The sequence below is a fragment of the Pseudomonas salomonii genome (assembly GCF_900107155.1).
Lineage (GTDB): Bacteria > Pseudomonadota > Gammaproteobacteria > Pseudomonadales > Pseudomonadaceae > Aquipseudomonas > Aquipseudomonas salomonii.
Genome location: NZ_FNOX01000002.1, coordinates 402,005 through 516,491, shown reverse-complemented (window position 1 = coordinate 516,491; position 114,487 = coordinate 402,005). Strand labels below are relative to the sequence as shown.

At 57.5% G+C, this 114,487-nt stretch carries 100 protein-coding genes and 9 pseudogenes (2 of these 109 cut by a window edge); 29 read left to right on the top strand and 80 right to left on the bottom strand.

Annotated features, from left to right (window positions below; genetic code table 11):
• The 6 genes from BLV67_RS06375 to BLV67_RS32055 all read left to right on the top strand — a co-directional run.
• Positions 1-2,483 carry the final stretch of a DEAD/DEAH box helicase gene (locus tag BLV67_RS06375; RefSeq protein WP_069787792.1) on the top strand. It extends 2,812 nt beyond the left edge of the window, so the window shows 2,483 of its 5,295 coding nt (coding positions 2,813-5,295); the start codon falls outside the window, past its left edge; it ends in the stop codon at positions 2,481-2,483.
• The gene (locus BLV67_RS06370; RefSeq protein WP_069787791.1) at positions 2,480-5,260 is read left to right on the top strand and encodes a helicase-related protein; all 2,781 of its coding nucleotides are present in this window, start codon (positions 2,480-2,482) and stop codon (positions 5,258-5,260) included. Before BLV67_RS06375 ends, BLV67_RS06370 begins: the two co-directional genes overlap by 4 nt.
• 21 nt (positions 5,261-5,281) lie before the next feature.
• Positions 5,282-9,661, top strand: coding sequence for an Eco57I restriction-modification methylase domain-containing protein (locus BLV67_RS06365; protein ID WP_069787790.1), 4,380 nt, complete (start codon positions 5,282-5,284; stop codon positions 9,659-9,661).
• Between the two features lie 15 nt (positions 9,662-9,676).
• The gene (locus tag BLV67_RS06360; RefSeq protein ID WP_244160697.1) at positions 9,677-11,659 is read left to right on the top strand and encodes a hypothetical protein; all 1,983 of its coding nucleotides are present in this window, start codon (positions 9,677-9,679) and stop codon (positions 11,657-11,659) included.
• A gap of 86 nt (positions 11,660-11,745) precedes the next feature.
• A complete protein-coding gene (locus BLV67_RS06355) occupies positions 11,746-14,409 on the top strand; it encodes an ATP-binding domain-containing protein (protein ID WP_069787789.1) in 2,664 nt (887 codons plus the stop codon).
• A gap of 188 nt (positions 14,410-14,597) precedes the next feature.
• Positions 14,598-15,203 (top strand): HNH endonuclease, encoded by a 606-nt coding sequence (locus BLV67_RS32055; protein WP_141722747.1) that lies wholly within the window; start codon positions 14,598-14,600, stop codon positions 15,201-15,203.
• A gap of 26 nt (positions 15,204-15,229) precedes the next feature.
• On the opposite strand, the gene tnpC (BLV67_RS06345) is transcribed toward BLV67_RS32055, so the two are convergent.
• The 10 genes and pseudogenes from tnpC (BLV67_RS06345) to mobH all read right to left on the bottom strand — a co-directional run bounded on the left by tnpC (BLV67_RS06345) (position 15,230) and on the right by mobH (position 25,461).
• Positions 15,230-16,756 (bottom strand): IS66 family transposase, encoded by a 1,527-nt coding sequence (gene tnpC, locus BLV67_RS06345; RefSeq protein ID WP_069787787.1) that lies wholly within the window; start codon positions 16,754-16,756, stop codon positions 15,230-15,232.
• Between the two features lie 81 nt (positions 16,757-16,837).
• Positions 16,838-17,173 carry an IS66 family insertion sequence element accessory protein TnpB gene (tnpB, locus tag BLV67_RS33270; RefSeq protein WP_003177794.1) on the bottom strand — a complete coding sequence of 112 codons (336 nt, stop codon included), beginning with the start codon at positions 17,171-17,173 and terminating at the stop codon, positions 16,838-16,840.
• Positions 17,170-17,502 (bottom strand): IS66-like element accessory protein TnpA, encoded by a 333-nt coding sequence (gene tnpA, locus BLV67_RS06335; RefSeq protein WP_074854426.1) that lies wholly within the window; start codon positions 17,500-17,502, stop codon positions 17,170-17,172. Before tnpA (BLV67_RS06335) ends, tnpB (BLV67_RS33270) begins: the two co-directional genes overlap by 4 nt.
• A 510-nt stretch (positions 17,503-18,012) precedes the next feature.
• Positions 18,013-18,642 (bottom strand): methyl-accepting chemotaxis protein, encoded by a 630-nt coding sequence (locus BLV67_RS33820; RefSeq protein WP_439709947.1) that lies wholly within the window; start codon positions 18,640-18,642, stop codon positions 18,013-18,015.
• Positions 18,643-19,131: 489 nt separating this feature from the next.
• Positions 19,132-19,857 (bottom strand): annotated as a pseudogene (locus tag BLV67_RS33815) (nitrate- and nitrite sensing domain-containing protein); the annotation flags it as partial.
• Between the two features lie 281 nt (positions 19,858-20,138).
• Positions 20,139-21,665, bottom strand: a complete 1,527-nt coding sequence (tnpC, locus tag BLV67_RS06320) for an IS66 family transposase (RefSeq protein ID WP_069787786.1) — start codon at positions 21,663-21,665, stop codon at positions 20,139-20,141.
• Between the two features lie 50 nt (positions 21,666-21,715).
• On the bottom strand, positions 21,716-22,051 hold the full coding sequence (gene tnpB / locus BLV67_RS33265; protein WP_069787785.1) for an IS66 family insertion sequence element accessory protein TnpB: 336 nt from the start codon (positions 22,049-22,051) through the stop codon (positions 21,716-21,718).
• Positions 22,048-22,365 carry an IS66-like element accessory protein TnpA gene (gene tnpA, locus BLV67_RS06310; RefSeq protein ID WP_069787784.1) on the bottom strand — a complete coding sequence of 106 codons (318 nt, stop codon included), beginning with the start codon at positions 22,363-22,365 and terminating at the stop codon, positions 22,048-22,050. Before tnpA (BLV67_RS06310) ends, tnpB (BLV67_RS33265) begins: the two co-directional genes overlap by 4 nt.
• Before the next feature lie 378 nt (positions 22,366-22,743).
• Positions 22,744-23,148, bottom strand: a complete 405-nt coding sequence (locus BLV67_RS06305; protein ID WP_069787902.1) for a TraR/DksA family transcriptional regulator — start codon at positions 23,146-23,148, stop codon at positions 22,744-22,746.
• A gap of 594 nt (positions 23,149-23,742) precedes the next feature.
• Positions 23,743-25,461, bottom strand: coding sequence for a MobH family relaxase (gene mobH, locus BLV67_RS06300; RefSeq protein WP_069787783.1), 1,719 nt, complete (start codon positions 25,459-25,461; stop codon positions 23,743-23,745).
• A gap of 223 nt (positions 25,462-25,684) precedes the next feature.
• On the opposite strand from mobH, the gene BLV67_RS06295 reads away from it, so the two are divergent.
• On the top strand, positions 25,685-25,882 hold the full coding sequence (locus BLV67_RS06295) for a DUF7740 domain-containing protein (RefSeq protein ID WP_069787901.1): 198 nt from the start codon (positions 25,685-25,687) through the stop codon (positions 25,880-25,882).
• 132 nt (positions 25,883-26,014) lie between these two features.
• On the opposite strand, the gene BLV67_RS06290 is transcribed toward BLV67_RS06295, so the two are convergent.
• Together BLV67_RS06290 and BLV67_RS06285 are read right to left on the bottom strand one after the other, a co-directional pair.
• A complete protein-coding gene (locus BLV67_RS06290) occupies positions 26,015-26,977 on the bottom strand; it encodes an ArdC family protein (RefSeq protein WP_069787782.1) in 963 nt (320 codons plus the stop codon).
• 129 nt (positions 26,978-27,106) lie between these two features.
• Positions 27,107-27,436 carry a hypothetical protein gene (locus tag BLV67_RS06285; RefSeq protein ID WP_069787781.1) on the bottom strand — a complete coding sequence of 110 codons (330 nt, stop codon included), beginning with the start codon at positions 27,434-27,436 and terminating at the stop codon, positions 27,107-27,109.
• Positions 27,437-27,892: 456 nt separating this feature from the next.
• On the opposite strand from BLV67_RS06285, the gene BLV67_RS06280 reads away from it, so the two are divergent.
• Positions 27,893-28,258, top strand: a complete 366-nt coding sequence (locus BLV67_RS06280; RefSeq protein ID WP_069787780.1) for a DUF3742 family protein — start codon at positions 27,893-27,895, stop codon at positions 28,256-28,258.
• Positions 28,259-28,266: 8 nt separating this feature from the next.
• Here the strand turns inward: BLV67_RS06280 and BLV67_RS06275 are convergent, their stop codons facing one another.
• The 5 genes from BLV67_RS06275 to BLV67_RS06255 all read right to left on the bottom strand — a co-directional run bounded on the left by BLV67_RS06275 (position 28,267) and on the right by BLV67_RS06255 (position 32,841).
• A complete protein-coding gene (locus BLV67_RS06275; protein WP_069787779.1) occupies positions 28,267-29,823 on the bottom strand; it encodes a conjugal transfer protein TraG N-terminal domain-containing protein in 1,557 nt (518 codons plus the stop codon).
• A 10-nt stretch (positions 29,824-29,833) separates the two neighbouring features.
• Positions 29,834-30,142 (bottom strand): hypothetical protein, encoded by a 309-nt coding sequence (locus BLV67_RS06270; protein ID WP_069787778.1) that lies wholly within the window; start codon positions 30,140-30,142, stop codon positions 29,834-29,836.
• Between the two features lie 3 nt (positions 30,143-30,145).
• Positions 30,146-31,528: an integrating conjugative element protein gene (locus BLV67_RS06265; protein ID WP_069787777.1), complete on the bottom strand. Its 1,383-nt coding sequence runs from the start codon at positions 31,526-31,528 to the stop codon at positions 30,146-30,148.
• On the bottom strand, positions 31,525-32,481 hold the full coding sequence (locus BLV67_RS06260; RefSeq protein ID WP_069787776.1) for a TIGR03756 family integrating conjugative element protein: 957 nt from the start codon (positions 32,479-32,481) through the stop codon (positions 31,525-31,527). The genes BLV67_RS06265 and BLV67_RS06260 overlap by 4 nt, the downstream gene beginning before the upstream one ends.
• Positions 32,482-32,586: 105 nt before the next feature.
• Positions 32,587-32,841, bottom strand: a complete 255-nt coding sequence (locus BLV67_RS06255; RefSeq protein WP_069787775.1) for a helix-turn-helix domain-containing protein — start codon at positions 32,839-32,841, stop codon at positions 32,587-32,589.
• A gap of 168 nt (positions 32,842-33,009) precedes the next feature.
• On the opposite strand from BLV67_RS06255, the gene BLV67_RS06250 reads away from it, so the two are divergent.
• Positions 33,010-33,297 carry a LasR-specific antiactivator QslA gene (locus BLV67_RS06250; RefSeq protein ID WP_074854424.1) on the top strand — a complete coding sequence of 96 codons (288 nt, stop codon included), beginning with the start codon at positions 33,010-33,012 and terminating at the stop codon, positions 33,295-33,297.
• Positions 33,298-33,411: 114 nt separating this feature from the next.
• Here BLV67_RS06250 and BLV67_RS06245 read toward each other — a convergent pair whose 3' ends face one another.
• The 10 genes from BLV67_RS06245 to BLV67_RS06200 form a co-directional block, all read right to left on the bottom strand.
• Positions 33,412-33,684: an HU family DNA-binding protein gene (locus tag BLV67_RS06245; protein WP_069787774.1), complete on the bottom strand. Its 273-nt coding sequence runs from the start codon at positions 33,682-33,684 to the stop codon at positions 33,412-33,414.
• A gap of 125 nt (positions 33,685-33,809) precedes the next feature.
• Complete coding sequence (locus BLV67_RS06240; protein ID WP_069787773.1) at positions 33,810-36,560, bottom strand: conjugative transfer ATPase; 2,751 nt, start codon at positions 36,558-36,560, stop codon at positions 33,810-33,812.
• Entirely contained in the window at positions 36,560-36,976 is a 417-nt protein-coding gene (locus BLV67_RS06235) for a TIGR03751 family conjugal transfer lipoprotein (protein ID WP_069787772.1), read from the bottom strand. The genes BLV67_RS06240 and BLV67_RS06235 overlap by 1 nt, the downstream gene beginning before the upstream one ends.
• The gene (locus tag BLV67_RS06230; protein WP_069787771.1) at positions 36,939-38,456 is read right to left on the bottom strand and encodes a TIGR03752 family integrating conjugative element protein; all 1,518 of its coding nucleotides are present in this window, start codon (positions 38,454-38,456) and stop codon (positions 36,939-36,941) included. Before BLV67_RS06230 ends, BLV67_RS06235 begins: the two co-directional genes overlap by 38 nt.
• Positions 38,446-39,258: a TIGR03749 family integrating conjugative element protein gene (locus tag BLV67_RS06225; RefSeq protein ID WP_069787770.1), complete on the bottom strand. Its 813-nt coding sequence runs from the start codon at positions 39,256-39,258 to the stop codon at positions 38,446-38,448. The genes BLV67_RS06230 and BLV67_RS06225 overlap by 11 nt, the downstream gene beginning before the upstream one ends.
• The gene (locus BLV67_RS06220) at positions 39,255-39,896 is read right to left on the bottom strand and encodes a PFL_4703 family integrating conjugative element protein (protein WP_069787769.1); all 642 of its coding nucleotides are present in this window, start codon (positions 39,894-39,896) and stop codon (positions 39,255-39,257) included. Before BLV67_RS06220 ends, BLV67_RS06225 begins: the two co-directional genes overlap by 4 nt.
• Positions 39,893-40,306, bottom strand: coding sequence for a TIGR03750 family conjugal transfer protein (locus BLV67_RS06215; protein WP_069787768.1), 414 nt, complete (start codon positions 40,304-40,306; stop codon positions 39,893-39,895). Before BLV67_RS06215 ends, BLV67_RS06220 begins: the two co-directional genes overlap by 4 nt.
• 7 nt (positions 40,307-40,313) lie before the next feature.
• Positions 40,314-40,685: a TIGR03745 family integrating conjugative element membrane protein gene (locus BLV67_RS06210; protein ID WP_069787767.1), complete on the bottom strand. Its 372-nt coding sequence runs from the start codon at positions 40,683-40,685 to the stop codon at positions 40,314-40,316.
• A 17-nt stretch (positions 40,686-40,702) separates the two neighbouring features.
• Positions 40,703-40,942, bottom strand: coding sequence for a TIGR03758 family integrating conjugative element protein (locus BLV67_RS06205; protein ID WP_069787766.1), 240 nt, complete (start codon positions 40,940-40,942; stop codon positions 40,703-40,705).
• Positions 40,939-41,274, bottom strand: a complete 336-nt coding sequence (locus tag BLV67_RS06200; RefSeq protein ID WP_069787765.1) for an integrative conjugative element protein, RAQPRD family — start codon at positions 41,272-41,274, stop codon at positions 40,939-40,941. The genes BLV67_RS06205 and BLV67_RS06200 overlap by 4 nt, the downstream gene beginning before the upstream one ends.
• Positions 41,275-41,581: 307 nt before the next feature.
• Between BLV67_RS06200 and BLV67_RS06195 the strand changes: the two genes are divergently transcribed.
• The gene (locus tag BLV67_RS06195; protein ID WP_069787764.1) at positions 41,582-41,953 is read left to right on the top strand and encodes a histone-like nucleoid-structuring protein, MvaT/MvaU family; all 372 of its coding nucleotides are present in this window, start codon (positions 41,582-41,584) and stop codon (positions 41,951-41,953) included.
• Between the two features lie 286 nt (positions 41,954-42,239).
• On the opposite strand, the gene BLV67_RS06190 is transcribed toward BLV67_RS06195, so the two are convergent.
• From BLV67_RS06190 to BLV67_RS06095, 20 genes and pseudogenes are all read right to left on the bottom strand, one after another.
• Positions 42,240-42,971, bottom strand: coding sequence for a TIGR03747 family integrating conjugative element membrane protein (locus BLV67_RS06190; protein WP_069787763.1), 732 nt, complete (start codon positions 42,969-42,971; stop codon positions 42,240-42,242).
• 90 nt (positions 42,972-43,061) lie between these two features.
• Positions 43,062-45,167: a type IV conjugative transfer system coupling protein TraD gene (traD, locus tag BLV67_RS06185; RefSeq protein WP_069787762.1), complete on the bottom strand. Its 2,106-nt coding sequence runs from the start codon at positions 45,165-45,167 to the stop codon at positions 43,062-43,064.
• A 9-nt stretch (positions 45,168-45,176) separates the two neighbouring features.
• Positions 45,177-45,692, bottom strand: a complete 516-nt coding sequence (locus BLV67_RS06180) for an integrating conjugative element protein (RefSeq protein WP_069787761.1) — start codon at positions 45,690-45,692, stop codon at positions 45,177-45,179.
• Complete coding sequence (locus BLV67_RS06175) at positions 45,689-46,237, bottom strand: lysozyme family protein (RefSeq protein ID WP_069787760.1); 549 nt, start codon at positions 46,235-46,237, stop codon at positions 45,689-45,691. The genes BLV67_RS06180 and BLV67_RS06175 overlap by 4 nt, the downstream gene beginning before the upstream one ends.
• Positions 46,219-46,938: a TIGR03759 family integrating conjugative element protein gene (locus BLV67_RS06170; RefSeq protein ID WP_069787759.1), complete on the bottom strand. Its 720-nt coding sequence runs from the start codon at positions 46,936-46,938 to the stop codon at positions 46,219-46,221. Before BLV67_RS06170 ends, BLV67_RS06175 begins: the two co-directional genes overlap by 19 nt.
• Before the next feature lie 9 nt (positions 46,939-46,947).
• A complete protein-coding gene (locus BLV67_RS06165; protein ID WP_069787758.1) occupies positions 46,948-47,619 on the bottom strand; it encodes a chemotaxis protein in 672 nt (223 codons plus the stop codon).
• Entirely contained in the window at positions 47,616-48,158 is a 543-nt protein-coding gene (gene pilL2 / locus BLV67_RS06160; RefSeq protein ID WP_069787757.1) for a PFGI-1 class ICE element type IV pilus protein PilL2, read from the bottom strand. The genes BLV67_RS06165 and pilL2 overlap by 4 nt, the downstream gene beginning before the upstream one ends.
• Before the next feature lie 106 nt (positions 48,159-48,264).
• Positions 48,265-49,011, bottom strand: a complete 747-nt coding sequence (locus tag BLV67_RS06155; protein ID WP_069787756.1) for a DUF5983 family protein — start codon at positions 49,009-49,011, stop codon at positions 48,265-48,267.
• Between the two features lie 52 nt (positions 49,012-49,063).
• Positions 49,064-49,558: a RadC family protein gene (radC, locus tag BLV67_RS06150; protein ID WP_069787755.1), complete on the bottom strand. Its 495-nt coding sequence runs from the start codon at positions 49,556-49,558 to the stop codon at positions 49,064-49,066.
• A 100-nt stretch (positions 49,559-49,658) separates the two neighbouring features.
• The gene (locus BLV67_RS06145) at positions 49,659-49,916 is read right to left on the bottom strand and encodes a hypothetical protein (protein WP_069787754.1); all 258 of its coding nucleotides are present in this window, start codon (positions 49,914-49,916) and stop codon (positions 49,659-49,661) included.
• 71 nt (positions 49,917-49,987) lie between these two features.
• A complete protein-coding gene (locus tag BLV67_RS06140) occupies positions 49,988-50,569 on the bottom strand; it encodes an STY4534 family ICE replication protein (protein WP_069787753.1) in 582 nt (193 codons plus the stop codon).
• Positions 50,570-51,289: 720 nt separating this feature from the next.
• Positions 51,290-52,408, bottom strand: a complete 1,119-nt coding sequence (locus tag BLV67_RS06135) for an efflux RND transporter periplasmic adaptor subunit (protein WP_083269415.1) — start codon at positions 52,406-52,408, stop codon at positions 51,290-51,292.
• A gap of 14 nt (positions 52,409-52,422) precedes the next feature.
• Entirely contained in the window at positions 52,423-55,599 is a 3,177-nt protein-coding gene (locus tag BLV67_RS06130) for an efflux RND transporter permease subunit (RefSeq protein WP_069787751.1), read from the bottom strand.
• Positions 55,600-55,697: 98 nt separating this feature from the next.
• On the bottom strand, positions 55,698-56,693 hold the full coding sequence (locus BLV67_RS06125; RefSeq protein WP_069787750.1) for a cupin domain-containing protein: 996 nt from the start codon (positions 56,691-56,693) through the stop codon (positions 55,698-55,700).
• 206 nt (positions 56,694-56,899) lie between these two features.
• Positions 56,900-57,217, bottom strand: a complete 318-nt coding sequence (locus BLV67_RS33110) for a cupin domain-containing protein (protein WP_208604489.1) — start codon at positions 57,215-57,217, stop codon at positions 56,900-56,902.
• 67 nt (positions 57,218-57,284) lie between these two features.
• Positions 57,285-59,021: an FAD-dependent oxidoreductase gene (locus tag BLV67_RS06115; protein ID WP_069787749.1), complete on the bottom strand. Its 1,737-nt coding sequence runs from the start codon at positions 59,019-59,021 to the stop codon at positions 57,285-57,287.
• 97 nt (positions 59,022-59,118) lie between these two features.
• The gene (locus BLV67_RS06110; RefSeq protein ID WP_069787748.1) at positions 59,119-60,234 is read right to left on the bottom strand and encodes an FAD-dependent monooxygenase; all 1,116 of its coding nucleotides are present in this window, start codon (positions 60,232-60,234) and stop codon (positions 59,119-59,121) included.
• Between the two features lie 5 nt (positions 60,235-60,239).
• Positions 60,240-61,427 carry an MFS transporter gene (locus BLV67_RS06105; RefSeq protein ID WP_069787747.1) on the bottom strand — a complete coding sequence of 396 codons (1,188 nt, stop codon included), beginning with the start codon at positions 61,425-61,427 and terminating at the stop codon, positions 60,240-60,242.
• Positions 61,428-61,661: 234 nt separating this feature from the next.
• Complete coding sequence (locus BLV67_RS06100) at positions 61,662-62,219, bottom strand: TetR/AcrR family transcriptional regulator (protein ID WP_208604488.1); 558 nt, start codon at positions 62,217-62,219, stop codon at positions 61,662-61,664.
• Positions 62,220-62,379: 160 nt separating this feature from the next.
• Positions 62,380-63,243: pseudogene (locus BLV67_RS06095) on the bottom strand (sigma 54-interacting transcriptional regulator); the annotation flags it as partial.
• Positions 63,244-64,128: 885 nt separating this feature from the next.
• Here BLV67_RS06095 and BLV67_RS33535 point away from each other — a divergent pair.
• Positions 64,129-64,395 (top strand): annotated as a pseudogene (locus BLV67_RS33535) (DUF3363 domain-containing protein); the annotation flags it as partial.
• On the opposite strand, the gene BLV67_RS06085 reads toward BLV67_RS33535, so the two are convergent.
• Positions 64,385-65,287, bottom strand: a complete 903-nt coding sequence (locus BLV67_RS06085; RefSeq protein ID WP_069787745.1) for a LysR substrate-binding domain-containing protein — start codon at positions 65,285-65,287, stop codon at positions 64,385-64,387. The pseudogene BLV67_RS33535 and the gene BLV67_RS06085 overlap by 11 nt on opposite strands.
• Positions 65,288-65,443: 156 nt before the next feature.
• Here BLV67_RS06085 and BLV67_RS06080 point away from each other — a divergent pair, with 156 nt between their 5' ends.
• The 3 genes and pseudogenes from BLV67_RS06080 to BLV67_RS33260 all read left to right on the top strand — a co-directional run.
• The gene (locus BLV67_RS06080; RefSeq protein ID WP_069787744.1) at positions 65,444-66,004 is read left to right on the top strand and encodes a sugar ABC transporter; all 561 of its coding nucleotides are present in this window, start codon (positions 65,444-65,446) and stop codon (positions 66,002-66,004) included.
• On the top strand, positions 65,997-66,323 hold the full coding sequence (locus tag BLV67_RS06075) for a hypothetical protein (protein WP_069787743.1): 327 nt from the start codon (positions 65,997-65,999) through the stop codon (positions 66,321-66,323). Before BLV67_RS06080 ends, BLV67_RS06075 begins: the two co-directional genes overlap by 8 nt.
• Positions 66,324-66,344: 21 nt before the next feature.
• Positions 66,345-67,067 (top strand): annotated as a pseudogene (locus tag BLV67_RS33260) (MBL fold metallo-hydrolase); the annotation flags it as partial.
• Positions 67,068-67,220: 153 nt separating this feature from the next.
• Here the strand turns inward: BLV67_RS33260 and BLV67_RS06065 are convergent.
• On the bottom strand, positions 67,221-68,138 hold the full coding sequence (locus BLV67_RS06065; RefSeq protein ID WP_069787741.1) for a LysR family transcriptional regulator: 918 nt from the start codon (positions 68,136-68,138) through the stop codon (positions 67,221-67,223).
• Between the two features lie 144 nt (positions 68,139-68,282).
• Here BLV67_RS06065 and BLV67_RS06060 point away from each other — a divergent pair, with 144 nt between their 5' ends.
• The 5 genes and pseudogenes from BLV67_RS06060 to BLV67_RS06040 form a co-directional block, all read left to right on the top strand.
• Positions 68,283-68,993 (top strand): type 1 glutamine amidotransferase domain-containing protein, encoded by a 711-nt coding sequence (locus BLV67_RS06060; RefSeq protein WP_069787900.1) that lies wholly within the window; start codon positions 68,283-68,285, stop codon positions 68,991-68,993.
• A 3-nt stretch (positions 68,994-68,996) separates the two neighbouring features.
• Positions 68,997-70,190, top strand: coding sequence for an MFS transporter (locus BLV67_RS06055; RefSeq protein ID WP_069787740.1), 1,194 nt, complete (start codon positions 68,997-68,999; stop codon positions 70,188-70,190).
• Between the two features lie 7 nt (positions 70,191-70,197).
• Positions 70,198-70,665 (top strand): annotated as a pseudogene (locus BLV67_RS06050) (LysR family transcriptional regulator); the annotation flags it as partial.
• Positions 70,664-71,071: pseudogene (locus BLV67_RS06045) on the top strand (TraB/TrbI/VirB10 family type IV secretion system protein); the annotation flags it as partial. The pseudogenes BLV67_RS06050 and BLV67_RS06045, both read left to right, overlap by 2 nt.
• Positions 71,068-71,187: pseudogene (locus BLV67_RS06040) on the top strand (DUF2274 domain-containing protein); the annotation flags it as partial. The pseudogenes BLV67_RS06045 and BLV67_RS06040, both read left to right, overlap by 4 nt.
• Positions 71,188-72,008: 821 nt before the next feature.
• Here the strand turns inward: BLV67_RS06040 and BLV67_RS06035 are convergent.
• Complete coding sequence (locus BLV67_RS06035; RefSeq protein ID WP_027912505.1) at positions 72,009-72,350, bottom strand: helix-turn-helix domain-containing protein; 342 nt, start codon at positions 72,348-72,350, stop codon at positions 72,009-72,011.
• A gap of 208 nt (positions 72,351-72,558) precedes the next feature.
• Between BLV67_RS06035 and BLV67_RS06030 the strand changes: the two genes are divergently transcribed.
• On the top strand, positions 72,559-72,816 hold the full coding sequence (locus BLV67_RS06030; protein ID WP_069787899.1) for a hypothetical protein: 258 nt from the start codon (positions 72,559-72,561) through the stop codon (positions 72,814-72,816).
• Positions 72,817-72,853: 37 nt separating this feature from the next.
• On the opposite strand, the gene BLV67_RS06025 is transcribed toward BLV67_RS06030, so the two are convergent.
• From BLV67_RS06025 to hemA, 16 genes are all read right to left on the bottom strand, one after another.
• Positions 72,854-74,821, bottom strand: a complete 1,968-nt coding sequence (locus tag BLV67_RS06025) for a DNA topoisomerase III (RefSeq protein WP_069787739.1) — start codon at positions 74,819-74,821, stop codon at positions 72,854-72,856.
• A 222-nt stretch (positions 74,822-75,043) separates the two neighbouring features.
• Positions 75,044-75,514, bottom strand: a complete 471-nt coding sequence (locus BLV67_RS06020) for a single-stranded DNA-binding protein (RefSeq protein WP_069787738.1) — start codon at positions 75,512-75,514, stop codon at positions 75,044-75,046.
• Positions 75,511-76,029, bottom strand: a complete 519-nt coding sequence (locus tag BLV67_RS06015) for a DUF3158 family protein (RefSeq protein ID WP_069787737.1) — start codon at positions 76,027-76,029, stop codon at positions 75,511-75,513. The genes BLV67_RS06020 and BLV67_RS06015 overlap by 4 nt, the downstream gene beginning before the upstream one ends.
• Complete coding sequence (locus BLV67_RS06010) at positions 76,026-76,781, bottom strand: PFL_4669 family integrating conjugative element protein (RefSeq protein ID WP_069787736.1); 756 nt, start codon at positions 76,779-76,781, stop codon at positions 76,026-76,028. Before BLV67_RS06010 ends, BLV67_RS06015 begins: the two co-directional genes overlap by 4 nt.
• 144 nt (positions 76,782-76,925) lie before the next feature.
• Entirely contained in the window at positions 76,926-78,113 is a 1,188-nt protein-coding gene (locus tag BLV67_RS06005; protein WP_069787735.1) for an STY4528 family pathogenicity island replication protein, read from the bottom strand.
• Complete coding sequence (locus BLV67_RS06000; RefSeq protein WP_068934431.1) at positions 78,110-78,658, bottom strand: DUF2857 domain-containing protein; 549 nt, start codon at positions 78,656-78,658, stop codon at positions 78,110-78,112. The genes BLV67_RS06005 and BLV67_RS06000 overlap by 4 nt, the downstream gene beginning before the upstream one ends.
• Positions 78,655-80,238 (bottom strand): ParB family protein, encoded by a 1,584-nt coding sequence (locus tag BLV67_RS05995; protein WP_069787734.1) that lies wholly within the window; start codon positions 80,236-80,238, stop codon positions 78,655-78,657. The genes BLV67_RS06000 and BLV67_RS05995 overlap by 4 nt, the downstream gene beginning before the upstream one ends.
• A gap of 309 nt (positions 80,239-80,547) precedes the next feature.
• Positions 80,548-81,390, bottom strand: coding sequence for a ParA family protein (locus tag BLV67_RS05985; protein WP_069787733.1), 843 nt, complete (start codon positions 81,388-81,390; stop codon positions 80,548-80,550).
• 4 nt (positions 81,391-81,394) lie between these two features.
• Positions 81,395-81,619 carry an AlpA family transcriptional regulator gene (locus BLV67_RS05980; protein ID WP_069787732.1) on the bottom strand — a complete coding sequence of 75 codons (225 nt, stop codon included), beginning with the start codon at positions 81,617-81,619 and terminating at the stop codon, positions 81,395-81,397.
• Between the two features lie 115 nt (positions 81,620-81,734).
• The gene (locus tag BLV67_RS05975; RefSeq protein ID WP_069787731.1) at positions 81,735-82,484 is read right to left on the bottom strand and encodes a hypothetical protein; all 750 of its coding nucleotides are present in this window, start codon (positions 82,482-82,484) and stop codon (positions 81,735-81,737) included.
• A gap of 659 nt (positions 82,485-83,143) precedes the next feature.
• Entirely contained in the window at positions 83,144-83,560 is a 417-nt protein-coding gene (locus tag BLV67_RS33105) for a LysR family transcriptional regulator (protein ID WP_069787730.1), read from the bottom strand.
• Between the two features lie 29 nt (positions 83,561-83,589).
• Complete coding sequence (locus tag BLV67_RS05965; RefSeq protein ID WP_069787729.1) at positions 83,590-84,780, bottom strand: MFS transporter; 1,191 nt, start codon at positions 84,778-84,780, stop codon at positions 83,590-83,592.
• Between the two features lie 64 nt (positions 84,781-84,844).
• Positions 84,845-86,698, bottom strand: coding sequence for an asparagine synthase (glutamine-hydrolyzing) (asnB, locus tag BLV67_RS05960; RefSeq protein ID WP_069787728.1), 1,854 nt, complete (start codon positions 86,696-86,698; stop codon positions 84,845-84,847).
• A 27-nt stretch (positions 86,699-86,725) separates the two neighbouring features.
• Positions 86,726-87,799, bottom strand: coding sequence for a Gfo/Idh/MocA family oxidoreductase (locus BLV67_RS05955; RefSeq protein WP_069787727.1), 1,074 nt, complete (start codon positions 87,797-87,799; stop codon positions 86,726-86,728).
• Positions 87,796-88,296 carry a GNAT family N-acetyltransferase gene (locus tag BLV67_RS05950; RefSeq protein WP_069787726.1) on the bottom strand — a complete coding sequence of 167 codons (501 nt, stop codon included), beginning with the start codon at positions 88,294-88,296 and terminating at the stop codon, positions 87,796-87,798. The genes BLV67_RS05955 and BLV67_RS05950 overlap by 4 nt, the downstream gene beginning before the upstream one ends.
• Before the next feature lie 2 nt (positions 88,297-88,298).
• Entirely contained in the window at positions 88,299-89,540 is a 1,242-nt protein-coding gene (hemA, locus tag BLV67_RS05945) for a 5-aminolevulinate synthase (RefSeq protein ID WP_069787725.1), read from the bottom strand.
• A 153-nt stretch (positions 89,541-89,693) separates the two neighbouring features.
• On the opposite strand from hemA, the gene BLV67_RS05940 reads away from it, so the two are divergent.
• Entirely contained in the window at positions 89,694-90,563 is an 870-nt protein-coding gene (locus tag BLV67_RS05940) for a helix-turn-helix transcriptional regulator (protein WP_069787898.1), read from the top strand.
• Positions 90,564-90,605: 42 nt separating this feature from the next.
• On the opposite strand, the pseudogene BLV67_RS05935 reads toward BLV67_RS05940, so the two are convergent.
• From BLV67_RS05935 to BLV67_RS33610, 4 genes and pseudogenes are all read right to left on the bottom strand, one after another.
• A pseudogene (locus tag BLV67_RS05935) lies at positions 90,606-91,121 on the bottom strand (amidase family protein); the annotation flags it as partial.
• Positions 91,122-91,144: 23 nt separating this feature from the next.
• Entirely contained in the window at positions 91,145-91,696 is a 552-nt protein-coding gene (locus BLV67_RS05930; protein ID WP_069787724.1) for an amidase family protein, read from the bottom strand.
• A 628-nt stretch (positions 91,697-92,324) separates the two neighbouring features.
• On the bottom strand, positions 92,325-92,648 hold the full coding sequence (locus BLV67_RS32290; protein WP_244160696.1) for a TauD/TfdA dioxygenase family protein: 324 nt from the start codon (positions 92,646-92,648) through the stop codon (positions 92,325-92,327).
• Positions 92,581-92,823 (bottom strand): AraC family transcriptional regulator ligand-binding domain-containing protein, encoded by a 243-nt coding sequence (locus BLV67_RS33610; protein ID WP_369522486.1) that lies wholly within the window; start codon positions 92,821-92,823, stop codon positions 92,581-92,583. Before BLV67_RS33610 ends, BLV67_RS32290 begins: the two co-directional genes overlap by 68 nt.
• 461 nt (positions 92,824-93,284) lie before the next feature.
• Here BLV67_RS33610 and BLV67_RS05915 point away from each other — a divergent pair.
• Positions 93,285-94,165 (top strand): annotated as a pseudogene (locus BLV67_RS05915) (alpha/beta fold hydrolase).
• Positions 94,166-94,248: 83 nt separating this feature from the next.
• Here the strand turns inward: BLV67_RS05915 and BLV67_RS05910 are convergent.
• The 5 genes from BLV67_RS05910 to BLV67_RS05890 all read right to left on the bottom strand — a co-directional run bounded on the left by BLV67_RS05910 (position 94,249) and on the right by BLV67_RS05890 (position 99,289).
• On the bottom strand, positions 94,249-95,190 hold the full coding sequence (locus BLV67_RS05910; protein WP_069787722.1) for an alpha/beta hydrolase: 942 nt from the start codon (positions 95,188-95,190) through the stop codon (positions 94,249-94,251).
• Positions 95,191-95,256: 66 nt separating this feature from the next.
• Complete coding sequence (locus BLV67_RS05905) at positions 95,257-96,279, bottom strand: transketolase family protein (RefSeq protein WP_069787721.1); 1,023 nt, start codon at positions 96,277-96,279, stop codon at positions 95,257-95,259.
• Positions 96,276-97,124: a transketolase gene (locus BLV67_RS05900; RefSeq protein ID WP_069787720.1), complete on the bottom strand. Its 849-nt coding sequence runs from the start codon at positions 97,122-97,124 to the stop codon at positions 96,276-96,278. Before BLV67_RS05900 ends, BLV67_RS05905 begins: the two co-directional genes overlap by 4 nt.
• 17 nt (positions 97,125-97,141) lie before the next feature.
• Positions 97,142-98,440 carry an MFS transporter gene (locus BLV67_RS05895; RefSeq protein WP_069787719.1) on the bottom strand — a complete coding sequence of 433 codons (1,299 nt, stop codon included), beginning with the start codon at positions 98,438-98,440 and terminating at the stop codon, positions 97,142-97,144.
• 99 nt (positions 98,441-98,539) lie between these two features.
• On the bottom strand, positions 98,540-99,289 hold the full coding sequence (locus BLV67_RS05890; RefSeq protein WP_069787718.1) for an SDR family NAD(P)-dependent oxidoreductase: 750 nt from the start codon (positions 99,287-99,289) through the stop codon (positions 98,540-98,542).
• 194 nt (positions 99,290-99,483) lie between these two features.
• On the opposite strand from BLV67_RS05890, the gene BLV67_RS05885 reads away from it, so the two are divergent.
• The gene (locus BLV67_RS05885) at positions 99,484-100,401 is read left to right on the top strand and encodes a LysR substrate-binding domain-containing protein (RefSeq protein ID WP_069787717.1); all 918 of its coding nucleotides are present in this window, start codon (positions 99,484-99,486) and stop codon (positions 100,399-100,401) included.
• A 66-nt stretch (positions 100,402-100,467) separates the two neighbouring features.
• On the opposite strand, the gene BLV67_RS05880 is transcribed toward BLV67_RS05885, so the two are convergent.
• Together BLV67_RS05880 and BLV67_RS05875 are read right to left on the bottom strand one after the other, a co-directional pair.
• Entirely contained in the window at positions 100,468-101,763 is a 1,296-nt protein-coding gene (locus tag BLV67_RS05880; RefSeq protein ID WP_069787897.1) for a M20 family metallopeptidase, read from the bottom strand.
• A gap of 177 nt (positions 101,764-101,940) precedes the next feature.
• Positions 101,941-103,158: a serine hydrolase domain-containing protein gene (locus BLV67_RS05875; RefSeq protein WP_083269410.1), complete on the bottom strand. Its 1,218-nt coding sequence runs from the start codon at positions 103,156-103,158 to the stop codon at positions 101,941-101,943.
• A gap of 61 nt (positions 103,159-103,219) precedes the next feature.
• Here BLV67_RS05875 and BLV67_RS05870 point away from each other — a divergent pair, with 61 nt between their 5' ends.
• The 5 genes from BLV67_RS05870 (at position 103,220) to BLV67_RS05850 (ending at position 110,151) form a co-directional block, all read left to right on the top strand.
• On the top strand, positions 103,220-103,873 hold the full coding sequence (locus tag BLV67_RS05870) for a TetR/AcrR family transcriptional regulator (protein ID WP_069787715.1): 654 nt from the start codon (positions 103,220-103,222) through the stop codon (positions 103,871-103,873).
• A gap of 718 nt (positions 103,874-104,591) precedes the next feature.
• Entirely contained in the window at positions 104,592-105,917 is a 1,326-nt protein-coding gene (locus BLV67_RS05865) for an NAD(P)/FAD-dependent oxidoreductase (RefSeq protein WP_069787714.1), read from the top strand.
• Between the two features lie 45 nt (positions 105,918-105,962).
• Positions 105,963-106,868 (top strand): GNAT family N-acetyltransferase, encoded by a 906-nt coding sequence (locus BLV67_RS05860; RefSeq protein WP_083269408.1) that lies wholly within the window; start codon positions 105,963-105,965, stop codon positions 106,866-106,868.
• 68 nt (positions 106,869-106,936) lie between these two features.
• Positions 106,937-108,214, top strand: a complete 1,278-nt coding sequence (locus tag BLV67_RS05855) for an NAD(P)/FAD-dependent oxidoreductase (RefSeq protein WP_069787713.1) — start codon at positions 106,937-106,939, stop codon at positions 108,212-108,214.
• Positions 108,215-108,513: 299 nt separating this feature from the next.
• Positions 108,514-110,151: an ABC transporter substrate-binding protein gene (locus tag BLV67_RS05850; RefSeq protein WP_069787712.1), complete on the top strand. Its 1,638-nt coding sequence runs from the start codon at positions 108,514-108,516 to the stop codon at positions 110,149-110,151.
• A 64-nt stretch (positions 110,152-110,215) separates the two neighbouring features.
• Here BLV67_RS05850 and BLV67_RS05845 read toward each other — a convergent pair whose 3' ends face one another.
• The 3 genes from BLV67_RS05845 to BLV67_RS05835 all read right to left on the bottom strand — a co-directional run bounded on the left by BLV67_RS05845 (position 110,216) and on the right by BLV67_RS05835 (position 113,861).
• Positions 110,216-111,139, bottom strand: coding sequence for a LysR family transcriptional regulator (locus BLV67_RS05845; RefSeq protein WP_074854419.1), 924 nt, complete (start codon positions 111,137-111,139; stop codon positions 110,216-110,218).
• 90 nt (positions 111,140-111,229) lie between these two features.
• On the bottom strand, positions 111,230-112,489 hold the full coding sequence (locus BLV67_RS05840; protein WP_069787710.1) for a Zn-dependent hydrolase: 1,260 nt from the start codon (positions 112,487-112,489) through the stop codon (positions 111,230-111,232).
• Position 112,490: 1 nt separating this feature from the next.
• Positions 112,491-113,861: a dihydroorotase gene (locus tag BLV67_RS05835; protein WP_069787709.1), complete on the bottom strand. Its 1,371-nt coding sequence runs from the start codon at positions 113,859-113,861 to the stop codon at positions 112,491-112,493.
• A 197-nt stretch (positions 113,862-114,058) separates the two neighbouring features.
• Here BLV67_RS05835 and BLV67_RS05830 point away from each other — a divergent pair, with 197 nt between their 5' ends.
• Positions 114,059-114,487: the 5' portion of a urocanate hydratase gene (locus tag BLV67_RS05830; protein WP_069787708.1), read on the top strand. The gene runs 1,263 nt beyond the window's last position; 429 of the gene's 1,692 nt are visible here — the first part of the coding sequence; it begins with the start codon at positions 114,059-114,061; its stop codon lies beyond the right edge, outside the window.

Here is a 114,487-nt window from a genome sequence, read left to right as displayed (position 1 = left end):
CGCTTTATCTCAGTGTCGCCACCGTATTACGACAGAGTGGCCATTCGCTGTTTGACTTTGAAGCACACGAGCACACCGCCCAAGTCGATGCAGGAAGGCGGCAATTGCTGGAGCAGCGCTTCCGCTACACCGAGAAAGATCGCAAAGATTGGGCGAGTAACCCTGCGCATGAAGCGCCGCTTGAGCGTTTACCAATCATGTTTTGTTCGCCAACCATGGAACTGGGTGTGGATATTTCTGCGCTCAACACCGTGTACCTACGCAACGTGCCGCCGACCCCTGCTAACTACGCACAGCGTAGCGGCCGAGCAGGGCGCTCTGGACAGCAAGCGTTGGTCATCACCTACTGTGCCTCCCAGAGTCCGCACGACCAATGGTTTTTCCATCATGCCAGCGAGATGGTGTACGGCGTTGTGCGGGCTCCCACCCTCGATTTGGCCAACCGTGATCTCGTACAAAGTCACCTGAACGCCGTCTGGCTGGCCTGCGCGCAAGTAGCCCTGGATTCCAGCATCGCACTCATGCTCGATCTGGACCCGCCAGAAAAACCACTTATCCAGCATTATCACGATGCCCTCAATGACCCAGCGGTGCAGGCACGGGCACAGATCAGCGCCTCTCGTGTCATCGCTCAGTTGCAAAACGAACTGAGTGGCAGTGACTGGTTCAAACCTGACTATGTGAAGCAGGTCATTAAAGAGGCACCACAAGAGTTCTCCAAAGCATTGGAGCGCTGGCGCGTCTTGTTTGATGCCACCCGCGCTCAGATGAATATGGCTGACCAAATTGTAAAGAGTCATACGGCCTCCCACAGCGAACGGCAAAACGCCCAGCGGCGCTATGGCGATGCAGCACGTCAATACGCCGTACTGCTAAAGAGCGGCAATACACAGAACTCGGACTTCTATACTTATCGCTACTTAGCCAGCCAGGGCTTCCTACCAGGCTACAACTTCCCGCGCTTGCCGCTTATGGCTTGGATTCCCGCCCGGGGAAGTAACGCGAATTCCGGCAAGGACGATGAAGGCAGTATGGTAAGCCGTCCGCGTTTTCTGGGACTTTCCGAGTTTGGCCCGCGTAGCCTTATCTACCACCAAGGTCGCATGTATCGCGTGGTGCGCGCTAAACTCAACGTCGGCTCGACCGATCACATTTCGGGCAACAGTCAGTTGGCTACCGTTGCCTCATTGGTCTGCAACCAGTGTGGCTATGGCCATGTGGGCGAGCCCGGCGGCACGCAGCTTGCCGTTAACACCTGCGAAAACTGCGATGCACTGTTGACCGAACACGACTGGGTGCGCGAGCTTTATCGCGTCGAGACTGTCGAAACCGTAGCTGTCGAGCGCATCTCCATTAACGATGAAGACCGACAACGTCAGGGCTTCGACCTACAAACTACCTACCGTTTCCTGCCCGGCCCAGATGGTGTCATCCAGAAGAGTAAGGCTGAAATTCGGCAGGGTGGGGACGTGCTGGCTGAGCTCACCTACGCTCCCGCCGCCCGTCTGTGGCGGATTAACCGAGGCTGGCGGCGGCGTAAGAACAAGGAGCAACTCGGCTTCTACATTAATCCCATTACTGGTACCTGGAGCAAGCAGGACGATCCTAGCGGTAGCGAAGACGGCGGTAATGACGAAGCCCTACTCGACAAGATACCCAATCAGCGCATTGTTCCTTTTGTCGAAGATCACCGAAATCTGTTGATTTTGGCACCGCTGCACTCGTTGTCCACCGAGGCCATGGCTACCTTGCAGGCTGCCCTCAAACGCGGCATTGAGATGACCTTCCAGATCGAAGAATCCGAACTGGTCGCTGAGCCATTGCCCAAAGGCGATGAACGCCGGGCGTTGATGTTCTACGAAGCCGCCGAAGGCGGTGCGGGCGTGCTAACCCGTCTGGTAAGCGAGCCCGCTAGCCTTGCGCAAGTCGCTAGCAGCGCCCTGCGTCTGATGCATTACAACGTACCGCAAGGTGAGTGGCAGTTCGACAAATTGCCCGAGCTGGAGCAGACCGACGCACTGGGCAGCCGTATCTGCGAAGCCGGCTGCTACCAGTGCCTACTGTCCTACTTCAACCAGCCCGATCACGAACACATCAATCGCCGCAATGCTGATGCACTCAAGCTTCTGGTAGCGCTGGCCAATGCCCAGGTTCAACCGAGTCAGGCGTCTATAGCTGCGGCTGGGCGCAATTCAGCCGGCAGTTGTGATGACCTAATGGAACAATGGCTGCAAGTCCTTAGTCGGACAGGTCAGCGCCAGCCCGATGTCATCAATGTATCAGTCCTTAATGGGATGGCTACTGCTGCTGGGCAGTACAAAACTGTCCGCGCATTGGTCTTCCTTGAGGTGGTATCCAACGAATTACATGGCGTGCTGGTAGACAAAGGCTGGCAAGTGCTTGATTTCTCTGACCAATCACAATGGTCAGCCCAGTTCGCTCACCATGCTGACGTGTTCGGCTTACCAGAGAAACAACGATGACTACGCTCGAACACGACTTCATGCCCGGTAACTTGGTTCGTGCCCGCGGACGCGAGTGGGTAGTACAAAGCGACTCTCGCCGCGACTGGCTGCGTTTGCGCCCATTGGGAGGTGCAGATGATGACACCATCGCCCTGGTTCCTGAGCTCGAGTTGGAACCCGTCGAACCAGCTACCTTCCCCTGGCCGCAGCCAGAGCAGGCTGGCAACCATGCGGCCGCTCTTTTGTTGCGCGATGCCCTGCGTTTAAAGCTTCGCAATGGTGGTGGTCCGTTTCGATGCTTTGGCAATATTGCCGTCGAGCCGCGTGGTTATCAGTTGGTACCATTGTTGATGGCCTTGCGCTTGACGACCGTACGCTTACTGATTGCCGATGACGTAGGTGTCGGAAAAACTATCGAAGCCGGCTTGATTGCTCGTGAGCTAATGGATCGTGGCGAGATCAGCCGCCTTGCCGTACTTTGTCCGCCGCACCTCGTTGAACAATGGCAAAATGAGCTGGAAACTCGCTTTAACCTGCAAGCCGTGGCGCTTACCTCCAGTAGCGCCAGCCGCATTGAGCGTGACCTGCCACACGGCGTTAACTTGTTCGATCACTACCCTGTGGTGGTGGTCAGCCTCGACTACATCAAAAGCGAACGTCACCGCGAACACTTCCTCGCCATTGCGCCGGAATGTGTAATTGTCGATGAAGCCCATACTTGCGCCAGCAGCGGTTCCGGAAAGCAACTGCGTTTTGAGCTGCTGCAGCGTCTGGTGAAAGACGAGAGTCGTCATCTGCTGCTGCTCACCGCCACCCCGCACTCGGGCGATGAAGTCGCATTCTATAACTTGCTTTCCTTGCTCGACCCGCGCTTTGTTGCCCTGCAAGGTCGCATGTCCACCACTGATCCGTTGCGCCAGGAGCTCGCTCGCCACTTCGTCCAGCGTCGCCGCAAGGATATCGCTGAATGGCAGGCAGAAACCGGCGATGGCCGTGGTTTTCCGCGTCGCATGAAAACCGAAGTCACCTACCAGCTTACTGGTGACTGGGGCCACTTTTTCGATGCCGTACAAAGCTACTGCCTTGAGCTGGCTGAAAGCATTGAGCAGACAAAATCCGACAGCGCGCGCTTGATCTGGTACGCCACCCTGGCTCTGTTGCGTTGCGTTGCCTCCTCCCCGGCGGCGGCAGTCAAAGCCTTAACCTCTCGACTTGACGGTGCACTTGAATACGACGATTTGCTGACTGACGGACGCCTGCACGATGGCGAAGCTGACGACCTGGAAAGCAGCGACTTGGAGCCACCAGCCCAGCTCCAAGATCCCAGTCGCTTGCAAATACTCATTAAAGAAGCCGAGCGCCTTTCTGGTAAAACTGGCGATCCAAAACTTTCTAGCTTGATTCAACATCTGCAGGTTCTAGTCAAAGACGGTTACCACCCCGTGGTGTTCTGTCGCTATATTGCTACCGCGCACTATGTTGCAGAGCATCTGAAAAAAGTCTTCCCCAAGGTGACCATCGACGCTGTGACCGGCGAATACACACCTGAAGAGCGTCGCGAACGGGTCGACGCGATGGAGGAGGGCGACCAACGCATTCTGGTTGCCACAGACTGTCTTTCTGAAGGCATCAATCTGCAGCACTTGTTCACCGCCGTCGTCCACTACGACCTGGCTTGGAATCCTACCCGTCACGAACAGCGTGAGGGCCGTGTCGACCGCTTTGGTCAGCAAGCGGCGGAAGTGCGCTGCACCATGCTCTATGGGCAGGACAACCCGGTCGATGGCTTTGTGATTAACGTCATCCTGCGCAAGGGCGAGGCCATTCAGAAAGAGCTCGGTGTATTAGTGCCCATGCCAGAAGACGAGCAGCGCATCAGCCAGGCACTGGTAAAAGCTGCCCTTATGAAGCGCGGCGGCACCAATGTGCCCTATACGCCAGATATGTTCGCTGCCGCTAATGTCGAGCTGCAGCCGCTGCAAGCCCAATGGCAGGACGCATTGGAAAAAGCCAAGGCTAACCGCACGGTGTTTGCCCAGCGCCGTATTCGTCCTGATGAAGTGCTGCCCGAATGGCAAAAGCAGCAGCAGGCTCTCGGCACCCAGGCCGACGTTCAACGCTTTGTGCAAAGCGCTTGCGCCCGATTGAATGCCCCGTTGGAACCCATGCTTAAACCGCATCACCTACGATTGCTGCCACAGCACTTGCCTGAGGCGTTGAAGATGCGCCTAGTCGATGAAGGCATCGGTAAACCGCTGATAATTGATTTTAACGAGCTACACCGCAGTCACCCACTAGTTACTGTACTGGCTGAGTATCTGCTTGAAGACAGCCTTTCCAATGAGCACGCCATTGCCGCCCGCAGCGCTGCTACTCTCACTGATGCGGTGGAGGTGGTTACCACCATTTACCTGCTGCGACTGCGTCACCAGCTCGGCTATGTGCGCCGCCGCGAGCCCTTCCAGATGATGGCCGAAGAAACTGTGGCACTGGCCGTCAAAGGTCGCAGTAATCCGCAGTGGTTGAATGATGAGTCGGCCAGCCAACTGCTGCAATGCACCCCTAGTGGCAACCTACCCATTGAGACCATGCAGCGCGAAATCCGCACCGCGCTTGATTTTCTTGCCAGCAACCAGCAGCGATTGGAAACGTTGGCTACCGAGCGCGCCAACGCGTTGTTGGACGACCATCGTCGCGTGCGCGAAGCCGCTCGAGATGTCGGTCAGTACAGCGTTAGTCCCTGTCTACCGGTGGATGTGATTGGTGTGTATGTACTGCTACCCGATTCGCTGTAAGCGCGCCTAAGGAAAGTCAAAATGAAAAAGCTCCGCAAAACCCAGGCCGCGCTCAACCTACCTACCCTTAAACTCGAAGGTAGTCTGTTCCTACCTGACCAATTGGAAAAAGCCGCCCTTGGCAGTGCCAAATGGCAAACTGAAGCTGATTACCTAATCCCCAAAGGGCTCAAGCTCAAGGACGACTACAGCCGGGCCTTCCAGATTGCCAGCGCCCAATACAAACACTTTACTGCGCAAATCGACCGTGCGGATGTGGATGCTGCCGAGATCACGCAACACCTGGTACTCGAGTTGCTGCGAGATGCCTTTGGCTACAGTAATCTTGCACAAGTCAAAGGCATCACCGTGGGTGAGCGCCACTACCCGGTGCAACTACTCGCTGGGAATCTACCCATCGTCGTTGCATCGCACACATTGGGCCTGGATGATGCCGATGCGCGCTTTGCTATCGTCGGCAGTGGTAGCCGAAAAAAGTCCGCTTTCCAGCTCGCACAGGAACTGCTTAATGCCAGCTCCGAGCACCTCTGGGCAATTGTCAGCAACGGCAAACAAATCCGTCTGTTACGCGGTTCCTCTACACTCACCCGCCCCAGCTTTCTTGAAGTGGACCTTCAAGACCTATTGACCGGTCAGCGCTATGCCGAGTTCACCAACGTCTGGCGCCTGTTGCACGCCAGCCGTGCCGGCAATGGTCCACAAAGCTGCATCTGGGAGCGCTGGCGCGAAGCTGGGCAGGAGGAGGGCACCCGTGTGCGCGACGGTCTGCGCTTGGGCGTCACCCAGGCTCTACTCATATTAGGCGAGGGTTTTTTGCAACACCCCCACAACGAAGCCTTACGTCGCGCTTTGCACTACGGCGAGCTCAGCAAGGATGGTTATTTCCAGCAACTGCTGAGACTAATCTACCGGCTGATCTTCCTTTTCAGCGTGGAGGAGCGCGGCCTACTGCATCCGGCAGACGACAATAAGGAGGCCATCGCCGCTCGCCGCGCCTATGCGGAGGGTTACGCTGTAGCCCGGTTGCGTGATCTTTGCCTGAAACGTCGCGCCCGCAATCGTTTTGATGACCGCTGGCAAGCCCTCCGCATAGTTTTCAAGGGTTTAAGTGAGGGAGAACCTCGCCTGGCCCTGCCCGCGCTGGGCGGCCTATTTGCAGAAAGTCAGTGCTCTCAGCTTGATGTCGCCAGCCTAAGTAACGCTCATCTTCTTACTGTGATGCAAAACCTGCGCTGGGCCAATCATGGTGGCACGCTGGCGCCGGTGGACTACCGCAATATGGGACCAGAAGAACTGGGTAGTGTGTACGAAAGCCTACTGGAACTGGTACCGGAAATTGACCTACCAGCCAAGCAGTTTGGTTTTGTCGGGTTGACCAGCGAGGGCAGCACCGCAGGCAATGCTCGCAAGCTCACCGGTAGCTATTACACGCCAGACTCGCTGGTTCAGGAACTAATCAAGTCCGCACTCGATCCAGTAATTGAGCAACGTCTGACCGATAATCCCTCCAATCCGGTGGAGGCACTATTGGCCATTCGTGTGATTGATCCTGCCTGTGGCAGCGGCCACTTTCTGCTCGCAGCTGCTCGCCGCCTGGCTGAGAAACTGGCGCAACTACAAAACCCCGAAGGTGCAGTGAAACCGCAAGACTACCGCCACGCATTGCGTGAGGTGGTCAGTCGCTGCATTTTCGGCGTGGACCGTAATCAGATGGCGCTCGAGCTAGCGCGGACAGCCCTATGGTTGGAAGGTTTTGAAGAGGGCCGTCCCCTAGGTTTTCTCGACCATCACCTGCAATGCGGTGATGCTCTATTGGGACTGACTGATCTGAATGCTCTGGAGCTTGGTATTGCCAAGGAAGCGTTCAAGCCTTTGGCTGGTGACGACAAGGATGTGTGCAAGGCGCTGGCCAAAACCAACGCCAACGGTCTCAAGCAACTAGAGCGCGACTTGAAGGGTCAGCAAACTTCGCTGCGTTTTGACGATGCAGCCGGCCTCACGGCTCTGCAGGCTATAGAAGCCCTGCCGCAAGACAGCACGCAACAAATTGCCAGGAAGGAAACGGCCTACCACGAGTTTCTGGCGCGGGCAAAAACCAGCCGATTGGCGCACGCCGCCGATATTGCGCTTGGCGCATATCTGTTGCCAAAAAGCACAGCAAACGAAGCGTATATCCCGACAAGTGTCACGCTGTATCTGGCGTTACACACGGAGAGCCTGAGTACCGAACACCAACTACAACTCGCCGCCGCTCAAGCGGTTTGCCGCGAAGCCCAAGTGCTGCACTGGCCGCTGGCTTTTCCGCAAGTATTTGCCGTCGGCGGATTTGACTGCGTCCTTGGCAACCCTCCGTGGGAAGTTTCGCAAATGGGGGAGGAAGAGTTCTTTGCTACGCGTGCTCCTCACATCGCGCAACTGGCAGGCGAAAAGCGCAAGCGCGCGATTGCAGCGCTACGTGTGGATGACCCGCGTCTTTGGAACAAATATTTAGTGGAAAGCCAGCGCATTGCGGCTTCCAACAATTTTTACCGTGAATTTGGGCGTTTTCCCATGACTGCGGTGGGAAAACTCAATACCTACCCACTGTTTGCGGAAACGATGAGTCAGATTATGCAGGGGCTGGGTCGTGCTGGGTTTATTGTGCCCACGGGTATCGCTACCGACGACAGCACCAAGGCTTTCTTCGCTCACCTTACGCAAAACCGACAACTGGTCAGCCTATATGACATCGAGAATCGCGAAGCAGTGTTCCCTTCAGTGCACCGCAGCTACAAATTCTGCCTTCTCACCTTGGGTGCTGCTCCGCAGGCCGAATTCGTCTGCTTTGCCACGCAGGTCAGCCAACTAGCCGACCCGCGCCGCGGCTTCGTCCTAACTCCTGCCGAGTTCCGCCTGATTAACCCTAATACCCTGACTTGTCCGATTTTCCGCAGCGAGTGCGATGCGGAACTGACGAAAAAGCTCTACCGCACTGCACCGGTACTGATCGACGAAGGTCAGCCCAACGGTAATCCTTGGGGTATCACGTTCTCGCAGGGGCTGTTCAATATGACCAGCGACAGCGAGCTGTTTGTGGACGCACCTGGTCCTGGCTTGTTGCCGCTGTACGAAGCCAAGATGATCCATCAGTTCGACAAACGATGGGCATCTTACACGCCCGACGGCAGCAGTCACGATGTGAGCCTGCTTGAAAAAGCCGACCCGAATTACACCGTTACCCCGCGCTACTGGGTGAGTGCGGAAGAAGTAGATGATCGGTTGAAAAGCAAAGGTTGGGATAAGGGCTGGTTAATGGGGTGGCGAGATATTTGCCGCGCCACAGACGAGCGCACGGTGATAGCCAGCGTAGTAGGACGGGTGGGCGTGGGGCACACCATGCCCTTATTCAGGACGATGCAAGAGCCGAAGCAAGTTGCCGCGTTGCTTGCCAATTTCAGTGTTTTGGTCCTGGATTTTTGCGCTCGCGTCAAAGTGGGCGGCACACATTTGACGTATTCCTATCTAAAGCAATTCCCGGTTCTTCCACCTGACCGTTACACCGAAGCCGACCTCGCCTTTATCGTTCCTCGGGTGTTGGAACTCACCTATTCTGACCACGAACTTTCCGCCTGGGCGAAAGACCTCGGCTATGTTGGCCAGCCTTTCACTTGGAACGAACCCCGCCGCGCCCAACTGCGCGCCGAGCTCGACGCGTACTACGCCAAACTCTACAGCATTACCCGTGAAGAGCTGCGGTACATCCTCGATCCTGTGGATGTGATGGGGGCAGACTATCCCAGCGAAACCTTCCGCGTGCTCAAAAACAACGAGATTAAAGCGTTCGGCGAATATCGCACTCGGCGTTTGGTTGTGCGTGAGTTCGATCGAATGATCTTAGCGGAAGCCAGTGGTGAAGCTTATCTCAGTCTGTTGGTGCCGCCACCTGGACAGCGGGCTCATCCAATCTATTCGGAGCGTGGCGTTGTTCGCGATGAGCTAGATGCTTGCTTGGCTGGTTTGTTGCTCACGCTGATTCAACAAGCAGGGCGTTTGTCACGACGCCAGTTGAGCGATGCCCTGCTTATTGCGTCACGTCCCGAGTTGTTGTCGGCGTATGTTGGGGATAAGAGCGCAGAAATCGTGGTGGCGTTTCAAAATCGTTATATCGGGGTGTTTGAATCAGCACAATTGACGGGAGATCGACAACAGGACTTGATTCGCCATTTCGAAGGCGCCGGGTTGGTTCGGGTAGAGTCAGATCAGCTCGTAGCTCTACAGGGAAAAACTATTCCGAGTCACCTTATTGTCGATACTCAGGCCACTTCGATCGCCAGCGTCCTGTTGAAAGCTATCGAGAAGATGCAGTTTGGTGCAGATGATAAAGAGGCTGATTTCAGCCAACAATCAAGCAAACAAGCCTAAGCAGGGAGCGAAATGGTGCAGGCATTGATCCGGGAGTTAACGGAAGTCAGGCGCAGTCCGCGCTTGTGGTTTGAGCGTTTGGCTCTGTTTCGTGAAGCAAGTCATGAGCACGTAATTCGCACCGTTACCTTTCAGCGGGGCCTTAATATTGTTTGGGCCAAGGAGCCAGCAGCGGGTAGCGCATACGGCGCTCGCGCAGCAGGCCATGGAGTGGGCAAGAGCTCATTATGCCTGTTACTGCGCTTGTGTCTGGGCGATACAGCCAAGGCTGTCAGCGAGCTGCGTGAGGAGTTGTTCGGAGAGTTCCCAACGGGCGGCGTTGCAGTCGTTCTGCATGTAGAGGGCCAAGCATTCACCCTGTTCCGACATTTCAATACCCACAAGGAAGGCATTGTTCTGAAAGGCGGCGAATTTACCGCATTATGGCGCGATCAGCCTTATCACACTGATCGCACATTTATGCAGCAACTTGCCGACACGATGATGGCCAAGGTTGCGCCAGCTGCAATCCCGGAAACGAGTCAGGCCATTGAATGGCGCCACCTTTTAGCTTGGATAAGTCGCGACCAAGGTTCGCGCTTTAAGTCCTTTTTCTCCTGGCGTGAGGGCGAGGGCACGGGCTTGCAGCGCAGTCGTCAGGATCCACCCATTATCATGCGTGCCGTATTGGGATTGCTGGATCAAGCTGAATCAAAACTGATGTGCAGTCTGGCTGAGCTAGAAATAGAGCTTGAGCTTGCCAAGAAGAAAACGGCAGAGCTGTTGCGTGAGCCGGTATTGATCCGCCGGCGCATCGAGTCAGACTTGCGTGCTTGGCGCAATCTGCCGGATAGCTTGCCTTTGCGCGTAGAGGATTTGTTTGCGGACTCGGTGGTGAAGCAAGTTCGCAACGCTGCAGAGGAGGCTGCGTCAGCGTTGGGTGACTGGAATGACCGGCAAGATGAAGCGGAGCTACGTTTGGCTGAGCTGCGTACAGAAGTAACGCAGATCCAGACTCAGCTCGACAGGGCAAGCCTGGAGTACGAATTTGCTGAGGCAGCAAGGGTGGGGGACGAGGCAGCTTATAAGGCAATTGGGGAGAAATTATTGAGGCTTACTCAACTTGCAGGAGATTGCAAGGAGGGAAACATTCCATTCGCACAATGCCAGCATATCCAAGCCGAGATTGGCCGCTTGCAGGTAATTAACCTACGGGATGAGCGTGATAAGAAGAGCCTGAGTCGAGCCATGAAGGAGTCTGCATTACGTGTAGGAACTGCATTTCAGCGTAAGCAACAGCTTGAGGTTAAATTCCAGGACTTGAAGGCAACCGATGCTGAATTGGTTGGTAAACGCAATAAAATTCGTGAGGTTCGGGATAAAACATCTCATGAGGCCCGTCGAGGAGAAGAACTGCTTACAGAGATGGATCGTTGGGAAAAGTCAGCAGGCTCCTCAGTTTCCCAAACTGCTATTGATCTGTCCTGTGCCAAGTCTGAAGGCATCGGGCGCGATATAAATAGCGGCCGAACTCAGTTGGCGATAGTACAGAAAGAACTATCAAACCGAGAAAAGCGTATAGCCAGAATCATGGATCGATTTACGAGAGAACTGCTCTCCAATGATGCCTTCGGCTCATTCGATCCTCGCGATGAAAATCGACCCTTCCGAATATCTATGCGAGGCGGTGAAGCCTACCGTGTGCTGGAGGTTCTATTGGGCGATATTGTGTGTCTTATGGAAGGTGCGGGGGAGGACAATGCGTTTCCCGGTTTGGTCATCCACGATTGCCCGCGCGAGGCAGATATGAGCGCCGGGCTGTATGAGGGATTCCTGCTTTTAACCGATCATCTGCAGAAGGCTTTTGAGGACGGTATGAGTGTTCCGTTTCAGTACATAGTGACCACTACCACACCACCTCCAGCGGATCTGATTGATACCGAGCAGGTTTGTTTGGTGCTTGATCCGAGCTTTGACGATGGCTTGCTTTTCAAACGTCGATTTTCTGAAACAATCTGAAAGCAGAGAAATTGGTGGATTTAGCGAATGACCAGTCCAGCGCCTAGTGCTGGAGGCTTGGGATCAATAGGAAGGGAAGCTAATTCATGAGTGATGTCGTGGTCACCAGTCTTGCAGAGAGCGCACTCAATATATTCGTAACAATCGAAGGCAAGGCGACAGAGAAACTGTCCAGTCGTGGCACCAACGCCACAGACGCATTCGCCACGTTAAACACGTTCACAGGGCAAGAGGCTGTCAACCGTATTGCGGAGATTGCCGATGGTGAGACGCAATCTTTGCTGGCATTGTTGCGTGAGCCGGCCATCTCTCGTGTCACGGTTGAGAATGATGAAGGCCAGAAAGCCATCTACTACATCTGCCGTACCTCCGGCATTTCTCTCAATGGCGCAGCAAAACTAGCAGGTTACCGAACTGATCTTGGCAAGCTTGCTTCCCGGGATGTGGGGGAGGAAGTAGAGGTTTCGGTTGGCGGCAGGCTTGTCTGGTTGCGCGTTCTTGAACGTGTTGATCTGCACCCTGCAAAGGATGGTGGGCATTGGGATTCGACTAACAATGTGCTGCGTCGTGAAGATGTATCTCCATTGTCAATTCAGTCCTTGCGCAAACTACTGGAGTCGGAGGAGACCATCGATGATGGCGGTGCCTTCGAGGCCATGCTGGCGGGTGGTGAGGTAGCAGGAAACATAACGGAAGGCTTACGTCACCAAATACGAAGTGCCATGGCGCTGCGTGATCAGCCTGTTCTGGACAAGTTCCAAGATGACATCTTCCGCCTACCTATCAATAGCCAGTTGATCATTTTAGGGCCGCCCGGCACCGGAAAAACTACCACGCTCATCAAACGTCTTGGCCAAAAGCTCGACTGGGATGCCCTGGATTTGGATGAGCGCTCTCTGCTTGATACTGCAGCCCATAAATCCAGCTGGGTCATGTTCACACCCTCGGATTTGTTGAAACACTATGTGAAAGAGGCATTCAATCGGGAGCAGGTACCTGCTTCGGATGAGCACATCAAGACGTGGGACAAACGCAGACATGAACTCGCTCGTTCAGTTTTCGGCGTTTTGAAAACCAATACCGGCGGGATGTTCGTTTTCAAAGAGGACCGCAGCCATTGTAGTGGTGAAGTCAGTAATGACCCGCGTGCGTGGTTTGATGAGTTCCGTAAATTTCACCGCAATCGCCTAATTTCTCCGCTTCAGGAGGGGGCGACAATGTTGCAGAGCTCTGCGCCTGATCAGGCAAAGCCGTTGTTACAGCAGCTCTTGGCCGGCATCTCCAGTCTGAGATCCGAAGAGTTGGTTCAGGCATATGGTAGGTGGCTCAGTTTGGAAGCAAAAATAGACTCCCTGCTGAAGGAAAGCCGAATTAAGACGGACAAGCTGATCCGTGAGCAAGGAAACCTGCTGTTCAACAAAGACAAGCGTGTTTTCTTCGACCTAGCAGCCTTTTTCGACACTCTTACACAGGGCGACGAAGAAGAAGATGATGGCGCCGAGTATGACGAAGACGTTACCGAAGAGCCGACACAGCCATCTCATAACGAAGCTCAGAAAGCTTTTTTTGCCTATCAGCGCTTTCTCCAGAGTTATGCTCGCAGCCGGTACCATGGGCGTAGCCTAGGTAAGTCGAGCAGGGCTGCACATATCCGTGACTGGCTCGATGACCGAGTGCCCTCTGAAGAGTGGTTGAAAACACTGGGCGGTGAAATGACCTTCCAGAATGCGCTTCGTCGCTTCCGAAATGCCTGGAAGCGTTACGTACTGGATGTGCCGGCCAGTTATCGGGCATTTCGGCGGCAGTGCATTGCTGAGCAGCGATACGCGTATCGTGCGCCTGACAATCCTGTGCACATAGACGGAGTTGAGCTTGATGCGATTATTTTACTCATGCTCAGATCGGCCCGTGAACTGATGCAGCAGGAGTTTGTGCGAAATGACCTTGGCCAGCCACAGTTTTTCGAACTCGCCAGAATTGCCAACCAATTTCAGCATCAGGTGCTCGTTGATGAAGCAACCGATTTTTCAATGCTGCAATTGGCCTGCATGGAGAGTCTGACCAATTTGAAGACGCGATCCTTCTTTGCCTGTGGAGATTTTAATCAGCGTATCACTGGGCACGGTATTCGCTCTCTAGAGCAGGTGAGTTGGATTTCTGAACAAATCCAGGATAAGCGCATCACCACGGTTTACCGTCAGAGTCGAATGCTGAATGCATTTGCTGGTGAGCTATTGCAGCTGATGGACGGAGATACTACCGCGTTGGGTGTCTTACCTGAATACTCTGCGCATGAAGGGGTTATGCCGGTTTTCGTTGAAGGTATGGATGAGCCTTTGGCGGTCGCACAGTGGTTAGCTGAGCGCATTAGTGAGATTGAGAGAATGGTTCACCAAATGCCAACAGTTGCAGTACTAGTTGCTTCTGAGAGTTTTGTTAGACCGATCGCTGACGCACTGAGCGAGCAATTGGAGTCCATCAATTTGAAAGCTGTTGCATGTCTAGAGGGTAAAGCCTTGGGGGACGACACGGATGTACGTATTTTTGACATCCAGCACATCAAGGGGCTTGAGTTTGAAGCAGTGTTCTTTGTTGGTGTTGATACTCTGGCAGAAATGACCCCCGACCTTTTCGAAAGGTACCTTTATGTCGGGGCGACTCGTGCTGCTACCTATTTAGGGATGCTTTGCCATAAAGGATTACCTGAAAAATTGTCTTCCCTGAAGCTCAGGTTTTCTGAAAGGTGGTGATAGCGAATGTACTCCTTGGTCCAGTCCGACCTCGTTAGAGTTACGTTCGCAGCATTTTACTAACGACGGTTAGCGCATAATTATTTTGGTATGTATGGATTATTATTTGTCAGGGCACGTTACAACCTGATTATTAGTGAATAGCAATTCAGATGGAGCACCGATGAACCGTTTGCAATGTGCTTTGATTGAAAAAAACAGGTACCGATAATGGTTTTGAACATACTATTTCTGTTGATAGGAACAGCGTAGTACTGGCATCTGCTCGCCACTTGAGTCATGCAATTGTCTCGGTTTCGGACAATGGTTACGAGATTGAATTTGTTTCAAGGGTCTCGTCGTTATTGACAGAGTTGCGTCGCAGTTTTCCAGCGCTACAATTATGTGGTGATTCATTTTTGGTAGATGGCGAAGCTTCACTTTCAACGTTACTACGCCGTGCTTCAAGTTTGTCCAGCGCACTGCCAAGTCAGGTCGCCACCAGTTATGCGCAGGCGGTTAACGCAGTTTTGACAGCATCTCCAGAGGGGATAGCAGGTACTGAGGTAGAGCGGCTGGTGCGTCAGCGAGTTGGCCAACAGAAGTTTCGTGAAGCGATGTTGGAGTATTGGGGGGGCGCTTGTGCTGTGACCGGGGTGGGATTGTCCGAGGTGTTACGCGCCAGCCACGCCAAACCTTGGGCGGAGTGTGCTTCTGATGCCGAGCGGCTGGATGTGTTCAACGGATTTCTGTTGAACGCCAACTTGGATGCTTTGTTCGACCGTTTTTTAGTAAGTTTTGACGAGCACGGGTAAGCGTCTGCCCAACACACCTTGCGTGATTAAACGGGCAACCACCTGTGCGGCAACAGCTCGGTAATCTCACTCGCCCGCTGCGTCGGCAGGCGTGTAAGAACATCCTTCAAGTAAGCATACGGATCATGCCCGTTGAGCCGCGCCGACTGGATCAAACTCATGATCGCCGCCGCACGTTTACCGCTACGTAACGAGCCCGCGAACAGCCAGTTCGAGCGCCCAAGAGCCCACGGCCGGATTTGATTCTCGCACCAGTTGTTATCGATGGGCACAGCACCGTCATCGAGATAGCGCGTCAGCGCTATCCAGCGTTTGAGGCTGTAATCCAACGCCTTGGCGATGGCTGATCCCTCAGGCACAAGCTGCCTCTGGGCGATCATCCAAGTATGAAGTGCGTCGATGATCGGCGCTGCTTTTTCCTGCCGTATTCGCTGCCGGACACCCGGTTCCAGCTCGCGTGCCTCTCGTTCAACTGCGTACAAGGCCGCGATGTAGTGCAGCGCTTTTTCGACGATCTGGCTCTTGTTGGTCGCGTGCAAGTCGAAGAACTTGCGGCGTGCATGGGCCATGCAGCCGATCTCCGTGACGCCCAGTTCAAAGCCTGCCTTGTAGCCAGCGAAGTCGTCGCAGACCAGCTTGCCGTTCCAGTTGCCGAGGAAGGCTCGGGCATGTTCGCCAGCACGGCTCGGACTGAAGTCATAAACGACCGCCGCCAGATCGGAGAACTGGCTGGTGGCATAGGCCCAGACATAAGCGCGATGAGTTTTCTTCGCGCCAGGCGTCAGCATTTGTACCGGGGTCTCGTCGGCGTGGACGACGCCGTGCGTCAGCACGGCTTCGCGCAGCGCATCAACCAGCGGCTGTAATTGCACGCCGCAGTTGCCCACCCATTGCGCCAAGGTCGAGCGAGCAATAGGCAGTCCGGCGCGGCCGAAGATTTTCTCCTGCCGATACAGCGGCAGATGGTCGGCAAACTTGGCCACCATGACGTGGGCCAGCAGGCCCGCCGTCGGGATGCCTTTGTCGATGACGTGCGCCGGTACCGGTGCCTGGATCAGTGTTTCGCACTGCTCGCAGGCCCATTTTCCACGGATGTGGCGCTCGACAGTGAAGACGCCCGGTGTGTAGTCGAGCTTTTCGCTGGCATCTTCGCCGATACGCTTGAGGGCGCAGCCGCATTGGCAGTAGCTGTTTTCCGGTTCGTGATGGATCAGCGTGCGAGGGAACTGCGGTGGCAGCGTAGCGCGCTTGGGCTGCTGGCGCATTTTGGCTTCGACAGACACGGGTTGCAGTGCTTCAAGCTCAGCTTCGATGGCGGCGATATCGGTGTCGATCAAGTTGTCAAGCAAGCTGGCTTGATCCGGACTTAGCTGCTCGCTGCGCTTGGCAAACTTGAAGCGTTTGAGCAGCGCAATCTCGTGGGCCAGCTTCTCGTTGACCGACTTGTGATGGGTGATTTGCTTGTCCATGGTCTCGACGCGCTGGATCAACTGCGCCGCCAAGGCACGCAGTTCTTCAGGATTTAATTGGTCGAGATTGGGATGCGAAGTCATGCCGCCGATTTTGCCAGAGAGGGCTGGTGGCGACGATAGACTGATGGGCCAATTGCACTGGCAAGCGTGCCATGGCAGGTGTTAAAGCATCGAGATGATTCCGCCTGCACCGACGCGCTGCCAAGGTAAGCCGAGCACCAGGGCCTGAAGTTGCTCGGCATCCAACTCAACTTCGGAGCCGTGTCGCACACCCGGCCAGAAGAAGCGTCCTTGATTCAAACGCCGGGCGGCCAGCCAAATCCCCACGCCGTCATGCACCAGCACTTTCATGCGATTGGCGCGGCGGTTGGCGAACAGATAAGCACAGTGCGGCTTCGCCGCACCGAACACCGCGACAACTCGCGCCAGCGCGGTTTCAGTGCCAGCGCGCATGTCCATGGGCTCGGTGGCTAGCCAGATGGAATCGACGCGGATCATTGCAGCAGGTCTCGCAGGAAAGCGGAACACGACGCTGCATTTTCTGTCGGCCAACTCACCACAACTACGCCTTTTGAATGAGGTACTTCGATTCGGATCGTAGCGGGAAGAGCTTGATGCGTCGCTATCGACGGCGCTGCCTTAACCGGAATAAAGGCAGTTTGCAGTGCCAGGTTTTTCTGCCCATGCACCCGAATCCATTTATGGACGAGGTTGGCATTGAGGTTGTGGATCAAGGCGACATTGGCAATCGAGGTGTCAGGCTGCGCACATTCGGCAATGACTTGGGCCTTGAAGGATTTGGAATAGGAACGACGTTCTCGTGGCATGGGCGTCCGCTTAAAAAGGCTAAAAATGGTGTCCACTTAAATTTAGGTGGACACCATCGCCTTAAGCGATGGCATCAGGAAGGTGTGTTGCCCGGACGGTTACGAGCACGGTCTATTGTTAGTTTCTTCTCGAGTAACCTTAGCAGATTTACAGAAGCTCGGTATCCATCCGGGAATGAGATTGCGCTGGTTGACTGCTGAGCACCAAGTGTACTTGAGCTTCCATCACTCGATTTTTGAGTCACTGCTGTGATTGTTTTAACTGCGCGTCATCGGTAAGCGTCTGCCAAAGTCACCTTGTATGACTCAGAACGGTATAAGCAGTCCTTCAGAAAGCCGTAGGACGGCTGATAACCCATGGCCTGACCTCATCCGGCGTCATGAAAAGCCTCGTTTATCGCGTTGAGCAAAGTAGCCCTTATAGGCGCGTCACCCTCTCACCTACCAATCCTCAAATACCCGAAAGTCATTCTCTCGGGCATTTGAGCATCCGGTAAAAAAACTTGTAACTCAGTTCACCTTGAACCGTCCCACCAGCCCCTGCTGTTGCTCGGCCAAGCGGGCTAACTCGCGGCTGGTGACGGCGGTTTGTTCAGCACCGGCGCTGACCTGGATAACCAGAGTGTTGATGTCGTTTACGTTGCGGTGGATCTCCTCGGCAACCTGACTCTGTTGTTCTGCCGCCGAGGCGACCTGTATGTTGCTGTCGCTGATGGTCGCGATGCCCTCGGCTATTTCTTCTAGCAACTCCCCTGCGCGCACTACGTTGCTCGCGCCTTCTTGAGCCTTCCCTAGAGTTTCCTGCATGGAAGTGGCGGCACGGTCGGAGCCGGATTGCAGATTGGCGATCATCTTCTGGATACTGACGGTGGAATCCTGAGTCTTTTTGGCCAGATTCCGCACCTCATCGGCGACCACGGCAAATCCACGACCCTGCTCACCGGCACGGGCAGCCTCAATGGCAGCGTTCAAAGCTAGCAGATTGGTTTGCTCTGCTACACCACGAATCACATCCAAAACCGAGGAGATGGAATAGCTTTCACCCTTGAGCTCCTCAATGATTCGGGATGTTTGTTCGGCCTGAACCTCAAGCCCTTTGATCAAGCTGATGGTGTTCTCGATTTCAGCCTTGCCCTGCATAGTGCTGGCATTAACGCGCTGCGACATCTCTGCGGCGTCGGTAGTGCTGCGCGCCACGTCTTTGACCGTGGCGCTCATCTCGCTGATGGCAGTGACCACCTGATCGGTGCCTTGACGCTGCTGGACGACGTTATTGCTAGTTTGCAGGGCCACAGCCGAAGACTGCTCGGCGGCGGTCGCGACCTGCGCCGTGGCACTCCCGATCTCACGGATCACTTCACCGATCTGTATGGCCATGTTATCCAGGTTACGCGAGATCTCGCCAAACTCGTCTCTGCCGGTGTAACGGGTTCTGGCAGTTAGGTCACGCGTGGATAGCGAAATAAGGGTGCGGTTCACGTCGACCACAGCGATTTTGATATTGCGAATAATCACCGAAGCGAGCCACAGCACCGCAATCAACATCAGAATGACGGTGGCTATTGCGACATACAGACTGCGCTGGGCATCGGTACGCGCGACATTGGCTAGGCTCACGACCGTCTGGCCCAGTTCAGCCTCGACCTGAGCCATCATGTCGATACGGCTGGTGGAAAGGTTGAACCAGTCTTCGGGTTTGATATTAAGCGGATCGCCTAGAGGCGTATCAAATCCGAGTTTTTGCAGGCGAGCTACATCGACGGATGCGGGCTGTTGTAGAACCGCATCCAGCTTATTTTTGAACACGGCAGGAGCCCAGCGTTGAAAGGCCTCGAAATAGCCGGAGAACTCGCCCATGTTGCGGCTGAAACGTGACAACAGCGGCGCATCAAAACGGTTTTGGTTGAATGCCAGGCCAAGCAGTACACGCTCTCGACCAGAGCGCTCTTTCATGTCTACGAACTGATTGAGTGAACTCAGCCCACGCAGGATTTCCGGATCCTCAATGCTGGTTTCCAGTGAGTAAGAGAAGCCGATCAAATTTTTGATAAGATCGGTGAATCGGGTGCCGGACTCGCCGTTATTGATTGCGAGCGTGTCCACCTGCTGACGCAGTCCGGCCAAACCATCAATTGCGCGCAGCATCTTGTCAGGCGCGATAAGACCCTCGGTCGATTGCGCATGCATCGCGCTCACCGCACGGTCGGTTTCTTGGCGTAAGACTTTCAACTTGTCCTGCATCGTCTTACCACCGCTGCCCAGAAACACGCCGCTTGCGCCGCGCTCACGCTGGATAGTGGTTACTACGTCACTGAGTTTCTGCGCGGTGCCGGTAGCGGTGACCGCTCGGTTCATCTCGCTCAGTGTCTCTCGTTTGTCAGCTACAAAAATCCCGGCGAAGACCAGAAAGCCCAACAGGGGAAACATCAAAATAAGCAGTAGCTTTGTACTCAAAGGAGCATTTCTAAGCATGGCAGGCCTCAGGGCTTGAAGATGTTGTTTAAAGCTATCCAAGGCGAACGTTCTATGAAGTCGACGTCTGATAGAGCCCAGGATGGTTCAGTAGTAGCCTGCCGTAGCCAGTTTTTTCTCCGTTCGGAATGTTTCGGCTGAAACCAGCAAAGCTTTACCTGTAGCTAAGCAGGCGCCCAGCTATGTGGTAGCAGTCGCTCGATCTCGCTGGCCCGCTGCGTCGGCAGCTGCGTCAGCACATCCTTGAGATAAGCATACGGATCATGCCCGTTCATACGTGCCGACTGGATCAGGCTCATGATCGCCGCCGCCCGTTTGCCGCTGCGCAGCGACCCAGCAAACAACCAGTTCGACCGCCCAAGCGCCCACGGCCGGATCAAGTTCTCGATCTGGTTGTTGTCGATGGGCACAGCACCATCGTCCAGGTAGCGCGTCAGCGCTACCCAGCGTTTAAGGCTGTAATCCAGGGCCTTGGCCGTAGCAGAGCCCTCGGGCACAAGTTCGCGTTGGGCCAGCATCCACTCATGCAGTTTTTCAGCGATGGGCACCGCCGTTTCCTGGCGTAATCGCCAACGGTCTTCGTCGCTCATTTCCTTAGCGTGTCGCTCGACTTCGTACAGCCCGCCAATCGAGTGAAGCGCCTGCTCAGCCAACTGGCTTTTATTCGCGACGTGCAGGTCGAAGAACTTGCGGCGCGCGTGGGCCATGCAGCCGATTTCGGTGATGCCCAGCTCGAAGCTTGCCTTGTAGCCGGCAAAGTCGTCACAGACCAGCTTGCCGCTCCACGTGCCCAGGAAGTTACGCGCATGTTCGCCGGCACGGCTGGGGCTGAAGTCGTAGACCACGGCCTTGAGTGCCGAGAATGGCGTGCTGCTATAGGCCCAGACGTAAGCGCGGTGGGTTTTCTTCTCTCCTGGAGCCAGCATTTGTACCGGTGTTTCATCGGCGTGGAGTACGCGCTGGGCCAGCACTGCTTCGCGCAGCGCATCGACCAGCGGCTGAAGCTGCACGCCGGTTTGACCCATCCACTGCGCTAGTGTCGAGCGCGGGATGGCAAGGCCGGCACGGCCGAAGATCTTTTCCTGTCGATAGAGCGGCAGGTGGTCGGCGAATTTGGCCACCATCACTTGCGCCAGCAGGCCGGCAGTGGGGATGCCCTTGTCGATCACCTGCGGCGGCACCGGGGCCTGGGTCAGTGTTTCGCACTGCCGGCAGGCCCATTTCCCACGAACGTGCTGTTCGACGGTGAACACGCCCGGCGTGTAGTCCAGCTTCTCGCTGACGTCTTCACCGATACGCTGAAGCTGACAGCCGCAAGCGCACTGAGTGTTGTCCGGCTCGTGATGGATCACAGTGCGCGGGAACTGCGGCGGCAACGGCGCACGCTTGGGTTGCTGGCGTGGTTCTATCTGCGCGGGTGCGGGATGAAGTGCTTTTAAGTCGGCCTCGATGGCTTCGAGGTCGGTATTAAGCAGGTCATCGAGCAAGCTGCCTTGCGCCGGGCTGATCTGCTCGCTGCGCTTAGCAAACTTGTGTCGCTTGAGAATGGCGATTTCGTGGGTGAGCTGCTCGATGATCGTCTCATCACGATGGATCTTTCTGCCCATGGTGTCGACCTTGGACATCAGCTGCGCAGCCAGCGCGCGCAGTTGTTCAGGGGGCATTTGATCGAGATCGGGCAAAGAAGTCATGCCGTGGATTTTACCAAAGCAGTCCTCCGGTCACAGCTATAAGCCAGGTATTAGAGCAATGTAATTGCGCCGCCTGCACCTACTCGCTGCCAAGGCAATCCAAGTACCAGCGCCTGGAGTTGTTCGGGGTCGAGTTCGACCTCCGCGCCAAGATGGATGCCCGGCCAATGAAACTTGCCCTGATTCAAGCGTCGCGCCGCTAGCCAAATACCAACGCCGTCATGCACCAGCACCTTTATGCGGTTGGCCCGGCGGTTGGCAAAGAGGTAGGCGCAGTGCGGCTTCGCCGCACCGAACACGGCAACCACCCGGGCCAGTGCAGTGTCAGTGCCGGCCCGCATGTCCATGGGCTGGGTGGCGATCCAGATGGAGTCGATACGAATCATTGGGCCAGGCCACGGATAAAACACCCGCAGCCGTCCGGATCTGAGGCTGGCCATTTTACGGTGACGGATTTATCGCCCAGAACCAGTGAGATGATCACCGTCTCTTCTGTTGCGCGCTTGGGTGCAGCTTGTACGGGGATGAAGGCCGGCAGAGTTGCGGGTGATTGATCCCGGTAAATCGGTAGCCACTTGCGGATCACGTTGGCGTTGATGCCGTGATGGATGGCTACGCTGGAAATCGTCGCTCCAGGTTGCAAGCATTCCTGGACGACCTGGGCTTTAAATGGTTTGGGGTAAGAGCTGCGTTGGCGCATGGAAATCCTGGCGATAAGGGTGATCGCGTCCGCTTAAAATACGCGGACACCATCGCCCTAAATACTGGAGTTCGGTAGGTGTGTTCGCCATCCGCTTACCGTCATCGAGTTCTTCCCTTGGCTTGTAAGAGCTGATGACTAACTGGTCGGAGTCGTCGCGAGTTGCGTTGGTCGGCGAATTCTCTGTTCAAATGCCTAAACTGTTTAGCTATTTTCGGGTAAGCGAACAGTAAACACATCTATCCTATTCCAATAAGCTTCAGCAAGGTGTTCAGCTTAACTGAAACGCGTCAAACCAGCACAGAGGTTTAGCCTACCTAAGCTTCTAAAGGCTTTGGTAGGTACCAAAAGTTATGTTTAATAAAGGCCTAAGGATCGTCAGATTTGACGCAGGTGCTTGTCAATCTGCTCATGACGCTCTTGGGCTTCTATGCAGTACTTGGTTGTCGGGCTAATTAGCAAACGCTTAAGACCAATGGCCTCACCACTGTCATCGCACCAGCCAAAGCTATCGTCGGCAATGCGCAATAAAGCCATCTCAATTTGAGGAAGCATGCGCTGATCTCGGTCGATGACGTTGACCAGCCACTGACGCTCTTCTTCGATAGAAGCAGCATCCGCAGGGTCGGCAGGCGTATCCAGGCTTTCGATGGTGATACGGCTCTGTTCAATACGCTCGTGGATTTCGACTTTCATGGCCTGGAGCAGCTCGACGAAGAATACCTGTTGTTCGGTATTCATGTAGTCATCAGCAGGCATGGCTAGCAATTTTTCTTTTGTCATTGAGTTCTCTAAAAAAGTGCATTTAGTCAAATTGAGGAGCGGCTCAGTGTTTCCGTACCGCACCATAGCTTGCAAGCTCCACCTAGCTAGCAACCATACAAGGGGCGGCAGTCTAAGGGTGTGTTATTTAGTCAGCAACCTATTTGTCCAACACATAATTTGATGGCATAAGCAGCGCAAAGTCAGCGGAGGCTATGTATCCGTGATGAAGGTCACGCCCAGGTAGCTACCCGAGAGCGGAGCGATCATCACTACTTCAGGTCTCGCTATGAGGCCCGTTGTGATCCTGTGCGCCTTCAATCTTCGACGTGCTGAATGTGCATGTCCTTATCCCGTTATGGTCACTGCATTTGAATGTGTCTTGGCTGTCCTATGATTTCATTTTTTGTAGGTCTATCCCCGGCTGAGTGGAGTCAGCGATCTGTTGCTGCATCGATGGCAACCGGCGTAGCTACGCAAGGTGGAATCACCAAGCGCTCAAGGCATTGAAATCAAAGGAGAAAAGTGTGAATAGTCATGCGTACAGCACTCAATGCAACAATTGGCGAAAGCGATGCTGAGGCCGTTTACTGAGGCAGCGTGCAGACATCGCGTTCATATCATCTGAAGGTAAGAATTGTCTGACGGTATGGGATTGAGTATCAGTTCCGGGTTATTCAGTAAATATCCCTTCAAGACTGCTCTTTTCCTCGGTCCTTGCACTTGGCAGCTCCAAATGTTCAATCCGTCGCCACGTTTCCTGTGAGCCTTCAGTTTCTCGAACTTCTTCTGCACCCAACGCCATTCTTCAATCTCTTGATCTGCACCCTGTGAGATACCAGGAAACTCCTGAACATAGCGCTGGAAGAGGCCAGGTGTTACCAGAAACACCGAACCGCTCACCGTGTGCACCATGGCCTTGCTGTCATTGATGATTAGCTTGTGGCTTTGGATGCCTTCCCTGACCCAATTCAGGAACGTCTGACCTGGGTTGCCCGATGAAGGGGGTGAATATTCGAGGAGGATTTCTGAGGGTAAATCACTGGTCTCGGGTTCTGCCAATTCGAACATATCCAGCAACGTTCCGAGGTGGTCGGCATCTTCCATTGCAATTGAATCTGGCTGCGGGTGGCTTTGACGGAATCCTGTACTGGCTGCCTTAGGTGCTGGTGGTGATACCGGCGCCTCAGTCGAGAGGTCATCGACTGCAACGCTCACCGTTCCACTGAAAGCCGCGGGTCGATCTTCGCTCCCCCAAATCAACGCCGGTTGAAGGCGCAGAAAGGTAAAGGTCTGCTGCCAGTTTCCCTGCGCGACAAGCGCAGTCCAGATGGCTTTGCCTTCTGGTGTGGACTCAACCAGCCCATGCGATTGGAGTTCGTCGAACACAGCGATGTTGGAGGAGGGGATGCCCTCAATCGCTTGCGACAGCAGATAGGCTCGCAGCTTGTCCGTGACCGCCTTGCTGACGAGCCAGAGTGCGTCTTGAGTCAACCAACCCGCGGCACCTGGCTGGTTGAGTTTCAACTCGTGTTGAACCAGATGACGCAGTCCGCTGACCAAGTGATGTTGCAGCGAACGGATCGGGGCCTGCAGCGCCTTGCTTGGGTTACCGCCGATGTTCTGCGCGGTGGAGACGCGGTCGGCCTGAATCACCAACTCACCCAACACGCCGGCGCGTTCATATTGGCCGGCTAGGACATACAGTAGGCTGGCCCAGAGTGATGGAAATCCACTGAGCCAGTCCAAGATTGGACGGTCGAGAACTTGGGTGTAGAGCAAGCCTGCGGCGGCGCCGTGCAGGTGATAGTCGCGACCTTTGAGGTAGCGAAAGCGGTAGGGCTGATCCAGCGGGCCCTGCCAAGGATGCCAAACACGGCCATCCTGGCGTTCGACCAGCAGGTCCACGGCGATCTTGCCGATGTCATGCAGCAGAGCGCCATAAGCAATACCCGCCGACCAGGCATCGGTCTGGGCGGCTTGGTCTTCGGGCGCGGCGCCGGTGGGAAGCAGATAGGATTGGCGCAGTTTCAAACTGCAAGCGACCAGTTCCAGGCCATGGTCGAGCATGCCGCCGAGATACGCATGGTGGTGTGTCTCGCTGGCTGGAAGTTGCTGGACCTGTTCGGCGTAGCGATGGATCGGGTTTAAATAGAGCTGGGTGAATTGGGTGTGGGAGAGGGCGGTGTACTGCCAGATGCGATCGAGCAACTGGCGGCGGTGCTCCGCGGCTAACAAGCTGTGAGCCGACTCGATGGGCAGGTAACCTTCGGCGACGTTGACGGTCGGTGGCGGAGGGGGCTTCTGCCTTTTGCGGCGAAACAGGTTGAGCATCGTGACCTCCGGGAAGTGGCTGGGTCAGTGGCCTTTTAGCCTTTTCGGATAGCGCTCTTACCCTTGAGTCCCCATTCCCTTCCAACCCTTACCCGTCTTTTTGGCTCGTGTCCCTTTGTGCGGCAATCGTAATCTCGATATCGCTAGGTATCACTTTGTTGGAGGGCTGGTACGGAAAAGGCAAGAGTCGGTACACTGCGGTGCATATTTTTTGGGCCTTGCCATGAACCTCACTGACGCCACGCTCGTGCTGCTGCTCGCGGTACGTATCCATGGGACCGACGAGGCCGTCAGGGCTTCGGCGAAGAGCGTGGTCAAGAAGTTGCCGCGCAGCAAACGCGATCTGATCTACAAGGTGATCGACAGCCGAAGTCCGCTCGAACTGGTGGATTTTTTGGCGCAAAACCTGGAAGCGGAATGACAGGCTGCGGGTGTGTGCCCCTCTCTGATTCTTTGCGTCAGAGCCCTGCGGCATGGAGATTTTTCTGGGCGTAGAAAAAAGGGCCCAACTCGTGTCGGGCCCCGTGAAGCGTTTTCAGCGGTGAGGTAACGATTAAGCTCCATCGTTCATGCATAGTGAATCATCCAAGACCGCTTGCTTTAGTTGCTGCTCCAAGTTGAGTACATACTCCGAGGCGCTTCGGGCCTGGCCACTGGCGCGGAAGATCGCGCGTTTGTCAGCCTTAAGCAGGCCGAGCCAGGAGTCGATGTAGCCCTCGTGCCTAAGCTCTCCCTGTATACCGGTGTAGGCACATAAAAACGCCGCACCCATTTCGGCGATCAACTCCTCAAACGCGTAGCCTGGCGAGCCGAACGGACAGGATGACGTCACACCTTCGCGCTGCAACCGAGCGTGATGCCCGGTCCAGTGCGTCAGCTCGTGCAGTGCGGTGGCGTAGTACCCACCTTCGTCTTGAAATTGCGCTTTTGTCGGCAGTTGGATGAGATCCTTGATCGGGTGGTAAAAGGCTTCGTCGGCAGATCGATGAACGATGTGTGCCCCCGAACTTAACAGCAGATTTTCCGCAGCACTGTTGGCCTGGAAGGGATCACTCAGTTCCGTCTCGAGCAGGGTTTCATTGAGCGCTTCGAGCCCCTCCGTTTGCTCGACGTTGAACAGAAAATGCGTCCTGAGAATGCCGAAGTAAGCGACCTTGGGCTGACCGTTTTCATCAAGTACGGGTTGGCCTGACTTGGTCTGTTCCTCGCGCTCCATCGGCTTGTAGAGCACTGCTAGGGCACTGCGCTCACCCTTACGGATGTGCCCGCCGGCCTTTTTGGCTTGGTTGAAGGTCAGCCAACGATCTTGAGTGAATCCCTGCAACCTGGCCTCGGCCCAGAGCAAAGGTAAATTGATGCCCGAGTAGGGGCGACGCGTGATTGCGTTGATGGGGTAGGGTTGGTGATGATTGACGTAAGCTGAGCCACTTGGAGACCAGGGTTTAATCCAGGGGGTAACGCCTTGGTCCAAAGCGGTAACGATCTTGTCAGTCACATCTTGGTAGATATCGCGCATGGCATTTTCCTCGAAAGAAAACGGAGGAACGCCTTACCCGTCGGGGAGGGTTCCCCGGTGGGTGATGTACTGGACTGATGCAGGTCTTGCATGCCATCAGAATATGGAGGTGGGCGCCGCCAATTGCGCTTAGCGCTGGTGTTCTCCTGCAAGCGCAATCAGCAAGGCGCCAGGCTGACCCGGTTCTTGGAGTAGGCTGAGACTCAATTGCAGCAAGGGGTCGTGGTCTAAGTGATCGGTTGGTTCAACGTGGACTACCTCGAACAGCACATAGGGCTCGTGTGGAGAGGTCAGGTGGGTTTCGAAGGCTGCGCGCAATACGTTGCTCAACCGATCGATCTGCAGCTTCTCAGCGTGATCGGAGTGCTCGAGCAGTACTGCGCGTTGCCACGCGCCAGGGGTGAACACGATGGGCAACCGAAAGGTGTTCAGTACTTCCGGTGTAAGTGAGTCGGACATGGTGTGCCTCCGTTGAAGACGCGAAGAAACCTGTCCCGTTGGGGGAAAGGATTTCCCCGCGGTGGGTTGAAGAAAAACAAGAGGATTTGCCTGGCGAGCAGAACTCGAAAGGCGCTCAGGAGAGCAGTAGGCGTTCATCACCGTAGAAACGGTGACCGTGCGAGCTACCGAACGCTAATCGCACTTGGGGAGAACCATCACCGAAGTGACGTAGTCTTGAAGGCTCTGGCTACCTGGGAAGGTGCTGTCGATAACAGCGATCCGTACCTTGTATTTAGCCGGACGATTTACATGGGTCAATCGCTGTAGAGAAGCTGTTTCACGCGGCTAGTCTTCCGTCTTCCAGTGAAGAATTTTCGGCTGGACAAACGGATAAGCGGTCAGGCACGGGCCGTTTTCAGTAGTAGGCTATTATTCCTGTCTCAACCATGAAAACGCTCAGTAGAGGGCGAGACCATGCCAACTCCGAACACTGTTCAGGTTTCCCGTGCCCACCGCTGGGCATATACCTGTGGCATGTCGATAAAACGCGGGTATCGCAAGTTGAAAACGTTTGAGGCCCGCGTGGCTGAGCGTGCGGTGACGGTAGGTATGCCTGCAGGTAAATTTGTTGTTCGCGGGAGTTTTCTGACTGCCAAGTTGGCTCTGCTCGGAGCATTTCTTTTTGTTAGCTTCTGGTTGTTTGTGCTGATGTGCACAATCGTCGTATTAGCAGCTATCCCAATTCAAGATTCAGACACTCCAGGTATTGACGATCTCGATGATCCAATGCATAGGATGTCTTGGCCTGAGCGGTACGATAAATGGGGGTCTCTGAAGTAGCCTCTTTGTTATTTTGAGCTCGATTTACCCGAAACAATTCTTGCACCGCTCATCAACTGAGAGGTTCCGTTTGAGCTCGCTGTCTGTGCTGCGTGGGTTCCCCTGCTGAGCATTCCTTCTATGCCTGAACCTACGCTATATCCGGCCCAACTCATGGTGGCTAGAAAAACCATCGGCAGCACGATGAACATCGCCCCCATCACATACTCGATCACCTGCGCCGTGACCGTCCCATCCATAAACCCGGACGTAGGCAGCGATAACAGCACTTGATTGGACACCGAAACTTGGTTGTACAAGGTGTCGAGCATGCTGGAGTCGATCCAGCGGGCGAGTTCCCACCAGAAACTCAGCATGTGCAGCGTGAACAGCGCGAACGTCACCGTCATGACGGTCTTCAGCTGGTAGGTACTGACCAGCAAGATCAACGGTAAGCTGATGATGACGCCCATGATCAGGAAAGCCTGCACCATCGGCAGAGCGGCGCGTAGCGCATTCATCGCCGGGAAGTTGCTGAAGGAACCCAGTGCCAGCCCGGTATTGGTGGCCAGGTTATTGAGACCCTGATTAATCGATCCGCCGCGAGCACTGGAGCCATAGTCCTGGTACACCTGTCCGGGCGACATGGACATCGATTGCTGGCGCGGGCTGACCAGCTCACGCAGGGTGGCATCCTCGATCTCGTTGCTCGAACGACCAGTCAACCAACCTTTCAGCTGAGTCAGTAGCGAGGGATCGACCTGCTGGATCAACCGCTCGCGCAAGCCAACACCGCTGTCGCTCCACCACTGCTTGCAAGTGGGGTAGCCCGCGCCATTCTCCAGCCGCGGCAAGGAAACATCGCGGCTTTCGTCATACGGCCAACTGATTCGCGGTGTGCGTGAACGATCCGTGTCGTAGTAGCCGGGCGTGTCGAGAAGATAGCTTGAGCCCATCCAGGACGCGTCGTGACTTTGTGCCTTGTCCAGTTGCGGGCGATTGGTAAACAACCGAGAACGGGAATAGCCATAACAGTCGCGGGTGAAGTCGGCGACTTCCTGCAACAATACCTGGCTGTTGATACGCGAGCTGTCGATCTCCATGCGCATCTGCCGAATATCCGGTGCGCAGGGAATGGAGGCGGTGGCTGCGGCGGTTACCCCTTTGCTCACGGCATGCACCAGAAACCACCAGATTGGTACGTTGGCGGAGCGTTCGCCGATAGTATTGAAGGTCGTCCCCCAGGCGGTTTCCGCCGGTTTAGCCACACTGACACCGCAGCGTTGGCTCGCTGCATCATCGAACGCCATTGAGGCGAGGCTCAACGGAAAGACCGGCGCGCAGCCGAACAACACAACGATGTAGGCCAGCCACAACCGGTTTTCGATCCGCGGCACCGAGAGCAGTCCCTTGTTACCTTCATCCGCACCTTGCTGACGGGCCGATAGCCATTCCTGCAGGATGATTGCACCAAAAGGGGCGGCGAACAGTCCGGTGTCGGACAGGACACTCCAGAGGCCGTTGTTGATGATCCAGGCCAGCAGAGAGAGGTAAAACTCCAGGTAGCTGTTGGTGCTCATGAGCATAGTGGTGACCTCACAGTCGGGTGAGTTCGACGACGGTCAAGAGCACGAGCCCTAATGTCCCGATGCGTTTCACGCGCAGTCGATCCTGTGGTCGATGTCGGTAGCGCCGAAGCAGATCCCACCAGGGCGCAAAGAGGGCGCCGTAGAGCACGGCACGCCACCACCGCAGATAGGGTCGTACGGATTCGAATGCCTGCTGCCAGATCTCGAAACTACCCAGCGCAGTGCGGCCGATCCATGCGACCAGTGCGGCGGTCAGGATCATCAGCGCGGCAATCCCCAGACCTGAAAGCAGAGGGAATAGCGGTGAGCGTTTCATGGCTCACTTACGCCTGGTGTCAGCATCATTGAGTCGGCCCGGCTCAGGGTCGCCTTGCTCGACGGTGCGCGACGCATCAGCACCTCCGGCATGCCGATCAAGCACCAGGCTGGCAGTATTGGTGGCCAGCATCTGCCGGACCTGCAACTCGGTCTGCAACAGGCGTATTTCGCGCTCCAGAACGTCGATGTTTTTCGTCAAGGCGGTCTGAGCCGGCTCAGCGGAAGCGATGTTCGGTTCGTGGCTGCCTGCCAGCAGCGTGCGCAATAGCAGGAGCGCTTTGTCGAGCACGCTGGACAGGGCCGTCTCACTGGCCAGGCGCCGCGCCAGGAGTTCCTGATCAGGATCGTCGCGCAGGGCTTCGATCACACCGCGGGTGACCGGCAGCATCGGGCTGGAGGCTTTCGCCAGGTTGTCTGGGGTAGGCGGTAGTGAACCCGACAGCAGCCCTTGCAGGGCCTGGAGGCGTTCGCTGTAGGCCTCCTGGATCAGCGGCGTCAACCCATTGCCCGCGGTCGCACGCAGGGTTTCGCAGGTATCGCAGGTCGCGACTTCGCTTTCACCCAATACCCGAATGGCCCATTGGGATTCCTCCTGGGGTGAAGCCCAGGTCTGACAAATAGCCCCGCCTAAGCAGTCGCTGCTACTAATCGAGGAGTTGTCATCCACCGACCGGTTATGCAGCAGGTTATAGCCGGCGCGCACCACGTCGGAAGTCACCCTAATGGGCGTCTGTCCGTTACCTCCGGCCTTTGAGCCACCAACCCAGGACACCCCATTGTTGCCGTTATGGGCCTCGGTGTTTTTCACCGCGGCCACCGCATCACCGCCGGTTTGCTCCAGATTGCCTTGCATTTCTTGGTTCTTGGCCAGCGCGCCCCAGCCGGCTTGACCGACCTTGTCCGCCATTTTTTCGGCCATGGCCTGGCAAGTCAGTTTGGAGCGGTCGAAGTCGATACGCCCCTGCATCACCCCGTTACTCAGCAACTCATAGAGACCGGGGTTGGCGCGCTGGATGATCAACGCCGGCAGCGACATCACGGCTTGGGTCGCGTTCTGTACGATGCTGCCCATGATCTGCTGGAAGCCTTCGGTGGCGCCGTTCAGCTGGTTTTGCAGGGTGTTGGTGAGGCTCATGTTTCCACACATCATGTTCGCTCGCCATGAAGCGCCGACACCGAGCCCGTTGGGGCGATAGAGCGAACTTGGTGAGCCCGCTGCCGAGCCGCCACCGATGGTGTACATCACCCGGTCGTCGAGCACTTCGCCTTGAGTGCCCAGGCGGTAATCGCCTTCGACGGCATGGGCATGCGTGGCCATGGCGAGCAGTCCAAAGAACAACAGACTCATCGCGCCCAACCATGGTCCTGCGAGAAGTCGACTCATGACGTACCACCTTCGAAGTCGATGCTGAACAGGAAGGTCTGTCCCTCACGCTTACAGCAGCTATAGGGACGCCACAGCGACCAGGCATAGCCGCCATCCGCGCTCTGCACAGGACCGCTGGGAAAGATGGCGCACGTGGGTTGAACCAGAGGGTAGAGCAATTGCCATTTGTGGGTCGAAGCGTCATTTTCAACGATCGGGCCGGGCGGCCAGTAACCCTCGCGTGGTGCGGGTGTGAGCGGTAAGTACACATGTGGCTGCCAGTTGCGAGTAATGAAATCACCCGCCCGCTGCGCCATGACTGCGGCGGCTTTGAAATCGTCGGGCTGTACCAGAAAGCCCTGACGGGGATAGACGTTGCCCCACGTGCTCCCCGAGACCTGACGACCGATTTCACGAATTCCCGGCATGAGTGACTCGGGGTAAAGGCTTTCAGGGATGCCATGACGCCAGGCCAGTGAGTCCAAAGTGCTCAGGTAATAGGGCATGAGCGCAGTGGCGCCGCTGGCGCAGGCGTAGCCGGATTGCGAGGCCAGTTGCGTGGCGGCCCATCCACCCGGATGACCGATGGCATCAACGTTTTTGAAACGAGGAAGATTATCGCGTTGGGTATTCGGAGTGATCAGGTTACCGCCACCTTCCGCACCGCTGATGGGAGAGGAGAGGGAGGCCATCTCGGTCCAGGGATTGCTGCCGGTGGTGGCATAGCTCGAAACCACCAATTCAGGAATGAAATGACGAACCTTCGTTGAGGTTTTGACCGTGCAGCCGAAGGGGGTACAAAGGAGCCAGAAACAAATACCGATGACCCTATATTCGAGACAGCTTGGCGAAAGCGCAGAGGACGTAATGCTGCCGGTGTCCAGCGCCATGCTTGGGCCGCACGCCAGCAGCACGCTCAGCGCCAATGGCCGTAGCCTTGTGGGCGGAATGGACGAGCAGGCAACGGGCATGATCCAGGCTCTCGGTGTATGGCCTGGGCAGGTTCGGTTAGGGACTGAAGACTGTCAGTGGGAATTATGAAGGTGGATCTGTCGGATTTGTGAGATGAGAGACTATTATTTGACGTGAAGGGTGCTGCGTAGGATATCGGGTTCTACAAGTAGCTGATCTGCGGTCACTTCGAAAATATTGGCGAGTTTGCATAGGACCAGCAGCGACGGATTGGCCGTGCATCGTTCGATTTGACTGACGTAGGTACGATCCAGCTCGGCCATGAGCGCCAATTGCTCTTGGGTAAGGTTTTTCACGCGTCGCATCAAGCGGATGTTTTCCGCCAACTGCAGACGGAGCTGTTCAAAGTCTTGAGTCATGCGCGCAAATTGCGCCTTGAGGGACTCTCAATCCACGGGATATAGTCTACATTGGTATTGATCTAGGCTATTTTATGCCCTTGCCTGTTATCGAGCGCTCATTTGGTGTCGTTAAGATTTCGAGGCTGGACTGCGCGTTTAACAATAAATTAGAAATCTAGGGTGTGTATGGACGAAAACTACGTTTCAATTCCTGCGGCGGATGGTTGCTTGAGTCTTCTGACACCTTGGGGCAACGAATTTGCCCCAATGATCGAACGTGGCGTGCAATGCGCCCAAGCTTGGCTTGATACGTCCTGCGAGATTCCACTGTGGTGGGAATTGGCACAAACGCGCAAAACCTTTCCTGCTGGTGACTGCCAGGATGCTTTTGAAGCTGGATTTTTGTTGAGGATTCAGCAGCGGCTAAGCAGTGTGCCACCCAGCCCAAATCAAAGCAGAAAGAAACGTCGCTAAAGACGCGTTCAAACACCTAGTTTGAAGGTTGCCAGAGTTCAGCCAGCGTTTCGGCTGCCGAAGCCCAATACCAAGGCTCTCGCAGAGTTGGTATTGGGTAATCGCCACCAGCGTCTAGTTAACCGCGTCTTTCAGCGATTTACCGGCTTTGAAACTAGGCGTGTTCGAGGCTGCGATCTTGATGATGGCACCCGTTTGAGGGTTACGTCCGTCGCGCGCTGCACGCGCTTTCACTGCAAAGGTACCAAATCCCACCAAGGTGACGTCCTCACCGCCTTTCAACGCAGTGGATATGATGGTTGTGAGTGCATCCAGTGCGCGCCCGGCGGCAGACTTCGGGAGGTCGGCGGAGCTCGCTATGGCCTCGATTAGATCGTTTTTATCCATGGGTGACTCCTTCCGCTTGGCTGAGTGTCGACGAGTAATCTACTCAGATAGTTCGGACATATCCAGCACAAAACCGCCCTCCAGCCCTGCGCAGATGTAACGCCATATGGGCTCAAAATCTTTCCTTATGTCCCGATTCCTCGGGACTGGTCAATACGCTCAGCTACCTGGAAAGCCGCTTCCAACTCCGAGCAACCGTTCTCCTGCATCAACCTCCAGCGCTCGGCTTTTTCCTCGGGCTCCGTCATGGCAAGAGCGAGGTAAAGGCTGGGTGGCACGGCTCGAAACAGCGTTTCGAGTTTTTTCGACAGCACGACCCCCTCAGTGTATTTCCCAGGCTCCTTACTGGTGGAGAGCAACAAAGCTTTCTGTGACGGCGTGAGTTTCTTGAACCGTGCGATCTCTTCGATTTCCGCGGGCGGCATGTTCAAACAAATCCACCATTCGATCATGTTGAGCATGGTCTGCGCGGCAGAGGGAAAGTCGGCAAGGTTTTGCGTCGCCAGCCAGAACCAAGCGCCGAGCTTGCGCCACATCTTCGTGCCCTTGACCACGAATGGCGCCAGCAGCGGGTTCTTTGTGATGATATGGCCTTCGTCGGTGACCATAATGATCGGCCGTCCAAGGTACTGGTCGCGCTCGGCAAGGTTGTTCACGGTGTTCAACAGGCTGATGTAGCTGATGGACATCTGTGCCTCATAGCCTTCGCGAGCGTAAGTGGCCAGATCGACAATGGTCACATCGCTCTCGGGCCAAGGCGTGCCCTCGCGATCGAACAATTCGCCCTCAAAATCCTGGCAAAACAGGTCGATGGACTCGCCCATTTCCTGGGCACGCTCGCGACGCTTCTCTGGCAAATGCGGGTCAGCAGCGACGCGCAGCAAGGCGTCACGCACGTCGCGGGTCAGTACCTGGCGGGCCGTGGTGATGCAAGTCTGCGCCGCATCGAGAATGCACTCACGGATCAGGCTGCGATCGGCCCGGCTCAGGCGCGCCTCTTCCTTGGCCTCGCCGCCAGTGATCATCAGCCGGGCGGTGATCTCCAATTCGCCGAGCACATCACGTTGGTCTTCGCGACTGGTTACCACCTCATCGTCCAGCTCATCGACAGACAGACTCGCTACCTGATCCGGCTGCTCGACCAGGCGCCAAGCGTCGGCGAACGGTGCGAGACTGACCGAGGCGCCAGGTTTTAATTGGACCTTATTGACCGAGAGGCCCTGCGTTGCGAAGTAGTCGCCCTGCAAACCAAACGAATTGCCTGCTTCGACGATAAACAGGCGAGGGCGGTACACCGCCATGACCTGCATCAGCAGGGTGACCAGGGTGGCCGACTTGCCGGCACCGGTCGGGCCGAATAACAGCAGATGCCCGTTCATGGCCCGGTCCAGGCGTGATAACGGGTCGAAGCTCAATAGCGAGCCGCCGCGGTTGAACAGGGTGATGCCCGGGTGGCCGGTGCCGGTGCTTCGGCCCCACACCGGGACGAGGTTCGCCAGGTGCTGGGCGAACATCAGGCGGGTGTACCAGTTGCGTGTGTCGCGGGCCGGGTTATAGGCCATCGGCAACCAACGCAGGTAGCTGTTGCAGGCGGCGACTTCATCGCCTTCGCGTACCGGTTGCAGCCCCGCGCCCAACAGCGCGTTGGCCAGGCTGACCGAGCGCTGGTGCAGTTGCTGTTCATCGTGACTGCGCACGTAGAACGCCAGGGTGCCGCGGTATAGCTTGTGCTGGCGACCGATGATCGCACGAGCCTCTTCGACATCCTGACGGGTCTGGGTCGAGGCCAGGTTTTCACCGATGGCTTTGCGCGCCAACCGGTTTAACTGGTCTTCGAGCACATCCTGCGGCTTGACCACCAAGGTCAGACTCATCACCGTGCCTTCGGGTAACTGGTCGAACAGGGCATTGACTGCATCACCCTTACGGGTTTCTCCGGTGAGTTGACCAATCGACGGTGCCCGTCGCAGTTTGTCCACCACCATGACCCGATGGGGTTGCCCATCGAAGTACCAGAGTCCTCGTTGCACATCCGAACACGGTTCGTTGAAGAACAACCGTTCGGCGAAGTCGTGATCGAAGGGCAATTCCAGCGACTCGCCATCAGCAGGCTCCGGATAGGCGATACGTTGGTAAAAGTCCTCGGGCGCTTCATCGGTGAGCCTGGGCGCCGGATTGAACCAGGGCAATAACCAGGCATAAAAACCGCGGCCATCAACTCGTGCCGATTGCACGCCGCACGCCTGCAATGAAGCTGCAATACGTTCGCAAGCCTGCTGCAGGGATTGTACCGGGGTGAGTCCCGTCTCCTCGGCGCCAGACTCAAGCCAGCGATAGACCACCAGGCGCACCCGTCGGTTGTTGCCGCGCCAGGGCAGGCGCGTCACCACCTTATCCTCGAACAGGCCACCGGGCTTGGCGATGGCTTTGAGATGACGGCGGATGAGCTCCAAATACGTCTCGGTGAAGACCGTGCCTCCAGCGCTGTCCTGAATATAATCGGTGAGCTGTGTCAGGTAGGGAGTGAAGTCGTTTTCGTCCAGGCAGAAAAACTGCGCCACCCAAGGCGTTTGATCCAGCTCATCAAAACTGTCCTGCAAGGCATCCTCAAGGGCATCGCGGGCGGCCATCAACCAATCGGGTTCTCGCCCTTCGGTGCCGATGGGCAGTAACTCAAGCACCGCGCCCACCGAGCGGTTGTCATCGAGCAGAAAACACTGCTCGGTGTCGAGGTATTCGACCCAAGGCAGGTGATCGGTGAAGCTGGGGTTGTGTGCGTAGAGTGCGGCGTCATCGGCCAGCGTGGCGCGAGGACGTAATGGGTTGCGCCAGGCTTTCCACGCGCCAGTGCGGTTACCCGAACCGCCGCTACGCATTACAAGTCTTCCTGGCGTTCACCGGGTAATGCGTACTGCACCCGTTGGTAGAACGGAAAGACGGTCGAGTAACCGGGGATCGGTGCCTGCTCGGTACCACTCAAGTGCGGATACACGTACAGCACCAGATCGGGATTGGGCAGGCGAGGGAACAGATTGTGGATCTCGTTCGCTGCGGTGCGCGTATACGGTTCCTGGACAGACGCGGAGAAATCCGTCTGAGCCAACGGGCGGCGTAGCTGCTGCCGAGCATCTAACAATTGCTGCTGAGTGCCTTGCGAACCGGCGCCGTTCCATATGTCCAGCATGGTTTGCTCGCCATGGGGCAGAAGCGTTTCTTTGTCGGTGGAACACCCCGTCAGGACCCAGCAGAGCAAGCTAATCCAAGTCAGGCAGAGAAGCATGGTCTTTTTCATGGCGAACGCTCCGGCCCTTGGGCTCGTAGTCGATGGTGATTTCATGGTCGAGGTGTAGCGCGACTTGGGCGGACGGTGGCACGTACACGGCAGCAAAGGTCTCGCCATACAGTTTGTTGATCCACTCGCGGATGTCGCTGACCCCACCACTGAGAATTGAATTCAGCGCGCTGTTGCCTGTGCTGTTGGTAAGCCCGAGCGTATTGCCGCCCGAACTGATCACACTGCTGTTGTTCTGCTCATCTCCTAGCAAGGCAGCGACACCTGCGCCAGCTGCCGTGATCAGACTTTGGCTGCCGAGGTATTGCTGGGCGTTCGAGCGGCGCTCGCCGGCAATGCAAGGAATGCCATACGGATCGGACAGATAACCGAGCCCGCCACGGATCTTGTCGGTGTTCGAGCTCTGGGTGGTGGAAGCATTGCGGCTGGCTACTGCCTTCGGCTGAGGCACCGTGCGGATGGTGCCATCGGTAAACACAAAGGTAATTGACTCGACCTGTCCGCGTACACAGGACAGGGTCCAGTCACCGGACGCCGTGCCGCTCATCACGGCCCCCGCGACGTCCGGTAGGTCGATGCCGTTGGCGGTCAGGTTTTCCGGACCGACCAGCACCTTGAAGGGATAGGGGTCATTCACGGTGCCGTCCACCGGGACCCGGCCGATCAGCGCAGTCATGGCGACCGAGCCCATCAGCGTGGCGTTTTCGGGGATCGTGTAGACCGGCTTCGCGCCTTCGGTACGATCAACGGATCGCGTCAGGTCGCGCTCACCCTTGGTAACTGCACGTAGCTGTTTCTGGCTGCGATCAATCGCGTTGTCTTTCAAGCCGTCCAGAGAGTTGAAAGCGGTAGGCAGGCTCAGTGCGGAGGAAGTTATGGTTTTGCCTCTGGCGTCGGTGGACTGAGCATCCGAGGGTTCAATCCACTGCAGCGCATCATTGGCAGAGTGTCGCCCTTCGAACTGAGCGCCGTCGCCGGGCTCAAGCCCCAATCCAATCGGCATGTCCTTGCTCTTGCCAGCCAGCCCCGACAACTGATCCTGCAATTGCGTCAGCAGACCGCGAGCCTGACGACTGTCTTGTTCCGCTTTGAGCCGGGCCTCGTTGGCTTGGCGGCGGCCTTCGTCGACCTGCTGGGTCACGCTGCCAAGCGCCGTCTGGATACGCGAATCGACGCTGTTTTCCCGCTCGCGAAGGCGGTTGTTCTCCGCCTGCAGCGAATCGTTGTGTTTTTTCAGGCCGAGCATGTCGCTGCGCATGGCCTTCACCTGGCCGACCAGGGTGGCAACCGTGTCGCGTGGGGTGTCACCCGCAATGCCGAGCGACTTGGCCTGCTCGGCGGATAACTGGAGGTTGTCCTGAGCAGTCGGACTTACCGACGAAGGCGAGGTACCACCCGCGACCCAAGTTTTCAGGATGATGAACACCACGCCTAGCAACACAGCCGGTACCAGCCATTTGAGCAAGGCGTTAGCTTTCATCGTCAGCACCTCGTGTAACGGGCGGGAGCAGCACGGCGTGTTCGAGGCCGGCACCGCGGGTGACGAGGTAAGCAATCGTGGTGTCTTCAGGGCTGCCGACAGGCCCGAGGAAAGCATGCTGGAAGGACGCGGCGAACAACTTGGCCTGAAGTTGACGCGGATCGAGTTGCACCGTCGCTGAACCAAGGTTGCGTAACTTCACCGCCGTCACCCAGTAATCACCTAGTCGCCAAGCGGCGATGGGCGTGCTGGACACGTTTTCAGTCGGCAGCAAGTTCGGCAGTGCGGTGCGCAGCTTGAGCGGGACGCGACGTATGCCGGGCAGAGGCTCAACGGTACGTAAAGGTGCGTATAGGCTTTGTGCGGCGTAGCGCGTCAAAGCGACCGGGATCGGCGTACGTTCTGGAACAAGGACGGTGCTGGGTTCCGTCTCGGTAGTCTGCGCCGGAGCATTCTTGATAATACGCACGGGCTCGAGTGGTTGATCGCCAGGCGTGGCGGCGATATCCAGCAGGATGATCTCGCCCGTCGCGACCGATTGCAGTTGTAATCGGGTAGGTGCAATGGCTTCTGACGCGCGCAGGTACAGCGTGCCGCCGGTAGATTGCACGCGCAGCTTGCCGGTCAGAGTTGAGGGGACGCCGACTCGGACATCCTCCTCGATAAAGACCACACGCTCCTGATTAATCAACAGCGGGACCGCGAGAGGGATGCGTTCCCAGCGCATCAACTCGACGGCCTGTGCTGCAACTCCCCATAGCATCAGTGCGATGGTGAGCCCCAGGGTAGACATCCACTTCATGGTTCACCTCCAGGCAGGGAGATTTTTTGCGGAGTGCCCTGATAACAGTCCAGTGCCAGCCCCCACTTATTGCGTTCGGGGTCCAGATCAAAACGCACCACGCGTAATGGATAACGCACCACCACCCGTTTCACCGGTTCGGCCGCGTAGTACTCATCGGCGTTGAGGTCGAGGGTGACCAGCCAGCTATCGCGATCAAGTTGCTTGACCCTGAGTTCCGGATCTTCGCTGTAGCCTCGGCCCAGAATTTCGTAGACACCACGTACCCGCTGGCGCAGCTCGCCGGCGGCCTTGCGGTACTCATAGTCGCCGTCGAGGAAGGCCTTGCAGGCGGGTGTCAGGTAGGACTGCAAGCTGTAGATAGCGCGGCGGTAGTCCTGTTCGCCATCCGAAGGCCAGCGGTTGAGTTGGCCAAAGATGTACAGGGCGAAGGCATACACATTCTCTGAGGGGATATCCCACCACTTGCGCGTGCTTCCCGAGCGCAGATCTGGGGGTACATGCACGGTCAGATCGGTCGGTGCCGAACGCCAGCCGTACCAGAGCCCGGCACAGACCAGGGCAAGGATCACTACCGCCAGACGCAAGCTGAAGATATGAGCCTGTTGGGCATCCACCTTGTTTCGAAAGCGACTCATGGTTGCCACCGCGACAGAGCAGGGCGCAGCCGACGCGAACGGCGAACCGTCCAGGCGCCGGAGTGAAGGATCCAGCTCCCACGACCCAGGCGCCAACGACTGGCCAGTATCCATTCGAGCTTGCGGTACAACCACGTATCTGGCCGGGCCCGTTTGGCTCGACGCAGTAGCGTGCCACCGAAAAATAGCACCACCGCCATGGCCCCGATCATGCTGGTGGGCGCCACGGCAATGGAGGCGGTGGCAATCGTCAGAGGAACGCCCAGCAGCAGGCCAATGACGGCGCCGGTACCGAGTGCTACCCACATCTCATCATTGGTCAAGCCGCGCAATACGGCCGGATCACGATTGAGTCGCTCAGGCAAAAAGACCAAGGTGCCGTCGGCAAGGCGTTCGATAGTGTCGCTCATATCGATCTCACAGAATCGCGGCGGCTTTGGTCAGGAACCAGATGATGATCACCACCAACAGAGCTCCGATTCCGACTACAGCACCGAGGTCCTTCCAGGTCTTGCGCTGGTTTTGCACGTCGGCATAGACGGTCAATGAGTGCCACGCCACCCCCAAGAAAGCGAGTAGGGCGATCAGCAGACCGAGCAGGATGCCGCCGTCGTAGGCATAGTTTTTGATCGTCTCGATCAACCCGGATCCTTCGCCGCGCGAAGGGGCTTCCATGGTGGGGAGCTCGGCAAAAGCCAGGCTTGGGCCGAGCACCAGCAGCAGTCCGATCAAGCGCTGGCTCGCACGATCACGCAGGCTGTTTTTCAGAGGGGTAAAGCACTTGAGCATGGCGGCGATCTCCTGGGTTAGGACAGGGTGAAGAACATCAAAACCAGCAAGGTGAGCAGCACGCGTGCGGCGCTGCCGCCGAAGGCTCCAAAGCGCACGCTGCCGCTCGCCCAACCCCGGTAAGCCGTCCACATCACCCAGGCGCACCACAGCAAGGTCAGGACGAGAACTAGGGACAACCACAGCGTCGAACTGCTCTGCGGTGCGAAGCCGGCGGCGTTTTGGAACGCTGCGATCTGAGCGTCAGTCATGCTCATGGCGAGGACTCTGCAATCGGAGTGTCGAGGCGGTAGTCGCCGACCAGTTCACTGGGGTCGCGGGGTTGCGCACGGGAGGGGAACAGATAGCTCTGCACCCCTTGGCGGATGCGCTGAATGTCCTGGGTCAGTCGGGGGTAGTCGAATCGATATCGTTCGATTGGTTCAAGGGTACGGGCTGCCTCCGCTCGCGTCGCAAGGCGTTCGAGAGTGTCGAGTTGCTGCTGGACTAGGCTGAACTGTTCCAGTTCATGAGTCGATGCGGCATAGCCGCTGCCATGAGCGATGGCCAGTGAAAGGAATAACAAGCAGCGAAAGACGGTAGTCGACATGATACTGGTCCATGTGGAGATGGCGCCAGCATCAAGTTAGGGGTTGAATTACTCAGTATAAAACGCGAGATGGGATGTATCGCTTTTTTGGAGGCGAGCGGAAGAAACTTACCCACACATACACTAGCAATCGATTGGGCGAAAAAGAGAGCCCAGTCTAGCAATCCTTCCCCATGAGTAATGTGTTGCACATAGGGCAATGAGTGGATTCACTTTTGCTTGAAACGCGTATGGGTGACGAAGAGTCAATCATCGCTTAGTATGGGGGCGTTCACTTCTCATTTCCCTAACCTGAAGGAAGTTTCACATGTCTCGTTTGGCTGAATTTCGCAAGCTTGAACAACAACTGGCCGAACAGCTCGCAGAGCTCGAGTCGATGAAAAGTGACTCCGGTCTGAAAAAAGAAATGGAATTTGAGAGCAAACTACGTGCGTTGCTTGGCGAGTACGGCTTCAGCTTGAAGAACATCATTGGCATCCTGGATCCAGAGGCTGGCCGTCGTACCTCGGCACCAATAGTTGCCTCCGTAAAGGCCATCCGTAAGGCTCGCGAAGTGAAGATTTACAAGAATCCAAACTCGGGTGAGGTGATCGAAACCAAGGGAGGAAATCATCGACAACTGAAAGAATGGAAAGTCGAGTTTGGCGCAGACGTTGTTGACTCGTGGCGTACTCAGTAAGATCAGTTTGATGACCAAGGGCCTGTAAGGGCCCTTTTTTATCGGTGCGAATGATAAAACCAGAGTGCAAGTCTTGACCCGGTCCTGCACCAGTTTAATTGCTGGTTAGATCCTTGAATTTCGCCAAAATCTTGGAAGCCTACATTTCATCTGATGCTCTAACCCATAATGGGAGTCGAAGACGACCTCTAGCAGTTTTATTTGCATTCGTATGGTGTGTCAGTTTTGGGTCGCAGGATAACTATCCTGGCATCGGGACATGTAAAGAATAACTGGTTTTTCCGAATCAGAGATACTTCTTGAATGTCGTTGCCGTGATTGCCGTAATGATGCCGAGCATCACAGCACAAGGGAAAAACACAGCCATGGGATTGAGCGAAAAGGGTAGGGACAAGTAGATAACCCAGGGCACGATCAGCAGTGGTATCACGGCTCGCTTAGCTCGATGGTAGACAAAGCTACTTTCTCGCCCTGCGCCAAATTTACGTAGGTCCCGGCGCATCAGTCCATCGACAAAACCAGTGAACATGGCCAGCAGAAACAGGGGGATGGCCAGGACCAGAATGGTAAGGCGCACCACGAAGGTAAAGGTGACATACACAGCCGTCAGCATGAAATCCTCAATGGTTACGTAGAACTGATTGATCCACTCCCAGAAGCCATTGCCATGGTTAGGCCCCCGCGCCTGCTGGGCAAAATCTGCAAAGCCGGTCTTGACCAACAACCACTGATTGAGAAATTCCAGTATCTGGATGATCGTTCGCCCAGGCTGCTGGAGGATGAGTGAAGATTTGAAGTGTTGACTAAGCCAGCCCAGTTCATTGGTCAGCATGGCCTGGCTGTGCCGCCAGCCCTGATCGCCCCAAAAGAGCAATAAACCTGCAAACTCGATCAGGATCGAGAACAGCAACGAGGCGATCAGTACACCAATAATGCGTAAAACCAAGCCAATCACCGAGACGATTAATCCTGGGCGCTGGATTGGTTGTGGCGGCGTGTTCTGGGTGGAAGTCGCCATCGTTCACTCCATTGTGCGTTGCAGAGTCGATGCCATCACGATCCTTCTGGATAGTTTTCTGCTGAGTCAAAAACCTGCAGCAGGGGCGGGCTACCCGGCCTGATCCAGATCGAAGTTGGTAGTTGGGCCGCCACCGCTTGCGCTCCACCATTGCCCCGCCTGCGCGTTATAGGTCGCCCGCATTCGCTGGGTGAGCTCCTGCAGGTCCTTGGGCATGGCATCGTCGTTGGAGGGTTTTGGCAACGGCATGCGGACTTTCCAGAGCTGCCCACCGGTCTGGAAGGAGAACATTTGCCCCTTGGGTAAACTGACGATATGAGCCGGCTCGATCAAGGGCACGCTGGTGCTACTGACGCGGTCTTGCGAGGAGGATGTGAAGTCCGTGTTGGCCTCAGGATCGGAGGTGTCGGTGGCACCCGACACCAGGGTCTTGGTCAGCACGTTAACCTTGGGCAACTGTTGGGTGAGCAGTTCCGCAGTGGCGGTTTCGCGCACCCGCAGTATCTGCAGGGTGTTGAAGTTACCAATAACCTGGCCGGCCTTGGCTCGGTTGCCGATTCGCGCTTCGATATCGCTCAGGGTTTGGGTGTAGGCCGTCACCTGGATGCCGGCGCCACCGCCCTTGTTGATCAGCGGGATGAACTCATCGCCCATCAACTCATTGAACTCATCGGCGTGCAGGTTGATCGGCAACTTGTCACTATTGTTACCCGATTGGGGCAGACCATGGTCAATGCCATGTTTGTATATGTGGCCAGCGACCGAGACCAAATCGGCAAACATGGAGTTGCCCACAGCGGCGGCCACCTCGGCGTCGGTCAGCGCATCCAGGCCGACGTAGACGATCCCGCGTTTTCGGATGATCTGCATCCAGTCGAAGATCGGCCGTGGGTCGTCCAGATCGGTGTAGTCGGGGGCCAACAGTTGGGCTGTCTTGCCTGTGGTGAGTTTCTCCAGCAGCGGCAGTAGCGAGGCCACGATTTTGTCGAAGTAAGTACGGTCATAGCGTACCGCCGAACGCAGTCCATCCAACACTGGATCGAATACCCGTTTCACCGCCAGGTACTGCTCGATGGCCACGACACGCTTTTCGCGCCCGATCATATGTCGGGGAATGTTTTTCTCGGTGAGTTTGCCTTCAAGCTGGACGATCACTTCCCACGCCTTCGGGTCAGTTTTGGCGAAAAACTGCTGGGCGTATTCGATGAACAGTGCGTCGATGTTGACCACATGCCGTTGGATCTGCAGGTAGTCCGGGCGTCGACCCAACTCGATCAATGCGCGGGCGATGATGTTGACGAAACGCCAGGCAAACTCGCGAAAGGCCGCGGAGTTACCTTCGCCGCTGAGCTGCCCGGCGATGCGTGACGCCACTTCCGAGATACGCCCGAAGCGTCCCACCGCATTGTATCGAGCAGAGATCTCCGGCCAGCCTAGATGGAAAACATAAAACTCTTTATCCCGACCGGCCCGTTTGGCTTCGACATACATTCGTTTGAGCAATTCAGCATCGCCTTTCGGATCGAAGACGATGACCACCTCATGTTCGATGCGATGAATGTCCTGGGTGATGTACACCTCGGCGAGTCGCGTCTTGCCTACACGGGTAGTGCCGAGCACCAGGGTGTGTCCGACTCGTTCGCCCAGCGGCAGACTGACTTCCGTTTCATCGGGCTCGACCCCATGCAATAGTGGCGAGCCACCTACCGGGGGCAAAGGACGCAACGGATTGAAGGCACTGTCCCAGGCCGTGACACGGGCCAGTATCGAGAGTGGAAACGGTGCATGCTCCAGGCGCCGTTCGAGTCCACGGGCCAGACGGTAGCTGGTCGGTTGGTCGACATAGTGGGCGACCGCCGGATCCTGGGCCTCGACCAAGCGCTGGGTGTGTAGACGGCTCCAGCGAAAGCCACGACCCATGAACAACCACTTACGGCTAACCGGAATCTGCCGACTGGTCAGTTCGTAGCGGGACAGCCGGCGGATATTGCGTCGATAGCGCAACACCTCCCTGGCTTGGCGCAGCCGGATCAGGCCGAACAGGGCATAGGCCAGCGCTGCAACCCGACCGATCTCGGGTGACAGGGCCACAGCCCAGGGCGAGTATACGCACAACACCGCGGCAGCGATGCAGATCGCTACGGTGTACAGCTCCACCGCTGGCCGGAGCTTGGACTCCATCGCATGCTCGGCCATGACCTGGACTCACTGTACCAGTGAGGTGGCAGTGATCAAGACGGGGTAGTGCTCAATCTGCAGGCGGGTGGCGATGTCGTTACCGTTGACCGGCAGGATGGTGATGCCCGGAGCAACTGCTCGAATCCGGGCCAGGGCTTCATTATCGACCACTTCGACGGCGAGGCCTGCCGCGCCCATTTCCTGCAGTTCAGGAGCGCGTTGACGCAGCCAAGTCAGCGACTGGGGATCGTCACCAACCAGGAAAAATGGCTGTAAGCCCGGCATGCTCAGAGCCCGTGACGTGATCTGGCCGGGGCTCAAGTGGGAGCTACGGACGGGCAGTATCCAGGTTTCATCGGCAAACGTGGACAGGTCCGCATGCACGGGCCGATCAGCCTGAACTCTGTTATTTATCGGCACGCCCATGGCTGGAAAATCGGGGTGTGTGAAGTCGCTAGGCTGATCTCCGGCTACGGTCAGTTCCGGCTGGGCGAAAGGTGCCAAGAGCAGGATGAAATAACAGGCAATGGTGATTCGCTTCATGGTGGTGTGCCCTGTTCAAAGGAAATCAGCAGTTGTTCGAGTCTCTGGGAAAAGCCAGCACGGTAGCGTGCTGCCGGCGCGCCTCCTGCCGGACGGTGATAGCGCCCTGCAGCCAAGACCCAATCACCGGTGGCGGCGTGATGCTCCTGCAACAGTGCGGCGGTTACGGCGAGATTTCGGTAGGGATCGAGGGCTTCGCAGGGAACGGAAAAACGTTGCCCGTGGTAACCCAGGTTGGTTTGTCCAAGACCGACATCGACCCGCTTGGCGTCATGCAGGGCGAGCGCCTGAAGCAAGGCGTGACAGGCGGCCTGGCGAGTGGCGAAGCGGTAAGGATTACCGGCGATGTTCAAGGTCCACGGCCAGGGCAGCAGTCGATCACGGACGCGGAGTCCACTCTCCTGCTGGGCAATCGCGAACAGCACCGTCGAAGGGATGCCGGCGTTATGCGCCGCCAGTTGATAGGCCGGAGGCGGAAGTTCGTCCGCCTGGGCGGCGAGCATCGTCAGCAGGAGCGCAAGACCACTCAGTCGAGGCGTTGCCATTGTCCGTTCACCTGTTGAAATGTGGCAGGCAATGGCCCCGGAGCACCCAGGCTGAACCAGCGACCACGGTCATGGTTCAGGGTGATCTGCCGGTGTTGAACCTTGGCCGGATCGATGTCCGCTTGCCGAGCCCAGCTACGGACGCGTTCATCCTGGCCTTGGCTGCCCACCAGGTAGATATCGAACGCCGTGTCGCTGCTTTGCAGACGCTGCGCTTCGTCGGTGCACGCCTGGCAGTGGTCCTCCACAAACAGGGCCTGGCGCGGCATGACTGATGAGCTGGCAGGGGGTGGGGACGCCATGCCCTGGATCGGCAGCAGCCCGGGAAATAGCTTGGTCCATGCCGCGGTGTAAGCGTTTTGGTAAGCCAACTCGCGCTCGGCGCGTTTGGCTTCCAGCGCTACCTGTAATTCGGCATAGCGCTGGCGCTCTTGGTCGGTCTGGGCTTCGACCCCGAGTGCGGTCAACGGATCGAGGTTCGGGCTCCAGAAACCGCGCGGGCTGGCTTGGATCTGTTCGAAACGCGTCCACTCCTGCTCCGTCAGACCCCAGCTTGCCGCCTGTTCAGAGTGAGAGCGCCCTAGGGGAGCGGACTGCGTGTCCTGTATTCGTGACGGTGTCGTCATGGGATTGCCCATCGCTGCTCCTGTGCTCAGTAGCGAAACGAGACAGACAACGGTGGGCAGTAGCGCTTTGTTCATGATCACTACTCAAGGGAGGTGCACGGTCTGATCTGGCTGAGCGGCCACCGCGAAGATGGCTGAGTTCGGCTCCAGTCTTTTCAGGCGCCAAGCCCCTTGCTGCTCACCGCTATGTAGCAGCCGGACATCCGTGAGCGAGCGACTGTCATGAGGCGCGACCGCCAGAAAGCGCTCACCACCGCGGGACTCGACACTCAATACTGAAAACGGTGGCGAGAGCGGGGTGGGTTCGGGGCGAGTGGTCTTTTTCGGTTTGGTCGCAGAAGGCGTCGGCGATGGGGGTAATGGCTGGGTCTTGTGCTCCAGGAGCTGCTGCTCGACCTGTTCAAGGCGTGCGCGCAGCGCTGTCAGGTCTGCCTGGGTGGCGCGGGCTGCGAGACTATCGCGCAGTTCCTGTATCTCTTGCGCCCACTGATCCAACATCGGATCGAGGGTATTGACCTGTTGCTCACCAGTATCGACCGTCTGCTTAAGGTCTTTCAGCGCGTACTGCAGCTTCTCCTGGGCATCCTTGAGTGCGCTTGAATCATGTTGCAGGGTGTCCAGGGTTTGTAGGTGTTGGGTGTTCGTGCTCTGCAGTTCGGCCACGCGTTGATACTGGTTATACAAACCACCGCTCAGGCCGGCGACCGCCAAGCAAAGTAGCCCAATGATGAGGGTTTGAAACGTCGAGGCTCTCATGGGTGTGCCTCCAACAGATGGGGCGAGACGGGTGTGATCAGCGTGCCGCCGGCCTCCGTTTTCTGCTGTTCGAAGCAGACTGAACGGCTGACTTCGTCGGTCGTGAGTAGCCAGGCGGGGCCAGCGAGCACTTGGAGCGCGCGGCGCAAAGAGATCGGGCCGAGCCGGTAATGGGCCGCGGGCAGGGGCCGAGTAAACAGCACCCTCACCGACGGGGTAACGGGGCAGAGCGCATAGCCCGAGCGCTGCAATACGTACTGCATAGCCTCCTGCACTGAAGGGTTCAGGCTGGACAGGATGCTCACTTCAATGATTTGGGCAAGAAGATCGCGTTGTTCCGTGGTGGGCTCGGTGCTAACCAGCGTGTAGCGGCCATAACGAAGCTCTGCCGGATGGCTTTCTTCGGCTATGCCCTTCGAGTGCTCGGCCCGATTGGAGCTACTGTCTATCTCTGGATTGGTCGGCAAAGGGTCGGGGATTTGCGCGGTGCAGGCGCTCAACAAACCCAGCAGGCAGACAGGCGTGAAAAAACGCTTCATGGAAGAAACCTCATATCAGATTCAGTGCAGAACCTGACATGAGGTGAAGGAACGATTCAGTGAGAAAGTTGATTTGAGGTGGGTCGTGTTAACGCTGAACACGTTGCTATTCATCGAAAATGGCGAGCCCATCCAAGACGGCAGCGTCGGGGTCGAAGATCAACAATCGCACATCCGCCAATGCCGCCAGATGCAGTACGTTGACCAAGGCTTCCGGTGTGCCTGCGTCGAGTTGTTCTTGTCTCAAGCTCGAATAACGATTGCCCTCATTGTTCAACAAGTTATCGTCCGTCCATGGCGTGCCGATCAATTTGCAACCGATACCGCAGCAATCTGGAAGCGTAAAAAGCCCGAACAAAAGGCCGGTCTGCCGCAGAGCGAAGTTACTGACCCACTCTTTCAGATAAAGCATCGCTGCTTCGGGAAGATGTGCGGTGCTGATTTCCCAGGCTCGACTGTAGTGTCCCGTTTCGAAGCTCAAGCGATGGACCATGGCTTGTGCCTCTTCCAGGGAGTACAGATCACCGAGGTGATGCCGCTCGTTGAGCATTTCGCCTATCACAGCGTAGATTACTTGGCGTACTAGCCCAGTGGACTGGCAGCGTTCATCCAAATCATCCGAAATGGATTGGCTTTCGCTGATCAAGGCGAAATCGTCATTGAACAGGCAGGCGAACAGTTGCACCTCATTGTCGGGCAGATGGGCTTGTGAGTCGTGCACGGGTCGAAAGCAGGGAGGGCAGTCGTTTTCGTAGGTGATCAGTAGCAGCCGTTCGATATGAAGGTTGTCGTAACCGCGAGCAAATGGGTTGGGGGCCGTCAGCACGGCTGCAGCTTGGTGCGTGGGGTTCATGAAGGTTCTCCAGAATGATAATGGACAAGGCGCCCGAAGACGCCTTTGAGGATTAAAGCCAGCCATGTTCGGCAAGAGAAAGTGGACGACCTTCACCCACGATGAAGTGATCCAGTAAGCGCACTTCGATCAAGGCCAAGGCCTCCTTCAGCCGTGCGGTCAAGACGCGATCCGCCTGGCTGGGTTCCGTACACCCTGAGGGGTGGTTGTGAACAAAAATGGCGGCCGCAGCGTTATGCGCTAGGGAACGCTTAACGACTTGGCGGGGGTAAACGCTGGCGCCATCAATGCTGCCGTGAAAGAGGACTTCGAACGCCAGCACCCGGTGTTTGGCATCGAGAAAAATCACACCGAAGACTTCATGCTCTTGTTGCGCAAGATGCAGTTTTAGGTATGCGGCCACGGTGTCGGGCGATGTCAGGTTAGGACCTCGGGCGAACAGCCGACGATCCAGAATATGCAGTGCTTCGTCGATCACCTGGTTTTCTTGGACGATACGATCAGCCTCGAAATCCGAAGTATCGATCAGTGTGAGTTGGGTGCTCATGGTGGTACCTCCGAAGGCAACAATCAGGGGTACACACCCGAGGGGAGTGGTGTCCCCGAGGTGGATATAGAGTTGTGGGCGTTAGCAGGTGACGCGCTGTTTACAGCCGAGTGAATCGGTGGCGTTGACCGTGTAGGTATGAACCACAACTGTCGCAGGGCAATGGGGAAAAGGCTTTTATTCCCCAGCCGGTTTCGGGATCGAAGTCGGCACTGATGGGCATTAACCGAACCAGTCCACGATGGATACCGGCGATGCGTTTCTCGATTTCATCCGTCGTGTAGTAGAGCGATAACGTGCTGTAGTCCTCGTAAGCAGCCGCGAACAGGCAGTCGTCGCAAAGCCAGAAGGATTCCATGTTGGTTATCCTGTGCTGATTGAAGAAAAGGCGCTCGAGGGAGCGCCTTGATGAGGAACATCGTGGACTGTTCAGGCGGACTGAACGGTACGGGAGGCGTCACGGCGAGCCGTGCGGGGAGTGGGTTGAGATTCAGGTTCGACCCGAGCCTCTGTTGGATGTTCGGTCTCCTCGGCTTCGGCATCAGCCGACGTTGTAGAGGGTTCATTGATCGGCGCTTGCTCAGCAGGTGCTGTTGCTTCCTGCCTGGCGGGCGCTTTGTACTCGAACGTGCCGTTGACCTTGATCCAGTCGATGAACAGCAAACGGCCTTTCAGGCTGGCGCCCGGTTGACCTTGTTTATCGCCTTTCTCGTAGAGAAACGGATCGATCCACAGATCGCCGATACGGAACGACAGCAAGACCTTTTTCTCGGCTTTGACGGCGTCCATGTAGAGACGAATCAAGCGTTCAGCTTCACCCCCAGCGACTTTGCAGTCGAAGCGGGTGTACTCGACCGCATCGGTGGCACCGTGCAGGGCTGCGATATCGCAGGCCATGAATGGCTGGCCGCGGCGGACTTGTACTTCACGAACACGGTTGAGGTAGCCGATACCGACGGTGTGCAGGTTGAAGTAGGTGGTCGCTTCTTGGGAATGGTTGGCGTGGGCCATGGTGGTTCTCCTGTTTCAAGGGAAAACGGTGACGCACAGTCCCTGACGGGGAAGTGAGTCCCCGTCAGGGTAGGTAAGGTGAAGTCGAGCAATGAACGACTCGCCACCGGCAAGCCGATGACGATCAGAACGATGCGTCTGGGGGAATAGCGGTGCAGCAGAGAAACGTCTGCGGTGGTGATTCGCAGGCATGAGGTAGTGGGCATTCATCACCGCTGAAGCGGTAACCGCGCGAGCTTCCGAACGCTGATCGCACTTGGGTAAACCACCACTAACGTGGCGTAGCCTTGAAGGTTCTGGCTACCTGGGCTGGGCTGTCGACGACAGCGAACCACGGCCTTTGTATAAGCCTGTCACAGGGGAGCGTCAAGACGCTGCCACCCTATTTTTTAAGGCCGGAATACGGTGGCAGTCACTGGAATTAAGAAAAGGAAAAAAAGAGACTGGTGCTAAATCGCTCATGTGATGGTCTCCGAAATAAAAACACCCTGCGAAAGCTTAGCCCTCGCAATGTGTGGGAGTTACCATCTCATTACCCGTTCGCCTATCCCCTATCTTAAGGGGGGAACGGTGCCCTGTCTTTCATGGGGCTTGTTCATCCGCCAAGATTTCGTCTCTCCGATTATGAAGGCCGACAAACCCGTTATCCACCCATGCCGATCGAGAATTAAGGGCTGCGGCATTTACTTACCCGTCATCGATTGTCCTTTAATCTCGCCACTATTGAATGGCGGTCACTTTCGTATTCCGTTGCAGCAGCGCATTGGGGCTTAACACCAATGTGTCGCCGTCCCCAAGCCCGGAAATGACCTCAACCATGTCCCCTAGGTTACGACCCAGTGTGACTATGCAGTACTCGACGGTGTTGTCCTTGCGTAGGCGCAAGGTATGCGCTCCGGCGCCGTCCTGAACAACGGTAGAGATTGGCACAAGCACCGCAGGTTGAGCAGGTATTGCCAGTTCGACTTCACCCGCCATGCCGGACGGGATTCGATTGCCTGGGTTTGGAAGCCTGAGTTCGATGCGCATGCCGCCGCTGCTTCCCGAAATGTTTTTTGCCATACGGGTGACGGTTGCTTTCATGGCGGGGCCGGAAAGTCCTTGGAACTGGACGGTCGCCGCTATCCCGGGGCGGATGTGCATCACTGCACTCTGCGGGGCGTCAACCACAACTCGCAGGGGGTCCAGGCTGCTCAGTTCAAAGAGCGGCAATGTGCTCGCTGCTTGATCGCCTATCACCCTATCGCCGTCATCTACGTTGCGGGCCGACACCACGCCACCAAAGGGGGCTTTGACGATCTGGAAGCGTTGTTCCTCTTCCAGGCCTGCCAGCTGCGCAGTGGCCGCAGCCCAGGAGGCTTGATCCACCGCATAGCTGGCCTGGCGCTGTTCGTAGACTTCACGCGCTATCGCCCCCGACGACACCAATGTCTGTGCCCGCTTCAGGTTGCTTGCTGATAGCTTTGCATTGGCCGCCGCCAGTTGCAGTTGGGCATTCGCCTGGCGAACATGTTGGTCAATTTCGGGCGCACTGACCTCGGCCAGCACTTGCCCCTTCGCCACCGTATCGCCTATATCCACCTGCCGTTTGGTGAGAATGCCGGTGGCTCGGGCAAAAATGAATGCGTGTTCGCCGGGGCGCGACGTCGCAGGCAGGACGAGCGTCTGCGTGTCCGGCGCGGCTCTTACCGTCACGGTTTTCACTTGAGGGCTTGCAGTTTCATCGGTTGCCGATGCTGATTTTGCATCGCAGCCGGCAAGGGAGAATGCGAGAAGCAACGTCGTCAACGAGATGAAACGCAAGCAAGAAGAAGTGCCGGTGCAAGGTGAGGTTGACATGGTGGATCCTGGGGTCAAGAAAGGCGTTCGGCAGTGAGCGAAGAAAGGTGTCGGGCTTTGCGTCGCCGACCTGACGCCGCAAGGATCGCCGGGACGACGAGCAAGGTCGCTGGTGTTCCCAGCAATAGCCCGCCAATCACGGCTCTGCCCAAAGGCGCGTTTTGCTCTGCGCCGTCACCCAGGCCCAATGCCATGGGAATGATGCCAAGCAGCATGGCGCACGCAGTCATCAGGACGGGCCTGAGGCGTACCGAGGCGGCCTCGAAGGCCGCGAGCTCAGGGTCATGACCGGTAATGATGAGATTCCTGGCGAAACTGGTGACCAGTACGCTGTTCGCCGTGGAGACGCCGATGACCATCATTGCGCCCATCAGCGCCGGAACAGAAAGCGGGGTGTGGGTAACCCATAGTGAAATCGCGGAGCCGGTGAGGGCAAAGGGTAGTCCGCACATGGCCACTAAAGGGTAGGTCCAGGATTGAAAGTTGACCACCAGGAGCAGGAACACCAATAGTGCGGCGAGCGCCAATCCATTAGTAAGCTCGGTATAGGCCGACTGCATGGCTTGTGCCTGTCCGCCTATTTCAATATGGTTCCCGGGTTTGAGCTGAGGACTCAATGTGTTGATCACATTCGTCAGCGCATGAAGCACGGTCCCTAAGTCGGTTTGACGGATATTGGCAATAACATTGAGGGTGGGGGCCAGCATCGTTTTGTCGATACTGGCTGGTACGGTGCGTCTTGCCACGCTGGCTATGGTGCGTAGTAGGACCTGTTCGCCATTGGTATAGGTGCGCACCGGTATGTTGAGCAGAGTGTCAATATTCTGAAGGTCATTTGGAAGTGCTTGCACTTGTACGACGTAGGCTAATGTCGTGGCCTGGTCTACCCAGTAAGTGGGCGAGACGGTGCTTGCCGATCCCAGTACTGACAATATTGCCCGGCTGGCATCTTCCGAGCTGATGCCCAGCTGTGCCGCCCGGGTTCTGTCGATCTGGATGTAGTATTCCGGTAGATCAAGCACCTGCTGCAACGCGACATCCGTCGCACCAGGGACCGTCCTGAGCCTGGACTGGATCGCACGAGCAATCTTGAGGTTGCCTTGTGTATCGCGCCCAGTGATCTTTACTTCGAAAGCACCCAGTGCCGAGCCCGCCAGCGTGCGGCTGGTAGCATCGGCTGGGCGGTCAAACATCACGATATCCGGAAACTTCGACGCAATGTGCTGACGTATTTCGTCAAGATAACCTGCGCTGGGTGCGTGATGGGCTCGCAACTGGATCATCACCTCCGCCTCGAACGGGCCGACGACAGCGCTGTCGACAAAGCCTAGGTTGATGGGGTCGGGAATGCCGATTTGTTCGTAAAGAGTCTGCAATTCGTCCTGAGGGATAATCTTGCGAATTTCTCGCTGTACGGCTGCCAACCTTTGAGCGGTCTCCTCAATTCGGAGGCCGGCAGGAAAGCGCACTTGCAGGCGCAGTTGACCAGCGTCTATTTGCGGGAAGTACTCCTGCCCCAGGGAAGTTGCTGCGAGCACACCCAGCCCAAGCAGGAGCGCCAAGCTGATGAGAAGCTTCGTGCCGTTCTGGTGCAAGCTATTGAGCAGGCGACTCTGCCGATCCCTGATGTGGTCGATGACCTGCTCTACCCGATGGTTGGCAGCCAGTAGCAAGGGCGCCATACGGGCCTTCGGGGAAGCACGTGCTTCAAGGTCCTTCGGCAGCATCAATGAACACAGTACGGGGATCAGCGTTCGCGAGAGCATGAAAGATGCGAGCATGGCGAAGATTACCGCCAGGGCCAGAGGGGCGAATACCCAGGAGGAAAGGCCTGTCAGCAATAGGATCGGCGTGAGCACGATACAAATGCACAGCGTGGATACAAACTCTGGGAATACCACTTCTTTTGCGCTATCAAGAATGGCGGTGGGTACCGCCTTACCCATCGCGACGTGCCGGTTGGTGTTCTCTACGTCGACCACCGCGTTATCGACCAGTATGCCAATCGCAAGTGCCAGGCCGCCCAGCGTCATAATGTTGAAAGTATTGCCGAGCAGGTGCAGCGCCAGCGTCGAAGCCAGGAGCGCCAGTGGGATGTTGGCGAGCACAATCAGACTCGAACGCCACGAACCAATGAACATAAGCACGACCAGCGCGACCAGTACGCCGACCAATACGCCCTCGTTAACAACGGACTGAATGGCATTGTTGACGAATATTGACTGGTCGAACACGGCTTCGATGCGCATTCCGGCAGGGGCCGAAGCAATCACCTCCGGCAAACGCGCCCTGACGGCCCTGACTATATCCACGGCGGACGCACCGCCCAGTTTAATCAGTGACACGGAAACAGCACTGGCGCCATCCATTCGCGCAATACTGGTTTGCAGTGCTGCGCCATCGCGCACTGAAGCAACATCACGGACGTAGATGACGTTGGTTCCATTCGACTTGATGGGGAGGCTCATGAAACCCTTCACGTCGACAGGGCTGGCCTGCACGGTAACCTGCAACTCCTGCGCCCCTTCACGCAGGCTGCCCGACGGTAGCGTAGGAGCACCGTGTTCAATGGCGTTGGTGACTTGGCTTGCCGTGAGGTTATAGGTTTGCAGCGCCACAGGGTTGAGATCGATCATGACTTGGCGCGCTGCGCCACCATACGGAAGCGTCATGAGAATGCCGGGGATGGATTGAATCTGGGAGCGCAGTTGTAGCCGTGCGTAATCGTACAACTGAGCTTCGGTCATCGAGTCAGAAGACAGTACCAACTGCAACACGGGCGTACTGGAAACGTTGTTACGCACGATGAATGGCGGCGCAGTCCCTGCCGGCATGCGCCTGAGCATGGTCTGTGACACTGCTGTGATCTGCGTCAGCGCACGATCTATGGGCGCGCCGGGTTGCAGGTCCACGCGAATTATCCCGATCCCATTGATTGTTTGTGAGCCCACCTGTTTCAGGTCATCAACATTATTAAGAATTGAAATTTCTGACAGTGAAGTAATCTTCGCTGTCATTTCTGCCGCCGGTAGTCCGCTATACGTCCAGAGCACCTTGACCGACGGTATATCGATCCTGGGCAGGATATCGGTCGGCATGTGCCGTGCAAAGAGCCCGCCAAAAATCAACAGCATCAGCGCAATGACCGCGATGGTGTAGCGGCGGCTCAGTGCATATTGGACAATCCACATTTGCAGTGACTCATCTGTTTTTTAGAGGTGGGCATTGATGCCGCTCGCCCAGGCAGCGAATGAACCCTGGGCAAGCGGACCCTCAGTGAGGTTAAGTTTCAGAACTCGACGGGAAAAGGCGCTAACGTGCCGTTGGCATATAAAGGTGGCAGGTCGGGCGTGCTGTTTTCCAGAACCAGGAGCATGGCGCGTTTGGGCGCAAAGCCTTTATGACGAATATCGGCAGGCATCGCGCACACGTCCCCAGGGCGCATGGCGACTCGGCCTAAGGGCGCGCCTGTTTCTTTGTCCTGAAGCGTCCAGTGAATTTCATCGGTCAGTTGTATGAACCATTCCGGGCGGTCGTTACCGTGAGTTACCGGTAACACGTGCTCTTCGCTGGACATGCAAAAAAGACTGTTGCGCGTGGAGGAAACCGTCGACGGTATCCAGGTCACCTCGGAGCGAGCAATGTGATCGAACACATTGACTGCATGAAGGCTACCCTCGAAACCGGGTTCTGTTTTCACCTGTGGCCGATCAAACTCCAGATGCAGATCTTTAAACGACTCACTGATGGGCTGCCCGGAAGCGCTGGATCGGGCAACTGCATCGCCGGGCAAGCCGAGCATCCTTTTTGCTGGCTGGGTGAAACCTCGCGTCAGGGAAATCCGAGCTGGCCTGCCTTTGGGGCCGTGAGCCGAACCTGTCTCGCGCGGGACACACAATGGGTCATACCCTTCATTGATCCAGTCGTTCGCGATGCCTTGGAAGACCTCCAGGACCTGCTCCGTATCGAACGTTTCGTGATAAGCGATCCCGGCTTTTTTGTAGCTGGGATGATGGGTGCCCGCGAACATTTCAACTTTTCCATAATAATTAATGGTGCCGAATATATCGTCGAAGAAAATCCAGCCATAAAGAAACTCCCAGCCCAAGTCTCGTACCATGGCGCTTAGGAACAGTTCAACATGCATATAGTGAACACCGCCCGGCCAGCGGATAATTGCAAAGTTGTTATCCCTGCTAAAGGAGAACTGTCCCAGGCTAAAGAGTTGATACTCAGTGTCGAGTGTTTCAAGTGATTGAGGTGCTGCGGATAATGTCTGCGACATGATGAGCTCCGGTAAGGTGGCGAACGGTTAGCCACGTGCACAAATGTCGGCCCAACGCTCTTGCGTCAGGTCGCCTGATAGGGTCTGAATCAATGCAACGGCAGGTTGGTCACTTCCCAAACGGTAAGCGGTGTTGGCGGGTAGCAGGACAAGGTGTCCGCGGCGGGCCTGGACGTTTCCCATGCACGCTCCCGACGGCGGCGCTTCTAGTAAATGAGCGCCTTGCGACGCCGGCGCCGGCAACGTCTGAGGGGGAACAGTAAAAAAGTGAGCGTGACATCACCATCCATGATGAGGGCAAACTCATCATGGGCGGCGATGAACCAAGGGGAGTTATGTTGGATCTTTATCACTTCTGTGACGTATTCGATATTTTTGGTAACGGCAACGCGTTCGAAAAAATCTGAACGTTGCGCGACGTCAAAGATATTTGAGAATGCGTAGTGCTCAGGCTTGGCGGAAAATAAGTCCAATGATCCCTTTCTAAAATTGGTCAATGAGCCTGTAACGGTATATGCAGACATAGCTATCCCTTCCCTGTATGAGCTAAAAAATACAATGCTGTTTTTAATAACTTTTTGCAGCGGATCGCTACAGTCCGAGCACACGAGAAAGTACGCTGCGTAAGTGCTCAGGCGAGTACAACGAGAGGTTGCCGTGCCAGGCGATATGAGCATCGGGCCTTACCAAAAGACACGCGTCTTCTCTATCATCAAGCAGAGCCGACCAATCGCCGTACAGGTCTTCCACATCGCGCCCTGGCCCTACCGTTACGCAGCGAACGGCTAGACCAAACACCTCATTGATTTGCCTGGCCTGCTCGACCCAGGCGCCACCTGCAATACCGGTGATTACCGTGAATTGGCCTTTGCCTACCAAATCCAGGGTGGACAGTTGACGGCCGTTTTTATTCACCCACGCGTGTGGCAGTCGACCGCCCGCGCGCAACGAGGGTTGATAGAACAATTCACTGTCCTGGGAAAATACAAAAGGCTCATCTGCATCTTCTACAATCGCATCGGATTGATAGCGAATGTTCAGCTCCACGCCTTGGGTCGCAAATTCGTAGGCTTTCAACTGAATAGCTTTCCTGAGGGCCTTCCTGCGTTGGGCGCCTTCTGGCGTGTCGTGTTCCAACGAGCGAATATTCTGGTTCATCTGCTCCGCGGACAGACCTGTCGTCAGGTCCAGCGCCTGAAAGAGCGCTGCGAAGTCCTCGACGCTTTTATTGGCCCGGCGAATAATCTGCCGCCCGACGGGAATGCGCTCGGTATCGTAGGTTTCAAGCAGTGAAGGTGACGCCGTTCCTGCAAGGACTAGCGATAGTTTCCAGGCCAGGTTGTAGGCGTCCTGAATCGAGGTATTGGAGCCCAGGCCATTCGTCGGTGGATGGCGATGCACCGCGTCACCCAGGCAGAAGACCCGTCCCTGGCTGTAACGCGCCGCATACATCTCATTGACAGTCCAAAGGGAAATCGAAGAAATTTCGACCTCCACCGACGTGTCGCCCACAAACTGATGAACAATGGCAATCGCTTGCTCGTTCGTTAATTCAGGCGCTGGGCCGTTTATGTCATAGCCCCAGACAATCTGCCATTCGTTCCAAGGCCTGACCATCCGTAAAAGGCCCATGCCAATGCCCCCGATATCGACCCCTGGTTGCAGCATCCACCACAGGTAACCGGGACGATGAGCCACATATTGACTCAGGTCTGCTCGCAGAATAATGCTGATACTGCCACTTTTGCCCATCTTGCCTTCCATGGGCAATTGGAGGTCCGCCGCGACTTTGCTATTAGCGCCGTCTGCCCCCAGCAGGTATTTACAGCGAATACTGTATTCGCTTCCGCTCAAGCGGTCCCTGACCTGGACAACTACACCGTCCGGATCCTGCTGATGGCTCAGGTATTGACTATCAAAGCGCACGTGGCTGCCTTGGGAAACTGCCCTGCCTAACAGGATGGGCTCAAGCAAGTGCTGGGGCAGGTCACATTGCTCGCAGGGACTGGCCAGCAGGTAGTCGCTTCGCCGCTTGGGGTCGTTGGCGCCGTAAGGCAAGCGACCAAGTTCCTTGCCGGTCAGACTGTTGCAGAAGACGACGTTACCCATGACCTCCAACGGTGCCGCTTTGGCAATCACGTCTTGATGCACACCCAGGTCCCGAAGCACTTCCAGGGTACGGGTGTTGATGTAGTGAGCCCGAGGCGTATCGGCGAGCCATCGATACTTAGTGATGACTAGGTTGGCGATACCGGCATTGCTCAGGGCCAGTGCGGCGGTCGAACCGGCCGGCCCACTGCCGATGATGATGACATCTGTTTCAAGCATGAAGCGCACTCCTATGCAGTTGTTAAATCCAAAGTCTTTACGCTCATCTTGTTGGCTTGCGGTTTAATCCATGCGCTTCATTGCCGCGAACGACTACTTAGCGGCCTGTTTGGTGGGCAAAAACCCAAGAGGGGTCCATGGCCGATCGCAGCCAGGTATTTTCATTGGACATTGCCTGGACTGCAGACACCCGCTCTATCCTTTCTTCGTAATATCGCGCGAAGGCTTTCTCATAGCGCAGCAGGCCAAACTCGCAAAGGTAACGTGAAAGAACCGCAGCATCTTCAATCGCCATGGCCGCGCCTTGAGCCATATGTGGTCGCATCGGGTGACAGGCATCGCCCAGCAGGGCGACGCGTTGCGCGTGCCAGGTATCGCATGGGGGGCGCTCAAACAGTGGCCATTTTTTCCAATCCGTAGCGGTGTCCAACAGCGCTCGAACGTGCGGATGGAAGTCGTGGAATCGCTCCAGTAACTCGTCACGGCTGCCCTCCTGCCAACCTCTGTCCGCGGGCCAATCAGGTTCGGGAAAACCGGCGACGAAGTAGTAATTCTTGCGGTCATTGTCCAGGTAGTAGGAGATGACAAATCGTTCCCCGTCCCACCATTTGGTAAGGTCGTCCAGTGGTGCGTGAGGCAACTTCGATGCATCAACGATTGCCCTGTAGGCTGCTTGACCAGCAAAGGTGGGCGGGGTGGGATCAAAGAGTGCCGAACGAATCTTGGAAAATACGCCGTCGGCCGCGATGACAAGGCGGGCTCGCTGTTGTGATCCATCTGCAAAGCCGAGCTTGACGTCTTCGCTGCCTTGTTCGATGGAGTTCAGTTGTTTGGCGTAATGAATGCTATCTGGTGCGATGCGCGACACCAGCGCTTCGTGAAAATCCGACCTGAGGATGGTGATATAAGACGCGCCATATTGAACGCTCATATGGCTTGCCAGCGGCAGTTCGAACAGGACGTCCGCAGTGGCTCCGCAGCGGCTGGTAAAACTGGCGGGAGTGAAACCTTTCTCTACCAGTTGATTTTGCAGGTCCAGGTCGTGCAACACGTTCATCAAGTTCGGCGTTAGATGAATACCTGCACCTACAGGGCCGAATGAGGGCGCTTGCTCAAACACACAGGCGTTGAAGCCCTTGGCTTGAAGCAGGGCGGTCATGGCCGCGCCCCCTAAGCCGCAGCCAATAACGGCGATATCCAATGGTTGATCCATGGTGCTTACTCCGTGATGAAATATAACAGCGCGGTGACCGGCAACGCGAAGCCCAGCCAAGAAGCCAATGACCAGCCGCCTTCGGCGAACGCCCAGCCACCCACTGCGGAGCCGGCTGCAGCCCCCATGAAAAAGGTGGTCATGTACAGGCCGTTGAGGCGCGCCCGAAACTCACTGCCCAGCGCGAATATCGTGCGCTGGCCCAGGGTCATGTTGGCCGAAACCCCGAAGTCCAGAACGACAGCCGCAATCACCAGTAAAACCAGAGCGGTAGTGGAACCCTGCGGGGCAATATGGGTAATCAGAAAAGCGGCTGCGACGCAGATCATCGCCGCTGCGGTCGCAGATTTGGTCCGCCCCCGGTCCGCAACTCGGCCGGCAATAGGGGCTGCAATCGCGCCAGCGACACCTGCCAGGGCAAAAAGGCCGATCTCTCCCTGATTCAGGTGAAACACTGATGTCAAGAGCAGTGGCGTGGTTGTCCAGAACAGACTGAAGGCGCCGAACAGGCAAGCGTGATAAATAGCGCGACGGCGAAGCACGGGCGTGGTGCGCAATAGGTGCCACATCGAACCAATCAACGACGCATAACTCATTTTTGCCGCAGGTTCGCGTTTGGGCAGCACGACACTCAATAGCAGCGCGAGTAGCACCATACCGGCAGCGGCAAAGTAGAAGACGTTCGTCCAATCCGATAGTTGGGTAATGAAACTCGCAACAGGACGAGCGAGCATGATCCCCAGCATCAGCCCACTCATTACATTGCCAACCACCCGGCCTCTACTTTCTTCCGGCGCCATGTGCGCGGCATAAGGGACCAGCACTTGCACCGCTACCGTGCCAAGGCCTGTTACCAGGGCCGCCAGCAAAAAGGGCAGTGGTGAGTGTGAAAGGCCGGACACCAGCAGCCCTGATGCAGCAATGAGGATCAACGTGATGGTCAGCTTGCGATTCTCGAACAAGTCGCCCAAAGGGGCGACCAGCAGCAACCCTGCGCCATACCCCAGTTGCGTCAACGTGACGATCAGGCCGGTGCTGGATGCGGGCAGGCCAATAGCGCTGGCAATCGGCCCTGCCAGCGGCTGGGCGTAATAAATATTGGCCGCCAGTAAGCCGCAAGCGGTTGCCAGCAACAACGTCAGCCAAGTTGAAATACCAGGTTTTTCTAAACTGATGGAGGCTGAGCCGTTCATAGCGGATGCATTCCTTTTTGGAAGTTATCACTTCCTAATGTAGCAATAAAAAGACACCCCTGCTGCGCAGTTAGGTGTCGATGGCCAGGATTACCGCTTCGCTAGTACTGGTGTGAAGCGCTGATTTGGATAATAGGTAGTGAATGTTACCAAATCAAGCGGCATTTAGAAAAATGACTTGGCAATTTTTGTGGAGGGATTCAATAAGGGGCTCGAAAGCCCCGATGCTGACGCTCAGGCCAGTGTTTTCATGGCCAAACCGACGGTGGTTTCCATGTCGGAGAGGTCCGGAGAAGTTTTGCCTATCACGCGTAAACCTTGGATTAAACAGAGCATGAATTTGGCGGCTGCAGCACTGTTGACAGTGGCCGCAATCGACCCATCGCTGATGCCTACGTCAATCAGGCGCTGCAACAAAGCCTCACGATCACGCAGCGAGACCAGCGCCATTTCTGCAATTTCAGCGTCGAACGCCCCCAGCTCCACAGTGGTGCTGACGATGAGACAGCCATCACGACCGTCCTCGCCACTTGAAATGGCTGCATAGAAAAGCAAGGCTTGGCGAAGCATCTCACGACCGCACTTGCCGGTGCTGATCGCCTGTCGAAGCTGACTACTACGGGTGCTGGATTGTCGTTTCAACGCACTCAGGAAGACTTCACGTTTGTCCTTGAAAGCTTTATACAAGCTTCCGCAGGTGAGGTTTGTGGCGTCGGAGATATCGACGATGGAGGTTCCGTGAAAGCCGCGCTGGCAGAACAGTTTGGCGGCGTTATCCAGAAACTCGTCCATGTCAAATTCACGTGGACGGCCTTGGCTCCGGGTAGTTTTGATGGTTTTCATCCAATGACTATAGGTAATAGATGTTCCCAAATCAATCTGCGAGGTATTGCCTACGGCCGATCTATCGCATTGATTATAAGGTGGTAGCCTATGATGATGGTGGTTGGCGTCAGGTGAGTTGCCGCTGATGCTTCTTCAAGCGGTAGGTGAATTGAGCACGGCTCAACCCTAGGAGTCTTGCCGCATCCGCCAGATTGCCTGCGTTCTGTTGCAAGGCTTCGTTGATCAGGCGAGATTTCAGACCTTCGATGGAAAAACCCTGGTCCAGTTCGCCAAGGTATACAGTAGTGCCGGGCGGCTCGCGGGCAGGCGCACAGTCTGGTGGTGGCCAAGCTGCCGCGGCCATCCACGCCGTAGGGGCCAGACGGCATCGGCTCGTTGTGAAACAGGTGCACCAGGTCAATGGGTTGGCCTTCGTCATTGGCGATCAGGCCGCGTTCGATCAGGTTTTGCAGTTCGCGCACATTGCCCGCGAAGTCGTAGCGCAGCAAAACTTTCAGGGCGCGCATGGTAACGCCCACCGGCGTTCGCACGTATTCCTGGCAGAAGCGCGTGAGGAACGCGTTGATCAACAGCGGGATGTCGTCCCGGCGGTCGCGCAGCGGGGCAGGGCGATGGGGTAGACATTCAGGCGGTAGAACAGGTCTTCGCGAAACGTACCGTCGGCAACGGATTTGCGTAGATCAAGGTTGGTGGCGGCCACTACTCGCACATCCACCTTGACCCCGCGTACGCCGCCAACCCTTTCGATTTCCCGTTACTGCAAGGCCCGTAGCAACTTGCTTTGCCCGCCCTGGCTCAGGCTGGTGATCTCATCCAGAAACAGTGTGCCGCCTTGGGCACGCTCAAAACGTCCAGGTCGTGAATGGGCCGCGCCGGTATACGCGCCGCGTTCGACGCCGAAAAGTTCAGCCTCAATCAGGTTGTCCGGGATGGCTGCGCAATTGAGGGCCACAAACGGGCTGTCACGCCTGGCGCGCGAACATCTCCTTGGCCTACTCAATCTCACCATCAACTCGAATCAGGCTTCGGCCTTTCTGCCCATCAAGATCAGCGATCCGAGTCAAACATTGGAGGTGAGTTTCTTGTCCACGCCGGTTTCTTCCAACATTGCTGAACGCTCCGACCTGACTGACCCTCGGCTTTACTGGAGGCTGATGAATGCCTGCGTACACTTTGAGTAACTGATCCTACTGGCGCTCAGGCTCATCATCGCAGCCATGTGAGCGATGGCGACGGTAAGGCTATCGGCGGGTCGCAGATCGTCTGCTGGTTTGCTGAAAGAGCCTGTGTCACCTGTACTCACGGACAAGGCGAATCTCGAGGGTACGCAGTGAATAGAGGTTCGAGGTGGAGGATGCCTCGGGCATGCGCTTTCAAGGCCAACGGTTCCAAGGTTCAAGCCAGGTGGCAGATCAGAAACGGCGCCAGTCTCAATTGCTAGCGCTGGATACAATGGCAGTTACGGCAAAAAATACAAAAAAGTGGGCCTGGCGGGGTGCCAGGCGAGGAAGAGAAGAACCACCTTTGGCGAACTTACGCAGTCGACAAACTCCTCGCAAAACGTGTTTTAACTGCATCTCGATTCGCCAACCGACCCTTATCGTGGCCTGGGTCGGAACATGCCGGCACGCATCCGCGCACAAAGGGTGCCCTGTGTTTCCCCGGTGGGCTCCGGGACTGAATGCGATCCGTAGCGGATGACCGCTGATGCCTGGTAGAGGCAACAGCGGTCATCCGCCACCACGATCAGGTCGAGCACAAAGCGGGAATGTAATTCCGCAGAAGAGAAGGCTCCGAACTCAGGGAGTCCGACCGAGCTACCCGGAGCGAATCGGCCTTGGGTCGCCGTTGGCGGTTAACCGCCGACACTGGCGTGGAGCATCGCCCCCGTCACAGACGAGCAGCGCGTGGCCGGCATCTACCGGCGTTCCGTCATGCTCGCCAGTGGGCGCTACGCGATGCTGGATGACGGCATGGGATTTAGTCTGGTGCCTTGGCAGCCAGCGACAGAGAAGAAGCTTGGGTAGCAAATGGCCGCGGCGGTGATGTGTCGTGGGAGATCAGGCGCAACGTAGCGCCTCTATCTGATAACAATGGAGGAAAGACATATCCTACGATTTAACCGCTGCCCCCTTCTTCGCTTCGTCGAGCAACCATTGAGCAAAAGCTTGTATTGGCTTTCTGCCCAATCCGATGGGCTCAGGGAGGATGAGGCAGAAGGTTTTGGAGATGGTTTTCCCCTCCGGCCACGGGGCGATCAGGCTTCCTGACGCAAGTTCGGCTTCAACGTACAGGCGCGGTACTAGCGCAACGCCGAGGCCGGCCAATGCGGCTTCTATCAACATTCCATGGAGATCAAAGCGTGCGCCAATTGCAGGATTGGTCAGCGGGCTTCCCGTCTCCTGGGCGTAGTGTTGCCAAGCTTCAGGGTTCTGTCGTCGGTGAAGGCGCGGTAATTCATCCAGTGCGGTTGTTCGATTGCGTCCTGTCAGAAGTTCAGGATGGCAAACCGGAACCAGCACTTCATGCAAAAGTTCGTGAGTCCGCATTCCCGTCCACGCTGGGTGCTCGAAATGGATGGCAGCATCGAATCCGCTCCCGGCCAGGACGAAGGGTTCCATGCGCTCGGCCAAATGCACAGTAATGTTCGGATGCTTCTGCTGGAATCGTCCCAAGCGAGGAATGAGCCATCGCATCGCGAACGTCGGGATAGTGGCAATGTCCAAGCTTGCGCCATCGTTCGGCTGCCCCATTAAGTACTGACTGTCCCGATCCAAGCGGTCAAGCGATTCGCGAACTTGGACCGCGTAACGCTCTCCGTTAGGAAGGAGTCGGACACGATTGCCGACCCGCTCGAACAGGGTGACCCCGAGGAAGGCTTCCAGCCTGCCAATCTGGCGACTGATAGCTCCTTCAGTCAAAGACAGTTCCTCTGCCGCGCGCGCGAAGCTGCCGTGGCGCGCAGCCACTTCGAATGCCATCAGTGCCGTGCTGCTGGGGATCTTCCTTCGCATGAGCGTTCCTAGCTTAAAACTGGTGATCGGTTTAGCTTGATTTTTTGTCACTGAAGCATACCGAAAAATCGTTTTATACGTCGATTTTCAGGTCATACCATGATGAAACATCAACAGTGAGGACCGAGCGCACAAGCGGTTCGGTAGCGTGATTCCATGATCTATACCGTCGAGTGCAGCTTTGCCGACCCAGCCAGCGAAGCAGAGTGGAATGATTTCTATAGCCTGGAAAAGCTACCCGCGCTTATTTCCGTGAGCGGGTTCCATACTTCGCAGCGCTTCAAGGCGTTTAGCGATGGCTGCCCTGTCTACCTGGCCATGCACTCGATCGACGGTCTGGCTGTGCTTGAGGGCGACGAGTATCGCCAAAAGGGCGGGGGCAACTTCGCACGCTGGCAGCAGCACATCACCGATTGGCACCGCAATCTTTACGGCGGCCTTGAGCGTGCGCCTGCCATCGGTGAAGGCGAGCATCTGATCGTGAGCGCAGTCGGTCCCGAGCCGCTCATCGAGATGGGGCTCACGCCTGAGCAGATGTGGGCCGTCGCATTGGAGAAGTGTCCTGAAAACAGGTGGCTGGCGAAGCTGGATAGCGCCATTAGTCTTGGTGTAGATACCCTTCCGAAGAACGTGCATCTCTATGCCCCGATGACCGTGCAATTGACGAGTGGCAGAGGCGCAGAGCCCCAGACGCAGGTGCAGAACCGACATGCCTAACCTGACGATCTTCATCCAGGCGGACGAGATGCCACCCGACGCAAATCTGGCGGAACTCACCGAACGATGCACTCGACTTTGCACGGACGTCCTTCAGGCGGCGCTGGACAACGTGCATGTCATCTACGTCGCTGCCCGCCAGGGGCGTGGGCATCCTGCTTACGCGGAAATCAAGTACCGCCTCGAACCGTTTAGAACGCCATCGGTCATGGACGATTTCATGGCGCGACTGGATGAGGCAATAAAACGCCATGCGGGGCTAACGGCGCGCATTCGTTGCTTTGGCTATCCAGCCGATACCATCTACGCGCGGAACTGATGACCCGCAAGGAGGGCCGCAATGAACGACATGAAATTTCCGGGCCAGCAGATCGGCGAGTTTTCTATTACGGCCATCAGTGACGGATACCTTTGCGCAAGTCTAGATCTTCTCTCCAATATCGATCCTGCGCAGGCGTCCAAGTTGCAGCAGGACGCAGGTGTAAGCGATCCATTCTCGATCCACATCAACTGTTACCTGGTGCGTGGAATGGGCCGCACGATCCTCATTGATGCGGGGGCTGGTGGTTTCAAGCAGTGGGGCGGCAAGCTAAAGGCGAATCTCGCGCGTGCTGGCGTGCAACCCGCTGACATTGACACCATTCTTCTGACCCATGCACATCCCGACCATGTTGGGGGGTTGCTTGACTCTTCAGGGGAAGCAGCCTTTCCCGATGCAGAGCTAGTCGTCCACCAGCGTGAGGTTTCTTTCTGGGAGGACGATGGCAATCTCAGTCGAGCGAGTGAACGTGCTCGTGGCAACTTCCTGTTTGCTCGGAAGGTGTTCGATCAGTATCGGGAGAAGACGCGCCTGTTTACTGATAGCGAAGTTCTCCCTGGCATTAGTGCGATGCCCCTTCCGGGGCATACCGCAGGACATTCCGGTTATCGTCTCGATTCCAATGGTCGTAGTCTGCTGGTTTGGGGGGATATCGTTCATTTCCCCCAAATTCAGATTGCTCGTCCCGACGTAACCATTGCATTCGACCAAGATCCGCTTCTTTCCGCCGAAACACGATCCAAACTATTGAATGTTGTTAGCTCGGATAAGATTCTTATCGCTGGTATGCACCTTGGCGAACTCGGTTTTGCACATGTCGAGCGGCTAGGCAAAACCTACAAAATTTCCTACGAAACTTACCGGCTGTTCGAGATGCGTCGGCTGCGGCGAATGAGGTCATTGATCCCACGGCGCCTCCTGCCAGCGGTCGAACAGAAAATCGCTGAACGCCGTCAGCCGGCGCGGCACTGGTTCGCGCCGCGCCCGCACGATGCTGATCTTCGAGGGTGTGGCTTCCCATTCAGGCAACACGCGCACCAGCCTCCCGTCGCGTAGTTCCTCGTGAATGTCCCAGGTCTCGCGCAGCGAGATGCCCAGCCCGGCCACGCACCACGCATGTAGCACGTCGCCGTTGTCGCTGCACAGCGTACCGCTGACCGCGACAGGCGTCTCCCGGCGGCCCTTGCGCAGCGGCCAGGTGCTTTGCAGCAGGCCCGGATAGGCGAACACCAGGCAGTTGTGCCGTTCCAGTTCTTCCGGCTGCGCGGGACTGCCATGCGCTTTCAGGTAGGCGGGAGACGCTGCCAGAATGCGCCGGTTTTCGGCCACGCGCCGCGCCACCAGGCGCGAATCGGCCAACTCGCCCATGCGGATCGCCAGGTCGAGGTCGCCGCAATACAGATCCTGCACTTGATCGGACAGGCGCAGGTCGAAACCGACCCTGGGATGCAGGCGGCAGAAATCGTGGATAGCCGGGGCCACGAACTTGCGCCCGAACGGCGTGGGCGCGGTCAGGCGGATAGTGCCGCTCAGTTCCTGGCTGCCGCCGGTCGCCAGTTCCTGCACTTCTTCCAGCACAGCCAGGGCCACCTGTGCGCGCTCGGCGATGGCGCGGCCTTCGCTGGTGATGCGCAAGTTACGGGTGTTGCGCTCGAACAGCGTGGTGCCCAACGCTTGTTCCAGCCGGGCGATCTGCTTGCTGACCGTCTTAGGCGCGAGGTGCAGGTCGCGTGCGGCGGCGGAAAAACTGTGGCGCTCCACAACATGCACGAACACCGCTAGGTCATCAAGATTGCGCAGGGCCATTTGGGTCATTCCGGGGAAAGTGTTTGTCTATTTTGGTCATTTAAACGATATACCGGATTCACCAGAATGAGGATACCAACTTCCCACGCTGCAACACGCATGCCTCCGTTGGAGGTGTCCGGTGGTGTGCTCGATTCGCTGCAGGGGCTTCTGATGACCCAACGTATTCTTTTCGTCCTGGCCAGCCACGAGCGCAACGGGCCGGCCGGCGCCGCCGATACCGCGCCCAGCGGTTTCTATCTGTCCGAGGTCACGCATCCGCATCGGGTGCTGGCAGACGCCGGTCATGCGGTCGATTTCGTCAGCCCCAAGGGCGGCAAGACGCACGTCGATGGACTCGATTTGGACGATCCGATCAATGCCGCGTTCTGGAACGATGCGACGCTAAGAAGCGCCACCGAGAACACCATGGCACCCACGCAGGTCGATCCCGATGCCTACGCCGCGATCTTCTACGCCGGCGGCCACGCGACGATGTGGGAGTTCCCGGACAACGCCGAACTGGCGGCCATTGCGGCGTTCATCTACGAGCGTGGCGGCGTGGTCGCGGCGGTGTGCCACGGGCCGGCTGGGCTGGTAAACCTCAAGTTGTCCGATGGCGGCTATCTGGTAACGGGTAAGGACGTGTCGGCCTTCACCAACGAGGAGGAGCGTGCGGTCGGCCTGTACGACACGGTGCCCTTCCTGCTGGCCGATGCTTGGCAGGAGCGTGGCGCCCGGCATGTGCCTGCGGCGAATTTCCAGGCGCAGGTAGTGACGAGCGAGCGCCTGGTGACGGGGCAGAACCCGGCCTCGGCCTCGGCCAAGGGCGTCGCGGAAGCGATGCTGCCCTTATTAGCGGTGATAGCCGAGAAGCGAGCCTGAACCATGAATCCACGTATGCCTTTCGTCATCTACGTCTTCGCGCTTTGCGCGTTCGCCCTGGGCTTTACCGAGTTCGTCACCATCGGCCTGGTGTCCACTATTTCCGCTGATCTGCATGCCAGCGTCAGCCAGGTTGGCGCGGCGGTTACGGCCTACGCGCTGGGTGCGGTGATTGGTGCACCAGGCCTGACCGCGCTGGCAACCCGCTGGCCGCGCAAGCGGCTGCTGCTGGTGGCGATGGGTCTGTTCACGTTGGGCAACGCTGTAGTCAGTCTATCCGATGCACTGACACCCATGTTGCTGGCCCGCTTCGCCGCCGGCCTGGGACATGGGGTATTTCTCGCCGTAGCATCCAGCGTGGCAACCCAATTGGCGGGCCGACATCGCGCCGGTGCGGCGGTGGCCGTGGTGTTCGGCGGCCTGACGCTGGCACTGGCGCTGGGCGTACCGCTCGGCACCTACCTGGGCAGCGTGTGGAGCTGGCAGGTCATCTTCATGGCAGTGGCCGCAAGTGGTGCCATTGGATTCGTCGGCTTGCTAGCCCTGATGCCGACAGATCGCAACGATGCCTCGGCGCAGGCCAATGCGATGGATGGCCTGAAAGCCATGTTCAATCAGCGTCTGCTGGCCGGAGCCGGTATCACCGTCTTGGCGTATGCGGGGTCCTTCGCGCTCTACACCTACATTTCGCCGATCCTGCTGCAAGTGACGAACGTGAGTGAAAGCATGGCGAGCCTTTTGATGCTGGGCTACGGCGTGATGGCCGCCATTGGCAATGTGTGGGGCGGGCGGCTGACCGACCGCAAGGGTGCCGACTTTGCGGTGATGACTGTGCTCGTCGGCCTGGCCGTCGTGCTGTTGGCGATATGGGCATCGGCACCATCGTTGCCGTTGATGGTGTTGCTGACGGGCCTGCTGGGTGCGCTGACCTATGCGGCGGTGCCGGCCTTGCAGGCGCGGGTGATCGGGTTGTCGCACATCCACGCGCCGCAGGCGCCAGCGGTGGCGGCTGGGCTGAACATCGCCGGCTTCAATGGCGGCATCGCGTTGGGTTCGCTGCTAGGCGGGGCCAGCCTGGAAGCGATGGGTCTGACCAGCACGGCCTGGGTCGGTGCGGTTGCCGTGGGCCTGGGGATCGTCTGGATGCTCTGGCAGATGCGGCGTCCAACGTTCCTGGGCGCAAGAACTCATAGATAGGTGAACGATGGATCTTCGGCATCTTCGGCATCTTCGCTGCTTCCTGGCCGGAGCCGAAGAATTCCACTTCGCCCGTGCGGCGGAGCAACTGCACATTGAGCAATCGCCGCTGTCTCGGGCCATCAAAGAGCTCTAAGAAGAACTGGGCGTGGTGCTGTTCGCACGCACAACACGCAGCACACGCCTGACGTTTGCGGGCAAGCTTTTTATTGAGCATGTGCCGCGTGTCTTCTCTGTCTTGCAGCAAGCCCGTGACAGCGTGAAGGCCGCAGCCAACGGCTTCCATAGTCGATCGCGCATTGCCCTGTCCGACGGCATCACGCCCTCGCGACTTCCGGCTTTGCTGGCGCTTTGTCGGCAGGAAGAACCCGAGGTCGAAATCCGCTTCTTCGAGGTGCCGCTGTCGCAGCAGATCAAAGGGCTGCACGGCGACCTGTACGATGCGGGCTTTGCACGTGCCGATGAAGTCGGCGAGCCGCGTGCAGGTCGTGTGGAACCGCATCATCCTGCCGGACACGTCTTCACTCACGCGGGACAAACTAGCCGGTCCCGATCCGGCCGGCTATGCCGGCCTGGAGGATGGCGTCGATTGGCACTGGGGACGCATCCTAGCGGGTGCCGCGCTGTCCACCATATTGGGCGTAGGCTCCGAGCTGGCAGTCTCGAAACAAGGCAATGTCAATGGCAATACCGTCATCGCGTTCTGGGATAGCGCGCAGGACACGGCCAATCAGGTTGGCCGGGAGTTCACACGCCGCAACCTCAACATCCAGCCGACGCTGACCGAGCGGTCCGGCCTGCCGGTAAGCATCATCGTCAACCGGGATCTGGTGATTCGACCGTATCAGTCGTTGTTCTTCTACCGTGTGACTTCACAATGAGCGCGACCAAGAAGCTGCGGCTGGGGCCATTGCCGAAAACCGAGAACATCAAGCTTACGTTCGGATGTCCGGTCACGCTCAAGGCCAACCTCGACCGCTATGCCGCGCTGCACGCGTAGACCTACGGCGAAGCGGTCGATGCCACGGGGGCCAGCTCCGAAACCGCGCTGACGAAGCCTGTTACTACTATCGGTCACCGCATGGCGAACGCGCGGCTCAAGGGCTGCGCGTTTAATTTCTGCGGCAAGGAGAGGATGAGATAATCCTTGAACGGTCGCCTTATCGCTCGCCATGGCGCGATGAGGTTTGCTGCCGCGATGCTCTTATGGACTCCTAGGCCATAGAGTCGGAAGTCCTGAAAAAAACCTCCATCCGGTCTAACCGTTGCCCTGTATAGGCTTCTGATGCGATCTGCATTCAATCAGAACGCTTGATACAGGCCATTTTTTAATGGCCGGAATACGGTGGCAGTCAGTGGAATTAAGAAATGAAAAAATGAAGAGGGGGCCTGGTGGGGCGCCAGGCGAGGAAGAGAAAAGCCACCTTAGGCGGTCTGACGCAGTCGACAAGCTTCTCGCAAAACTTGATTTAACTGCGCCCTGATCCGCCAACCAACCCTTGTCGTGGCCTGGGTCGGAACATGCTGGCACGCATCCGCGCACAAAGGGTGCCCAGTGTTTCCCCGGCGGGCTCCGGGACTGAATGCGATCGCCGTAGCGGATGACCGCTGCTACCTGGCAGAGGCAACAGTGGTCATCCGCCACATTGATCCGGTCGAGCACAAAGCGGGAATGAAATTCCGCAGAAGAGAAGGCCCCGAACTCTAGGAGTCCGACCGAGCTGCCCGGAGCGAATCGGTCTTGGGTCGCCGTAAGCGATGATCCTGAGGCACTACAGCAGAGGGGGTGGGAGGACGTCAAGCCAGTGTGCTAAGAGGTTATTTGCTACTGAGATGAGCGGCCAGCTGTTCGACGGTCGTCAGGATAAAGGCACGGTCGCTTTCTTGCAGGCCGCTCAGCAGGCCCGCGATCATCTGGCCCTGGTCGTTGGGGCGACTGCTCGACTCCGTCAGCAGTTCATCCATCCGGCAGTCGAAGATGTCCGCCAGTTGCATCAGCTTGACCACGGAAAGCTCCACCACACCGCGCTCAAGGCGGGAAATGGCTTCGCTGCCGATCCCCAGGCGTTCAGCCACCTCTTCCTGGGTCAGATTACGCTGAGTGCGGTGTTTCGCGATCATGCGCCCGATTTGGGCTTGGGTTGGATGTTTATGTGCCAAGTGATCAGTTCTCCAATTCAACCCGAATGGTTGAGCAAAGACCCGTTGACATGAACATCCTTAACGGTTGAGTATCGACTTATATGGTTGCTATATTGACTGAAATAGCTGTTTGTCGCGACGTGACGTCTGTTCCTCCAGGAACAGAGCCCGTAGTGACCAGTGAGACTGAGCGGTTCGATAGGACCAAATGGAGGAAAGGTTGAGCATGGATGAGCAGCGCGAGAACGTCATGGACCTGATCTGGGATCGAACACTGGAGCTGTTCATCAAAATCCATGACTGCCCTGATAACCCCGAACACCGCAACAGCCTTGTTCTTTGGCTTAACGAAGATCCTGCTCACCTGAAAGCGTTCAACGAACTGGGGCAGATATGGATAGCGACAGGCATCGCCTTGGCCCGTGAAATCGGACAACCGCTCGGCGACTTGGAGAAGGACCAGCCGCCGTTGATGATGCACTGACAACACCCCCGAGGTTCATGTGCGCGCCAATGGTGCCTCATGAACGACGCGTCCCTTTGCTGATCGGCACAGTGCCTTTGCAATCCGGGTAGTAGGAACATGACCAGAACGGTCCTGATTTTCCCTTTCGCCTGAGCATTGAGGCACTGCAATTGGGGCAAGCCGGCACGTCTTCGATCGGTACCGATAAAGTAAGCGCTCCGCAGTTCGCGATCAGCTGCGTAATCCAGTGCGCCTGCTTGGCAACGAATGCATCCAAGGTCAGACGTCCCGCTTCGATTTCATCCAGAGCCTGCTCCCAGATCGCTGTCATACCCGGATCGGCGACTGCTGCGGGTACCGCTTCGATCAGGGTATGGGCCGCTGCGGAGGCCGTTAAGGCACGTTTTTTCTTCAACAAATAACCCCGATCAATCAACCCCTTGATGATGCCGGCTCGCGTGGCTTCAGTGCCGATACCGGTGGTGTCCCGAAGTTTCTGTTTCAGACGCGGGTCGTTGACCAGCTTGGCCACATTTTTCATCGCCCTGATCAGATCACCCTCGGTGAGCGGTTTGGGAGCGGCGGTGCGCATGGACTTGAGTTCGACGTCGTCCACTGCGCACTGGCTACCCTGTTGTAGGGCGGGCAACACCTGGGTCTTTTGACCGGGTTTATCGTCTTCGGGGTTGTCGGAGAGTAAGCCTTTCCAGCCCAAAACCAGGATCTGTTTGCCAACAGCGGTTAATCGTTCTTCGCCACACTCCAGTTCAACCTGGGTCCGATCAAACTCGTGATGCGGCAAAAATTGCGCGAGGTAGTGGCTACGAATCAATTCGTAGACCTGGCGCTCTTGTTCAGACATCCGCCCAAGGTTCGCCGGCTCGGTGGTGGGGATGATGGCGTGGTGAGCGGTGATCTTGGCATCATTCCATGCTCGTGAGCGCAATGATTGATCGACGCTTGCGAGCGCTGGGCGTAACGCGGGATCCATTCTGAGCAGGGCATCGAATACTGCGGCTACCTCGTTGAACATGCTCTCTGGCAAATAACGGCAATCGCTGCGCGGATAGCTGGTGGCTTTGTGGGTTTCATACAAGGCTTGGGCGATGTTCAGGGTTTCCTGAGCGCCGAGTCCCAACTTGCGTGAACAGACTTCTTGCAGTGTGCTCAGGTCGAAAGGCTGGGGTGGCGCTTCGCGCAAATGCTCAGTCTGCAGCGAGACTACGGTGGCGGTCTTGCTGCCAGAAATCGCTTGGACGGTCTGACTGGCAAGCGCCTGCTGCAGGCAGCGACCGGCTTCGTCACGTCCTGAGCTTGGCGGTATCCACGACGCGATGAAGGGTTGCCCCATTGAAGACAGGTGCACAACCACCACCCAGTACGGCACAGAGACGAAGCTGGCAATCGCGCGGTCTCGTTCAACTACCAAGCGCAAAGTGGGTGTTTGGACGCGTCCAACCGACAGCACGCCGTCATAGCCCGCCCGCCGTCCTAGGAGGGTAAACAAACGACTGAGGTTCATACCAATCAACCAATCGGCGCGGCTGCGGGCGAGGGCTGAGTGATAGAGCGGGAGGGTCTCCTGACTAGACTTCAGCGAGGACAGTGCTTTGCGAATCGACGCCTCGTTGAGTGCCGATAACCAGAGGCGCTCAACAGAACCACGATAGTTGCAGAGCTCTAGTAACTCGCGGGCGATCATTTCACCTTCGCGATCGGCGTCGGTGGCGATGACGACGGTGGTAGCTTCGCTGAGCAGCTGTTTGATGATTTTGAACTGCGCGACAGTTTTGGGTTTGACCTCAACCCTCCACTGCACGGGAATGATCGGTAGATGATCCAACGACCAGGTTTTGTACTGATCGCCATAGACTTCAGGTGGGGCCGTTTCCAGCAGGTGACCGATACACCAGGTGACGGTTGTCTCGCGTCCGATCAAGCAACCATCGCCACGTCGGCTGGCTCCGAGAACCTTGGCGATGTCACGACCTTGGGAGGGTTTCTCGCAGAGAAAGAGACGCATAGAACTGCTCCGGGTTGAGTTCGGAGCAGCGTTGTTGGAAACAGCAGTGCCGAGCTATGAGAAACCTGAATAGCAGGTTCCTCATATTAGTCGGTGAGGGCAGTCTTGATTGGGGGCGAGGCTGCTACCTTGTCGTGACGTGGACGACAGTGCTTCACGAGCAGCGAGTAATGACAGGCCAGGAACTTCGCGCAAAGGCGCAATTTTTATGCCTCAAGTCAGTCATGCCGATGGTGGCTGCCCTCTGCGCTTTTTGGACTTCGACGCAGGCGAGCTGGCCTGGTCTGTAGCCTGCCCAACGGGAGCCGCAGACGAGGCTGATTCACTTGAGCGCTCCCGCATGACCACATTCTGCACGCGATGAGGCAGGATGCCGACACGACGCGCCTCGATCTTGAAGGTGACCCGGGCATTGTCTTCACTGTCCTCCCACTCATCGCGCACGGTGCGGCCCTCTACCAACACGCGCATGCCTTTCTGGTACAGCGTGCTCCAGTGTTCAGCCTCGCGGTGCCAGAGCTCGACCGGCGCCCAATAGCCGCCTCGATCCTCATAGCTGCCATCGCGTGGCACGTGGTTGTCGAAGTACACATTCAGGCGCAGCAAACGCCGTGGCTCGTCATTGCCTGATGGGAACTCCTGGAACTCTGGCGCACTACCGATGTTGCCTTCGCCGACGAAAAAAGTACTCATCGTGATATCTCCGCTGCTGGTGTGAACTGGCGCAGCAGCCGTTCGGCGCTGGCCATTTTGATTGCGCAGGTTGAAGCCTGACGGTAGAGCGAATGCACCACGCTCATCTGCAAGTTCAGTGCGATACGCTCGCATTCGAAACGGTGCAATCCCTTGCGTACGGCTTGGGGCAAGGCCTTGTTGGAGACCTGGCGTTCCCAGACCGCAACGCCCATACGGGCGAAGTCGCGGGTGCGCCATCGCAAATAGGTGCTACCCGCACTGGTGTTCTGCAGCACCAGTCGAATATCCAGCAGTGAGTAAGGGGGCTGTCCGGCTTGCTGCACCACAGCTTCCATCACGCGACGTAACTGCGCCTCGATTTCCCTCGCCACCTGCGCCAGGTATTCCAGCTCCCCCTTACCCTTAAAGGGTTTTAAAAGGCCTTTTAGGGAGGCAGCGTGTTCGAGCTGTCGATAGGCATCCGGTGTGAGTGTTTCGAGGGGCATTGGTTGAGTCGGGATGAGGTGCCTCATACTTCGTCCTCCGGCTCATCGACTGTCGCAGAAGGCTCTACCGCGTTCTCCGTCAACGCGTCAGCGTCATCCACCGCCACAGCACCACGACGAATGATTGGCGGCGCGAACTGGGAGCGGCGATGCCCCTCAAGGATGTCAGTAGGGGGCAAACCCATTCTCTCGATTGCCGCCAGAGCACGAGCGTTGTTCGCCGCCATGTCATCACGGGTGACGCCAGCATGCCGATAGCGCTGCGCCTGACCGAACAGGCTGCGCAGCAGGTGGGCGCCGTCGTCGATCCAGGCTTCCATGTCCCGGCGACCGACCAAGGCGGTGTGATGGGCCAACAGGGTATGTCGCACCAAGGTGTCGTAGTCAGTCAGCAGGTAAACGGCGAGGAAGCCCAGTTGGCTGCCGATGTACAACGGCAAGGTGACGGGATGGATGTTGAGGTTGTCGCCCATGTCGATCTGCGTCGGCAGCTCTTGTCTGATCCGGTCCAACTGCTGGGTCAGTTCCAGCATCCCAGCCTTGGCATGTATCAATTTTTCTTCGAGCTGCACGATCGCCCAGTCGGCATAGGGGTCGTCCTGCGCTGCGGCCTGTTTGATCAGGTTGGTGACGCTGATGTAGCCGGCCATGCCCATGATCGAGTGGACGCCTTCGCGTGCGGTTCGACCTTGCCAGATTCGGGCGGCATGGTGGGTGTGCAGTGTCAGGGTGATGCTGCTGCGCAATGAGCCCAGGTTGAGCTGATAGTGATCGGCCACGGTGTCGTCCTCGCATAGGCTTGGACGGGAACGTTGCGACAGACGAAGGTAAAGGACAGCCGAAAAGCTGAATGCGGTGTGTTCGATTTGGTTCGAAACGATTGATTTTCGAGACGCTCGTCCGTGATGCCAGTGGCATCAAATCTACTGACGTCCAGGGCGTTTGCTGCGCAGCTGGCGTAGTTCATCCAGGCACGCTTGGGCGAGGGCAGAGGCAGGTTCGCCCTTTTTCCTAAGCTGGCGCGGCGGAGCGGGTGGCGGTTCTGCAATGGGTAACGATTCAGCATGACCTGCCCAAGGGCGAAAATCGCCTTTCAGCGCCCGCTGGATCAGGCCCATCAGATACGCCGCCGGTTTGCGGACGCTTCCTGCCGCACACCGCGCGCCCGCTTCGTTGAGCACCGCCTGCCGATCCGCGGGTTTAAGCTTGGTCAGCGCCACGATGACGGCCTGCCGCTCGCTCGGACTCAGGTGCAGCGGATCAGGCCAGTGCAGGTTATCCACTGCTGGGGTCGCGCGCGGTACCGTACTAATACTTTCTTTTAATACAGTACGGGCGGCATTCGGATTCCGAACGCTGCCGAAAACATTGGAGTTCGAACTCAGTTCGGATTCCGAACTAGGCCCCGCACGATTCCGAACGAGGTGGTCGCCACCCCGTTCGGAATCGTGTAACGCTTCATCGGGCGCCTTATCCAATCCTTGTTTTGTCCAATGGTCGCCCCAACTGTCGAGCCGGGTGGGGAGCTGACCCAGATCGATATCGGTATCTTGGCGGATTTCTTCCATTACATGCTGAGCGACAATCCGCACAGCCTTGGTTGCATGGGAGAGGGCATGGCCGACCAGCTCCAGATAGTCCTGATCCAGCTCCATGGCTTCGGCGGGGGTTAACGGCTCATCGTGCAGGACGTACAGAGAACCTTGCAGGCGCCCGCTCAGCTGATCGCGGCCACGACTCACCAAGCTAAGCCAGCGCGTCAACCTGAGCATCGTCAGGACGCGAGCGATGGTCTCGCGGGAGGCTGACGCACCGTAGGGCACGCTCGACAGGTAAGGTTGAAGATCTTCATAGCGCGGTGTGACTACGCCCTGGCCTTGCAGCATGAGTCGAAATACTTGCCAGGCATTCCGTTCCAATGGCGTCAGCCGACTATCCAGCAGCAGCCGACGCGGCACTACTTCGTGAGATTGGCCACTGAAAAGAAAGCCAGTCTGTAGAGCCTGGTTGGAGGGCGGTTCAGTGGTAGGGCGCGCGGGCCAACGTTCACTTAATTGCTGGGTGCATTGCTGCAGAACACGCTGCCAGCGACTGGAAGCGGCAGTGTTCATGTTCCGTTGCTGTAATGGTCGATCTGCTGCCAAACGATGGTCAAGCTGATCTGTTGCTCCTCTGCCAACATCATCATGGCGTCGAGCTGATCCTCAGCACCGTCCTCAGCGCGTAGTTGGCACCAACGCTGCCAGAGCGCATGTTCCTGCGCTTCGCTCAAGTTCTGAGGGCGGCCCTTACGGGTTTCTATCTTGAGCAGACGTCGGCGCAGGGCGGTTTCCGAATGCGCCAAGCCGAAGTACTGATACATGATGGTACTGCTGGCACCGAGCTTGAGCGCTCGGTTGATCAGGCGCTCGTTCTGTTCGTCACGTTCGGCTTGGTCGATCAACCGATGCAACACCGGCGAATCAATCTTGACCTCAACCCAGGGGACGGTGGCATGGGCCAGGCGTGACAATGTGGTCGGTGGTAATGATTGCAGCAGGTAGATGTCCTCTTCACCCAGTCCGAGTGCTTTGCAGCGTTGTAGATTACCCAGGCGCAGCTCGTGAAGGACCTGGGTCAGCATGGCCTGGTTGAGCACATTGAAGGACAGGTTCATGGCAGCTCCCTTGGCGAATCGTCTTCATGGGTAAGCGTTAAGTCGATCAGGCGCCGGGCTAAGCGAACGAGGCGATACAGTTTGATTAACAGATAGTCGGGCAGTCGCTCCAGTCCTACGTCCACGGTGGGACGATCGGCCAGCGGGAGTTGATAGACCCCCAATAGCAGTTGCCCGAACAGGGCTGAGGGCAATTGCTTGCGATCCTCCCAGTTCACTTCGTCTTGGGCACGCAGCAGGGCCAAGAGCATTAGGTGAACGCCGGCCGCACGAGGCGCTGCAAGATCAAGTTGCTCGATGCTGAGGGCGTAGCCCAGGCCATGCTTCTGGTCGATGATGCTCTCGGGATGTCCGGCATAGGCCGCCATTTCCCGAGCCAGTCCGGCAATGGCTAAACGCAGTTGTTGGGGGGTATCCAGTGTGGGTGCGATGATCCAGATGTCGTCGATCGGGCTGGTTTCGACGGTCTGTGCTGTTTCGGGGGCAGCGGCGCGATCAATCTGTTCGCGGATCTGCTGGACACGTGACGGAGGGCTGGCTGCTGATACCAGGGTCGTTTCGGGCAGCGTGAGCTGCTCCTCTCGCTCTGTTCCGGTCTGCGTCCTGGTATCAGTTGATTTGGAATGCGGCTCGGAAGGGGGAGGCTCGGCCGCGGGCTCATCGACGCTCGGCAGAAGGTTGTTCTGCGGGGGCGTGACGACCATGCCGGGCGTCTGGATAACTCGTTGGGTTTCGCCCAACTCCAGGGCCAACATGCGGTAGGACTGTCCGAGTAAGCGACTCATGCGTTCGAGCAGTTCATCCTGGATTCGCTCAAGGTCGAAGGACTCTGGGTCGTCATCAAATTGCCCTAGGGTGTCGAGCCAAAGCTCGGGAAAAGCGATGGCGTTGGTTGGATGACGATTCCAGGTTCGTTCAGCCTGGCTACGCAGACCGATCAGGCGTTCTATTTTGGGTTTCCCCAACCCGGCATACAGGGTTTGTGGAATGGCGGGCAATAAATGTTCAAGAGTGTCCAGCATCCGGCTGATGTGCGACTGTGAAATGGGGTAGCCCCCACCAGCTAGGCGTCGCGCCAGCTCACGTTGTGAGAGTGTTGCGCCATCTGATTCAAGCATGGTCTTGAGTTTGGCCACTGCCTGAGCACGCTCGATGAAGGTGAGCTGACCGTGCAGATCGCTTTCGGCCAGATGGCCGAGGAGGGCGCTGATTTCATCGGTCCAGGGACGGAACAGGCAATGGATGCGGAAGAAACGCTCGTCGCGGGTTTCCTGCCACAGCTCGCCGAGAATCGCCAAGCGCGTATTGCCGCCGTTGCGGATGATGAAGTGGGTTTCACCCGGGCGGCGGGTAATCGGCGGCGGTTGATCCAGTCCGCGTTCACGGATCGAGGCTTTTATATCGTCATAAAGCGGATTGCGGATGAAGCGTGGGTTGTGTTCGTAGGGCCGTAACTGCTCCAGCGTGACCAGCATGGGGGTGTCGATGACTGGATCGGACAGTCGCTCCAGTTCTGGACCCCGAGGAAAATGGTCCTGGTGCAGTTTGTCGGTGATCTCCTCCTGATTGAGCTTCTTCATTTGAACAGCCTCAGTTAATGCCGGTTACGCAAATGGTCACCGACCTCGAATTTAACGATCTCGGCTGTTCCCCTACCTTCGAAATACCGAGACAATTCCGCGAGAAACCGCCCCATGGCCGAGCGCCCACGCGGCAAGCGAAAAACCACGGTGCAGTATTCCTCGCTAGGTGGATGATCTTGTCGTATGGATGGCTGAACGACGATGGGAAACTGATCAAACATCAAAAGACTCCTCGCCAAACGCTGTTGGCCTCAAGGTTGAACAAACAAGATGATTTGGCGCGAAATACCGTCTCCGGAATCTGCCTTATCGAACCTCTGCGTATCTACTCACCTTAGAAATCGCCTCGCGCCATTCAGGAAACAACTCGATGGCCAGCGCTTGCATGGTTTGCAGCGCTGATTGCGATCGTCGTTCACGTGGCTGGCGAGTCTCGATTCGGTGGGCTGGTAGACCAAGGGAGGCGGCATTGAGGTAAGCCACTCGGTCTGGAACTGCGGTTTCTAGAACTGAGATGTTGGGAGCCCCAGCGAAGGCCTCGTGCAGGCCACGGATGATCATTCGTGTGTCTACTCGGATGCTATTTACCTGGTTCAGCAGCAGTCGCAACGGTGGCAGCGTAATACCCAGGTGACGAAATGGTTGGAGTTCACTGAATAGCCTCAAAGTGCCGCGGCGTAGTTCGCGGGCAGCTAGCATTTCCGGTGTGATGGGAGAGAGGGCGATATCGCAGGCGAGGATGGCCATCTCCAACAGCACGCTACGTGCGCCTTGGGTGTCAATCAAAAGCAGGTCATAACGGGGGCGAAAATCGTCTAGCAAATTGCGTAGCCGTAATCGCCCGTCAGGGGCGTGCAGTAGTAATGTGCTCAACTGGCCTTGAGCGTCGTTGGAGATGATGAGGTCGAGCCCTGCAATCACGGTCTTGGAAACAATCTGTGCAGGCGTTGTTAAGTTGAGTGCAATGAGCTCGTACGCGCCAGCGACAGCTTTCTGGCTCAAGGCGTAATAGCTGGAGAGGGTGGGTTGGCTATCCAGATCGAGTAGCAGGACGCGTAGACCAGCATCCGCCAGCAGACCGCCGAGATTGGCGGCGACTGTGGTTTTGCCTACGCCACCTTTCGTGGAGACCACCGATAGCACACGCATAGCATCAAGCCTGTTGGCCTAAGCGCTCAGCGACCCACTGCTCGATTTCCAGCGAGTCCCAACCTACTGCGCGCATTCCAATGCGCTTAGCCTGAGGGAATTTACCTTCCTTCATCAAGTTGTAGATGTGCGCACGCTTGAAGCCGGTTTTTCGCTCCACTTCGTCACGCCGCATGATGTGGCGTTGGGGTTGAGGCGCTTCAACTGAGGGGACAGATTGGCTGGACATGCTAGTCACTCCTAGCGCCAATTGGCGCGTGTTGGGAAGTGACAGGGATTGAATCGCACAAGGCGGGATGAGTCATTGCATTGCAATCGAACCTATTGCAACGCAATTGACTCGATCAGTTATTTTTTTTGAGGCTACGATTGGCCACGGCAAACTTTTCATCCAGCGTGCGCTTGCTGAGGCCGGGCACATCTTTGTGACGGGCGATAATGGCATCAACGATGGCTGCTTGATTCGTGAATACCGAAAGAGGTTTTCCAGCGGGCGAATGGTCCAACAGAAGGCTGACCAATGCCCCTATGATGTTGAGATAGGTCAGTTCGCTGCGCTCGCTGAGTTGACCATTCGTTTTGGCCAAGGCTTTGAGATCATCTCTTTCAAGTCCAATTGACTGGAGCTCTCCCAAGATTTCTTGAATGCGATGCTGTTGCGCTTGGAACGCTCTCGATAACTCATCTCGATCTGCTTTCAAGGAGAGAAAAGTTCCTAGACTGACCTTTGCAGGCGCATCTTCACCAGACTCGAATAAGAAACTGGGCTTGTGGTCGGGGTAATGAATCTCCATCCAACGGCGTAAGTCCGAATGGCGGATGGTCAGCTGATAGGGCTCTACATAGCTTCCCAAAGGAACAGAAATACCGAGGCAGCCGTACGGCAGTTCACCGTTGCGTATGGCGTCTAAAATCCTTTCGAAAGCGATGTGAAGATTGGGCCATTGGGGAAATAGGACTGCAAGATTCTCGGGGCGAGACCAGTCCGCCTGGACTATTTGGGCTTCGTAGCGAGTGAGATTGCACCAGCGTAATGCCGCGTCTATAGGGCGATAGAAGCTTCTGCTATGAGGATTGAAAACAACAATGGTCATAACGTGGCGGACCTCCATTTCTAATGGATAGGCCTCTCACCGACTGCCTATCAATCATAACTAACTACTCACGCTAGATGTTCCGAGGTTTACAAAATCGGCGAGGTCACTCCATTTAGCAAGTTGTTTTCCGATATATAAAGATGCAATAGGCATTGCAAGTTAATCCAAGATACGGCTGATGAGCCTAATATTCGAATACGGTTCCGCGTCGCGCATTACCGTTTACTCACGGCTGAGCGTTTGCCGCCTGCGACAAAGTTTGGCTCTGGTCGTCGTAATGACGTGGCGCTGAGCCTACCCCATCATCGTGCTCAACCGCGCAGGCACACACTTCAGCAGCGGCAAAATAGCGATGAGGGCTTCCTCGCAAAAAGGGTCGCAACTCCATGGTTGAGCTGTCCGATTAAACTCAGTATTTCTGATTCATAGACCTCTCTTCCTTGCCGGAGAAGGTCTTCCTTCGGCGCACATAGGCGGCCTGCGGCGTCCATCAAGTGTTCGGAACCTTCAGGCCTGACCGGCAGCATCATTAGGTTACGGACTAACAGTTCATGTCGAGTCGGTGCCGCAATGACCAACGAGTCTTGCGAAAGTTGTTCGGCAACAGTGTCATTATTGATCCCGGCGGTGTATGCAAATCCAGCCGTGAAGCCGCCTTAGCGTAAATCCCGCAACTGCTCGGCCAACGTAACCTCGGTCAGCCTTCTTTCATTTCCCGGTTCCTTATTCATGACAATGGGCCAGAAACGCGGACTGTTGTGGGCGACCGCGGCATCGGACAATACGATTCGCAGGTTGCTCCGTAAACCGGCCGCGATGGCCTTGGCATTCTCTCGGGCCTGTTCCAATAGTCTCGGCGGGCCTTGCAAGAAAGCGGCGCCAGTTGCGGTTGGCTGAACTGCTCTACGATCCCGATCGAAGGGCCCCCCCAAAAAAAAATCATCCTCAAGCTCCTTGATAGTCTGCGAAAAAGGGGGCTGTTCGATATGGAGGCGTTCGGCGGCCCGCGTGAAGTGCAGCTCTTCGGCCAAGACACCGAAACAGCGCAGATGGCGCAGATGGCGCAGTTCCATCGTTCAGCTCCCATAATGCTGCCGGGCCTTCAGCGAGAGCTGACTCGGCTGCGTGCCAGCTCCGGGTGCCGGCGCAGGTTTAGCCACTGCACCAGGACTCCAAGCACGGCCACTGCACCCGCACTACTGGCCAAGGCTCCCGCAGGCCATTGTTGAAGCAGCAGCACCCCGCCCAGCGCCGCACCGATGGCGCTGCCTAAGTACAACGCCGACTCGTTAAGTGCCACGGCCAGATTGCCGTCGCCTTGGCGCTCGCGCGCCTTGATCAGCTCATTGTTCTGCGGCACCTGCAGGGCCCATCCCACCGCGCCCCAGGCAGCGATCGGAAGCATCACCAACCAAGCACCCATTGACGCCGTCACTGGGAGCAGGAACAGCGCTGCAGCCAGGATGATCATAATCCACAGGGTCAGCACCGGGCCTTTGACACGATCCACCAGCGGACCGATGAGAAAGCTGCCAAGCACGCCTCCAGCGCCCCATACCCACAGGTAAGGTGTCACCGATCGAGCGGCGCTCGGGCTTGCAGCCAGCAACGGCGATATGAAGGTGTACATACCCAGGCTGGCGACTGCCGCCAGCAGTGATACCAGCAGGAGCGAGGCCACGTGACCATCCGTCAGCAGAGCCAGCTTGGCCTTGAGTGGCGTGGCCGCTGGGGCTGGAAACACAGGTAGCCTCAGCGCCAGTCCCACCAGGGAGATAGCGCCCAAGGCGGCGACCAGCCATAGGGCCGAGGCCCAGCCGAGACGCTCGGCCAACAGCAGGCTTAGCGGCACACCCAGCACGGTGCCGCTGGCCATCCCCCCCATGATCACTGCGATCGCTTTGCCCCGCTGGTTCGGCGGTGACAACGCCGCCGAGGCAGCAATTCCCATCGCAAGGTATACGCCGGCGCCAATACCGGCCAAGGCGCGGAAGACCAGCAGCGCATTGAAGTCGGTCGCCAAGGCACTGGCTGCGTTGGCGAGCACAAACAATCCGAGTGCGAACAGCAAACCACCTCGCTGCCGACTAGCAGGCAGCAGCGCGACGAACAGAGGCGAGCCTAGACCGTAGGCCAGGGTGAAAGCGGTCACCAGTTGCGCCGCGAGCGCGACGGGTACCGCGAAGGCTGCTTCGATCATGGGAATCAGGCCAGCGGTAACGTACGAGGCCATGCCCAAAGCGAAGGCACCTAGGGCGACAAGGTAGACTGGGGATTGCGCAGGACGCGACATGGGAAGCTCCTAAAAGAAAAGAGCGTAGGGACGCACATCTCGGTGCGCGCCTCACGGCAATGGGTTAAAGGACAAGTTCGACTCGGTATTCGGCGAGCCAGGTATTCAGGCCGATGGCCAGCTCCATCCCCATGCGGTCGTACATGGGCGACAGATTCCCGAGGGGCTTGGCAAGGGTGTTTGCGATACGTTTAGGATCAAGCAGTTGCAGCACTGGCGCTTTTGGATCGGCTAGGATCGCGACCAACGCCTCGCGCAGCCCCCGCTCATAGGCCGGGTCTTGCGTCGAGGGGTACGGACTCTTGACTCGCTCAGAGATACTGTCGGGCAGCAGGTCGCGAGTCGCAGCGCGCAGGATGCTCTTCTCCCTGCCGTCGAAGGACTTCATCTCCCAAGGAATGTTGAAGGCGTACTCAACCAGGCGGTGGTCGCAGAACGGCACGCGCACCTCGAGACCCACCGCCATGCTCATGCGATCTTTGCGGTCGAGCAGAGTCTGTACGAAGCGTGTCAGATTCACGTAGCTCATTTGTCGCATGCGCCGGTTGGTCGCATCCTCACCAGGCAGTACGGAGGCCTGGGCCAGCGCCTGGCTGTAACTGTCGCGCAGAAAGCTGCCCATCTGCAGGGTGTCCAACACGTCTTGTGCGAACAGTGTCTTGCCATCGAAGTACTTGCCAGTGACCGATGTCAGCCACGGAAACGTCTGGGCAGCGATCGCCTCTGGATCATGGAACCATCGGTAGCCGCCGAACACTTCATCGGCCGACTCGCCGGACAGGGCCACGGTAGAATGCCGGCGAATCTCCTGGAACAGGCGGTACAGCGAGGGCCACATGTCACCCCAGAACGCAGGCGGCAGGTCTAGCGCCTGAACGATCTTGGTGCGCAGTGCCGGATCGGCCAGCTCGCTGCTGTTCAGCACGATTTCGCCATGGGTGGAACCGATGCGCTGCACCAGGTCACGCACATAGGGCGCATCGGGGGTACCGCGCACCGCATCGCTGGTAAAGCCTCCGCCGTGGTCGGCAAAGTCTACCGAGAACGAGTAGATGTTGTTCTTGCCCGCGGCCAGCAGTTTCTTGGAAGCCAGGGCGGTGATGATCGAGGAATCGAGTCCGCCAGATAGCAGGCTACACAACGGCACGTCAGCGACAATCTGACGATCGACGATGTCCTCCAGCAGATCGCGGGTGTGGTGAATGGTCTGCTCCAGTGTGTGCTCGTGCTCAAAGGCCTGCAGTGCCCAATAGCGGTGGCGCGACAGCCCCGCGCGGCTGACCTTGACGAGTTCGCCCGGCAGCACCTCTCGCATGCCGGTGAAGATCGCTTGGCCCGGGGTTTTGACCATCTCCAGCACTTCGCGCAGCCCATCGGCATTCACCTTGCGCGGGACTTTGGGGTTGGCGAGCAAGGCTTTGGGTTCGGAACCGAACACCACACCGTCATCGGTCTCGAAGTAGTAAAGTGGCTTCACGCCCATCCGGTCGCGCACCAGCAGCAGTTGCTGCGTTAGACGGTCCCATAGGGCGAAGGCGTACATGCCGTTGAGCCGTTCAACGAATGCCACGCCCCATTCCAAGTAGGCGCGCAATACCACCTCGGTGTCGCTGCGGGTTTCGAAGCGGTGGCCACGTTCCAGCAACTCGTGGCGCAGCTCCGGGAAGTTATAAACCTCTCCCGTGTAACTGATGACTGCGGCGGCACGCTGGCCACCATGACCGGCGGCCATCGGTTGGCGGCCGCCCTCCAGATCAATGATCGACAGGCGCCGATGCCCCAGCCCGATTGGGCCGTCGATCCACAAGCCCTGCGCATCGGGGCCGCGCGGTGCCAGCGTATCGGTCATGCGCTGCAAAGTATCACGGTGCGCCGTCAGGTCGTGGCTGAACGCAAGCCAGCCGGTCATTCCGCACATAAGTCACTCCTGAAATGGTTGTTAGCTTTAGCCCAAACTCTCGAGATCTGCGCTCTTGGGAATGAGCAATCGCTCCGCGCCACGTACATAGCGGGCGAGCGGCCGCGTGACGATTTGCTGGCCGATGCCGTCGAGCAAAGACTGCAGGCGGATCGCCTCGTCGAGGTCGGCGAACGGTTGCCGAGGTGCGCCGCCCAGCTCAGTCACGCGCGCAACGTCTTCGCACAGGCGCGACAGCTTGAGCAGCGTTTCGAGTCCGCCCTCGCTCGGGGCGGTCCGGAAGGCGTCCACCAGCACCTCCCGCCCGTCGCCGTCGCGGGTCCAAATGCGCAATTCGTCATGGTCCCAGGCCGGGGTGTCGTAGACGATGCGTGCATGGAAAATCCGGCCGGCCGGATCGGAGAACGAGAAGTCCAAGGTGCGTTGCCGTTGGATGTTGACAAAGCTGCTATAGCCGGTTATCACCGCCCCGCCCAGGGCCGCTGTGAGCAATACTGTATCTGGCACATCGGGGCCGGAGAGGGAAAAGTCCGAGCCGATGCCGATCGCCTGCCGTAGGTGAAAGGTTGCGCCGGGCGCGCCGATCCACTGCACCAAGTCCAGAGCATGGATGACCTCACTGCTCACCCCGCAGGTGGGACGGTAATCGTTCAGCCGATCTTTACCCCAATGGAAGCTGGCGCGGATTAGCGACCACGCTTGACCGTCCACCCTCTCTTTCAGTCGCAGACTGGCCTCTGAGTAGCGTTCCACCAAGTCCAGTGCGAAGCCCTGGGCGCTCGCCAGCCCGGCGCAAGCGCTGCGCCAGTCATCCCCCGGCGCCGCCAGCGGCTTCTCGCAAAGCACGAAGCCAGCGAAGCCGGCTAGGTTGTGCAGGATGCCCACGTGCGCATGATCGTTGACGCTGACCACCACTACGTCGGGATGGAATTCGGCCAGAGCCCGAGGGACATCCGGGTAGTACGGCAGGGCTTCGCCTATGCGTTGCTGGCGTGCCACGTAAGCTATGTCGAGCGGCAGATCCAATGTTCCCGCAAGATGGCGGAAGGCTCGCTGATAGCGCTTTCCGGCATATCCCAGTCCGACGATCAACAGCTTCATGGCCGGTCTCCCGACAAACTCAGCAAATCTTCTGCACTGCGCACGAAGCCCAGCTTGCGGTACAGCGCCCCAGCAGCCGGGGTTGTCTCCAACTGCACCTTGGTCACGCCGCGGTCGGCGAACCACTGCAACAGATCATGCATCAACTGCTCGGCGATGCCCTGACGCCGGCATGGCTTCGACACCACCATCGATTGCACCCAGCCGTACCAGCCGCTCAGGCAGTCCGGCGCGGGCGGACGCGGATAAATGAGGCCGGTCGCGCAGGCCACGACCTCGTTATTCCGCTCGGCGACGACAATTCTTACGCGCTCACCGCATGCCAGCACCGGCTCCAGCCAGCCCCTATAGGCAGCTTTCCAGCTCAAACGCTCCTCGGGCGTGCGGCTCGCATAGCTTGCCGTCGACGTGCCATCCAGCAGATGCGCGCGCAATGCTACCAGCACCTCGATATCGGATGGCGTGGCCGGGCGGATCTTCCAGAGTTCCTTCGACATTTTCACGACACCTCCTGCAGGGCGCCGGTGGCGCCATGCGCTAGCAGGGAAATGTCGAAATGCAAAAAGACCTCCTCCAGCGCCTCTGCGAGCTGGTCGATTTGCGCATCGGTGTGGTTCGGCGTGGCATTGACGCGGAAGCGTTCGGTCCCCATCGCCACCGAGGGGGAATTGATAGGTTGCAGGTAGATGCCATGCATGCGCAGCAGCCGCTCCGCCGCAGCCTTGCACTTGCCGGCGTCGCCGACCAGCACTGGCAGCACGTGCGTGGTGGAGCACGCCATCACCGCAATGCGCCGCGAGGCCAGCGCCTGACGCAAGCGCTGGGTTTGTACATGCAGCCGGTCACGCTCGCCGGCCTGCCTCTTCAGGTGTTCGACGCTGACCAGACAACCGGCCGCCACGGCCGGCGGCAGCGACGTAGTGAAGATGAAGCCGGTGGCGAACGAGCGGACGGCGTCGACCAACCATTGAGCGCCGACGATGTAACCGCCAATCACACCGATCGCCTTTGCCATCGTGCCTTGGATCACGTCCACCTGATCGGCGACACCCACGTGCGCCGCCAGCCCGGCGCCCCGCGGACCGTACATGCCCACAGCATGCACCTCGTCCAGGTAGGTCAGCGCGTTGTGGCGGCGAGCCAGCGCCACGATGTCCGCGATGGGCGCCACATCGCCGTCCATGGAGTACACCGACTCGAATACTACGATTTTCGGGCGTTCGCGCGGATAGCGTGCCAGCAGTTCCTCCAAATGAGCTACATCGTTGTGACGGAACACTTGGCGCTCGGCGCTGGTCGCGCGAACACCGTTGATAATGGACGCATGGTTCTTCTCATCGCTGATCACCACGCAATCGGAAATTTGCCGCAACAGGCATTGCAACGTCGCGTCGTTGGAGCTGAAGCCGGTCGGGAACACCAGCGCTGCCTCCTTACCATGCCAGTCGGCCAGGCTGTCTTCCAATTGGTCATAGAGACCGTGGGTCCCGCCGATATTGCGCGAACCGCCTGAGCCGGCGCCGTACTCGTCGATTGCCTCGTGCATGGCCTGGCGTACGGCGGGATGCTGGGACATGCCCAGATAGTCATTGCTGCACCAAATGACGACGGGACGATCGCCTGCGCCTTCGAGCCGCGCCAGCGGATATTCCCCACAGATCCGATTCAGGGTCACGAAAGTCCGGTAGTGGCCGGACGCTTTCAATTCACTCAGTTTTTCACTCAGCAAACTTTGGTACATGCTCATTTCTCCTTGTTGTTGTCACACCTCGTATGCGCTTGTTTGCTATCTACTGCCGGCCAAAAAAGGGCCGAGATGGCGAGCGAAGTAATTGTGTGCGGCGTTTTTAACTATTACAATTTAACTGGTTATGCTGTTACTAAGGGTGATTGGATGAGCATCTCGCGGAATATGGATCGCGTCAGAAAGGAACTGGCCGAGTTCTTACGCAGTCGTCGCGAACGGCTAACGCCCTCAGAGGTTGGACTCCCGTCTGGGGCTCGCCGTCGCACGACAGGGTTGCGCCGCGAAGAGGTGGCAGCGTTGGCCGGCGTCGGGCTGACCTGGTACACGTGGCTGGAGCAGGGGCGCGACATCAGTGTGTCATCGACCTTTTTGGACAACCTTGCGCGGGTCTTGAAGCTGGATGCGGCCGAGCGACGCTATCTCTACCTTCTTGCTCAGCAGCGCCCTCCGGCTGAGCCCGGTAAGACGTGGTGTGTCGTGCCACAGGTGATCCATCGGCTCATGAGAGACCTGGTATTACGCCCCGCCTATGTGATCAACCTACGATGGGACGTGTTGGCCTGGAATCAAGCTGCCGACAAGGTGTTTCGCTTTTCCTCGCATGCCCCGGAGCGGCGCAATTTATTGTGGATGCTGTTTGCCGATCCCTTCACCCATGAGCTCTTCGATCCTTGGGAAGATCAAGCACTCCAGATGCTTTCCCATTTCAGGAGAGATTTTGTCAAGGCGACGCAGGAGCCAGACATTTGTGCACTGATCAAGGATCTGGAAAAAGTCTCTCCGGACTTCAAGGAATGGTGGCAGCAGCAAGACATTCACGGTCCGGATCTTGGGTGGCGACGCTTACGGATTGAGGAACTGGGACATGTCGCATTTGAGCATTCAAAATTGACAATTGATGAGGATCATCACCTGCGACTTGTCTATTACGCGGCAATGGAAGATGGAAATAACAACAAGGGTTTTTCGGGGTGGCTAAGGTCATCTGCAATGCAAAAAAAACGCCGGAGTGAGTGATGGTCTAATTTCCTGAGCGACGGCCGAGAAATCTGATATGTCTCAGTTCTCGGTTGGTGGTATGCCGATTATGGCGACAGTCGTTCTATTTTGGCACCGGCCAGTTCGACCGCCGAAAGCGATTGGCCCTGCTCGATGAAGCCAGACAGGACTGGGCCGTATTTGTCCCTTTGCGATGGGTGATGCATCTCGATGCGCCCATGCGGTTTCAGCCGAGCACAGCGCTGGCCAAGTGGCCACAGCCTTCTCCCACTCTGGATGAGTGATCGGGTTGGTAATCGCTCCCAGCGAGCGAATCGCGGCTGCCGCGTTTTCCCAAGCTGAAACAACTTCCGGGTCGACACCGCCGGTCGCATAACCGTATGGCAAGCCGATGCGTACACCCTGGATGCCTTTCATCGACTCGGCTACGTAGTCCGGCACACTGACGCGCAAAGAGGTTGGATCTTTTGAGTCGTGGCCGGCGATGGCGTTCAACATGATTGCAGCGTCTGCTGCCGAACGCGTGATAGGGCCGATATGGTCGGGAGAGTCGGCCAAGGCGAAAACACCGTGAGGGCCGACGCGGCCCTAGGTCGGTGTCAGGCCGGTAACACTGTTGGTCGCACGAATCGAACCACCTGTGTCCTACCCCAGAGTACCGAAAGCCAGACCATTTGCGGCCGCCACACCGAAACCTGAGGAAGAGCAGCCGCAGGAGAGCCTTCGCCCCTAGGATTACGAGGCACTGTCACAGAAGGGTGATGATCAGAGAACGCTTGCTCAGTGGTGGTCAGTTTGCCCAGCGAGATCGCGCCTTGAGTCTCCAGACGCTCAACAACGGTTGCGCTATAGGTGGGATGGTAGTTGCGATGAATCTCGGTGCCAGCTGTGGTCTTGGCAAAATCGGTGTTGATGATGTCCTTCAGTCCGATTGGCACGCCATTCAGCAAGCCTCTCCACTGACCTGCGACGATTTCAGCTTCGCTCTTCTTGGCTTGGGCAAGCGCGTGCTCAGTAGTCACGGTGATGTATGCGCTGCTGTAGCTATCGATTTCGTTGATGCGCGCCAGCATTGCCTCGGTGATTTCCACGGGTGTAAGCGCTTTGGATTTGATTGCCTTGGCAATATTAAGAATCGTTTCGAAGTACATACGGGCTTCCTTGGACTCACGGTTCCAACACAAATTGGATACTGATTTATGACAATCCTGTCCTCGCCTTGGACGATAACTTGACTCTTACCGTCAGAGTCCTAGGCTGAGGCCGCCAATTGGCCCCTCCAGCTTGAAGCTGCTGCCTCCCGCTGTGCGTTGCTCGAGAAAGCCGAATGCGACGATTCAAGTGGGAGCCAAGGCCAGGGCCTCATCCGGGACAGCCTAGATTGCAGGGGAGCAGGCCCGGATGAGTTCTGCTTTAGGCATCTCTGAAGGTTAACTAGGACGGGCTGCTTGAGATCTACATGATCCAGGTCGGAAATGTCAGGATGGAGCCGGAGGTTGAAAAAAGTCACCTTGGCGAGGAATTCCATCCCATCTCTTGATAATTCAGTGGGTGCTGAGGCTAGCGCTGTCGCCTGCAGAGGCGTGAACCTAAAGCGCGACTCGCCGATTTTGATTGAAGTTACTCCGTTGGATTATGTACCCAAGAGAACTGCGTAGACGAATTGAGCTAGAGGCGCGTTGGTCTCTGCTCGAAAGATGCGCACCTGGCTCAACCAAATCTTTCGCTTTGCTAACTACGATTGTGCAACTTCACCGCCGTTACCCAGTAGTCACCGAGTCACCAGGCGGCGATGGGTGTGCTGGACACGTTTTCTGCGGCAGCAGTGTTGACAGTAGAATGAATCGCGACGAGATCATTCAGAAGTCCTTTCATCGTCTCAGAAAGGTCATCGTAGGCCCGATAGCCGTCGGCGAATAGCGTATCGCCACCCACGGGCGGGGTTACCCTGGCATGCAGGATGGTTCCGGTCGGCGGCTGTTCCTGAAAGCTCCAGCCTGAGTGCCACTGGGCACCCAAGTTAACGGGCTTTTCATCAGCCTCGCGTCTGAGTGTCAGCAGCGTGCCAAGTTGAGTCCAGTAGTTCGGTGTCCAAGACGACACGAGCGTGCTCGACCCCAAGAGTGACTGGGCATTCAAGATAGGCTTGATAGCAGTCGGCTAAACGCAAATCAGTGCCAGGCAGTTCCACTCTGGCTGGTCTTCGGTCAGCTCGCATGCAGCCATAGAGAAGGCGCATATATGCAGCGAACAGTGAATCGATTTGGGCCGAGTGCATCGCAACGGGGCTAGATGTTACGTGGTAGACCAGGTGGACGCCATCATTTAAGGCCAGGCGAGAGGGCTCGATACCTTGGCGAGTCAGGCCCTCGATGACGCCTACAAGCCACGTGGCACTGACGGTGAGAGGTCGGGTCATGGTGAGTGTCCGTTAGCTGCCACTGCGCTGCAAAGCGGTTGTCCAAGGTCAGCGGAGTGTTACGACAGACTGTGTAGCACGACTGACAGAAGTATTCCAAGACTCGGCCGACAGCATCCGTTCGCGTCGTGCATCTTATTGGCAGGTCAATTATCAATCGCAGGCTTTCTTGATCACTAATCGCCGGATTTGAGCAGGCGGCAGCTGCCGTTTCACAGCAACTACGACCATTTTGCAAGGTGAGGTTTTCGATGTATTGAGCATGAGCTTGTTTCCTTTGTCCAACCCTTCAATCGCAGGCGCTACGTGAGGAGGAGATGATGAAAACGATTAAAACCGGTGTTTTGGAAGCCGCCTACCTGGAGGTCGGGCCGGCAGACGGCCCTCCCATTGTGTTGCTCCACGGCTTCCCCTATGACGTGCATGCCTACAATGATATCGCCAAGATCCTGGCCGCAGCTGGAAAGCGATGTTTCACGCCTTACCTTCGTGGTTACGGCCCTACCAAATTTCTAAATGAGCAGACAATGCGCTCTGGAGAGCAGGCGGCAATGGGAGCCGACGTGTTGGCTTTTCTCGATGCATTGAAGCTCGAGAAAGCTGTGCTTGCGGGTTAAGACTGGGGTGGAAGAGCGGCGTGCGTTGTCGCCGCGCTATGGCCGGAACGGGTAAGCGGTTTGATTAGCTATGGTGGCTACAGTATTCAGAATATCGCTGAAGAGCACGCGCCTGTTTCCCCCGAAGCTGAGCACCTCGTCTGGTATCAGTACTATCTTCACGGTAGCCGTGGTAGCGCTGGTTTGACCTCGAACAGAAAGGCGTTCTGCCACTTGCTATGGCGCATGTGGTCGCCGACTTGGGGGTTCTCTCAGGATGAGTTTGAAACGACCGCCACAGCGTTTGACAATGACGACTTTGTTGACGTGGTCACACACTCGTACCGCCATCGTTTCGGATTGTTGAAGGCGATCCAGCCTATCGGGGCATAGAATCTCGGCTTGCTGCGCAACCAAAGATCGCCGTGCCCTCATTGGTTTTGGAGGGTGGGGCGGATGCGGTCGATCCACCTGCCGAAGACGACCCATGCGTACATCATTTTACCTGGCCGTATCGCCGGGAGATATTGGAAAACGTTGGCCACAACCTGCCCCAAGAGGCTCCGGAAAACTTTGCCGACGGGATCTTGAAGCTCGTTGGTTGAGGCCATAAGAGTCGCACAACAGCTTGCGCATGGCACTAGGGGCACAGTCCTCAGTCATATGCACCTGCGTCAAGCACAGCCCTTCATTTCTTACTGAGGAATTCTTTCAACGCTCGCACAACGTCTAACCTCGATTGGTCCGTGATGCGCCCTGCCACTTGGTCGAACATGTGCGGTGCGCCCGGATAGACGTGGAGCTCCATGGCAACCCCTGCGCCAGACAACCTCATAGCGTAATCGACGTCTTCTTCGAGAAAGAGATCCTGTGACCCGACTGAAACGAAACTGGGCGGCAGGCCGCTGAGGTCCGGCTGTAGTGAGGGGGAAAACAAACCGATACGGTCATCATCCAGGGTATAGCCACCGCGCAGGCAATCCCAGCAGAACTGATTGGGCGTCGGCAGCCAACTGAACGTGCCTGTGTCGCGGCTCGGGAAAGGGGAGTGCGCCGAGCCTGTGCGATAATCGAGCATGGGGTAGATAAGCACCTGGCCAGCGAGCGGGAACTCGGCCCTGTTGCGCGCCAAAATGGCCAAGGCGGCGGCAAGCCCGCCACCGGCGCTATGGCCCATGGCGACTATCCGCTGGGGATCCAGGCCCAGGTGGGGACCGTTTCCAAACAGCCAGGCGAGGGCGCTGTAACAGTCCTCCAGGGACGCGGGAAAAGGATGTTCGGGCGCCAGTCGATAATCCACCGCAACGATGATTGCGCTCAGCTCATCGGCTAGATAGGCGAGGTAGTCATTTGCCATCTCGGATTGTCCGAGGACGAAGCCTCCGCCGTGCATATACAGGATCGCCGTGCGGATCACGCTTTGCGCGACGACGCCGGGCCGGTGGATGCACAGGCGTAAGCGTTCGCCACCACTGCCTGTGATCCAACACACCTCGCACCGCGCGCTGTGCCCAACTTTGGATGCTGAATCTACCTGCGCGCGGATGGCTGGCAACGTGCTCAGCGACCATTCTTGCGCAACGGGGGCCACAAGACTCTGGAATGCAGGATCGAGCAATTCATCTGGCATCAAGGTTTCGCTCCCCTTTGCATAGCGTTGCCGGACACCTCTGGTGAGGTGCCCGACGTTTTCCCGTTACAGCCAGGCTTTGATTTGTGCGCAAACAGCCTGGGTCGAAATGCCGTAGCGGTCATGGAGTGTCGGCAGGGCGCCGGCGTCAAGGAAGGCATCCGGCAAGGCGATCTGCCTGAACGCCGGCGTCACCCCGTTGCGCAGCAGAACCCCGGCAACCGCTTCGCCCAACCCACCGATGATGGAGCTGTTTTCAGCGGTCACCACCAGCCGTCCGGGCTTTCTGGCTTCGGCGAGCAGGGTGTGTTCGTCCAGCGGCTTGATGGTCGGCATATGCAGCACCGCGACATCCACGCCGTCTGCCTGCAGTTGCTTGGCGGCTTCCAGTGCACGCATCGTCATCAATCCGGTGGCAACGATCAGCACATCATTGCCGGTGCGCAGTGTCTTAGCCTTGCCGATCTCGAACGTGTAGCCGTACTCGTCCAACACCAAGGGTACGTTGCCGCGCAACAAACGCATGTAGACCGGGCCTTGATGGGCGGCGATGGCGGGCACGGCTTGTTCGATTTCCAGAGCGTCGCAGGGGTCGACGATCATCAGGTTGGGCATGGCGCGGAAGATCGCCAGGTCGTCCGTGGCCTGGTGGCTTGGGCCGTAGCCGGTGGTGAGGCCCGGCAAACCGCAGACGATCTTGACGTTGAGGTTTTCCTCGGCAATCGCCATGCAAATGAAGTCGTAGGCACGTCGGGAGGCGAACACCGCGTAGGTCGTGGCGAATGGCACGAAGCCTTCCCGGGCCATGCCGGCGGCAGCGCTCATCAGCAATTGCTCGGCCATGCCCATCTGGTAGAAACGTTCCGGATGGGCCTTGGCGAAGATGTGCAAGTCGGTGTACTTGGACAAGTCGGCGGACAGCCCGACGATGTCCGGGCGCTGATCCGCCAATGCGGCCAGCGCATGGCCAAATGGCGCGGATTTCGTAGCCTGGCCTTCAGCGGCAATCGAGGCGATCATCGCCGAGGTGGTCAGGCGTTTTTTCACGGGTTCGCCCGTCGAAGTCGGTGTGTTGGCGGCGTTGCTCATGGGTGTTTTCCTTCTTCAAGGTTGTTCAGCGCCAGGTCCCACTCGTGTTCTTCGACGCGGATGAAATGGGTTTTTTCCCGGTTTTCCAAAAACGGCACCCCCTTGCCCATGCGGGTATCGCAGATGATCACCCTAGGCTGGCCGGCGGGGTGGTTGCGCGCGGCATCGAATGCCGCGACCAGGGCATCCAGATCGTTGCCGTCGACGCGCTGGGTAAACCAGCCAAACGCTTGCCAGCGGTCAACGATCGGCTCGAACGAGAGGATTTCGCTGGAGTAACCATCGGCCTGCTGGTTGTTGACGTCGACGATGGCGATCAGGTTGTCGAGCTTCCAGTGCGACGCCGACATAACCGCTTCCCAGGTCGAACCTTCGTTCAGTTCACCGTCGGACAGCAGGTTGTAGACGAAGGCGGGCGAGCCTTTGCGTTTCAGGCCCAGGCAGGCGCCGACGGCGATACCCAAGCCTTGGCCGAGGGAACCCCCGGTGATTTCCATGCCCGGGGTGTAGGCAGCCATGCCGGACATTGGCAGCCGGCTGTCGTCCGCGCCGTAGGTTTCCAACTCATCGAGCGGGATGATTTCGGCCTCGATCAGGGCCGCATACAACGCAATCGCGTAGTGGCCGATGGAGAGGTAGAAACGATCGCGCTGTTCCCACTCAGGTTCTTCGGGCCGATAGTTCATCGCGTGGAAGTACGAGACGGCGAGCAGGTCGGCAGCGCCGAGGGCCTGGCCGACGTAGCCTTGGCCCTGGACTTGTCCCATGCGCAATGCGTGACGACGGATGTTATGGGCGCGCTTGGTCAGCGATGTGGATGAAACGTAGGGGGCAGGGGTTGTCATGGTAGAACTCCGGTTACTCAACGATTGACCAGGGCGGCGGGAATGCGCAGCACCAACAAGGCACCGCCCAGCAATACGCCGGTGATCAGGTACATGCCGATGGCGCTGGAGCCGGTCTGCGTGGTGATCCAGCCAATCAGGTAGGGCGAGCAGAAGCCGGCCAGGTTGGCGAAGCTGTTGACCGCCGCGATGCCGGCGGCGGCCGACACGCCACCGAGCAAGGTGGTGGGCAACATCCAGAACATCGAGGAGGCGGACAGGATGCCGGACGCCGCCAGGCAAAGGCTCAGGATCGACAGCACGATGTTGCCGCCCAACAGCGCGGCGAGGGTCAGCCCGATGGCTCCGGCGATCATCGGCCCGATCAGGTGCCAGCGCCGCTCGCGGTGCTTGTCGCCGCTGCGACCGATCAGCAGCATGGCGGCGATTGCGCAGAGGTAGGGCAGGCTGGTCAGGAAACCGATGTGCAGGGGATCGGAGACCCCGGCGTTGCGCACCAGCGTCGGCAGCCAGAAGGTGATGGCGTACTGGCCCATGACCACGCAGAAATAAATCCCCGCCAGCAGCCACAGACGGCGGTCGCGGATGAACTCGCCCACCGAGGCATGAGTGACTTTCTGTTGGTTGTCTTCGGCCAGTTCTCGGCTGATCAACGCTTTCTCATCTTCGTTCAGCCACGTGGCCTGGTGGACGCCATCCTTGAGATAACTCAACACCAGCAACCCGACCACGACGGTGGGAATGGCTTCGAGCATGAACATCCACTGCCAGCCGGCCCAGCCATGCACGCCGGCGAAGTGGTTCATGATCCAGCCGGAGAGGGGACCGCCCACCATGCCCGACAGCGGGATGGCAATGAACCAGAGCACCGTCATGCGGGCGCGCCGATAAGAGGGGAACCAGTAGGTGAGATATAGCAGCAATCCCGGGGCCAGGCCCGCTTCGGCGACGCCGAGCAGAAAGCGCAGGGCATAGAACTGCCACGCGGTTTCGACGAAGGCGAACAGCGCGGAGATGATGCCCCAAGTGATCATGATCCGCGCGATCCACACGCGGGCGCCGACCTTGTGCAGGATGATGTTGCTGGGCACTTCGCAGAGGAAGTAACCGATGAAGAACATGCCGGCACCGAGTCCGTAGACGGTTTCGCTGAGCGCCAGGTCGTTCATCATTTGCAGCTTGGCAAAGCCGACGTTGACCCGGTCCAGGTACGCGCACAAATAGCACAGCATCAGGAAGGGCATCAGTCGCCAGGCCGTTTTCCGGTAGGCATTGGAGCGCACGGTCGAAACCGCTTCGAGGGACAAAGTTGTCATGATGGTCTGATCTCTTGTTTTTATTGACCGCCAGCCCGAAGGCCCGGCTGGCGTCGTCGATCCAGAACCGCACGGGCCGCGCCGGCCCGCCCAGGTGCATCAGTGAATCAGCATTCCGCCGTTCACATCCAAAGTGGTGCCCGTCAGGTAAGAGGATAAGTCGCTGGCCAGGAAGAGGGCGGCGTTGGCGACGTCTTGGGCCTCACCGAGGCGGCCCAACGGAATGCCGTCGATGATCGCGTGTCGGCGCTCGTCCTGCATGAGGCCGCCAGTGATGTCGGTGTGGATCAAGCCTGGGGCAATGGAGTTGACCCGCACCTTGTCCGGACCCAATTCCCGAGCCATCGCCTTGGCCAGGCCCAGTACGCCGGCCTTGGCGGCGCTGTAATGCGGCCCACCGAAGATGCCGCCACCACGTTGGGCGGACACCGATGACATGCAGACAATGCTGCCGCCCTGTTGCTCACGCATCAGCGGGATCACCGCCTGCGACATGAGCAGGGTGCCGCGTAGGCTGACGTCCAAGACTTTGTCATAGTCGGACGGGCGGATATCGAGGGTCTTGAGGGGTTGGGTGATGCCGGCGTTGTTGACAAGAATGTCGATGCGGCCGAAATGCTCGATGACTTGGGCGACGGCCCGCTGGACCTGGGTTTCATCCGCGACGTTGGCCGCAAGACCCAGGTGACCTTCGCCGAGGGCGTTGGCGGCGTCCCGTGCGGCGGATTCATCCAGATCAAGAATCACCACACGAGCACCGTGCTGCGCGAACGTGGCAGCGGTGGCGCGGCCAATGCCACGGGCGGATGCGGCGCCGGTAATGATCGCGACTTTGCCTTGGAGGAGCATGGAGGATTACCTCAAATTGTTTTTATGGGTCGATTCGGAACAAACCGATGACTCAGCTTCTTCTTCGCATCCTGGCTGAGCAATGGCCTAAAAATCATTCAGTGCTGAAAAAAATTCAGCACTCGGTCATTCGCGGCTGGCAGCTTGAGCAAAAAAGCTCAACAATCTGTGGACTTATTGCGGAGCGACGTGCCATGCGTACCTATGTCGATGCACCCTTGATTCTCCCACCGCTGAAAGCGATTCAGGCGTTTGAACAAACGGCGCGGTTCAGCAACGTCGCGCGTGCCGCCGAAGTGCTGGACCTGACGCCTTCCGCGGTGAGTCATCAGCTGGCGAAACTTGAAGCCATGATTGGCCGGCAACTGTTTGTTCGTGCAGCCCGGGGCGTAACGCTTACGCCTGTAGGGGAGCAATACCTCAAGGAAGTTTCGGGGCTGCTTCATAGCTTGGCCGTTGCCACCGAACGTGCGGGCAGTGACGTCAGCCTGGACTGTCTGCGCCTTCACTCGGCGCCCAGCTTCGGACTGTTGTGGCTGATGCCCAGGCTGGAAGCGTTTCGTGCTTCTCATCCAGATATCCAGATCAATCTGTCATGTTCCTACGAGTCGCTGCATTTCAGTCGGGACAAGATTGACGTGGATATCCGTCACGGTACCGCGAACTGGCCAAGTTACGAAGTCCGCACGGTTCAAAACGAAACCTTTGCTGTGCTCGCTTCACCGACACTGCTCGCGCAATGCCCAATCCGCCGCGCGTCCGATCTGTTGGGCTGCGATCTAGTGCTTTCCGAAGCCACGTTGCTCAAATGGCCGCAATGGTTTGCCCAGCACGGCCTGGCGCGCCCGGAAAAGCCCTACGCGTTGAGTTTCGATCGCTCGTACATGTCGCTTGAAGCCGCCAGTCATGGGCTGGGATTTGCTCTGGAAAGCACCTTGCTCGCCAAGAAGTATCTGGCGTCCGGCAGCCTGGTCGAAGTGGCGCCAGAGGCGCTCAGCGCGCCGGTGGCTGCCCATCACCTGGTGTTTCCAAAGGCTCACTCCAGCTTCCCGCGCGTGCGGCGTTTCCTGGAGTGGATGGAGAGCGAGCTTGGGCAAGGTTTTGCCTATTGAGTGGACTCTGTCTAACGGCTGCAGTTGGTGGGGGTCTCGGCCGTCCCTGGCGTCCAAAACAAACAGCTACTTACCATAGCGACTCATGAAAATAGCCGCCCGCTTCGTGACGACGGGCAGAGAGGCCAGGTCTATGCTTTCATTTTCACTGTGAGCCGCTTTTCCCCATGCACCCAGGCCGTCCAGGCTCGACGTCACATATTGGTTCACATAGGAAATATCAGCGCCGCCTCGCTCCGCTGACGGCGCGGAGACTAACGCGGGGCCCTCCAGGTCCACGCTGACTTGGCTATAGGCTCGCAGAAGCTGCCGATTGCTTTCGCGATCGGCCATGACAGGCATGATGTCGTTGACTTTCAACTCGCTGCTGGTCTGCGGCAGCGGATGGCTGGCTATCTCTTTCAGCCGCGTTTGCGCGGCATTCTTTTGATCCTCGCTACTGAACCTGAGATCGCCATGCACGGACGCAACCTTGGCGACGGTTGTCTTCCGGCCTGAAGCAATGCCTTGTCCTCCGGCTACATCCTCTACTGCAGTGGAACCGCCCAAGATAAGCCCAGGGTTCAAGGTCAATCCTGGCTCGTTGGAAAGTTTGGATCGAATCTCATCCAGAACGCGGGCCGATTCATAAATCGCACCAAAACCTGTTTCTGGCTCAAAGACGGTCGCCGAATGTTTATCCCTGCCAGTACTGGTCAGAAACCACTCACTTAATCCCCGACGCTCGGTGATCAACTGATTGGGCGATAACGCAAATTCGAAACCCAACGCGATGTCGCTTTTTTTGGCTTCGCTAACCAGTACCTCTCTGGAGATGCGGGTCGGCTTTGCCGCGAGCTCTTCGTCACCGATCAGGACCACTGTGATGTTCATAGTGTCCAGCGATCCGTTTTGCTTCAAGGCTTGCAGGGCGTATAGCAGGGTGACAATACCGCCCTTATCGTCGATGACGCCTGGGCCTGTGGCTCCTTTTCCGTCATTGACATAGGCGAATGTCTGGAACGCACTGGTTTTGGGGAAAACAGTGTCCAGATGGCCTATCAATAAGAGCCGCTTGGCAGATTGTGCGCCGCTGTGCACGGCCACGAGACTTCCGGCATGTTTCATTTCTGCAGGCAGGTCATGCCAACGGGTATCAAAGCCCAGCGCCTCAAGTTCTGGCTTGATCAGATTGCCGACCTTGACCACACCCTCGACGTTGTCCGTTCCGCTGTTGATGTTGACGAGTTTTTCAAGCAACGCGATCTGTGCGGCGCTGTGACTGTCCACGTACGAGATGATGCTCTGCTCATCGAGCGTCGGTTTCGCCAGGGCTTCTTTCCAGAGCAAGAGCCCGATGAGCAGGGGAAAGCATTTTTTCAGGTTGGGCATCGTCATTGACCATTCGATGGTTACAACCCGCGTGTCTAGAGGTGTTGAGTTCTACAACCGACCGTCGACAGACACGGGTCAGGATTGGGGGCGGTGCTGCTGGCTACCGCAGCGGACCTTTTTATCCCTCGTTCAATACTGATCGATCCGCGCCGATTAGATTGCCATTCATTCCATTACCGAAGCATGTACGAGGTCTGCATAACGCTGATGCCTTTCCCAGCTATAGGAATCCTCCATCAGCCCCGCTGAAAGAAACACATAAGTGAGTTCTCGCTCGGGATCCACCCAGAAACAGTTAGACCCGGTTCCGATGCCTCCGAAGGTTTCAGGGGAGGAGAGCTGGCCGAAAGCGTGTGAGGTGATTCCACTTCCCCTGACGTAGAAACCGGGTCCGAGGTTTGCCGGAATCGCTGGCCACCCCCTCATATTCTGAGCATAGTCCCATAGGCTGTTGATCATATCGCCCGTCGCGATTGTGCGAGCGAAGCGCAAAATTGCCGGGCTAAGGATACGTGCCCCGTCGATTTCACCTCCTCGACGACAGGCTTCGGCAAAGCGGAACCAGTCATACGCGGTGGTGAAGGCGCTACCCGCAGGAACCTCAAATCCTGATATCAGCGCATGCTTCCCGGCGCCCTCAAGCATGACGGGATCCAATAGCGCTGGTCCGTGATTTTTTACCACCACCGGTACCGCACGTTCGATTTGGTCTTTGCGCAGCCCGAAGCCAAGTGACGTGTCTGTCATTCCAAGAGGCTCGATGAGGTCTTCCTTGAGAATCTGACCGAATGAGCGATGCCCACCATCGAGTCGGCGTACTGTTTCAGCGAGTACGGCGTGCCCGAGTACTGCTGCGTAACTGATACTCGTCCCTGGAACTGATTGGGGCACCATGGCGCTTACCGCACGGCTCACCGCTTGAATATCGCCGATGTTCTCGGGCGGTATGCCTGGCGCTCCCAAAGGTAAGCCAGCTTTGTGCAGCATCAGATCAGCGATGGTCGTGGCGCCTTTTCCATTGGCCGCATATTCGGGAATCAACTCTCGCACCTGTGTCGTGAAGCCGATTTCACCGCGGTCGATCCGCTGCAGCACAGCAGCGTTCACCATCTGCTTGAAAATGGACATGGTGATAAAGACGGAATTGAGTTGGGTTGGTTTGCCCGCGGCGCGGTCCGCATAGCCGAGTGCTTCATGCAGGACGACGGTGCCACGGCGGGCGACGAGCACTACTGCGCCGTCGAACTTATTTGCCTCGATGTCCGCGTTGATGGCGGCTGATAGCCGTGCGAGACGGTTGGCGTCGATACCGAGTGAGGTTGCCGATGTCATTTTTATCCATGCTCCTGAGTTGGCTTGACCAGATTGCAGCAGAGCAGCCATTGTTGGCCTCAGTTACAATATGAGCGGTTCCTCAGATCCACAACTCGCGTTTGGAGGCTACATGGTGACTAAGAGCGGAGCGGCCTTTACCACCGCGAGAAAGGTGCCCGTCCAAGAGCGTTCCAGACGTACCGTTGAGGCCATTTTGCAGGCGGCCTCTCAGGTTTTGGTCCGTTGTGGCTATGAGAGTGCAACCACTGGCGCCATTGCGGAACGGGCAGGCGTGAGCATCGGAACGCTGTACCAATATTTTCCAAACAAGGAATCGTTGGTCGCGAGTGTAATTGAGGGGCACTTCAAGGAGGTGCTGGCAATCGTTGAGTCTGCGTTGCAAAGTCATCGCGACTCCCCACTCGATGTTTTGCTACTTGCGATCATTCGTTCAAGTCTGGACGCACATCGGCTACAGCCTGAGCTGCATAAGGTCCTGATGGAGCAAATTCCACGTGTCGGGCTTTATGTAAAGGCAATCGAACTTAGCGAAAAACTGTCTTCCCTGCTTCAGGAACACCTGGCAAGGCGCTTTCCGCAGATGTCCGCCTACCAGTTGCAGAAGCTCGTTTTCATGCTCGAAACGACCGTCGAAGCGCTTACTCATCGTGCAGTGATCGAGTGCCCTCAATGGTTAACCTCCGGCGAACTTGAAGCAGAAGCGTTCGCTCTGCTGGCGCCGTACCTCAAGCAGGCTGTCGGCCTGGGCCATCTGGCAATTTGACCCGCAGTACCAATCGCAGTGCAGTGACGGCTCAACCGGAAGCGCATGCCTATTCCGTTTTCTTCAGTAAAGCCAGAACGGGCGCAGCGCTGAAAAATGCCTGAGCGCAACTATCCGTTTTCAGCACTAATGCCAAATGGTCTTGATAGCGGAATAGATATTGCGTGCATTCCAGTTAGAGATCGCCATAGGCAAAACAGGATATCGGTGGCTAGCGACGCCCCGGCCGTTGCCATGCGGAGATATTTGAAAAAACGCGCAGAGGCTGAACGGTAGACACCGACCAGGAGGTCGAACGGTACGGAACAGCGCAGCACGTTGCGCCTTGACTAATGGACACCCGTCGGATTGTGTTGTCTGCACTGATAACTGACGTACGAATACGTTTTTGGTCCGGCCCAAGACGGGTTTAGTCCGCAAACTCTGCTGCTTCAGGATCGCAATACGGTCTTTTCTATCAGCCATCCGTTATTTTTAACGCCATCTGCTGAGTTCACAGTGCTGTAATGAAAGTCTGTTGCAACAGCGCAATCGCGACTTTGAGACTCAGTATCTGTTTAAGGTATTTCTGAGTAACACAGTCAAAAATGCATGATGCGCAGAACATTTTCTGGTGTGGTCCTGAAAAGGGAAGTGCCGTTGCGCAAGCTGCTACGGCCCTTAATCCGGTGATCCAGAAACCCACATTTCCAGCAGCCCTTCAGCGGATAACCAGAACATGCCAGCGCCTCTAATTTCCGTGGAAAGCTCTCCGGACCTCCCGACAGACGCTGATGTGGTGGTGATTGGCGGCGGCATCATTGGGGCATTTACCGCCTACTACCTGGCCAAACGCGACATGAAGGTCGCGCTGGTTGAAAAAGGCCGTATAGGCGCAGAACAATCGAGTCGTAACTGGGGCTGGTGCCGTCAGCAAAATCGCGATGAGCGTGAACTGCCTATGGCGACCAAAAGCCTCGAGCTGTGGGAGCAATTCGGCGCGCAAACGGGTGAGCAGACAGGCTTTACTCGTTGCGGGTTGCTCTATCTGAGCAACAGCGAGAAGGAGTTGGCGGGTTGGGCACGTTGGGGTGAGTTCGCCCGTAGTGTCAACATTCAAACTTCCATGCTCAGCGCACAGCAAGCCGCTGAACGCGGCAAGGCGACCGGCAAACAGTGGAAGGGCGGGGTGTTCGCTCCCACCGACGGCATTGCAGACCCCTCTCGCGCTGCCCCGGCAGTCGCGCGCGCCATTATGGCCCTTGGCAGTACCGTGCATCAGGGCTGTGCCGTGCGTGGCGTCGAGACCCAAGCGGGTCGACTGTCCGCGGTAGTCACTGAAAAAGGCGTTATCCGCACTCAGCTGGCGGTTCTCGCGGCTGGTGCCTGGGCGTCCTCGTTCTGCCGCCAATACGGCATCCGCTTTCCCCAAGCCACAATTCGTCAAACCGTGCTCTCTGTTTCCTGCCCAAGCCAGGAAATCCCCAGCGCGCTTCATACGGCCGATGCCTCCATGACACGCCGCTACGATGGCAGCTATACGCTGGCGATCAGTGGGAGAGGGCGCGTCGACCTCACCCCACAGCTGCTCGGTTTTGCCCCGCAATTTTTGCCGATGTTTCAGCGAAGGTGGCGCAACCTGGCACTTGGCGGGTTCGAAGGTCTGCGCTCGGGCCATGAAAGCTGGAAGCGCTGGAGGCTGGACCAGCCGACGCCGATGGAAAGGATGCGAGTTCTCGATCCGAGTGTGGACGCCTCAGTTGTTGAACTGACCTACAAACGCGCGGTTGAGCTGGTCCCGGTACTGAAAGATTCTTCGGTCACGGCAGCCTGGGCGGGTTATGTGGACAGTACGCCTGACGGCGTTCCTGGGATAGGCGAGCTGGGAAGCCTTCCAGGTCTGGTACTGGCCGCCGGGTTCAGTGGGCACGGCTTCGGTATCGGCCCCGGTGCAGGCCATTTGATTGCCGATATTGTCAGCGGCGCCGCCCCTATCGTGGATCCGCGGCCATACCACCCTGACCGGTTTAAATCGTCGGTCTGGGGCAAGGTAGCGGATTTCTGAACACCTGCCCTCCATTGCTACTGTTTGATCATAGGTACCTTCGTTATGTTGAAGCACTCCGACCAGAATACCGAGCCGGCGGCCCGGTCTCAGCCTGCGACGCCACGCCTGATGCCTCTACGTGAGGACCATCTACCCTGTGCGGTCGGCCTCTCATCCGCGTTGGGGTGGCCGTACCGGGAGGCGGATTGGCGCTTCGCTTTCGATCTTGGCGCGGGTCTCGCAGTGGAAATGGAAGGGCGGTTAGTGGCAACAGCATTATGGTGGCTGCAAGGTGAGACCCATGCCTCGATGGGCATGATCATTGTGTCCCCAGCCATCCAGGGCCAGGGTATCGGGCGAGCCCTGATGGATCGACTGTTGCAGGAGACAGGTGGGCGAACGCTGATCCTCAACTCCACCCACGAGGGCCTGGCACTTTACACTCGGCTCGGCTTCATCGCTCATGGGCAGGTCAACCAGCACCAGGCGGTGCTGGAGCTCGCGCATCACTTCGTCCCTTATTCAACGCACATACGCGCCATGCTGGTGGGTGATGAACACGCGGTGCGACAACTGGATCTAGCAGCGACAGGCCGTGATCGCAGCGCATTGCTGAGTGCCTTGTTCGAGGTGGGAAGCATCCTGGTCGTCGATCACGGCGCGGGGGTGTCAGCTTACGGCTGTTCACGCGAGTTCGGCCGTGGCGTGGTCATTGGTCCGGTGATTGCCGGTGGCACCGGCGCGGAGGCGTCTGCCAGAGCTGTTATTACCGCACTCGCTGACGCTCATCGAGGCCGTTTCGTTCGTATCGACGTCACTGAAGACAGTGGCTTGTCGCAATGGTTGGCCGACCAGGGCCTGCCCTGTGTTGGTCATGCGACGCCGATGGTGCGCGCGACGCAATCCCCTGCTTGTCCCACTGGGACTGACGCGCGTTTATTTGCCCTCTCCAACCAGTCGATTGGCTGACGCGGGCACTTACTCAAAGCTTTGTACGCGCGAATCGATGGCTCACCTCAGATGATGGAATGCCCCTTATGAAACTGATGCCCTATTGGCTGGATACCGCCCCTGAATTTGCCGCCGGTGAACGTGATTCACCCAGTGGCGAGGTCGATGTTGCGATCGTCGGCGCCGGGTTTACCGGTTTGTCTGCCGCCATTGCACTGGCCAAAAAGGGCGCTAATGTGGCCGTCTTCGAGGCCGGTCTGGTTGGCAATGCCGCCTCCGGCCGCAATGGGGGGATGTGTAACAACGGCTTTGCCCAGGATTACTATGCCTTGTCCACCGCTATCGGACGCGAGCGCGCCAACCTGTTGTATCGCGCTTTTGACGCAGGGGTCAGCAAAGTGGAGTCGCTGATTGCGCAAGAGGGCATCGACTGCGATTTCAAACGGGTCGGCAAGCTCAAGCTTGCGGCGAAACCTGAGCACTTCGACAAGCTGGCCCGGTCGCATGCACTCATGGAAAAGGAATGCGATCCCGACACGTACATGCTGACCCGCGAGCAATTGAGCGGCGAAATCGGTTCCGACCGTTATTTCGGAGGTCTGGTCTTCGCTAAAAGCGCTGGCATGCACGTTGGTCGATATGGTCAGGGCCTCGCGGAGGCTGCCGCTCGGCGGGGTGTGCGAATTTATGAAAACGCCCCTGTTCTTGGCCTCACGCGTCAGACCGGAACTGTGCACCAGGTCAAAACGCCACGCGGCGAAGTGCGTGCCAAGCAGGTACTGTTGGCGACCGGGACGTCTGCGATAGGGCCGCTGGCGTGGTTTCGCCGGCGCATCGTGCCCGTTGGTGCTTTTATCATCGTCACAGAGCCATTGTCCGATGAGCTGCTTGGCCGCCTGATGCCACACCGGCGCATGATCACCGATACGAAAAATTTCGTTAACTACTTTCGGGTCACTCCCGACAATCGTTTGTTGTTTGGTGGGCGCGCGCGATTCGCAATGTCAAACCCCGCTTCCGACATGAAAAGTGGCGTTATCCTGCAGAAATCGCTGATTGACGTCTTCCCAGAGCTAAGTGCTACGCGCATCGATTACTGTTGGGGCGGCATGGTCGATATGACACGCGATCGCCTGCCTCGGGCCGGTGAGCACGACGGACTGTTCTACTCCATGGGTTACAGCGGCCACGGTACTCATATGTCGACCTACATGGGCGCGATCATGGCCGAGGTGCTCGATGGGCGTGCCGATCTTAATCCGTGGCGAGACTTCACGTGGCCAGCCATCCCCGGGCATTTTGGAAACCCATGGTTTCTGCCGTTGGTAGGCGCCTACTACCGGTTTCAGGACTTGGTACGCTAGGTCGCGTCCAAGCCCCTCACGCCGACTCAGTCACGTCAGACACTCACTCGGAAAACGTGCACCAAAAACGCAAGTGCGTCCATGCGTGGTGCGATCCGCAAAATCTGCTGAGGGCCATTCTGAAAACGGTGGTTTGTGCCAGGATCGCCGCAATTTCAATCGGTTCAGGAGGGGCTCGTGATGCTGTAATCGGTTCCACGCCGTTGCTTTGATGTTGGCGTCACCGTCGTTGGTGTTTGCAAGACGTTCCGGTAAACCGGAGCACTTCATCCTTCTTCTATTCGGCAGGTACAACTGATATGACTGACATCAAAGTAGACTCCACACTAACCAGCGGCCAGGAAAGCTTGCGCATCTTTGAAAGCCTCAGTCGTGGTATTTCTCGTCGAAGCGCCTTGCAAATGTTGGGCGTAGCCAGTGTCGCCGTCGCAGGGACCGGCAGTTTATTCGGTGCCGCCGGCAAGCTCCTCGCCGATGAAGCGGCGGGACCCGCAAAAGGCAAGCCGGGTGGGCGGATCCGGGTCGCCGGCATGAACAGTTCCACCGCCGATACGCTGGACCCAGCCAAAGGGTCCGGGTCTACCGACTATACGCGGCAGTTCATGTTTTATAACGGGCTGACCCGTTTCGACAGCCACATGGTGCCGCAATTGGAGCTGGCCGAGCGTTTCGATACGACCGATGCCACGCTCTGGTTGATCACCTTGCGCAAAGAAGTGACGTTTCACAACGGCAAGCCTCTGACCGCCGCTGACGTGGTGTTTTCGTTATTACGCCACAAGAACCCCGTCACGGGCTCCAAGGTCCTGCCTCTGGCGGAGCAGTTCAGCGAGGTCAAGGCGACAAGCCCTACCGAAGTGCAGATCCGTCTCAGCGGGCCCAATGCCGAGCTGCCTTCGATCCTGGCGGTTTCGCATTTCCTGATCGTTCCCGAAGGCACTACCGACTTTAACCTGGGGATAGGTACCGGCCCGTTCAAGGTCAAGGAGTTCAAGCCTGGTATGCGTTCCGTTGCCGTGCGCAATCCCGGCTATTGGAAACCGGGTTTGCCTTACCTCGATGAAATTGAATTCATCGGGATCGCCGACGAACCTTCAAGGATCAATGCCTTGTTATCCGGCGATGTGCAGATCACCAACGAAGTCGATCCGCGTTCAACCGTGCGCATTAAGGCCAGCGGTAAGCACCAGGTGATTTCGGCGCCGTCGGGCAACTACACCGACCTGATCATCCGTCAGGATCAAATGCCGGGTAAAAGCGCGGAGTTTACTCAGGCGATGAAATATTTGCTTGATCGTGAGCAGATCAAGTCTGCAGTGTTTCGTGGCTTCGCTGTGGTCGGTAACGATCACCCGATTTCCCCGGGTGCGCGCTACTACAATGCTGACTTGCCGCAGACCGCCTACGATCCGGAAAAAGCCAGGTTCCTGCTGAAAAAGGCCGGCATGGAGAGCATCACTATGCCGCTGATCGCATCGCCTGCCGCCACCGGCTCGGTGGACATGGCGGTGCTGTTGCAACAGTCGGCGAAACACGCCGGGCTCAAGCTCGACGTCAGCCGCTTGCCGAGCGATGGCTATTGGTCCAATCACTGGATGAAGCACCCGTTAAGTTTCGGCAACATCAATCCACGACCCAGTGCTGACGTGATGTTTTCGCAGTTCTTCCAGTCGAGCGCGCCTTGGAACGAATCCGCCTGGAAGAACGATCAATTTGACCAACTGCTGCTGCTTTCCCGTGGTGAAACCGACGACGCAAAACGCGGCAAAATGTACGCGGACATGCAGACTCTGGTGCATGATCATTGCGGAATCGGTATTCCCGTATTCATCAGTAACATCGACGGCATCGATCAGCGCGTCAAAGGCTATGGAAGCAATCCACTCGGCGGCTTCATGGGCTTCATGTTTGCCGAGCAAGTTTGGTTGGACGCATGATTGACGCCACGGCAAGGAACGCAGCTGCCTGGCGTTTCTGCGCTGCTCGTCGCGCAGATGACGATCAGGCCGCGGCCTCCCGAAAAGAACGAACGATGGCTTCAAGCATCAGCCCGGCTGTTCTGCTCCCCCCTTGCGGCTCCCGCACGACGGCGAACACCGGTCGCTCCACGATGAACTCTTGCAACGGCAGACGGAACAAGGCGCCGCTGTCGACCCAGGGTTGGGCGATATGGTCGGGCACGATGCCGACAAAACCGCCGCTGAGCAGCAACTGGACCGTTCCTTCTACATGATGGGCGAGGGTTCTTGCGTTTTGCAGAAAGCTCGCCGGTGCGGTGTCCTGTACCAAGTAGCCACGACGCACGTAGTGCGCGGTCTGTTCAACAATCCGGCGCGCCTCGGCCTCGCTTTTGCCGAACGCTTCGTGGTCCCGTCCGCAGTACAAGGCGGACGCTTCGGAGCCGATCACCTGATAGCTGAGGGCGGGCAGGTCTGATTTGCAGATCGTCACACCCACGCCGGCTTTTTTTTCAGCGACAGCGCGCTCCACCGCATCCGGCGGAGCGACCCCGATACTGAGATTGACCAACGGATAACTGCGACGAAAGTGCTTCAGTGCGGTGGCGATCGGGTTGCTAGGCGTGAACGTACAGTGATCGATCAGCCACAGGCTCAGGTCGCCTTTAACCTCGGCTTTCGAACTGGCCAGTGTGTCGCGAAATTCATCGATCGAGTCGAGTAAGCGCAGCACCGCGGTGTAGGCGACTTGTCCTTCTTCGGTCAGTTGGAAACCGCTGCGACCTCGATGGCACAGTTGACTGCCGAAGCGACTCTCCAGGTCAGACAATTGCCGGCTGATCGCCGAGATGCCCATTCCTGTCGCTTCTTCAGCTGCCGACAGCCCCCCGCACTCGACAACAGCCTTGAACAGCCGCCAGTGTTTCAAGTCGATGTCGTGTAACGGTGGGACCGAGGCAGTGTTCAAAGTGGAGGCTCCAGGTGCGGGGAGTAGAGCACGCGGGCCGGTCCGGGTCGCGCGCTCAGCTTTTGATGTGTTTTACACCAAGTCATTCGATCAGCGAAGTTGGCCATCCAAATAAATCAGGGTTTGCGCCAGAACGCGAGTGCCGTCCAGCAACTGCTTCGGCTCCAGCCATTCTTCGGGGCAGTGGCTGCGCCCGTTGAGGCAGGGCACGAACACCATGCCCATGGGGCCGGTGGCCCCAACGTAGACTGCGTCATGCCCGGCGCCGCTGGGCATGGTCATGTGTGGCAAGCCTAACTGTTCAGCCACTTCGCTGACGGCCTCGATGACAATCGTCGAGCAGTCCGTAGGATCGGCATAGGTCAACGGTACCGATTCGACAGTCAGCCGAAGGTCCGCCAGCACGGCGGCACAGCGTTCCAGCAGGTGTTCGGGAAATTCGAGCAGTACTTGTTTGGAGTCGCTGCGCACCTCCAGCACCATTTCGACTTTGCCGGGCACGGCATTGGGCACATTAGGGCTCACATCCAACCGGCCAACGGTCGCCACCACGTAGTGTGGGTTGCCGCTCATGTCGGCGGCCATGTTGCGCGCTTCGCGAATCAGCTCCGCCGCGCCGACCAGGGCGTCACGCCGCAGATCCATGGGCGTCGTGCCCGCATGATCCGGCAAGCCATGCACGGTGATTCCGACTCGGCGAATACCCACGATGTTGGTGACCGACCCAATGGGCAACCCCCGACTTTCCAGAACCGGGCCCTGCTCAATGTGCAGCTCAACGAACGCGGCAGTGCTACCGGGTTCCCGCAGTGCCTGGCCGAGGCGTTCTGGGGCGCCTCCGATGCGGGTCATCGCCTGTGCCAGGCTTTCACCCGCGCGGTTTTTTGATGCGAGCATCTCGGCAGTCAGAAGCCCAGCAAATGCGCGACTGCCGACGCAGGAAATGCCATAGTCACTCGGCTCCTCGGAGAGAAAATCGATCACCTGGAACGGGTGGCGCAAGCGTTGGCCGGCGTCTTTCAACGCGTGGGCGACTTCCAGCGCCGCCAATACTCCGATAATGCCGTCAAACCGACCGCCCCCGACCACCGTGTCACAGTGCGAGCCGCTGATCAGCGGCTTCAAATCAGCCTCACTGCCGTCAAGCTGGCCGATCAGATTGCCACCGGCGTCCAACGTCACGCTCAGGCCCGCGGACTCGAATTGCGCCTTAAGCCACTGCCTGGCCTGCTCAAACTCTGGGGAGAAAGCGCGTCGGGTCCACTGCACGTCCGGCAGCGTAAAGCTCGACAGTGTATTGACCCGGTTCCAAAGACGTTCGATGTTCAGTTCCAATTGAGGTTCGGTCATGTCAATACGTACCTGTCGTCAGTGCGCGCGGGCGCAGGAATTGGCCATAGCCGGCGTTGTTGAGAATCTGCCCCTGGTCGAACACGCACTGGCCACGGCAGTAAGTCGTCTTGACCCGGCCTGTAAAGGGCATGCCTTCAAATGAACTCCACTTCACCGCGCTCAGGCTGGTAGAGGGGTCGTAACGATACTGCTCGTCGGCCAGCACGACGAAGTCAGCGTCCAGGCCGAGTACGAAGTCGCCTTTACGGTTATCGAGCAAAAAATGCCTGGCCGGATTGCGACTCAGCTGTCGAACCACCAGCGATGGCGACAGGCCGCGCGCCATGGCGCCGGTCCAGAATGCTGGCAGTAGTGTCTCCAGTCCCGGTCCACCCGACGCGTTGCGAAACACGTTGGGATTGCCTTTACGCTCCAGCCCCCAACTGACGTGATCGGAGGACACAAAAGTGCAGCGCTCCTGGGCGATGTGCGCCCAGAGCTTGTCGGATTCGGCTTTGGGCCTGATCGGTGGGTAATGCTTGGTTTTGGCGCCGAAGCGTCGCGTGTGTTCTTCATGGTTGAGCATCAGGTACTGAATGCACGTCTCGATGCTCGCGTGGTGTCCGGCTTGGCGATACATTTCGCACAACTCAAACCCACGGCTGGTTGAGACGTGAACCGGATGGGCGCGTGCGCCGGTCTGCGCACCGATTTCATAAATCAACGCGGTCGCCAGGTCCTCCACCAGCGGTGGATGGGCGCGCAGGAACGCATCCCAGCCGGTATCGCCGGCTTCGACAAGGCGGCTGATATTTTTACGCGTCATTTCCTGCATCTGGTTGTGGACGCCACAAACCAGGCCCGACGGCTTGATCAGGGTGAACAATTCCGCCAGCAGGTCCTCCTCGATGCGTGGAAAACGGCCCGGCGCCGCTTCAAAGGTCGAGAACTTGAACGCACAGGCACCGGCTTCGATCAGCCCCGGAATGGCCGCGAGGCCGTGGGTTTCATTGACAGTGGCAAACAGGCCAACATCAACGTGGCAGGTTTCCTCGACTTCCTGGGCTTTACGCAGCAGTTGCTCGGCGCAGGCTACCGGTTCCGGGTCGTCGTAAGGCATGTCCACCATCACGGTGATGCCTCCTGCGGCAGCGGCACGGCTGGCCCAACCCAGTCCTTCCTGATTGGCCTGGCTTCCCGAATGGACCTGGCCGTCGATGACGCCGGGTAAGATCCAGTGTCCGCGTTCATCACGCGTGGTTTTGGCGGCAGGCGGCTCACCGGTGCCGCGCGCAGCAATACGTCCATCACTTATGGCAAGCCAGCCATTTTCGCAGGTCTGTTCACTGTCGACGATACGTCCCCGCACCACCAGATCGAAATCACTCATTTGTCAGCCTCGTCATCGGGTCAATCCGTAGGCAGTGAGTATCAGCAGGGTGTGCGGAGCCATCCATGCTGCGAATGACAACTTCACTTGCTGTTTTTTGCATGGTTCTGCGCTCAGCGGATTTGAATAATTCGAGCCATACCAAAGGAAGCCTCTCCAACAGGCTTTCGCATTTACCTCAGCGAGAGTGGCCTTACATGACTCAGCAAAAAGCCAAACAAATCATGGCTGCGCGTGGCAGTACCCTGCGGTGCAAAGGATGGAAGCAGGAAACCATTCTGCGCATGCTCGAAAACAACCTTGAAAATGCTGAGGACGCCTCGCGTCTGACTGTCTACGGCGGTATCGGCAAGGCTGCACGCAACTGGGAAAGCTATGACGCGATCGTCGAGTCGCTGAAAAACCTGGAGAACGATGAAACCCTGGCCATTCAGTCGGGCATGCCGGTGGCCGTATTCAAGACCCATCGACTGGCGCCGCGAGTGGTCATGGCCAACAGCAACGTCATCAAGGCCGACTGGCCGAAGTTTTACGACCTGAGCGCACAAAACCTGACGGCGTTTGCCTCTTACACCGCCGGGCCGTGGCAGTACATTGGCAGCCAGGGCGTGATTGAAGGCACCTTT

What these genes read in the sequence shown, in the direction of transcription:
- hemA (WP_069787725.1), bottom strand. Translation starts at nt 89,540, where the DNA reads ATGTACCAAAGTTTGCTGAGTGAAAAACTGAGTGAATTGAAAGCGTCC.
- BLV67_RS06265 (WP_069787777.1), bottom strand. Translation starts at nt 31,528, where the DNA reads ATGAGTCGACTTCTCGCAGGACCATGGTTGGGCGCGATGAGTCTGTTG.
- BLV67_RS06370 (WP_069787791.1), top strand. Translation starts at nt 2,480, where the DNA reads ATGACTACGCTCGAACACGACTTCATGCCCGGTAACTTGGTTCGTGCC.
- BLV67_RS06030 (WP_069787899.1), top strand. Translation starts at nt 72,559, where the DNA reads ATGGATGAGCAGCGCGAGAACGTCATGGACCTGATCTGGGATCGAACA.
- BLV67_RS06135 (WP_083269415.1), bottom strand. Translation starts at nt 52,408, where the DNA reads ATGTCAACCTCACCTTGCACCGGCACTTCTTCTTGCTTGCGTTTCATC.
- BLV67_RS06125 (WP_069787750.1), bottom strand. Translation starts at nt 56,693, where the DNA reads ATGTCGCAGACATTATCCGCAGCACCTCAATCACTTGAAACACTCGAC.
- BLV67_RS05860 (WP_083269408.1), top strand. Translation starts at nt 105,963, where the DNA reads ATGTTGAAGCACTCCGACCAGAATACCGAGCCGGCGGCCCGGTCTCAG.
- BLV67_RS05900 (WP_069787720.1), bottom strand. Translation starts at nt 97,124, where the DNA reads ATGACAACCCCTGCCCCCTACGTTTCATCCACATCGCTGACCAAGCGC.
- BLV67_RS06270 (WP_069787778.1), bottom strand. Translation starts at nt 30,142, where the DNA reads ATGAAACGCTCACCGCTATTCCCTCTGCTTTCAGGTCTGGGGATTGCC.
- BLV67_RS06085 (WP_069787745.1), bottom strand. Translation starts at nt 65,287, where the DNA reads ATGCGAAGGAAGATCCCCAGCAGCACGGCACTGATGGCATTCGAAGTG.
- BLV67_RS33610 (WP_369522486.1), bottom strand. Translation starts at nt 92,823, where the DNA reads ATGCACTCGGCCCAAATCGATTCACTGTTCGCTGCATATATGCGCCTT.
- BLV67_RS06280 (WP_069787780.1), top strand. Translation starts at nt 27,893, where the DNA reads ATGCCAACTCCGAACACTGTTCAGGTTTCCCGTGCCCACCGCTGGGCA.
- BLV67_RS06115 (WP_069787749.1), bottom strand. Translation starts at nt 59,021, where the DNA reads ATGCTTGAAACAGATGTCATCATCATCGGCAGTGGGCCGGCCGGTTCG.
- BLV67_RS33105 (WP_069787730.1), bottom strand. Translation starts at nt 83,560, where the DNA reads ATGGAACTGCGCCATCTGCGCCATCTGCGCTGTTTCGGTGTCTTGGCC.
- BLV67_RS06020 (WP_069787738.1), bottom strand. Translation starts at nt 75,514, where the DNA reads ATGAGTACTTTTTTCGTCGGCGAAGGCAACATCGGTAGTGCGCCAGAG.
- BLV67_RS06205 (WP_069787766.1), bottom strand. Translation starts at nt 40,942, where the DNA reads ATGAGCATGACTGACGCTCAGATCGCAGCGTTCCAAAACGCCGCCGGC.
- BLV67_RS06165 (WP_069787758.1), bottom strand. Translation starts at nt 47,619, where the DNA reads ATGAGAGCCTCGACGTTTCAAACCCTCATCATTGGGCTACTTTGCTTG.
- BLV67_RS06065 (WP_069787741.1), bottom strand. Translation starts at nt 68,138, where the DNA reads ATGACCCAAATGGCCCTGCGCAATCTTGATGACCTAGCGGTGTTCGTG.
- BLV67_RS06025 (WP_069787739.1), bottom strand. Translation starts at nt 74,821, where the DNA reads ATGCGTCTCTTTCTCTGCGAGAAACCCTCCCAAGGTCGTGACATCGCC.
- BLV67_RS06275 (WP_069787779.1), bottom strand. Translation starts at nt 29,823, where the DNA reads ATGCTCATGAGCACCAACAGCTACCTGGAGTTTTACCTCTCTCTGCTG.
- radC (WP_069787755.1), bottom strand. Translation starts at nt 49,558, where the DNA reads ATGAGCACCCAACTCACACTGATCGATACTTCGGATTTCGAGGCTGAT.
- tnpC (WP_069787787.1), bottom strand. Translation starts at nt 16,756, where the DNA reads ATGACTTCGCATCCCAATCTCGACCAATTAAATCCTGAAGAACTGCGT.
- BLV67_RS05855 (WP_069787713.1), top strand. Translation starts at nt 106,937, where the DNA reads ATGAAACTGATGCCCTATTGGCTGGATACCGCCCCTGAATTTGCCGCC.
- tnpA (WP_074854426.1), bottom strand. Translation starts at nt 17,502, where the DNA reads ATGCCACGAGAACGTCGTTCCTATTCCAAATCCTTCAAGGCCCAAGTC.
- BLV67_RS06295 (WP_069787901.1), top strand. Translation starts at nt 25,685, where the DNA reads ATGAACCTCACTGACGCCACGCTCGTGCTGCTGCTCGCGGTACGTATC.
- BLV67_RS05895 (WP_069787719.1), bottom strand. Translation starts at nt 98,440, where the DNA reads ATGACAACTTTGTCCCTCGAAGCGGTTTCGACCGTGCGCTCCAATGCC.
- tnpC (WP_069787786.1), bottom strand. Translation starts at nt 21,665, where the DNA reads ATGACTTCTTTGCCCGATCTCGATCAAATGCCCCCTGAACAACTGCGC.
- tnpA (WP_069787784.1), bottom strand. Translation starts at nt 22,365, where the DNA reads ATGCGCCAACGCAGCTCTTACCCCAAACCATTTAAAGCCCAGGTCGTC.
- BLV67_RS05890 (WP_069787718.1), bottom strand. Translation starts at nt 99,289, where the DNA reads ATGCTCCTCCAAGGCAAAGTCGCGATCATTACCGGCGCCGCATCCGCC.
- BLV67_RS06230 (WP_069787771.1), bottom strand. Translation starts at nt 38,456, where the DNA reads ATGAAAGCTAACGCCTTGCTCAAATGGCTGGTACCGGCTGTGTTGCTA.
- BLV67_RS06225 (WP_069787770.1), bottom strand. Translation starts at nt 39,258, where the DNA reads ATGAAGTGGATGTCTACCCTGGGGCTCACCATCGCACTGATGCTATGG.
- BLV67_RS06000 (WP_068934431.1), bottom strand. Translation starts at nt 78,658, where the DNA reads ATGAACCTGTCCTTCAATGTGCTCAACCAGGCCATGCTGACCCAGGTC.
- BLV67_RS05850 (WP_069787712.1), top strand. Translation starts at nt 108,514, where the DNA reads ATGACTGACATCAAAGTAGACTCCACACTAACCAGCGGCCAGGAAAGC.
- BLV67_RS05940 (WP_069787898.1), top strand. Translation starts at nt 89,694, where the DNA reads ATGAGCATCTCGCGGAATATGGATCGCGTCAGAAAGGAACTGGCCGAG.
- BLV67_RS06170 (WP_069787759.1), bottom strand. Translation starts at nt 46,938, where the DNA reads ATGAACAAAGCGCTACTGCCCACCGTTGTCTGTCTCGTTTCGCTACTG.
- BLV67_RS06055 (WP_069787740.1), top strand. Translation starts at nt 68,997, where the DNA reads ATGAATCCACGTATGCCTTTCGTCATCTACGTCTTCGCGCTTTGCGCG.
- BLV67_RS06110 (WP_069787748.1), bottom strand. Translation starts at nt 60,234, where the DNA reads ATGGATCAACCATTGGATATCGCCGTTATTGGCTGCGGCTTAGGGGGC.
- BLV67_RS06075 (WP_069787743.1), top strand. Translation starts at nt 65,997, where the DNA reads ATGCCTAACCTGACGATCTTCATCCAGGCGGACGAGATGCCACCCGAC.
- BLV67_RS05910 (WP_069787722.1), bottom strand. Translation starts at nt 95,190, where the DNA reads ATGCCAGATGAATTGCTCGATCCTGCATTCCAGAGTCTTGTGGCCCCC.
- BLV67_RS06145 (WP_069787754.1), bottom strand. Translation starts at nt 49,916, where the DNA reads ATGGAATCCTTCTGGCTTTGCGACGACTGCCTGTTCGCGGCTGCTTAC.
- BLV67_RS06190 (WP_069787763.1), bottom strand. Translation starts at nt 42,971, where the DNA reads ATGGCGACTTCCACCCAGAACACGCCGCCACAACCAATCCAGCGCCCA.
- BLV67_RS06200 (WP_069787765.1), bottom strand. Translation starts at nt 41,274, where the DNA reads ATGTCGACTACCGTCTTTCGCTGCTTGTTATTCCTTTCACTGGCCATC.
- BLV67_RS06240 (WP_069787773.1), bottom strand. Translation starts at nt 36,560, where the DNA reads ATGCGTAGCGGCGGTTCGGGTAACCGCACTGGCGCGTGGAAAGCCTGG.
- BLV67_RS06215 (WP_069787768.1), bottom strand. Translation starts at nt 40,306, where the DNA reads ATGAGCGACACTATCGAACGCCTTGCCGACGGCACCTTGGTCTTTTTG.
- BLV67_RS06080 (WP_069787744.1), top strand. Translation starts at nt 65,444, where the DNA reads ATGATCTATACCGTCGAGTGCAGCTTTGCCGACCCAGCCAGCGAAGCA.
- BLV67_RS05995 (WP_069787734.1), bottom strand. Translation starts at nt 80,238, where the DNA reads ATGAAGAAGCTCAATCAGGAGGAGATCACCGACAAACTGCACCAGGAC.
- BLV67_RS06235 (WP_069787772.1), bottom strand. Translation starts at nt 36,976, where the DNA reads ATGAAAAAGACCATGCTTCTCTGCCTGACTTGGATTAGCTTGCTCTGC.
- BLV67_RS05905 (WP_069787721.1), bottom strand. Translation starts at nt 96,279, where the DNA reads ATGAGCAACGCCGCCAACACACCGACTTCGACGGGCGAACCCGTGAAA.
- BLV67_RS05955 (WP_069787727.1), bottom strand. Translation starts at nt 87,799, where the DNA reads ATGAAGCTGTTGATCGTCGGACTGGGATATGCCGGAAAGCGCTATCAG.
- BLV67_RS06155 (WP_069787756.1), bottom strand. Translation starts at nt 49,011, where the DNA reads ATGAACCCCACGCACCAAGCTGCAGCCGTGCTGACGGCCCCCAACCCA.
- BLV67_RS06005 (WP_069787735.1), bottom strand. Translation starts at nt 78,113, where the DNA reads ATGAACACTGCCGCTTCCAGTCGCTGGCAGCGTGTTCTGCAGCAATGC.
- BLV67_RS05950 (WP_069787726.1), bottom strand. Translation starts at nt 88,296, where the DNA reads ATGTCGAAGGAACTCTGGAAGATCCGCCCGGCCACGCCATCCGATATC.
- BLV67_RS06250 (WP_074854424.1), top strand. Translation starts at nt 33,010, where the DNA reads ATGGACGAAAACTACGTTTCAATTCCTGCGGCGGATGGTTGCTTGAGT.
- BLV67_RS06220 (WP_069787769.1), bottom strand. Translation starts at nt 39,896, where the DNA reads ATGAGTCGCTTTCGAAACAAGGTGGATGCCCAACAGGCTCATATCTTC.
- BLV67_RS06365 (WP_069787790.1), top strand. Translation starts at nt 5,282, where the DNA reads ATGAAAAAGCTCCGCAAAACCCAGGCCGCGCTCAACCTACCTACCCTT.
- BLV67_RS05835 (WP_069787709.1), bottom strand. Translation starts at nt 113,861, where the DNA reads ATGAGTGATTTCGATCTGGTGGTGCGGGGACGTATCGTCGACAGTGAA.
- BLV67_RS06255 (WP_069787775.1), bottom strand. Translation starts at nt 32,841, where the DNA reads ATGACTCAAGACTTTGAACAGCTCCGTCTGCAGTTGGCGGAAAACATC.
- BLV67_RS05840 (WP_069787710.1), bottom strand. Translation starts at nt 112,489, where the DNA reads ATGACCGAACCTCAATTGGAACTGAACATCGAACGTCTTTGGAACCGG.
- BLV67_RS06210 (WP_069787767.1), bottom strand. Translation starts at nt 40,685, where the DNA reads ATGCTCAAGTGCTTTACCCCTCTGAAAAACAGCCTGCGTGATCGTGCG.
- tnpB (WP_003177794.1), bottom strand. Translation starts at nt 17,173, where the DNA reads ATGATCCGCGTCGATTCCATCTGGCTAGCCACCGAGCCCATGGACATG.
- BLV67_RS06260 (WP_069787776.1), bottom strand. Translation starts at nt 32,481, where the DNA reads ATGCCCGTTGCCTGCTCGTCCATTCCGCCCACAAGGCTACGGCCATTG.
- BLV67_RS05980 (WP_069787732.1), bottom strand. Translation starts at nt 81,619, where the DNA reads ATGTCCAGCCAATCTGTCCCCTCAGTTGAAGCGCCTCAACCCCAACGC.
- BLV67_RS06175 (WP_069787760.1), bottom strand. Translation starts at nt 46,237, where the DNA reads ATGGCAACGCCTCGACTGAGTGGTCTTGCGCTCCTGCTGACGATGCTC.
- BLV67_RS06355 (WP_069787789.1), top strand. Translation starts at nt 11,746, where the DNA reads ATGAGTGATGTCGTGGTCACCAGTCTTGCAGAGAGCGCACTCAATATA.
- asnB (WP_069787728.1), bottom strand. Translation starts at nt 86,698, where the DNA reads ATGTGCGGAATGACCGGCTGGCTTGCGTTCAGCCACGACCTGACGGCG.
- BLV67_RS05985 (WP_069787733.1), bottom strand. Translation starts at nt 81,390, where the DNA reads ATGCGTGTGCTATCGGTGGTCTCCACGAAAGGTGGCGTAGGCAAAACC.
- BLV67_RS05965 (WP_069787729.1), bottom strand. Translation starts at nt 84,780, where the DNA reads ATGTCGCGTCCTGCGCAATCCCCAGTCTACCTTGTCGCCCTAGGTGCC.
- tnpB (WP_069787785.1), bottom strand. Translation starts at nt 22,051, where the DNA reads ATGATTCGTATCGACTCCATCTGGATCGCCACCCAGCCCATGGACATG.
- BLV67_RS06285 (WP_069787781.1), bottom strand. Translation starts at nt 27,436, where the DNA reads ATGTCCGACTCACTTACACCGGAAGTACTGAACACCTTTCGGTTGCCC.
- BLV67_RS06060 (WP_069787900.1), top strand. Translation starts at nt 68,283, where the DNA reads ATGACCCAACGTATTCTTTTCGTCCTGGCCAGCCACGAGCGCAACGGG.
- traD (WP_069787762.1), bottom strand. Translation starts at nt 45,167, where the DNA reads ATGGCCGAGCATGCGATGGAGTCCAAGCTCCGGCCAGCGGTGGAGCTG.
- BLV67_RS06245 (WP_069787774.1), bottom strand. Translation starts at nt 33,684, where the DNA reads ATGGATAAAAACGATCTAATCGAGGCCATAGCGAGCTCCGCCGACCTC.
- BLV67_RS05975 (WP_069787731.1), bottom strand. Translation starts at nt 82,484, where the DNA reads ATGACCATTGTTGTTTTCAATCCTCATAGCAGAAGCTTCTATCGCCCT.
- pilL2 (WP_069787757.1), bottom strand. Translation starts at nt 48,158, where the DNA reads ATGAAGCGTTTTTTCACGCCTGTCTGCCTGCTGGGTTTGTTGAGCGCC.
- BLV67_RS06180 (WP_069787761.1), bottom strand. Translation starts at nt 45,692, where the DNA reads ATGAAGCGAATCACCATTGCCTGTTATTTCATCCTGCTCTTGGCACCT.
- BLV67_RS05870 (WP_069787715.1), top strand. Translation starts at nt 103,220, where the DNA reads ATGGTGACTAAGAGCGGAGCGGCCTTTACCACCGCGAGAAAGGTGCCC.
- BLV67_RS06195 (WP_069787764.1), top strand. Translation starts at nt 41,582, where the DNA reads ATGTCTCGTTTGGCTGAATTTCGCAAGCTTGAACAACAACTGGCCGAA.
- BLV67_RS06130 (WP_069787751.1), bottom strand. Translation starts at nt 55,599, where the DNA reads ATGTGGATTGTCCAATATGCACTGAGCCGCCGCTACACCATCGCGGTC.
- BLV67_RS06015 (WP_069787737.1), bottom strand. Translation starts at nt 76,029, where the DNA reads ATGAGGCACCTCATCCCGACTCAACCAATGCCCCTCGAAACACTCACA.
- BLV67_RS05930 (WP_069787724.1), bottom strand. Translation starts at nt 91,696, where the DNA reads ATGTACTTCGAAACGATTCTTAATATTGCCAAGGCAATCAAATCCAAA.
- BLV67_RS05885 (WP_069787717.1), top strand. Translation starts at nt 99,484, where the DNA reads ATGCGTACCTATGTCGATGCACCCTTGATTCTCCCACCGCTGAAAGCG.
- BLV67_RS05865 (WP_069787714.1), top strand. Translation starts at nt 104,592, where the DNA reads ATGCCAGCGCCTCTAATTTCCGTGGAAAGCTCTCCGGACCTCCCGACA.
- BLV67_RS06290 (WP_069787782.1), bottom strand. Translation starts at nt 26,977, where the DNA reads ATGCGCGATATCTACCAAGATGTGACTGACAAGATCGTTACCGCTTTG.
- mobH (WP_069787783.1), bottom strand. Translation starts at nt 25,461, where the DNA reads ATGCTCAACCTGTTTCGCCGCAAAAGGCAGAAGCCCCCTCCGCCACCG.
- BLV67_RS33820 (WP_439709947.1), bottom strand. Translation starts at nt 18,642, where the DNA reads ATGCAGGGCAAGGCTGAAATCGAGAACACCATCAGCTTGATCAAAGGG.
- BLV67_RS33110 (WP_208604489.1), bottom strand. Translation starts at nt 57,217, where the DNA reads ATGTCTGCATATACCGTTACAGGCTCATTGACCAATTTTAGAAAGGGA.
- BLV67_RS06105 (WP_069787747.1), bottom strand. Translation starts at nt 61,427, where the DNA reads ATGAACGGCTCAGCCTCCATCAGTTTAGAAAAACCTGGTATTTCAACT.
- BLV67_RS05875 (WP_083269410.1), bottom strand. Translation starts at nt 103,158, where the DNA reads ATGGCTGCTCTGCTGCAATCTGGTCAAGCCAACTCAGGAGCATGGATA.
- BLV67_RS06140 (WP_069787753.1), bottom strand. Translation starts at nt 50,569, where the DNA reads ATGGCCCACGCCAACCATTCCCAAGAAGCGACCACCTACTTCAACCTG.
- BLV67_RS06100 (WP_208604488.1), bottom strand. Translation starts at nt 62,219, where the DNA reads ATGGACGAGTTTCTGGATAACGCCGCCAAACTGTTCTGCCAGCGCGGC.
- BLV67_RS06305 (WP_069787902.1), bottom strand. Translation starts at nt 23,148, where the DNA reads ATGACAAAAGAAAAATTGCTAGCCATGCCTGCTGATGACTACATGAAT.